Raw genomic sequence first — 115,343 nt, forward strand, 5'->3', positions numbered from 1 at the left:
GGCAATAGATTCAGAACCCCCAGGCTTATGCTCAGATAAGCGAGGAAGTTCAGGAAATCGCCAATGCCCGACTGGGCTGAAGCGCCCGCCACTTTAGCAATGGTTATCGGTCCACTCAAGTTTTTTACCGAGAGCTCGCCGAACAACATTTTCCTGAGCGAATCCAGTGTCAGCACGCTCATGTTCCAAGTGCGCCTGGCACCCTCTGCCACAGCGGCAAAAGGACCATAGCTGACTTCACGCAACATCTCAGGTGGCCAGTCGGCACCCTTTACACCCGCCCCCAGATAACCGGTTGCAGCCTTGCCTTCACCACGCACCGCCAGAGTCAGCGGAACGTCGAGCTGCGCACCATCACGTTCGATACGCAGCGAGATCCTTGCATCAGGACGCTCACGTACCCAGTCGACGACCTGCTGCCATTCGTTGAGAGGCTTGCCATCGACTGCCAGCAGCAGATCACCGGTCTTCAGGCCTGCCGCTTGCGCAGGGCCTTTTGGATCGAGTTCCGCCAGCACCGGCGCCAGCGCAGGACGCCATGGACGAATCCCCAGGGAGCGGATCGGATCGGGCTCTTCGGCACCCTTGAGCCAGTTGTCCAGCGTCAGGCTGTGCGCGGTATCGACCGTCGAGCCCTGATCGCGAACCTTCAAGGCAATGGTGCCGCTCTCGCCCAGGCGACGAACCAGTTGCAGGTTGACGGCAGACCAGCCCGAAGTTGCCTCGCCGTCTACAGAAACAATTTCCTGGCCAGCGCTCAGGCCTGCCTGCTGCGCAATGCTTCCCGCCTCTACGGCGCCGATGACCGGCCGGACCTGCTGGCTGCCCAGCATGGCCAACGCCCAGAAGAACACGATGGCCAGCAGAAAGTTGGCTGCCGGGCCGGCAATGACGATTGCAATGCGCTGATACACCGTCTTGCGGTTGAAAGACTGATCAGCCAGATGCGGTGGTACATCGCCTTCACGCTCATCGAGCATCTTGACGTAACCACCCAGGGGAATCGCCGCCACGACAAACTCGGTGCCATGGCGGTCATGCCAGCGAATCAGCGGCGTGCCGAAGCCCACCGAAAAGCGGAGGACCTTGACACCACAACGCCGGGCCACCCAGAAGTGACCGAATTCGTGAAAGGTAACCAGAACACCCAGGGCAATCAGGGTGCCAATGATCATATATAGCGCGCTCATCAACCATCTCCGGGTGCCGGGATGCCGGCAACTGTGTTTATCATCGCAGCCACACCAGCCTGCTCCCGATACATCACATCAACCCCATCATCCATGTTCAGTTATCGTCCGTTTCGTTCCAGCCAAAGCCCTGCCAGAACACGCGCTTTTGCATCTGCCGCAAAGACCGCATCGAGCTCTTCGACAGCGACGGCAGGCTCAAGATTCAGTACTTCGTCGATCATACCCGCGATTTCCAGATAACCAATGCGTCGCTCGAGAAATGCCGCGACGGCCACTTCATTGGCAGCATTGAGCATGGCGGGAGCACTGCCTCCTGCCTCCGCAGCCTGCCGGGCCAGACGCAGGCACGGGAAGCGCTCTTCGTCGGGCTCCTCGAAATCCAGCTGACCGATACGGAAAAGATCCAGCGGAGAAACCCCAGAATCCATGCGCGCAGGCCAGGCCAGCGCATTGGCGATAGGTGTACGCATGTCCGGATTGCCAAGCTGCGCCAGTACCGAACCATCCACATAATCCACCATCGAGTGAATCACGCTCTGGGGATGAATGACGACTTCAACCTGGGCCGGGCGAGCATCGAACAGCCAGCAGGCCTCGATCAGCTCCAACCCCTTGTTCATCATGGTGGCCGAGTCCACGGAAATCTTGCGCCCCATCGACCATACCGGGTGAGCGCAAGCCTGCTCAGGCGTGACGTCATGCAATTGCGCCAGAGGCGTCTTGCGAAACGGCCCACCCGACGCGGTCAGCAGGATACGTCTTACGCCTACAGCACTCAGGCCACGGGAAAAATCGACCGGCAGGCACTGAAAGATCGCATTGTGCTCGCTGTCGATGGGCAACAGCACAGCACCACTTTGCCGGACAGCCTGCATGAACAAGGCACCGGACATGACCAGTGCCTCCTTGTTCGCCAGCAGGACTTTCTTGCCCGCCTCGACTGCCGCCAGTGTCGGCCGCAGACCGGCGGCACCGACAATGGCAGCCATGACAGCATCGACCTGAGGATGCGCAGCCACTTCACACAGACCACCCTCCCCCACCAGCACACGGGTATCGAGCCCGGCAGCAGCAAGATCGTCCTGCAACTTGCGAGCGACATCCTGGGTGGGAACCACGGCGAAACGTGGCGTGTGCCTGACGCACAACGCCAGCAACTCTTTCAGGCGACTGAAGCCGGTCAGCGCAAAGACCTGATAAAGCGCCGGATGACGTGCAACGACGTCAAGAGTGCTAAGGCCGATAGAACCCGTAGCACCCAGAACGGTAATCTGTTGGGGCTTCACAGCACACCCCAGTCAGCAGCCCAGAGCAGCACTGCAAAAACAGGAATGGCAGCCGTCAGGCTGTCGATGCGGTCCAGCACGCCACCATGACCTGGCAGCAGGTTACTGCTGTCCTTGATACCGGCCTGACGCTTGAACATGCTTTCGGTCAGATCGCCGACCACGGAGATCAGCACAATGAGCGCAGCGCCCAGAAGCCCAATGATCAGTTGCGAAACCGGCCAGTCACGGGACAGCCCTACTCCCGCTGTTATGAGCAGAGTAACCACCAGACCACCATAAACACCTTCCCAGCTTTTCCCCGGACTGACCTTGGGGGCCAGCTTGCGCTTGCCAAATGCCTTGCCGGAAAAATAGGCACCAATATCCGCAGCCCATACCAGCACCATGACCGCCAGAATCAGCAAATTACCCAGAGGCCATTGCTTGATAAGGATAAGTCCTTGCCAGGCAGGCAGCAGGATCAACAGACCAATGACCAGCTTGCAGGCAGCGCTCGCCCAGTAATCGCTGGAAGTGGGGAATGTCAGGACCAGATAGGTCGCTACCCCCCACCAGATAACCGCCGCGACGAGAACCCAGGGCGCAAGCCCCGGCACCAGATACATAAGGAACAGCAGAAGCGCGACCGTAGCGGCATAAGCCACCCGCATGCCCTGGGCCACAAGCCCGGCCAGCCGCGCCCACTCCCATGCACCCAGCACAACGACAAGGCCGATGAACAGTGCGAAGTCAGCGCCCTTGAGCAGGAAAAACCCGCATAGAGCAACCGGCAGCAAAATGAGTGCAGTGATGATCCGTTGTTTCAGCATTAAACCCGGGCTCCAGCTTCGACCTGTTCGCTGGTTTTACCGAAGCGACGTTGGCGCGAAGCGAAATCGGCCAGCGCAGCGCGCATGGCATCGTGTTTGAAGTCCGGCCAGAACAGGTCGGAAAAATACAGCTCGGCATAAGCCAACTGCCAGAGCAGGAAGTTACTGATACGGTGCTCGCCACCCGTACGAATGCACAGATCCGGCAACGGCAGGTCGCCGGTTGCCAGACAGGTCTGCAACAGTTCGGGCGTGATGTCTTCAGGCTGAAGATGCCCGGCCTGAACCTCACGAGACAAGCGCTGGGCAGCCTGGGCGATATCCCACTGCCCACCGTAATTGGCCGCGATCTGCAGAACGAAACGGCTGTTGCCAGCCGTCTGGAGTTCCGCCTCGCGCATGGCTGCCTGAAGCTCGGGATGGAAGCGCGAGCGATCACCAATGATGCGCAGGCTGATGCCATTCTCGTTCAAGCGACGGGTTTCGCGCCGCAGGGCCGTGAAGAACAACTCCATCAGGGCCCCGACCTCTTCGGCCGGTCGCTGCCAGTTTTCGCTGGAGAACGCGAACAACGTCAGCACCTCGACCTTGGCCTCGGCACACACCTCAATGACCGCACGCACAGCATCAACGCCTGCCTTGTGCCCGGCAACGCCTGGCAACAGGCGTTTCTTGGCCCAGCGATTATTACCATCCATGATAATCGCGACATGACGCGGCACCGAAGACGATGCGGCCGGTTTTGTCTTTTCCATGAAAGCGCCCCGAACCTTATACGGCCATCAGGTCTGCTTCTTTCTGCTTCGTCGCCGAGTCGATATCTGCCTCAGCCTTGTCAGTCAGTTTCTGGATATCTGTGGACGCGCGACGCTCTTCGTCTTCGCTGATTTCCTTGTCCTTGACCAGCTTCTTCAGATCACTCAACGCATCACGGCGAATGTTGCGCACGGCAACGCGAGCATCTTCAGCAGCACTGCGCGCCTGCTTGGTGAAGCCCTTACGGGTTTCCTCAGTCAGGGCAGGCATGGAGATCAGCAGCATCTCGCCAAGGTTGGTCGGGTTCAGGTTCAGGCCTGCACTCTGGATCGCCTTGTCGACGGCTGCGAGCATGTTGCGCTCGAAGGCCACGACTTGTAAGGTCCGGGAGTCCTTGACCGTCACGTTGGCAACAGCACTCAAAGGGGTGTCAGCGCCGTAGTAAGGCACCATTACGCTACCCAGGATGCTTGGGTGAGCCTTGCCGGTACGAATCTGGCCAAATGCATGAGCCAGTGATTCCAGGCTTTTCTGCATACGCGCCTGAGCATCTTTCTTGATTTCGTTGATCATTGTTGAACTTCCTCGATCAGGGTTCCTTCAGCGCCGCCATGTACGATATTCAGCAGGGCGCCGGGCTTGTTCATGTTGAAGACGCGCAGCGGCATCTTGTGATCGCGACACAGACAGATAGCCGTCAGATCCATCACACCCAGCTTGCGATCCAGCACTTCATCGTAAGACAGATGATCGAACTTCTCGGCATTCGGGTCCTTGAACGGGTCTGCGGTGTAGACGCCATCGACCTTGGTCGCCTTGAGGACGACATCGGCATCGATTTCGATCGCTCGCAGGCAGGCAGCCGAATCCGTAGTGAAAAACGGATTACCGGTTCCGGCAGCAAAAATGACGACTTCCTTGGAGTTGAGGTGGCGCATGGCTTTGCGACGATCGTAATGATCGGTCACACCCATCATCGAGATGGCGGACATCACGATGGCCGAGATATTAGCTCGCTCCAGCGCATCACGCATTGCAAGGGCATTCATCACAGTGGCCAGCATGCCCATGTGATCGCCCGTTACCCGATCCATGCCGGCAGCACTCAGGGCTGCACCACGGAACAGGTTGCCACCGCCGATCACCAGCCCGACCTGAACGCCGATGCCAACCAGTTGACCGACTTCCAGCGCCATGCGATCCAGTACCTTGGGGTCGATACCGAAATCTTCCGACCCCATGAGGGCCTCGCCGCTAAGCTTGAGTAGAATGCGTTTATAGCGAGCCTGATAACCACTGCCCTGCTGAGCCATTGCGAATCTCTCCTGCGGCGTTTTCTGAAAAAAATCTGTGCGGGCCATTTCAGACCTGCGCTTACTCTAGCTTGACGCTGCAAGAGCGTCTGGAGAATGCAGCCTTGACGACCAATTCTCAAAGGGAAAATTCCCTTTCCTTTTTGACAAAGAGGCCGCGCGCGTGAGCGGGCAGCCTCTTTGGGGCGACAGTTGAAAAACTGTCTTACTTCTTGCTTGCAGCTACTTGAGCAGCAACTTCTTCAGCGAAGTTGTCGACTGGCTTCTCGATGCCTTCGCCTACTTTGAAGTAGGTGAACGATACGATTTCAGCGCCAGCTTTCTTCGCCAGAGCACCCACGGTGATTTCCGGGTTCTTGACGAATGCTTGCTCAACCAGGCTGGCTTCGGCCAGGAACTTGGTGATACGACCGCTCACCATTTTCTCGACGATTTCAGCTGGCTTGCCTTTGATCTTGTCTTCGTTCAGTTGCAGGAAGACGCCCTTCTCGCGCTCGATCGCTTCAGCCGAAACTTCCGAAGGCAGCAGGAATTCAGGGTTGCTTGCAGCAGCGTGCATGGCGATGTCTTTGGCCAGCTCGGCGTCGCCGCCTTTCAGAGCTACAACCACACCGATCTTGTTGCCGTGCAGGTAAGCGTTGACCACATCACCTTCGATGCGGGTCAGGCGGCGAATGTTGACGTTCTCGCCAACCTTGGCAACCAGAGCAGTACGCTCTACTTCCTGAGCTTCGATCAGCGGAGCCACGTCGGTCAGCTTCTCGGCGAAAGCTTTCTCGATGCTGCTGTTCACGAAGTTCTTGAAGTCGTCCTGCAGAGCCAGGAAGTCGGTCTGGGAGTTGACTTCGATGATGACAGCAGCTTTGCCGTCTGCACCGACTTTAACGCCGATAGCGCCTTCAGCAGCAACGTTGCCTGCTTTCTTGGCAGCCTTGATGGCGCCGGAAGCACGCATGTCATCAATGGCTTTTTCGATGTCGCCGCCAGCCTTGGTCAAGGCCTTTTTGCAATCCATCATGCCTTCGCCGGTACGCTCGCGCAGTTCTTTGACCAACGCTGCAGTAATCTCTGCCATTTCAAAATCCTCTTGGATAGGTTTTCAACCATTCCACCCGGGGTAAACGGGCGTTCAAATTCTTGAAAAATCAGGGTGACAGCAACACATGACAAGCAGCCCACGGTCACGCCAACAAATCATTTTCGAGGTGGCAAAAAGGGGGCCAAGCCCCCTTTTCGCGTACTGAGTAAACGCTAAGCGTCTGTTACTCAGCCTTCTACAGCTGCTGCAGCTGGAGCTTCTTCGACGTAGACGTCGGTGCCGCCAGCAACATTGTTGCGACCACGGATAACAGCGTCAGCCATCGAACCCATGTACAGCTGGATAGCGCGGATTGCGTCATCGTTGCCTGGGATGATGTAGTCAACGCCTTCCGGGCTGCTGTTGGTATCGACTACGCCGATGACCGGGATGCCCAGCTTGTTGGCTTCAGTGATAGCAATGCGCTCGTGATCAACGTCGATAACGAACAGTGCGTCAGGCAGACCGCCCATGTCCTTGATACCACCCAGGCTGCGATCCAGTTTTTCCAGATCACGGGAGCGCATCAGGGCTTCTTTCTTGGTCAGCTTGGCGAAAGTACCGTCTTCAGCCTGTACTTCCAGCTCGCGCAGACGTTTGATCGACTGACGGATGGTCTTGAAGTTGGTCAGCATGCCGCCCAACCAGCGGTGATCGACGTACGGCGAACCGCAACGTGCTGCTTCTTCAGCAACGATCTTGCCAGCGGAACGCTTGGTGCCGACGAACAGAATCTTGTTTTTGCCCTGAGCCAGGCGCTCAACGAAAGTCAGAGCTTCGTTGAACATTGGCAGGGTTTTTTCAAGGTTGATGATGTGAATCTTGTTACGCGCGCCGAAAATGTACTTACCCATTTTCGGGTTCCAGTAACGGGTTTGGTGACCGAAGTGCACACCGGCCTTCAGCATATCGCGCATATTGACTTGGGACATGATAGTTCCTTGATAAGTCGGGTTAGGCCTCCACGTATCCCAATGACCAACCAGTGGCGAGCCGCCAAAGGCACCCAGGTCATCGTGTCGACACGTGTGTGGGTTTATGCTTCCAGGGCGGACCTTGGAAAGCGGCGCATTTTATATCACAAAAGGAAAGCCAGTGAAACCCGAATCACACGCTTGTTTCTCCATCCTTTTGAAAACAGACAGATTCCCCCGCATTTCCTTTATAGAAGGAAGCGCTAGTCATGAGCCTGTGTCTGATAGAATCGTCCCTTTCCGCATTGGCCGCGTGCAACCACGCAGAGAGAAATTCGCATGACCGTGACCCTCAAAACTCCCGAAGACATCGAAAAGATGCGCATCGCCGGTCGCCTGGCCGCCGAAGTACTGGAAATGATCACCCCCCACGTCAAGCCCGGTGTCACCACCGAAGAGCTGGACCGCATCTGCCACGACTACATCGTCAACGAGCAACAGGCGATTCCGGCGCCGCTCAACTATAAAGGCTTTCCCAAGTCGATCTGCACCTCGATCAACCATGTCGTCTGCCACGGCATTCCCGGCGAGAAGCAGCTCAAGAATGGCGACACCCTGAATATCGACATCACCGTCATCAAGGACGGTTATCACGGCGACACCAGCAAGATGTTCCATGTCGGCAAGGTCCCCGAGTGGGCCGAGCGCCTGTCGAAGATCACCCAGGAATGCCTGTACAAGGCCATCGAGATCGTCCGTCCGGGCACGCGCCTCGGGGATATCGGCTCAGTCATCCAGAAGCACGCCGAGAAGAACGGTTTTTCCGTCGTTCGTGAATTCTGCGGCCACGGGATCGGCAAGGTCTTTCACGAAGAACCGCAGGTACTGCATTATGGTGAGGCTGGCACCGGTATCGAACTGCTTGAGGGCATGACCTTCACCATCGAGCCGATGATCAACCAGGGTCGCGCCGACACCAAGATTCTCGGCGACGGCTGGACCGCCATTACCAAGGATCGCAAACTCTCGGCACAATGGGAGCACACGATTCTGGTAACCGCTGACGGCTATGAGATTTTCACCCTGCGCAGCGACGATACCATCGCGCGAACATCAGCCTGACAAGGCCTGCTCGCCCGACACAAGCCCGCACAGTCAGATTTAGAGATAAAGGAAAGCTGTTCCATGCCGCAGGTGGATCCCGATTTGTTCGACCGCGGCCAGTTCCAGGCCGAACTGGCCTTGAAGGCAAGCCCTATCGCCGCCTTCAAGAAAGCCATCCGCAACGCTCGTGACGTGCTCGACGAGCGCTTTCGCGAAGGCCGGAATATACGCCGCCTCATCGAGGATCGGGCCTGGTTCGTGGATAACATCCTGCAACAGGCCTGGGATCAGTTCGACTGGAGCGAAGACGCCGACATTGCCCTGCTGGCCGTCGGCGGCTACGGTCGCGGCGAACTGCACCCTTATTCGGATATCGATCTGCTGGTCCTGCTGGACAGCGCCGATCACGAGGTCTTCCGCGAATCCATAGAACGTTTTCTGACGCTGCTGTGGGACATCGGCCTTGAAGTCGGGCAAAGCGTGCGCTCTGTCGATGAATGCGCGCAGGAAGGCCTGGCCGACCTGACCGTCATCACCAACCTGATGGAAAGCCGCACCATCGCAGGCCCGGAACGTCTGCGCCAGCGCATGCTGGAAGTCACCAGCACTCAGCATATGTGGCCGAGCAAGGACTTCTTCCTGGCCAAGCGCGCCGAGCAGAAGACCCGGCATCACAAGTACAACGACACCGAATACAACCTTGAGCCCAACGTCAAAGGCTCACCCGGCGGCCTGCGCGATATCCAGACCATCCTCTGGGTAGCCCGCCGTCAATACGGCACCCTGAACCTGCACGCCCTGGCGGGCGAAGGCTTCCTGCTGGAAAGCGAGAACAATCTGCTGGCCTCCTCCCAGGAGTTTCTCTGGAAAGTACGCTACGCCCTGCACATGCTGGCCGGACGCTCCGAAGACCGGCTGCTGTTCGATTACCAGAGCCGTATCGCCAGCCTGCTGGGTTATCAGGACAGCGATGCGAAGCTGGCCATAGAACGCTTCATGCAGAAGTACTACCGGGTGGTCATGAGCATCGCCGAGCTGAGCGACCTGATCATCCAGCATTTTGAAGAGGTCATCCTCGCTCAGGATGATGGCAGCAGCACACAACCGATCAATTCGCGCTTCCAGTTGCATGACGGTTATATCGAAGCCACTAACCCGAACGTGTTCAAACGCACCCCGTTCGCCATGATCGAGATTTTCGTGCTGATGGCCCAGCACCCGGAGATCAAGGGCGTGCGTGCCGATACCATTCGCCTGCTGCGCGAACACCGGCACCTGATCAACGATGATTTCCGCAACGACATCCGCAATACCAGCCTGTTCATCGAACTGTTCAAGTGTGAAATAGGCATTCACCGCAACCTGCGCAGGATGAACCGCTACGGCATTCTGGGCCTGTACCTGCCCGAATTCGGCCATATCGTCGGGCAGATGCAACATGACCTGTTCCACATCTATACGGTGGATGCGCACACGCTGAACCTGATCAAGCACATGCGCAGGCTGCAATACGCCGATGTGGCCGAAAAATTCCCGCTGGCCAGCAAGCTCATGGCACGCCTGCCCAAACCGGAACTGGCCTATCTGGCCGGCCTGTATCACGACATCGGCAAGGGGCGCGGCGGAGACCACTCCGAACTCGGCGCCGTGGACGCCCAGGCCTTCGGTGTGCGCCATCATCTGCCAAAATGGGATACGCACCTGATCCAGTGGCTGGTCAGCCACCATCTGGTGATGTCGACCACCGCACAGCGCAAGGACCTGTCCGACCCGCAGGTCATCCATGACTTCGCGCAGTTCGTCGGCGACGAAGTCCACCTCGATTACCTCTATGTGCTGACTGTCGCCGACATCAATGCGACCAACCCGACGCTCTGGAACTCCTGGCGTGCGAGCCTGTTGCGCCAGCTGTACACCGAAACCAAGCGGGCCTTGCGCCGCGGCCTGGAAAACCCGGTCGATCGCGAAGAGCAGATTCGCCGCACACAGATTGCCGCACTGGATATCCTGGTGCGCAACGGCGTCGACCCGGACGATGTGGAACAGCTCTGGTCCGCGCTGGGTGATGATTACTTCCTGCGCCATACCGCTGGCGACGTGGCATGGCACAGCGATGCCATCCTTCAGCAACCTGCCGATGGCGGCCCGCTGGTCCTTATAAAGGAAACCACGCAGCGAGAATTCGAGGGTGGCACCCAGATCTTCATCTATGCCCCGGACCAGCATGATTTCTTCGCCGTGACCGTGGCTGCGATGGACCAGTTGAACCTGAACATTCATGACGCCCGCATCATTACGTCCAGCAGCAAGTTCACCCTCGACACCTATATCGTGCTGGACAACGATGGCGGCGCCATTGGCGACAATCCCGAGAGAACCCGGCAGATCCGTGATGGCCTGACCGAAGCCTTGCGCAACCCGGACAACTACCCGACCATCATCAAGCGTCGCGTACCGCGCCAGCTCAAGCATTTCTCCTTTGCGCCCCAGGTGACGATCCATAACGATGCACAACGCCCGGTGACCGTACTGGAACTGCTGGCGCCGGACCGCCCTGGATTGCTGGCACGTATCGGCAAGATTTTCCTGGAGTTCGATCTGTCCTTGCAGAACGCCAAGATCGCGACCCTGGGCGAGCGCGTGGAAGACGTGTTCTTCATTACCGATGCCAACAATCAACCGCTCTCCGACCCCCAGCTGTGCAGCCGTCTGCAGGAAGCCATCGCCAAGCAATTGAGCCTCAACTCAGAGCCAGGCGGCAATTTGCGGATCAATATCTAGGGGTCTGTACGAAATGTTTTCGAGCGAAGGTGAGCCTGTTTTCAACGCAGTATCACCGAGCGCAGATACATTTCGTACAGAGCCTGAAGAATCGACTCAACGGCACCTTAACCGGTGCCCAGCCATTGAGAACCCAGCACCATGAATAACGCCATGCAACAGCTTCAGCCTTACCCGTTCGAGAAGCTTCGCGCTCTGCTCGGCAGCGTAACGCCCAACCCGGACAAGCGCCCCATAGCCCTGTCCATCGGCGAGCCGAAGCATCGTTCACCCGAGTTCGTCGCCAAGGCCCTGGCCGACAACCTCGACCAAATGGCGGTATATCCAACAACGCTGGGCATCCCGGCCCTTCGCGAAGCCATTGCCGGCTGGTGCAACCGCCGTTTCAATGTGCCTGAAGGCTGGATCGACCCGGCGCGCAACGTCTTGCCGGTCAACGGCACCCGCGAAGCGCTGTTTGCCTTCACCCAGACCGTGGTCAATCGTAGCGACGATGGCCTGGTGGTCAGCCCCAACCCCTTCTATCAGATCTATGAAGGCGCGGCGTTCCTGGCCGGCGCTCAACCGCACTACCTGCCATGCCTGAGCGAAAACGGTTTCAACCCTGACTTCGATGCTGTCACGCCGGATATCTGGAAACGCTGCCAGATCCTGTTCCTCTGCTCGCCCGGCAACCCGACCGGCGCGCTGATTCCACTGCCGACCCTGAAAAAGCTGATTGCCCTGGCCGACGAGTACGATTTCGTGATCGCGGCGGACGAATGCTACAGCGAGCTGTACTTCGACGAGCAGACACCTCCGCCTGGCCTGCTCACAGCCTGCGCCGAACTGGGCCGCCAGGACTTCAAGCGTTGCGTGGTCTTCCACAGCCTGTCCAAACGCTCCAACCTGCCGGGCCTGCGCTCAGGTTTTGTGGCGGGCGACGCCGACATTCTCAAGGCCTTCCTGCTGTACCGCACCTACCACGGCTGTGCCATGCCGGTTCAAACCCAACTGGCCAGTATCGCGGCCTGGAATGACGAAGAGCACGTACGCGCCAACCGCGAGCTGTATCGCGAAAAATTCGATGCGGTCCTGGAGATTCTGGCACCGGTGCTGGATGTGCAACGCCCGGATGGCGGCTTCTACCTCTGGCCGAACGTGGGCAAGGATGACGCCGGGTTCTGCCGCGACCTGTTCGTCGATCAGCATGTAACAGTAGTGCCGGGTTCCTACCTGTCCCGCGAAGCCAATGGCATCAACCCGGGCGCTGGCCGCGTACGTCTGGCGCTGGTTGCACCGCTTGCCGAGTGCATTGAGGCCGCCGAGCGGATTCGCGCCTTCATCACGCGCTGAGTGTTGCGATTCCATGGCACGCAACGTGCCATGGAACAAGATCATTTCAGAAACAGCTTATAGAACGCTCTCGACCAGACTGCTCTCAACACAGCCCGGCCGGGCACAGTACGTTTGGGCGTGGCATAATCGCTGGCTGAACTCCGGGAAGATAGTGGGGCATCAGGGGAAACCCGGTGACTCTAGGGTAAAACAATGACTTACACTCTATACGGCATCAAAGCCTGCGACACGATGAAAAAAGCTCGTACCTGGCTCGATGAACATACCGTGAGCTACGAGTTTCATGATTACAAGACACTTGGCATTGACCGTGAGCACCTGACGCAGTGGTGCGATGAACATGGCTGGCAAGTGGTGTTGAACCGCGCGGGGACGACCTTTCGCAAGCTCGATGACGGACAGAAGGCCGATCTCGATCAGGCAAAGGCAATCGAACTGATGCTCGCGCAGCCGTCGATGATCAAGCGCCCGGTGCTGGATCTTGGCGATAAAACCCTGATTGGTTTCAAACCCGACCTGTATGCAACGGCCATCGCCTGATTGAGATGGCCCTTTAATTGGCAAGAGGAATTTGCATGTCTACTACCCTGTTCAGCCTGGCCTTCGGTGTCGGCACTCAAAACCGTCAAGGCGCGTGGCTGGAAGTCTTTTACGCCCAGCCGTTGATCAACCCGTCGGCTGAACTGATTGCCGCTATCGCTCCGGTTCTGGGCTACAGCGCTGGCAACCAGGCCATTGCGTTCAACACCGACCAGGCCTCGAAACTGGCCGATGCGGTCAAGTCCATCGATGCCGCTCAAGCTGCCCTGCTGACTCGTCTGGCTGAAAGCCACAAGCCGCTGGTCGCCACTCTGCTGGCAGAAGACGCGCCCCTGACTTCAACGCCTGAGGCCTACCTCAAGCTGCACCTGCTGTCCCATCGTCTGGCCAAGCCACACGGTCTGAATCTGGCCGGTATCTTCCCGCTGCTGCCAAACGTTGCATGGACCAGCCAGGGTGCCGTGGATCTGGCCGAGCTGGCCGAGCGTCAACTCGAAGCACGCCTGAAAGGCGAGCTGCTGGAAGTCTTCTCGGTGGACAAGTTCCCGAAAATGACCGACTACGTAGTGCCGAGCGGCGTGCGTATCGCTGACAGCGCACGTGTTCGCCTGGGCGCCTACGTGGGCGAAGGCACTACCGTGATGCACGAAGGTTTCGTCAACTTCAACGGCGGCACCGAAGGTCCGGGCATGATCGAAGGCCGTGTTTCGGCAGGCGTCTTCGTCGGCAAGGGCTCGGACCTCGGCGGCGGCTGCTCCACCATGGGCACCCTGTCCGGTGGCGGCAACATCGTCATCAAGGTCGGCGAAGGCTGCCTGATCGGCGCCAACGCCGGTATCGGCATTCCTTTGGGCGACCGCAACACCGTCGAAGCCGGCCTGTACATCACTGCCGGTACCAAAGTCGCTCTGCTCGATGAAAACAACGAGCTGGTCAAAGTCGTCAAGGCTCGCGACCTGGCAGGTCAGACCGATCTGCTGTTCCGTCGCAACTCGCAGACCGGCGCAGTGGAATGCAAGACCCACAAGTCGGCCATCGAGCTGAACGAAGCACTGCACGCTCATAACTGATGCCGTGTCCGGGTACAGGGTTTCACATCCTGTACCCGCTCCATCGAGCTGGATGAACAATGCCCCTCATTTCTCCATGGCGCGCTGACTTCCCTGCCATCGACGCCCTTCAGCGCCAGGGCCAGACGTATCTGGACAGCGCTGCAACCACGCAAAAACCCCAGGCATTGATCGATGCCCTGACCCATTACTACGCAAACGGTGCCGCCAATGTGCATCGTGCGCAGCATTTACCCGGTGCCCACGCCACCCAGGCGTTCGAGGACAGCCGCAACAAGATTGCCCACTGGCTGAACGCCAGTGAATCCGGCCAGATCATTTTCACCCACGGCGCAACCTCGGCGCTCAACCTGCTGGCTTACGGCCTGGAGCAGGAGTTTGCCGCAGGCGACGAAATCGTTATCAGCGCACTGGAACACCACGCCAACCTGCTGCCCTGGCAGCAACTGGCCCAGCGCCGCGACCTGAAACTGGTGGTCCTGCCACTCGACAGCAATGGCCTGATCGACCTGAATGCGGCCACTACGCTGATCGGCCCGCGCACTCGCTTGCTGGCAGTCAGTCAGCTCTCCAACGTACTCGGCGCCTGGCAGCCATTGCCACGCCTGCTTGAGCTGGCCAGAGAACAAGGCGCATTGACGGTAGTGGATGGCGCCCAGGGCGTGGTCCATGGCCGACATGATGTGCAGGCACTGGGTTGCGATTTCTATGTATTTTCCAGCCACAAGCTCTATGGCCCCGACGGGCTCGGCGTGCTGTATGCCAGCAACGCAGCACTGCCACGCCTGAAACACTGGCAATACGGCGGTGAAATGGTACTGGACGCCGATTACCACCGGGCCCGTTTCCGCTCCGCGCCCCTGGGTTTCGAGGCCGGTACGCCGCCGATTGCCAGCGTGATCGGCCTGGGTGCGACCCTGGATTATCTGGACAGTCTGGATCAGCAGGCCGTGGCCGAACATGAAGCCCGGTTGCATCAACGCCTGCTGGAAGGCCTGCAACAGCGTGACGGCATTCGCGTGCTGGGTTCGCCGGAACTGGCGCTGGTCAGCTTCGTAGTCGATGGCATACATAACGCCGATCTGGCTCATCTGCTGACTGAACAGGGCATTGCCGTACGCGCAGGCCATCATTGTGCGATGCCACTGCTCAAGAACCTTGGTCTGTCAGGCGCAATCCGTGTATCACTTGGCCTGTACAACGACTCGGATGACCTGCTGCGCTTTTTCAGTGCTCTGGATCAGGCGCTGGAGTTGCTGCGATGACTCTGACCACAGGCGCGCAAACGGCACTGGACACCTTCAGCCAGCTTCAAGGCTGGGAGCAACGCGCTCGCCTGCTGATGCAATGGGGCGACCGGCTGCCCGCCCTGAGCGAAGACGAAAGATCCGAAGAGCATCTGGTGCAGGGCTGTGAAAGCAAGGTCTGGCTACTGGGCACTGTCAGCGATGGACGCTGGCAGTTTCGGGCCGCCAGTGATGCACGGTTGATTCGCGGTCTGGTGGCGCTGCTGCTGGAGCGGGTCAACGGCCTCTCGGAGCAGGAACTGCTGGAGGTGGACCTGCCCGACTGGTTCAATCAACTGGGCCTGAGTCGCCAGTTGTCACCTTCGCGCAGCAACGGCCTGAACGCCGTGCTGCACAAGATGCGGCAACTGGCTCACGCCTGAGGCAGCGGAGCCGAAACCGGTTTTGCACGCTCGGAAGGACGCCGTGTTCCGGCCACCAGCTTGTCGATAGCCCGGGTGGCCGCGACCATGCCGAAGGTCGCCGTCACCATCATCACCGCACCGAAACCTCCCGCGCAGTCGAGTTTGACGCCATCCCCCACGAAACGCTTCTGCAAGCAGATGCTGCCATCAGGCTTGGGATAGCGCAGTTGCTCGCTGGAAAACACACAGGGCACGCTGTAGTGACGGTTCGGAGTGCGGGAGAAACCGTATTCGCGGCGCAGAGTCGAGCGTACCTTGGAGGCCAGCGGATCGTTGAAGGTGCGGTTCAGGTCACCGATCTGAATCTGGGTTGGGTCAATCTGCCCACCAGCACCACCGGTGGTCACGATCTGGATCTTGCGCCGCTTGCACCATGAAATCAGCGCGGCCTTGGCGTTGACGCTGTCGATGCAGTCGATCACGAAGTCCAGATCCGGGGTGATGTAATCCGCCATGGTGTCACGGGTCACGAAATCGCTGACCGCATGCACGACACACGCCGGGTTGATCGCCTTTATCCGCTCAGCCATGACCTCGACCTTGGGCCGGCCCACCGTGCTGTCCAGCGCATGCAACTGACGATTGCTGTTGCTGACACAGACGTCGTCCATATCGAACAGGGAAATCTCGCCTACACCGCAGCGAGCCATGGCCTCGGCCGCCCAGGAACCCACGCCGCCGATACCGACCACGGCCACATGGGCTGCGCGCAAGCGTTCCAGCCCCTCAACGCCGTACAGACGGGCGATGCCTGCGAACCGTGGATCTTCTGTGCTCATCTCAATTACCCCGAAAAACCGGCGCGCATTATAAGAGGTTTGGCAGAGGCTCGGCACCCTTCTCATCGCCTGACTGGCAATCACTGCCTACGGAGCACTGAACAAGAAGATAAAAAAGGCCGCAGCAAACATGCAAAAGGCCATGGACATATCGATCAGGAAAGCGCGCCCATCAACTCGAAACAACCCACCACAACTAAATATATACATCCACCAAGCGAATTATTTTGTTTATAAATCAGGATCAGCACAACAACACACTGACCAGATGAACTCTATATTCTGACGTTTCAAAAAAACCATATCTGTGCAATCAGAAAAATGACAAAACGGATGCATGTTCATGAGCACTCTCAACACCAGCCCACTTGACTCACCTCAGGAACAAGTTGCCTTTCACGAAAAACGCTGGCAAGCATTAACCGTTATCTGTCTGGCAACTCTTATGATCGTGCTGGATACAACGATCGTGAACGTGGCACTCCCGTCCATCAAACTGGACCTGGGCTTTGACGATGCCTCATTGGCATGGGTCATCAATGTGTATCTATTGACCTTTGGCGGGTTTCTGCTGCTGGGCGGCCGCCTTGGCGATCTGTATGGGCAACGAGCGGTTTTTATCTGGGGGACCAGCCTGTTTACCATCGCATCACTGGCCTGCGGTATCGCGACGACTCAAGAAACACTCATCGCAGCCCGCGCATTTCAAGGCTTTGGCGGCGCACTGCTCACCGCAACAGCGCTGTCGCTTATCATCCGCCTGTTCACGGACCCGACTGAACGTGCAAAAGCCATTGCAGCCTACAGCTTCGTGTGTACCGGTGGCGGCAGTATCGGAGTGTTGCTGGGTGGCGTCCTGACCAACCTCTATGAGTGGTATTCGATTTTCCTGATCAATCTGCCGACAGGTGTTCTTGTCCTCGCGTTGAGCAGGCGCTTGCTTCCACATGCCGAAGCAACGGAAAAAGGCGCTCTCGATATAGCGGGAGCAATCACGATAATTGCAGCGTTGATGCTGGCCGTTTACGCAATCATGAATGGCAATCATATCGGTTGGCGTTCTACGAGCACACTTAGCCAACTTGCCACTTCGGCACTACTTTTCATTCTGTTTATCGTTATAGAACTTCGTACGAAAGCTCCTTTGATCCCTGTACGACTTTTCCGCTCAAGGAATCTGACAACATCCAATTTCATTGGCGTACTTTGGGCAACTTCCATGTTTGCCTGGTTTTTTCTTTGTGCCCTGTATCTTCAACAAGTACTGGATTACTCACCTCTTGAGGTCGGGCTGGCGTTTCTTCCGGCCAATCTGGTGATGGCGCTGTGCTCATTACTCCTGTCTTCCAGGCTCATCATTCGCTACGGGGTAAAACTGCCGCTGGTCCTTGGGCTCGCGCTCGCTGCCGCAGGCCTTTTCCTGCTGGCCAAGGCACCTGCCGCCGGTAACTTCCTGCTTGATATCCTGCCGGGCATGCTGCTGATCGGCGTGGGCGCAGGGATGGGCTTCAACCCCATACTGGTTGTCGCCATGGGCGATGCAAAACCCGGCGAAGAAGGTATCGCCTCGGGGATCGTCAATACCTCTTTCATGCTCGGAGGCGCAGTGGGTCTGGCCATTATCAGCAGCCTGGCTTCGTACTATAACGAACGACTCGCAGAAGCCGGTTACACAGCACTGGAAGCCTTGAGTGGCGGTTATGGCGCGGCCTTCCTGCTGGGTGGCCTGCTGTCTCTTCTGGCCTCAGTAACCGGCGCAGTATTCCTGCGCAAGTAATGGCGACGATGACGCTGATTGAAGGCCCGGGTATCGAACGGCAGTCATGAACGCCGTTTAACTTCGTTTTGCTTTAAGATATCCGCCTTTTCGCGCCCATAGCCTTGCTACCGGAGTTCAGTTCATGACGGCCCCAGCCGACCTTTCGCCCACGCTTCAACTCGCCTGCGACCTGATTCGCCGTCCATCGGTCACTCCGGTCGATGCCGATTGCCAGACCGTGATGATGCAACGTCTGGGCGATGCGGGCTTCAAGCTGGAGCCCATGCGCATCGAAGACGTCGACAACTTCTGGGCAACACATGGCACCAGCAAAGGTCCGGTGCTGTGTTTCGCCGGCCACACCGACGTGGTGCCGACCGGCCCTGTCCAGGCCTGGCAGAACGATCCGTTCGATGCGCTGATCGACGAACACGGCATGCTCTGCGGCCGTGGTGCTGCTGACATGAAAGGCAGTCTGGCTGCAATGCTGGTGGCGTCCGAGCGTTTCGTCAGCGATTACCCGAATCACAAGGGTTCGGTGGCATTCCTGATCACCAGCGATGAAGAAGGCCCGGCGCACCATGGCACCAAGGCTGTCGTTGAACGTCTTGCTGCCCGTAAAGAGCGTCTGGACTGGTGCATCGTCGGCGAGCCATCGAGTACAACACTGGTGGGCGACGTGGTGAAAAACGGTCGTCGCGGCTCGCTGGGCGCCAAACTGACCGTACGCGGTGTCCAGGGCCATGTGGCCTATCCGCATCTGGCTAAAAACCCGATTCATCTGGCTGCCCCGGCACTGGCCGAACTGGCTGCCGAGCACTGGGACGATGGCAATGCGTTCTTCCCGCCGACCAGCTTCCAGATATCCAACCTCAATTCCGGTACGGGCGCGACCAACGTGATCCCCGGTGATCTGGTGGCTGTGTTCAACTTCCGCTTCTCGACCGAATCCACTGTCGAAGGCTTGCAGCAACGTGTCGCCGCAATCCTCGACAAGCACGGTCTGGACTGGCACGTGGACTGGGCGCTGTCGGGTCTGCCATTCCTCACCGGACCCGGCGCATTGCTGGATGCGGTTTCGGCCAGCATCAAGCAGGTCACCGGGCGCGAAACCAAGGCTTCCACCAGTGGCGGCACTTCGGATGGCCGTTTCATCGCGACCCTGGGCACTCAAGTGGTTGAACTGGGGCCGGTCAATGCGACTATCCATCAGGTCAACGAACGCATCCTGGCCAGCGATCTCGATGTCTTGACCGAGATCTACTACCAGACCATGGTCAAGTTGCTCGCCTGATGCTGACCTGCCCGATCTGTTCGGCGCCTCTGGGCGCCGCCGACAATGGCGTGGTCTGCCCAGCCAATCATCGCTTCGACCGTGCGCGTCAGGGCTATCTGAACCTGTTGCCCGTGCAGCACAAGAACAGCCGTGATCCTGGAGACAACCAGGCCATGGTCGAGGCCCGGCGTGACTTCCTGAATGCCGGGCATTACGCACCGGTGGCGCAGCGTCTGGCCGAACTGGCTGCCGAGCGCGCCCCGGCTCACTGGCTGGACATCGGTTGTGGTGAGGGTTACTACACCGCGCAGATCGCCGAAGCCCTGCCTCACGCCGATGGCTATGCGCTGGATATTTCCCGCGAAGCGGTCAAGCGTGCCTGCCGTCGCAACCCGAAGCTGACCTGGATGGTCGCCAGCATGGCCCGCGTGCCATTGCCGGACGCCAGCTGTCAGTTTCTGGCCAGCGTCTTCAGCCCGCTGGACTGGAAAGAAGCCAAGCGCCTGCTGACGCCCGGTGGCGGCCTGATGCGCGTCGGCCCGACCAACGAGCACCTGATGGAACTGCGCCAGCGACTCTACGATGAAGTGCGCGATTACGCTGACGACAAGCATCTGGCCCTTGTGCCGGAAGGCATGCAGCTACAACACAGCGAAACCTTGCGCTACACCCTGAAGCTGATCGACGGGCAGTCACGCGCCGACCTGCTGGCCATGACGCCTCACGGATGGCGTGCCAGCGCCGAGCGTCGCACAGCGGTCATCGAGCACCCAGGACCTTTCAAGGTCACCGTATCCATGCGCTACGATTATTTCGTGCTGCAGTAGCATTCAAACGAGGCCCCCATGCGCCAACCCGATATCGAGATTTACCTGAAAGACGAAGACGTCGATCACAAGGCCATCGCCCAATGGCTCGGGGCCGCACTCGGTCCTTGCAGCGACTGGACCCAGAAAGGCCAGACCTGGAAATGCAAGGCCGGCAATGTTCCGGTCACCTGGCTGCCAAAGGCTGTCGGCAAATGGAACAGCCTGTACCTGGAAAGCGACCAGACCCCGTGGGAGGACGATATCGCCTGCGCCCGCGCCGCCTTCGCTGAACTCAATGTCGAAGTACGCTGCGCGCCGGGGACCTGGGTCGAAGAAGAAAGCGACGATGCCGCCGACCGCTGGATTCGCATCAGCGCCGATGGGGAAGAAGAGATTACCTGGCGCACTTCGTAAAGACATACAGCAAGCACAAGATATCGATATCGAGTGATTGGGCCGCAATCCGTGGGGGACCTTGGCCGCGACAGCCAGTTTGAAGGCGCTAAAAATGTGTTGCCTGTCAATTGGGGTCGTCGCGGCCAAGGCCCCTCCCACTTCATGACATATATGCCGTAACCGATCAGCATCAGGCTCACTTGCCACCGCTATCGGCCGCTTTGCCGATACCGGGCAGATACGGCACACTGACGCCCATCGGGCGCTCGCCCCTACATCCCACTCAGCAGAAGCCGTATGACCCGTTCCCCGTTCCGTCGTCTTGTATTCGGCACTCTGCGCCGGTTGCTGTATCTCTGGGTTCGCTCGGAAACCATCAACCAGTCGTCCTTCACGCTCAATCTGGATCGTAGCCGTCCGGTGTTCTATGTACTGCAATCGCCTTCACTGAGCGACCTGGCAGTCATCGATACCGAATGCCGCAAGGCAGGCTTGCCGCGCCCGGTCCTGCCTGTACCGGTGGGCAATCTGATGGAGCCCGCTGCGTTCTTTTATCTGACGCCCGAGCCGGACTGGCTGGGTCGCCAGGACAAGCGCGGTGCGCCGCCCACGCTGGAGCGACTGCTTGAGGCGGTCAGCCGCAACCCCGCCGAAGATGCTCAGATCATTCCGGTCAGTGTGTTCTGGGGACAATCGCCGGACCATGAATCCAGTGCGTGGAAACTGCTGTTCGCTGACAGTTGGGCGGTTACCGGGCGTCTGCGCCGCCTGGTCAGCATCCTGATTCTGGGCCGCAAGACCCGCGTACAGTTTTCAGACCCCATCCACCTGCGTGATCTGATCAACGAGAACAAGAGCCCTGAACTCACCCTGCGCATGAGCCAGCGCTTGTTGCGTGTCCGCTTTCGCAACCTGAAAAGCGCGGTGATCGGCCCCGACGTTTCGCACCGCCGCAATCTGGTCAAAGGGCTGCTGGACGAACCGATGGTCCAGCAGGCCATCGTGGAAGAGGCCGAGCGCGAGAAGATCACTCACGAAAAGGCCCGGGAGCAGGCTCTGCGTTATGGCAACGAAATCGCCTCGGACTACACCTATTCGGCCATCCGTTTTCTGGAAGTGGTGCTGAGCTGGTTCTGGAACAAGATCTACGACGGTATCAAGGTCAGTCATATCGAAGGCGTACAGAACGTCGCGCCCGGCCATGAAGTGATTTATGTCCCGTGCCACCGCAGCCACATCGATTACCTGCTGCTGTCCTATCTGCTGTTTCGCAACGGCCTGACTCCGCCGCACATTGCGGCTGGCATCAACCTGAACATGCCAGTGATCGGTGGCTTGCTACGGCGCGGCGGCGCGTTCTTCATGCGTCGCACCTTCAAGGGCAACCCGCTGTATACCGCCGTTTTCAACGAATACCTGCATACCCTGTTCACCAAGGGTTTCCCGGTCGAGTACTTCGTCGAAGGTGGCCGTTCGCGTACCGGGCGCATGCTGCAACCCAAGACCGGCATGCTCGCCATTACCCTGCGCAGTTTCCTGCGCAACTCGCGCATGCCCATCGTGTTCGTCCCGGTGTATATCGGCTATGAGCGGGTGCTCGAAGGTCGTACCTACCTGGGCGAATTGCGCGGTGCCAGCAAGAAGAAAGAGTCGATCTTCGATATCTTCAAGGTGATCGGCGCCCTCAAGCAGCGTTTCGGGCAGGTGTCGGTGAACTTTGGCGAGCCGATCAAGCTGGCGCAGTTCCTCGATAACGAACAACCCGACTGGCGTGAGCAGGAGCTGGGACCGCAGTTCCGTCCGGCGTGGCTCAATGAAACCACCAATCGCCTGGGCGAGCGTGTGGCTCAGCACCTGAACGAAGCTGCCGCCGTCAACCCGGTGAATCTGGTGGCCGTAGCATTGCTCTCCACCCAGCGGCTGGCGCTGGACGATCAGGCCATGGAGCGGGTGCTGGATCTGTACCTGACACTGCTGCGAAAAGTACCGTACTCACCGCACACCACATTGCCAGAGGGCGATGGCCGGGCGCTGATCGAGCATGTCAAAGGCATGGATCTGCTGGCCGAGCAAAAGGATGCGCTGGGCAAGATTCTGTATCTGAACGAACAGAACGCGGTCTTGATGACCTACTACCGCAACAACGTGCTGCATATCTTCGCCCTGCCCTCGCTGCTGGCAAGCTTCTTCCAGAGTTCGTCGCGCATGAGCCGTGAGCAGATCCTGCGCTACACCCGTGCGCTGTATCCGTATCTGCAATCGGAGCTGTTCATTCGCTGGACGCTGGAAGAGCTGGATGAAATCGTCGACCAGTGGCTGGCCGCATTCGTCGAGCAAGGCCTGCTGCGCTTCAAGAACGATGCCTTCGTACGCCCGGAACCCAGTTCCAGGGAGTTTGTGCAACTGACGCTGCTGTCCAGGGCCATCGCCCAGACCTTGCAGCGTTTCTACATGGCCATCTCGTTGCTGCTCAACAGCGGCCAGAACACGCTCAGCGCAGAAGAGCTGGAAGACCTGTGTACGGTCATGGCTCAGCGGCTGTCGATCCTGCATGGCCTCAATGCGCCGGAGTTCTTCGACAAGAGCCTGTTCCGGCACTTCATCCAGACCTTGCTCGACCTCGGCGTGCTGCGCAAGGACAGCGCTGGCAAGTTGAGCCATCACCCGCTGCTCGGTGAGCTGGCGGAGGGTGCAGCCAAGCGTGTACTGCCGGCAGAGATTCGCCTGTCGATTCGACAGGTGGCGCTGCATAACGAGATCGAAGAAACGCCTGCCGCAGATTGAGCCACGTTTTTCCGGTTCCCTGATAACCTCAATTCAGGGTCGCGCTGACGGTCGTGTCAGCGCGACTTCCAAGACTCTACAAAATAAGGATGCTGCCATGCTTCGCCCATCGTTTACCTTTGCCGGCCTGTGTGCAGGCCTGCTGCTGTCGGCTAACGTGTTTGCCCTGTCTCTTGGCGACCTGTCGCAATCGGATGCCACAGGCGGGCTCAAGGATGCACTGACTCAAGGCGCGCAAGTCGCGGTCAAACAACTGGGCGTTCCCGGCGGTTTCAGCAATAACCAGGAAGTGCGCATCGAGTTGCCGGGCAATCTGGGCAAGGTCGCGAAAAAGATGAAACAGTTCGGCATGGGCGCCCAGGTCGATCAACTGGAAGCCAGCATGAACCAGGCCGCCGAAGCCGCTGTGCCTCAGGCTCAGGCCCTGCTGGTGGATGCCGTCAAGAAAATGAGCGTGGCCGATGCCAAGTCGATCCTCAGTGGCGGCAAGGACTCGGCCACCCAGTACCTGAACAGCAGCAGCCGTGAGCAGATCCGCGCCAAGTTCCTGCCTATCGTCAAGCAAGCCACCGACAAGGTAGGTCTGGCACAGAAATACAACGCCTTTGCCAGCCAGGCAGCAACCCTGGGCGTTCTGGACGCGAAAAGCTCCAATATTGAAGGCTATGTAACTGAACAAGCGCTCAACGGCCTGTTCGAGATGATCGCCAGACAGGAAGAAAGCATCCGCGCCAACCCGGCTGCCGCAGCGACCGGATTGGCGAAGAAGGTGTTTGGAGCGCTCTAAACCGAGTAGGAGCGGATTCATCCGCGAATGGTTTCGCGAATGAATTGGCTCCTACGGTCGTTTTACCCTGAACCACGCCGCATAAAGCGCTGGCAGGAACAGCAAGGTCAGCGCAGTAGCGACAATCAGGCCGCCCATGATCGCGACCGCCATCGGGCCGAAGAACAGGCTGCGTGACAGCGGGATCATGGCCAGGACGGCGGCCAGTGCAGTCAGCACGATCGGGCGGAAACGGCGTACCGTGGCCTCAATGATGGCGTGCCATTGATCCTGCCCACCGGCGATATCCTGCTCGATCTGGTCCACCAGAATCACCGAGTTGCGCATGATCATCCCGGACAGGGCGATGGTGCCCAGCATGGCGACGAAACCGAACGGCTGATTGAAGATCAGCAGGAACAGCGTCACGCCGATCAGGCCCAGAGGCGCCGTCACGAACACCATGAACATGCGTGAAAAGCTGCGCAACTGGATCATCAGCAAGGTCAGCACGACCACGATGAACAGCGGCACACCGGCATTCACCGAGTTCTGCCCGCGAGCCGAATCCTCAACGGTGCCGCCCACTTCCAGCAGATAACCATCCGGCAGTTCAGCACGTACCGGCTCAAGGGTCGGCAGGATCTGCTGGACCAGTGTCGCAGGCTGTTCCTTGCCATAGATATCGGCACGTACGGTCACACTGGGCAAACGGTTGCGGTGCCAGATGACGCCCTCTTCAAAACCATATTCCAGTGTTGCAACCTGCGACAGCGCGACGCTGGCTCCACTTTGCGTGGGCACCGCCAGGCTCGACAGTGAACCCAGTTGCTCACGCTCGTTACGAGTGCCGCGCAGCAGGATTTCGATCAGCTCATCGTCCTCGCGGAACTGGCTGACGCTGGAGCCGGTAAGCGAATGCCGCAGGAAGGATGAAAGATCCGCCGTGGTAACGCCCAGCGCCCTCGCCCGGTCCTGATCGATATTCAAATGCACGACCTTGCTGGGCTCCTCCCAGTCCAGATGGACATTGGAGACATGCGGGTTCTCCCTCACTTTCTCCCGGACCTGACGAGCCAGAGCCCGAACCACCTCGATATGCTCGCCCGTCACCCGGAACTGCACCGGGTACCCCACGGGCGGGCCGTTTTCCAGGCGCGTCACCCGTGAACGCAAGGTGGGGAATTGCTCGTTGAGGCTGGTAATCAGCCAACTGCGCAAGGCTTCACGATCCTCGATGCTTTTGGCCAGCACCACGATCTGGGCAAAACTCGGAGCGGGCAGTTGCTGATCCAGCGGCAGATAGAAACGCGGCGAACCGGTACCCACGTAAGCCACGTAGTTATCGATCCCCGGATGATCCTTGAGCATCTGTTCCAGTCGATTCACCTGCTCGGCCGTATTGTGCAGAGACGCACCTTCCGTCAGTTTCAGATCAACCATCAATTCAAGACGTCCCGATGCCGGGAAGAACTGCTGCGGAACGAAGCGGAACATCACCACCGACAGGACGAACAGGGCAACGGTCGCGACAATCACCGTCTTGCGCCGCTCTACGCACCACCCCACCAGCGCACGCACACGCTTGTACATGGGTGTTGCGTAAGGATCGGGAGCATTCGTGCCATGCTTGGCCGCATGAATCTTCGCCAGATCCGGCAGCAAGCGGTCGCCCAGATAAGGCACAAACATCACCGCGACAATCCAGGAAGCGATCAGGGCAATGGTCACGACCTGAAAGATCGAACGGGTATATTCGCCGGTACTCGACAGTGCAGTGGCAATAGGCAGGAAACCGGCCGCAGTAATCAGGGTGCCGGTCAGCATCGGGAACGCCGTGCTGGTCCAGGCGAAGCTGGCCGCCTTGAGCCGGTCGTAGCCCTGCTCCATTTTTATCGCCATCATTTCCACAGCAATGATCGCGTCATCCACCAGCAAACCCAGCGCCAGCACCAGAGCGCCAAGGGAAATCTTGTGCAGGCCGATCCCCAGGTAATACATGGTGGCGAAGGTCATGGCCAGAACCAGTGGAATCGCCAGGGCGACCACCATGCCGGTACGCATCCCCAGAGAGAAAAAGCTCACCAGCAAGACAATGACCAGCGCCTCGGCCAGTACCTGAACGAACTCACCGACACCGGTTTTTACCGCCGCGGGCTGATCGGATACCTTGCGCAACTGCATGCCCGCGGGCAGGTTGTTCTGCAGACGGGCAAACTCGCCTTCCAGCGCACGGCCCAGCACCAGAATATCGCCACCATCCTTCATGGCCACGGCCAGGCCGATTGCATCCTCATCCATGAAGCGCATGCGCGGTGCCGGCGGATCGTTGAAGCCGCGATGCACTTCGGCCAGATCGCTGATACGCAACGTGCGATCCCCGACCCGAATCGGGAAGTTGCGAATTTCATCAACCGACTGGAAACGCCCGCTGACCCGCAACTGAATACGCTCGGCCGGGGTTTCAAAGAAGCTCGCAGACGACACCGCATTCTGCGCCTCAAGGGCCTGCTGCACGGTCTGCATGGGCAGGCCCAGCGTGGCCAGCTTGATGTTCGACAGCTCGATCCAGATTTTCTCGTCCTGCAAGCCGATCAGCTCAACCTTGCCGACGTCCTTGACCCGCTGCAAACGGATCTGAATGCGTTCGGCATAATCCTTGAGCACGGCGTAGTCGAAGCCTTTGCCGGTCAGTGCATAGATACTGCCGAAGGTCGTGCCGAACTCATCGTTGAAAAACGGCCCCTGCACGCCTTCAGGCAAGGTTTGCCGAATATCGCCGATCTTCTTGCGCAACTGATACCAAAGTTCGGGCAACGCCGAAGAAAAGATCGAGTCGCGAGCCATGAACGTCACGGTCGACTCGCCAGGACGCGAGAACGAAGAAATCCGCTCGTACTCGCCGGTTTCCATCAGCTTCTTTTCGATTTTATCGGTTACCTGTCGAGCCACTTCCTCCGCACTGGCTCCCGGCCACAGGGTACGAATGACCATGGCCTTGAACGTGAAAGGAGGATCTTCGCTTTGCCCAAGCTTGGTGTAGGAAAGCGCACCGACCACAGCCAGCACGATCATCAGATACAGGACGACCTGGCGGTGGCGCAGCGCCCATTCGGAAAGATTGAAATTCATCCGCGCCTACTCCTTGGCAGCCATTTTTACCGCACGGTTGCTGCGGTCTACCGGGCGGATCTGCTCGCCTTCACGCAGCACATGCACACCGGCGGCAACTATCCAGTCGGTTTCTTTCAGGCCTTCGAGCACTGGCACCGACTCCTGCCCATACGGCCCAAGCTGCACAGGGGTACGCTTGAGGGTACTGTCAGGATTTACCCGCCAGACGTAACTGACGCCATTTTCCGAAGTGACGGCCGAAAGTGGCACAGCCAGCGGGACCGCTTGCTCGGCGGCAATAAACACTCGAGCACTCTGGCCAAGCTCGGCCGGAATCTGCCTGGTGGCAAAGGCAATGCGGGCGGCAAAGGTACGTGAACGCGGATCGGCTGCCGGTGAAAGCTCACGAATGCGACCGGCAAAACGCTGATCGCGCAGAGTCCACAGTTCGACTGAAACCGGCTGGCCAACCTTGAAACGGGCAAAGTTCTGTTCCGGCAGGCTGATCAGGACTTCCCGCTCACCATCTGCCGCCAGGGTAAAGACTGTCTGGCCTGCTGCAACCACCTGCCCGACTTCCACCGAACGTGCGGCGATGACGCCATCCTGAGAGGCACGCAAAACGGTGTAGCTGGTCTGGTTATCAGCGACGGTCAATTCAGCCTTGATCTGCTTGAGTCGGGCTTCGCCGGAACGATAAAGGTTTTCCGCGTTGTCGTACTGCGAGCGGCTGACCATCTGCCGATCCAGCAGGGTCTTGTAGCGATCACGCTCGGAACGTACCAGATTCAGGTTGGCTTCTGCGGCGCCCACCTGAGCACGGGTCGCTTCCAGTTGCAGGCGAACGTCTTCAGCATCCAGTTCGGCCAACGGCTGATTGGCCTTGACCCGTTGCCCCACCTCGACCAGACGCTTGCTGACCTTGCCGCCAATACGAAACGCCAGCTCAGGCTCGAAACGAGCCCTCACCTCACCGGGATAACTGTCCACCGATTGCGAGGAAAGCAATGGCTGCACCACCATTGCGGGGCGCACCACGACAGGCGCAGCCACTTCCTGACCACATGCTGTCAGCAGCGACAACAGACAAAAAGGCACGACAAGAGACAAAGCATCGCGGAACATGATGTGGACCTTTGCACAATAGGGCTTGGAATAATTGTACCGGCGAGTATATTAAAATATTTCAAACTCTCCAGTTCATTATTTCAACATATGCCAAACACTTCGTTAAACGCAGGTCCAGGTCGCCCCAAAAACCTGGAAAAACGCAAAGCCATTCTGGAAGCCGCGAAAGACCTTTTCGTGCGCCATGGCTATGCCAATACCAGCATGGACAGCATCGCCACCGAAGCGGGCGTCTCCAAACTCACGGTCTATAGCCACTTCACCGACAAGGAAACATTGTTCTCAGCAGCCGTGGTCGCCCGCTGCGAAGAACAGATGCCTGCCCTGTTTCTTCATCTGAACAGTGATTTACCGGTCGAAACGGTGCTGCTGAACATCGCACGGGCATTCCAGACGCTGATCAACAGCCCTGAATCGCTTGAGCTGAACCGCCTGATGGTCAACCTGGGTACTCAGGACCCGAAGCTGTCGATGATCTTCTTCGAGGCTGGGCCACAACGCATTCTCAGCGAGATGGAAAGCCTGCTGAGGCAGATCGACAAGGCAGGCGGGTTGCGCATCCAGTCGCCGAAAACCGCCGCCGAGCACTTTCTGACCCTGGTCAAAGGGCTATGCCATTTCCGTCTGCTGGTGGGCTGCGGAGAGCTGCCCGACGAAGACACCGCCGAGCAGCATGTTCGGGAAGTGGTGGAATTGTTCATGCGGGCTTATGGGGTTTAGCACTGCAAAACTGTGGGAGCGACTTCAGTCGCGAAGGTCACACTGCGCTGGATTTACTGGCCTCTCGCGAATGAATTCGCTCCCACACACGCGGGAATTTAGCTCTTGAGGGCCTTCTTCGGATAAATGTCATAACGGCTGGACTTACCATCCAGCGCATAACCCGGTTTGGGACCTTCGATGCAGGGTGCCTTGCGTGGGCGTTTGACGACGACTCGGTGAGTCGCCAGGGCAAGGGCGGCTTCCAGCAGGGCTGGCGCGTCCATGTCATCACCGACCAGTGGACGGAACAGGCGCATTTCCTTTTTCACCAGCGCGGTCTTTTCACGGTGCGGGAACATCGGATCGAGGTAGATCACCTGTGGCGGCTCACCCTCCCATGCACGGATCAGTTCGATGGAATTGCCGGTCAGCAGACGCATCTGAGCGATGATCCCGCCCACGTCAGCGTCATGACGCCCGCGCAGCAAGCCATCTTCCAGCAAGGCGGCAATGATCGGCTGACGCTCGATCAGGCTCATTTCGCAGCCGAGACTGGCCAGCACGAATGCATCCTTGCCCAGCCCCGCCGTGGCATCCAGAACCCGTGGCCGCACGCCCGGCTGAATACCGACGGCCTTGGCGATCATCTGCCCGCTACCGCCGCCGAACAGACGACGATGGGCCACCGCGCCCTCGACAAAATCCACTCGCACGGGGCCTGGAGCATCGTCGCCCAACTGCTGCAATTGCAGGCCATTGTCGCCCAGTTGCAGGGCAAAGTCGGCCTGTTCGTCCTGCAAAGGCAGGTTCAGACGCTGCGCCCACAGCGATGCCTGATCCTGTCCGCTCACCGTCAGGGCTTCGACCCGTATGCGGCTGCCCGCTTGCTGCTCACTCATTCGCTGCAAACACTCAAAAAATGTTAATGATCGGCAAAATCTGCCGATAACCAAGTATCGGGCATTTTGCCAGACCCAAGGCCAGAACTGATCGCCATGTCAGAGATTGTTCAATCATCCATCGGCTACTTGTCGCACGCAGGCGACTACAGCCTCAGCAACAGCCGCACCCTGACCGGTGTCACGCAGTTGTGGTCGGATGCATTTGCCCGGGCGATGGCAGAACAGATCGGTGATGGCAGCAAGCCTGAGCAAGCGCCGATCAAGATTGAAGTCGATGTTGAAACCGGCGAACCGGTCACTGGCGCACGCACCCTGAGCAAGATAGTCGAGCAGCGCGCCTGCCCGGTCACCGATACTCAGGTCAAACCACCAGAGCCGCTGTTCCTGCCGATTGCCGAATTCGAACTCGACCTGCTGCCACCGGCTGCCGAGCCGTTCAGCATCAGCGAAATCATCGAACAGCAACGCCACCTGGAATTCGACAGCAACTGGGTTCGCCCGACCGTGGTCAACCCTTACAACTACAACGGCAACCCGGGTCCAGGCCCGCAACCGCGCCCTCTGCACCTGCCGATTGCCGAATTCGAGTGGGAGCTGGCCGACAAGCCTGCCTTGCCACTGGACGAAGAAACCATCCAGGCTCAACAGCGCCAGTTCGACTATGAAAACGGCTGGGCTCGTCCGCTGATCCTGCAAAACCTGCGCATGGCTGCCTAGGCTCTGCTTGAAATGTTTTCGAGCGAAGGTGAGCCTGTTTTTAACGCAGCATCACCGAGCGCAGATACATTTCATATAGAGCCTAACGACACACCTGCCACAACCCCATATCCAGATGAAAATGATCACGATGCGCCGCGTTGTATTCCGGCCCCAGCACCGTGCTGAAGTTCTTGCAGGCGCCATCGCGCACCAGCCTTAGAAAGCGCCCCTTTTCACCGTCATCATTCCAGTCCTTGAGCAGGTTGATTCTCTGCCCGTCAGCCAGACGAAACCCTGCGATATCCAGAGCATTGGCGGTTGCATGCTGGCTGAGGCGGCTATTGGCACGATTGTAGATGTTCCGACAGGCAAAGCTGCCCAGGTGATCGATTCGTGAGACACGCTGGCCAAACACGGCCTGGGCAGCAGGCTGCAAAGTGTGGATATCAAACAAGGCGTAGGCCACGGCCAGCGGGCAACTGGCCAGAAAGCTGCTGCTCAGTGCGACATCGCCGCCCTGAATACGCAAGGTGTTCTGCAAGGGGCATCGGGCAGACGGGTCGCTGTCGGCCTGACGACTGAAACGCAGGCTCGATGAACCCAGCGCCAGATCGCACAGCGCCGGGTCATCCTTCAACCGCGCCAGTTTGAAAGGCGTCAGCAGGTTAGGCTCAAGCCGCACATCCAGAGGTGCCCACGGGTTCCACTGCGGCGGTACATCGATCCAGCCTCGCCAGACTGCGACAACGGCTCCCGCACACAACAGCAACCCCAGCAGAAAAATCCGCATCCTCAGCGTTTGAACAATTCATTGAGCTGAGCGAATGGCAGCCCCTGCTCGGCATAGCTGAAGGTGCCGTGGGTGCGGATCTCTTCTGCGGCCCGATACAGCGCACCGAAGGCCGCACGCGCCATGGAAGAGCCCACGCTGATGCGCCTGACGCCACACTCGGTCAAGTCCGCCACCGACAGGGTCACGCCGCTCAGCCCCATCAGAACGTTCACAGGCTTGGGCGCTACGGCCCGAACCACGGCGATGACTTCCTCACGAGTCCGCAATCCCGGTGCATACAACACGTCTGCACCGGCTTCGGCGTAGGCTTCAAGGCGGCGCAGGGTGTCGGAGAAATCCAGCCGGCCATGCAGCAGGTTCTCGGCACGTGCCGTCAGCAGAAAGGGAAACGGCAGGCTACGCGCAGCTGCAACCGCCGCCCTGACGCGCTCGACGGACAGCTCGAAATCGTAGATGGGCCGGGCTGCGTTACCGCTGGCATCCTCGATGGAGCCACCGACAATCCCGGTTGCAGCGGCCTTCAACAAGGTCTCGGCGCATCCTTCAGGGCTGTCGGCAAAGCAGTTCTCCAGATCGGCAGCTACTGGCAACTCGGTTGCTGCAACGATGGCGGCGATATTCTCCAGCCCCTCATCGCGACCGACTGCGCCTTCGGCATCGGCTCGCCCCAGGCTGAAAGCAAACCCGGCGCTGGTGGTCGCCAAGGCCTCGAACCCCAGGGAAGCCAGCAGCTTTGCCGAGCCCGCGTCCCAGGGATTGGGAATGACAAAAGCGCTATCGCGCTCATGCAGCGCCTTGAATGCTTGTGCCCGGTGCAGTTGTCGAGAGTCCATGAGCTTTTTCCAGGTCATCGTGATGTGGGGGGCTATTGAACCCACAACTATCGACCTCAGAGCAAGCCCAGTTGCTCAACTTGCGGCCCGCGATCCAGCTCGGGCAATGGCGCCAGCCCCGGCAGGCGCGCCATCAGAAACCGATGAAAACGCTGGGCCAGGTCGGGGGCCTTCAGGTTGTCCGGGGTATGGAGAAACACATAAGGTGTACGCCCTTCCTCGATCCAGACGGCGACCTTTTCGATCCATTGCGTAAGGTACGGGTCGTTGTCTTCAAGAACCGGACGGCCAATGAAGCGCACTTGCGGCGACTGGGTCAATGCAGCCGGGCGTGGCGGCACTCTGGGTTTCTTGGACTGGGCATGCAGGACAGCCGGATCAGTGGACACGCAACTGAACAATGCCCGCGAGTCCAGACAGATACGCTCAACGCCACGGTCCAGCAGCAAGCGATTGAGCATGCGCTCCTCATCGCCCTTCTCAAAAAAGGCCATGTGCCGTACTTCCACCGCCAAAGGCACTTTGAGTTCATCGAGAAACCCCGCCAGTTCCGCCAGGCGCTGCGGCGAGAAACTGGCTGGCAGTTGCAGCCAGAATGGCGATACCCGTTCGCCAAGGGGCGCCAGCAGTTTCACGAAGGCTTCTGCGGCATCCAGTTGCAGGCGCAGATCGCCCTCGTGACTGATGTCGCGGGGAAACTTGGCAGTGAAACGAAAATCTTTCGGCAGGACTTCGGCCCAGCGCTGGACTGTAGCGGGCGCGGGACGAGCGTAGAACGTGGTATTGCCTTCGACGACGTTGAAGACCTGGGCGTAGAGGCGCAGAAAATCGGAAGGACGGGTGTCCTCGGGGTAGAACGACTCACGCCATGCGCTCTCGCTCCATGACGGACATCCCAGGTAGTAAGGCAGGCTGGACAAGATCAGACGTGGAGATCGAGCCCCGACACTTCCAGGTCCCAATCCACAAAACTGGCCGTGGTCAGATAGCTGGCCAAAGCGTTGGCAACACGAGTGCTCATGGAGCGGGGGAAGATAATGTCCTGCGGACGGGCAGGCACGTTGGCAGTAGAGCCAATCTGCGCCTGACCCGAAGACTCGCGACGCGACGCCTGGGCGGGAGGCGACGGCAACTCAACATCACCATCGATTTCCTCGAAAGAGCCTTCAACGGTCGAAGGAGCCTTCTTGGGCTTTCGCTTGATGGGGTATGAACGTGATGAGGGTCCGTCTATGCGCATCGATATCTACTCGGCGTCTTGTAGTGGCAATTTAACGTCACAGGCCGGGAATTGGCAATTCCGTGAACGATAACTAGACCACACATATTGCAAATTGTTTGCGCCGTCGGGCATAACCAACGGATTAGTCGACAAGTGGTAGATGGCTAATTGACATTTTCGTGGGAGCGAATTTATTCGCGAACCATTCCAGGCGATCTATTTTCTTTGGCCTCTTCGCGACTGAAGTCGCTCCTACTTTGGCCCCTTGGGCGTCGCCACCTTGTCGCGCAGATAGACTGGCTGTGCATCGTCTGCCGGAATCGACTCGCCACGGTTCCAGGCAAACGTCGCCAGGGTCAGCAGATCCTGGGCATGTGGGAGCATGCTGGCGTCCTGACCGACCAGCGAAAGCGGAATACGCTCGGCATAACCCCAGCCGGTACCGGCACCGAACCATTGACCGTCGGCATCGACAGGCAATGCAACCTGCTCGGGCGGCAGAACCGCTTCGTTGCCGACCAGACGCATCTCACCGGCCGTTTCGCGATAGCAACCCCAATAGACTTCATCCATCCGGGCATCGATAGCCGAAGCGACCTGCAAGGCACCGTACTCACGATGGGCTCGTTGCGCCAGCACTGCCAGGTTCGAGACCGGCAACACCGGGCGCTCCAGCGCGAAGGCCAGCCCCTGAACCACACCGATGGCAATACGCACGCCGGTGAAAGCGCCCGGACCACGACCGAAAGCGATGGCATCCAGTGCCGACATGGCAATGCCCGCCTCGGCCAGCAGATCCTTGATCATGGGCAGCAGGCGCTGGGCATGCAGACGCGGGATCACCTCATAGTGGCTCAGTACCTTGCCGTCATGCAGCAAAGCGACCGAGCAGGCTTCAGTGGCGGTGTCCAGGGCCAGCAAGGTGGTCATCGGTGTATCCGTCTTCGTTGGAAAAAAGTGACGCAGTATAAATGACAAATGGCCCGCAAGCGGGCCATTGTTGAACTCAGGCCTTGCGGGCTCAGGTCAGGGCAGCAAGCACCTTGGTGGTGATCGCGTCCACGGAACCGACACCTTCGATATGGCTGCACTTTGGCTTGCCATTCTTCTTGCTCAGCTCGCTGTAGAACGCAACCAGCGGTTTGGTCTGCGAATGGTAGACCGACAGGCGATGACGCACGGTTTCTTCAACGTCGTCCTTGCGCTGTACCAGAGGCTCGCCAGTGACATCGTCGATGCCTTCCTGCTTCGGCGGGTTGTGCTGCACGTGGTAGACACGCCCGGAAGCTTCGTGAACGCGACGGCCCGAAATGCGCTGAACGATTTCTTCGTCATCGACCGCGATTTCCACCACATGATCGATGTCCAGGCCAGCATTCAGCAGGGCTTCAGCCTGAGGAATGGTGCGCGGGAAACCATCGAACAGCACGCCATTGGCGCAGTCAGGCTGGGACAGGCGATCCTTGATCAGACCGATGATCAGGTCATCGGAAACCAGGCCACCCGAGTCCATGACACTTTTGGCCTTCAGGCCCAACTCAGTGCCGGCCTTGACCGCTGCGCGCAGCATGTCGCCAGTCGAAACCTGCGGGATGCCGAATTTTTCAGTGATGAATTTTGCCTGAGTACCTTTACCGGCTCCAGGAGCTCCCAGCAGAATCACGCGCATCGTCATGCTCCTCAAATTTTTATAGTCAATCGTCGGATTCGCCTCTTGGGCCAATCTGAAAAATAAACGTCGGCCAAAGGCCAAAAGGCTGACCAAGATACACAGCAGACACAGGCCGCACAAGACGCCAAAAGTCGCAGCAACCCACGGCATGGCGGCAGTTGCGCCACCCTGCACATGACGGTACGACCTTCAATGCCCCTGACGGGATAAACACCTGCCCTGCCCCCATGTCGCCATTGCGCTGACATCGGCGCGCTGGCGACATGCTCCCCAACCTGTCAGCCCGTATTGCGCAATCCGGCTGCAATGCCCGCAACAGAGACCAGTAAAGCCAGTTCCAGAGGACTGTCCAGGCTGGATTCACGATGGCGGGAACGGGCAAGAAGCTCGGCCTGGAGCAAATGCAGCGGGTCCAGATAAGTGTTGCGCAGGCTGATGAATTCCAGCGTCTCCGGACTGTGCGCCAACAGTTGTTGCTGCCCGGTCAGGCCCAGGACAACTGCGCAGGCCTGCGACAATAGGCCGCGCAGATGCGAACCCAAATGTTGCAGTTCAGGGCTCACCAGGCGGTCATCGTAGAGCTGGGCGATGTCTGCATCAGCCTTGGCCAACACCATTTCCAGCATATCGATGCGGGTGCGGAAGAATGGCCAGTGCTCGCGCATCTGCGCCAGCACATCGCCTTCGCCACGCTCCAGCGCCTTGCTCAGGGCGGCTTCCCAGCCGAGCCAGGCGGGCAACATCAGGCGCGTCTGGGTCCAGGCAAAGATCCATGGAATGGCCCGCAGGCTCTCGACACCTCCTGCACGACGCTTGGCCGGACGGCTGCCCAGCGGCAAGCGGCCCAACTCCTGCTCGGGCGTGGCCTGACTGAAATACTCGACGAATTCGGGGTTTTCCCGCACCACGGCACGGTAGGCATTTACCCCGTCGGCCGCCATCTGATCCATCATCTGTCGCCAGGACGGCTCTGGCAAAGGAGGAGGAAGCAGGGTTGCTTCCAGGACCGCTGCCAGATACAGGTTGAGGTTCTGCTCGGCAATGTCCGGCAGACCAAATTTGAAACGAATCATTTCGCCCTGCTCGGTCGTGCGGAAACGCCCCGCAACCGAACCTGGCGGCTGCGACAGAATCGCCGCATGAGCCGGACCACCGCCGCGCCCGACCGTGCCGCCACGACCATGGAACAACAGCAGTTCGACTTGCTGTTCGCGGCAGATCCCGACCAGTTTTTCCTGCGCCCGATACTGCGCCCAGGCCGCAGCAGTGGTGCCCGCATCCTTGGCCGAATCCGAATAGCCGATCATCACTTCCTGCGGGCCGTGCAACCGCGAACGATAGCCCGGCAGGCTTAGAAGGCGTTCGATCACTGGCCCGGCGTTATCCAGGTCAGCCAGCGTCTCGAACAACGGCACCACGCGCATCGGCCGTTGCAGGCCTGCTTCCTTGAGCAGCAATTGCACCGCGAGTACATCCGATGCTGCACCGGCCATGGAGATCACGTAAGAACCCAGCGAAGCAGCCGGTGCAGCAGCCACTACCCGGCACGTTGCCAGAACTTCGGCGGTGTCGGCAGCCGGTTTGAAATGGCCGGGAAGCAAGGGACGGCGGTTGCTCAATTCACGCAACAGGAAGTCGATGCGCGTCGGCTCATCCCAGTCTTCGTAACGACCCAGGCCCAGATAGTCGGTGATTTCGGTCATCGCCGCGCTGTGACGGCTGGAATCCTGGCGCACGTCCAGACGCACCAGAAACAGCCCGAACGTCACTGCACGACGCAGGCAATCGAGCAGCGGCCCATCGGCGATCACTCCCATTCCACAGTCATGCAGCGACTGGAAGCACAGCATGAGAGGTTCAAGCAGTTCACGGTTATCGTGCAGTACGGCATCCGGCGCAGGCTGTGGCGCCGTCAGCGAAGCATTGGCCCAGTTTCGGGTGGCCCTGAGACGTTCACGCAAGCGCTTGAGTTCGGCGCGATACGGTTCGGCACTCTCACCGACGCTGGCGCGCAAGGCATCGCTGGCCTGTTGCATGGAAAGGTCGGCAGCCAGTTGGTCTACATCCCGCAGGAAAAGATCGGCGGCCATCCAGCGCGCCAACAGCAGGACCTCGCGGGTGACGCTGGCCGTGACATTGGGGTTGCCATCGCGGTCACCGCCCATCCACGAGGCAAAGCGGATCGGCGCGGCCTCCAGCGGTAAATGCAGGCCGGTGGCGGCTTGCAGCGCCTGATCGGCCTTGCGCAGATAGCTTGGAATCGCATGCCAGAGCGAGTGCTCGATGACCGCAAAACCCCATTTGGCTTCATCGACAGGCGTGGGCCGGATACGGCGGATTTCTTCGGTGTGCCAGGCTTCAGCGATCAGGCGTTGCAGTCGGGAAGTGATCTGTTCGCGTTCGATGCTGTTGAGGTCGCGATGGTCCAGAGCCGCCAGTTGCGCGGCAATGGCGTCGTATTTCTGGATCAGGGTACGACGTGCCACCTCGGTGGGGTGCGCAGTGAGCACTAACTCGATCTCCAGCTTGCCTAACTGGCGTGCCAGAGCATCGGGAGAATGGCCTTCTGCCTTGAGGCGATCGAGCAGTTCCGGCAACACCCGCGCCTCGAAAGGCTGGGGCTGGGAATTATCGCGACGGCGCATCAGTTGGTACTGCTCGGCGATATTGGCCAGATTCAGAAACTGGTTGAAGGCTCGCGCCACAGGCAACAGTTCGTCATCGTCCAGGCTGTCGACACTGGAACTCAACTGCTCGGCACCCGCCGCAGAGCCGCGCCTGCCGGCCTTGGCACTCTTGCGAATACGCTCGATCTTGTCGAGAAAAGCGGCCCCGCGCTGGTCACGAATCGTGTTCCCCAAAAGCTCGCCCAGCAAGTGGACGTCTTCTCGCAAACGCGCATCGATATCGGCCATCGTTCTCTCCCCCTGTTCTTGTATAGATAGCTTGTATGGGTGGCTTGTATGGGTAGTTTTCAATGAACTGTGCCCAACAGTGCACCAAAAACCTGTGCCGCGACAAATTCTTGTATCCCTTCAACCGCTGACGTGCCCTTTTGCGGACAGAGGTTAATCGGCTCAAAGGGCCATTACAGCCCGCCCGTTTCAATGTGTGGGCCTGTATTTACCTGCCTCGCCAAAAGGGTGATAGAGCGCAAGTAACCGGCGAATCCTGACCGTGTTGAAAAAATTCAACTGAACTATTCAAAAAACGTACAGGTCGGAGCCATTGACCATTACAGGAAAGCCACAAGGCAGCGGGACCACTCCCTGAAGCCTTCCGGCCAGGAAAAATGACTGTCATGGATAACCACGTTCGGAGTCTGACAATGGAGTTGATCACCATGAACACCCTTACTGCCAAATCCAAGTTCAAAAGCCTGCGCGGGCTGAAACTGGCTGCGCTGGCCCTGGGTAGCACCTTCATTCTGGCCGGTTGCGCGGGTAACCCTCCAACCGAGCAGTACGCAGTGACTCAGTCGGCCGTCAACAGTGCAGTCAGCGCTGGCGGGACCGAGTACGCCGCGGTGGAAACGAAGTCGGCCCAGGACAAACTCAAGCAAGCCGACCTGGCCATGCAGGAACATAAATACGACGAAGCGCGCCGTCTGGCCGAGCAAGCCGAATGGGATGCCCGTGTAGCCGAACGTAAATCGCAGGCCGCCAAGGCCGAGAAAGCCGTGCAGGATGCTCGTCAGGGCGTCAACGAACTACGTGAAGAAGGCCTGCGTCAGGTGCAATAAGCCCAGATCGCACTCTACGTTTTTCATGCATTGGTAATTGATTAAAGGACGATCCTATTATGCGCAAACAATTGATGATCCCTGCCCTGCTGGCCATGAGCGTAGCCTTGGCGGCCTGTGCCACTAAACCGAACCCTAATCTGGAACAGGCGCGGACCAACTTCTCGGCCCTGCAAAGCAACCCGCAAGCGACCAAGGTCGCCGCCCTTGAAACCAAGGACGCCAGCGACTGGCTGGACAAGGCTGACAAAGCATTCCGCGACAAGGAAGACGAAAAGAAAGTCGACCAGTTGGCTTACCTGACCAATCAGCGCGTTGAACTGGCCAAAGAGACCATCAACCTGCGTACTTCCGAAGCGGCCCTGCAAAACGCCTCTGCCGAGCGCGCCAAGGCTCGTCTGGACGCTCGCGATGCACAGATCGCCCAGCTCAAGAACAGCCTGAACGCCAAGCAGACCGAACGTGGCACCCTGGTGACCTTCGGTGACGTGCTGTTCGACCTGAACCGTGCCGAACTCAAGCCGGGCGCACAGGGCAACATCTCCAAGCTCGCGCAGTTCCTGCAGGAAAACCCGGATCGTAAAGTGATCGTCGAAGGCTATACCGACAGTACCGGCTCCGCCGAGTACAACCAGTCGCTGTCCGAGCGTCGTGCCAACTCGGTACGTGCCGCGCTGGTTCGTGTAGGTGTAGACCCATCGCGCATCGTCGCTCAGGGCTATGGCAAGGAATACCCGGTGGCTGACAACACCAGCAACTCGGGCCGCGCCATGAACCGTCGTGTGGAAGTGACGATTTCCAACGATAACCAGCCAGTGGCACCGCGCTCTTCGCTGCGTTAATCACTGACGTCGGTTGACCCAAAGCCCCGCCTGCTTCAAGCAGGCGGGGCTTTTTCATGGTTTCAATTGCTGTGGTGTCTCTTGCCCCATGCAGCGCACGGCCTGTTTCTTGTTGTTGACCAATACGCCTGTCAGGCCTTTCTGGGACGTATCGAACAGCACCAGTACGCCATCGATGCATTGCGCCACTTCGGCAGCAGGCGTGGCCGCGATCTTGTAGTCCTCGCCAGGCACGGTCTTGAGCATGGTGAAGTCACTGAGCAACAGGGCATCTTCAGGTTTGGCGAAATGCAGGTAGCCGTAGAACCACAGACACCCGACCGTACCGATGATGGTGCCGATACCGGTCAGGATCAGTGGAATGAGGTTACGCTCTTCGCTCATTTGAGGCTCTCTGCGGGTTCGGTTTGAGTATCGGATGGATAGTTGGGGACTTCGCCCAGACGGCGCAGGCCGTTGAAATGCTGTGGGTCTTCGAGATAGCGCAGCATCACCTGACGCCAGAGCGGGTCGGAGAAGGTCTGTACGTGCCCGCCACGGGTCAGTTGCAGCACTCGAGGCAGAGGCGCGGCCTTGTAGAGGCTGATGCCATTGGAAAGCGGCACCAGGGTGTCGTCCATGCTCTGGAAGAGCATCATCGGCGTGCCCTTGAGTTGCGGCAGGCCGTTGATGGCGCTATCCGCGTCGGGGATCAGCCAGGACAGCGGCGTTTTCAGCGGCCAGGTGAACCAGGAAGTGCCAAGGGTGTAACGGGCGACATCGCGATAGCTGGCGGGCACGCCATCAAGAATCAGCGCCTTGAGCCTGCTGCGTTGCTCGGGGTGCTGCGACAGATAATGCACACCCAGCGCACCACCAATGCTCTGCCCCAGTACCACCAGAGGTTTGTCTTTTACCTGGGGTTCGGCCTCCAGCCAGTCGAATGCCGCCTGAATGTCCTGATAGATGGCCGGCATGCTCGGCGAGCCTTCGGACAGCCCATAACCGCGATAATCCAGCATCAGGACCTGATAGCCCTGCTCGGGCAACCACCAGCTCCCGCCCAGATGCCACGACAGGTTGCCGCCATTGCCATGCAGGTGCAGCACGGTGCCTTTGACCGGCACGCCTTCCTTGGCGGGTAGCCACCAGGCATGCAGACGAGTGCCATCGGCGGCAGTCAGGGTAATGTCACGGTATTGAAGACGGGCCTTTTCAGGCGTGAATGGCAGACCGGGTTCCGGGTAGAACAGCATCGAACTGCAGCCTGTGAGGCTGAAGATCAACACGAGGATGCTGATCATCTTCAAGTTGAAGGTCCTTTTGGTTGGGGTGATGGCTTTCGCGAATGAATTCGCTCCCACTCCACACCCTCACACCGTGGGATTTTATGTTGTGGGAGCGAATTCATTCGCGAACAAAGAGGGCCAGCTACAAAATATTCGAGTAATCGGCCTCGATACGATCCAGGCTCAGGTGGTTGAGGAAGTTGGAGAAGCACATCCAGGCCGACAGGGCGTTCATGTCGCGGAACTGGTCGGGCAGGTATTTGGGTGCGACCACCAGCCCTTCATCCACCAGTTGACGCAAGGTACGCATGTCTTCAAGGGTGGTCTTGCCACAGAACAACAGCGGGACCTGTTCAAGCTTGCCCTTGCGCACGGCCAACTGAATATAGTTGTAAACCATGATGAAACCCTTGAGGTAGGACAAGTCTTTAGTGAATGGCAGCCCGTTGGGCGTTGATCCACGGAAGACCCGGCTGGCATTGCCATAGCTCTCCGGCATGCCAAAACCCTGCTCGCGATAGAACTCGAAAACCTGCAGGAAGTCAGCCCCCTCCTCCGCCATATGAATCGCACGAGTACGGTTGGTCAGCTTGCGCAGACGGCTGGGATAGGACGCGAACGCGATGACTTCCATCAGGATGGCAAGCCCTTCCTGAGTCACGGTCGATGAGGGCGGCCCCTTGGACAGAAAGGTGCAGATCGGCTGGTTCTGGCCATTGAGCGTGGTGCCGACATGCACCAGCCCTTCATGGACTTCAAGCGCTCGCACATCGCGCTCGTTGAACATCGCGTCAGAGCGGATCTTGATGTAATCGGCACCCGCCGCCGCATCGGCAACGATACCGTCTGACTCGAACACCCGAATGGTTTCCTCGGCCTCGCCAAACACCCTGTTCAAGCGGGTTTGCAGCAGGGAAACAGCATCCTTGGCTGTCAGGATCTTGGGTTCGTCCTTCAGGTCGCCACGCCCGGCGATGTTGTTCAGATAATCCGAAAGCATCAGCCCCAGGTCGGCCAGGGTCGGATCACCGGCATGAAATGCATCGGACGCCGCGCCGTAGAGTTCCTGGGAGATCAGACCGAAATCCGGCGTGCCACGCGCTTCGAGCATGCGGATCACCATGCGGTATTCCTTGCACATGCGGCGCATGATCTGCCCGACCGGGTTGAACTGGCCCAACTGTCGAGTGATATCGCGCTCGATGTTCTGGAATTCCTGCTTCAATGCCCCGGAATCGAACCCAAGCGGGCGATTTTCGTAATAGGCACGGTCAACGGCGGGCAGTGCCTTGCCTTTGGCGGCCAGAAAATCCTTGCGTACTTTTTCGTCCCACTTCACCGCATCCAGTACACGAATCGGCGTCTGGGCAACGACGATTCGATCCGATAACCCACGAATGGTTTGCTGGTACTCGTCCACCCGGTACTCCTTGGCTGGCGGGCTGCTGCCCTACTACTTGGGTACACGCTGATAGCGTGCGACCTCCAGGAAAACATCGGAGTTGGCAGGATCGTCGAGATAGCCGAACACCTGGTCCAGAGGACTGGTGATCAGCAGGCCCTGCCCGATCTCACTCTCCACTGACTGGCCATTGAGGTTCTTCTGATCCACCCATTGCCTGAATCGATCCAGATCCAGGTTGTAGACAACCAGTTCATGGGCATCGGTCACCTCAAAGCCAGCCATTACATGGTGAGAGCCATATTTTTCCGGCAGTTGCGCCGACAGATACCAGCGGCTGCCATGCTCGGTCACCGTAAAGCGGTACTCATCGCGATGCTTGCGATCTCCCTTACGATAGCTGACTGCCTTGTAGAGGTTGCCGCTGATACGGGAAAGTTCGAGTTCAAGCGGCTCTCCCCAGGCATTCTTGCTGGTCCATGGCCCCAACAAGTGGGCTGGAGCAGCGTCGCCTGCGGGAATGGAGTCCTCGAAGGTCACCAGACAACCGCTCAAGAACAGGAACGACAGCGCAATCAATGCGCGCCAGGCTTTCATGGTGCTCTCCTGAAAAGGGCTATCTCATTTGCGGACCGATAAATCGATCCCCAGGACCAGACGCATCTGGCGAGTGAGAATACCGAGTATTTCTTCGTCCGCATGATAGTGCGGGCCATGAAGCAGGCCCTGATATTCCATCCGCCGGATAATCCCCGTCAACACTTGAGCGTCCTGATCGGGCTGCGACGAGCCGATAACCTGCAAAAACTGACAGGTGCCTTGCAGCAATATCTTCTGGTGGGCAACGACAAGAGGCGCCAGCCCGGGATTGATCAGCGCCTCATGATGAAAGGCATGCTCGGCAATCAGGTAATCACGGCGAGTCAGCAGTTGATGCCGGATATATTCCATGGCCATGCGCGCAATATCATCGGCCAGACGTAAGCGATCGTCCGGGTTGGCGGTGCCGCGAGTCATCATTTCACGCAGGACGACTTCGGTGTTCTGCCAGAGCTTGGCCTGATAGGCAGCGCTGCGTTCGACATACTGGGCGAAGGCATCGGTCAGCAGATCATCGATGTCCTTGAAGTAATAGGTCGTGGCCGACAGCGGCACACCTGCCTCGCTCGCCACGGCCCGGTGACGCACAGCCCGCACACCATCACGAACCACGATACGCATGGTGGCATCGAGAATCTTCTGCCGACGCTGTTCACTTCCCTCCCGACTGGCCTTGCGGCCCTGATACCTGACACTCCTGGCCACGGCGGTTGCAACACCTGCGGCTCCTTCTTGAGCGATTGTCACGACGGGGGTTCCTTTGTGGTCGGTCCCTTCGCGAATGAATTTGCTCCTGCGGGGCAATGCTGATCAGTTAAGGTCGTCAATCACTTTGCGGGAGGCAGCTTGCTGGCGACTTCAGCGTACAGGCACAGAATATCTGCCGGTTTTCAGGCCTTTTTCGCCAGCAAGCTGCCTCCTACAAGTTTGTGTGTGCCTTAACTGATCGACATTACTCCTGCAGGGACTCATTCGCGAAACATGGATATAAAAAAGCCGCCCTGTTCGGGCGGCTTGTCTTGTAGCTGATTACGCTTGTGGCCGCATGTGCGGGAACAGGATCACGTCGCGGATCGACGGGGAGTTGGTGAGCAGCATCACCAGACGGTCGATACCGATACCTTCACCAGCCGTCGGTGGCATGCCGTACTCCAGCGCACGTACAAAGTCAGCGTCGTAATGCATGGCTTCGTCGTCACCGGCATCCTTGTCCGCCACCTGGGCCTGGAAACGCTCGGCCTGGTCTTCCGCGTCGTTCAGCTCGGAGTAGGCGTTGGCAATTTCACGTCCACCGATGAACAGCTCGAAGCGGTCAGTGACGCTCGGGTTGTCGTCGTTGCGGCGCGCCAGCGGCGAGACTTCGAATGGGTACTGAGTAATGAAGTGCGGCTGCTCAAGCTTGTGCTCGACCAGTTCCTCGAAAATCATCACCTGCAGCTTGCCCAGACCTTCAAAGCCCAGCACCTTGGCACCAGCTTTCTTGGCGATGGCACGGGCCTTGTCGATGTCGTTCAGGTCGTCAGCGGTCAGCTCGGGGTTGTACTTGAGGATCGAGTCGAACACCGACAGACGCACGAACGGCTCGCCGAAGTGGAACACCTTGTCGCCGTATGGCACGTCGGTGGTGCCCAGAACCAGTTGCGCCAGTTCGCGGAACAGCTCTTCGGTCAGGTCCATGTTGTCTTCGTAGTCGGCGTAAGCCTGGTAGAACTCCAACATGGTGAATTCAGGGTTGTGACGAGTCGAAACGCCTTCGTTACGGAAGTTGCGGTTGATCTCGAACACTTTCTCGAAGCCGCCGACCACAAGGCGCTTGAGGTACAGCTCCGGCGCGATACGCAGGAACATTTCCATATCAAGGGCATTGTGGTGCGTCTCGAACGGCTTGGCGGCCGCGCCACCAGGAATGGTCTGCAGCATCGGCGTTTCGACTTCCAGGAAGTCGCGCTTCATCAGGAAGCTGCGGATATGGGCAATGACTTGCGAACGGACACGGAAGGTATCGCGCACTTCTTCGTTGACGATCAGGTCGACATAACGCTGACGGTAGCGCTGCTCGGTGTCGGTCAGCCCGTGATGCTTGTCCGGCAGCGGGCGCAGGGATTTGGTCAGCAGGCGCACGCTGGTCATTTCGACATACAGGTCGCCCTTGCCGGAACGGGCCAGGGTACCTTCTGTAGCGATGATATCGCCCAGGTCCCAGGTCTTGACCGCAGCCAGTGTTTCTTCCGGCAGGGTCTTGCGGTTGACGTAGACCTGGATGCGACCGGTCATGTCCTGGATCACCATGAACGAGCCACGGTTAAGCATGATGCGACCGGCAACCTTGACCGGAATCGCTGCATCGGCCAGCTCTTCCTTGGTCTTGTCAGCATACTGTTTCTGCAGATCGTTGCAGTAGCTGTCGCGGCGGAAGTCGTTGGGGAAGGCCTGACCCTTGGCGCGCTCGGCAGCAAGCTTTTCCTTGCGCAGGGCGATCAGGGTGTTTTCTTCCTGTTGCAGGGCTTGCGGGTCGAGTTGTTGGTCGCTCATGTCTTTAGATATTCCATCACAGGTTCGTTGTCCCCCGCCCTCGGCAGGGGATCGCGGGCAAGCCACTCTCACGGATCGAGGTGGCTGCGCGTTATTACAGGCCTTGCTTGAGGCTTGCGATCAGGTACTCGTCGAGGTCACCGTCGAGCACCTTGTCACAGTCGCTACGCTCGATGTTGGTCCGCAGGTCCTTGATGCGCGAGGCATCCAGAACGTAGGAGCGAATCTGATGACCCCAGCCGATGTCGGACTTGGTGTCTTCAAGCGCCTGGGACGCAGCGTTGCGCTTCTGCACTTCCTGCTCATACAAACGGGCCCGCAGCATTTTCATGGCGGTGTCCTTGTTCGCATGCTGGGAACGTTCGTTCTGGCAACTGACCACGGTGTTGGTCGGAACGTGAGTGATACGTACCGCCGAGTCGGTGGTGTTTACGTGCTGACCACCGGCACCCGAGGAGCGGTAGGTGTCGATCCGCAGATCTGCCGGGTTAATGTCGATTTCGATGTTGTCATCGATTTCCGGCGAGACGAACACGGCCGAGAACGAGGTGTGGCGACGGTTGCCGGAGTCGAACGGGCTCTTGCGCACCAGACGATGCACGCCGATTTCGGTACGCAGCCAGCCAAAGGCATATTCACCCTTGATGTGTACGGTCGCGCCCTTGATACCGGCGACTTCACCGGCGGACAGCTCCATGATGGTCGCGTCGAAACCGCGCTTGTCAGCCCAGCGCAGGTACATGCGCAGCAGGATGTTGGCCCAGTCCTGAGCCTCGGTGCCACCGGAACCGGCCTGGATATCCAGGTAAGCGTTGTTCGGGTCCATGTCGCCACTGAACATGCGACGGAATTCCAGCTTCTCCAGCAGTTCGCGCAGGCGCTCGACTTCAGCAGCCACATCGTCGACGGCAGCCTGGTCTTCCTCTTCGGCAGACATCAGCAGCAGGTCCTTGGCATCGGCCAGACCTGAGGTCATGTCATCCAGGGTTTCGACGATCTGCGCCAGTGAAGCGCGCTCGCGGCCCAGGTTCTGTGCGTACTCGGGGTTGTTCCAGACACTTGGATCTTCGAGCTCGCGGTTTACTTCGGTCAGACGATCATGCTTGTGATCGTAGTCAAAGATACCCCCGAATGGTTTCGGAGCGCTCGGACAGGTCCTTGATGCTGTTTAGGATCGGGTTGATTTCCATGGTGGGCAGCACTCGCAGGCGAAATTTTCAAAGCCGACGAGTATACCCCAGGGATGGCACTGAAAGCAGCCCGTTGAATATGCGTTATGGCATCGGGCTGCAGACGAAACCTTAACCGCCCACCGCCACTTGGTTACGGCCACTGTGCTTGGCCAGGTACAGGCCTTTGTCGGCATCGAGAATCAGCTGTCGGCTGTTGAGGCCGTTCTGCGGTATCACCGTTGCCACGCCAATACTGACGGTCAACGTAGAACCCGGTGCCGGAGCAATGTGCGGGATGTTCATGCCCGCCACGCTCTGACGCAGTTTCTCAGCCAGCAATCGAACGCCGCCGGGCGTGGTATTGGGCAGGACCATGGCGAACTCTTCACCGCCATAGCGGGCCGGTAAATCGGACGGACGGCTGCAACTGGCACGAATCGCCTTGGCAACCTGACGCAATGCTTCGTCCCCCTCAAGGTGACCGAAGTTATCGTTGTAGGCCTTGAAGTAGTCCACATCGATCATCATCAGCGACAACTGGCTTTGCTCGCGGGTCGCCCGGCGCCATTCAAGCTCCAGGTATTCGTCGAAGTGACGACGATTCGACAGGCCGGTCAGGCCATCGGAGTTCATCAGGCGTTGCAGCACCAGATTGGTATCGAGCAACTGCTGCTGGCTGACACGCAATGCGCGATAGGCCTCATCGCGTTGTAGCAGGGTCATGTAGGAGCGCGAGTGGTAACGGATGCGCGCCACCAGTTCGATGGTGTCGGGCAGCTTGACCAGATAGTCGTTGGCCCCTGCCGCGAATGCCGCGCTCTTGATCAATGGGTCTTCCTTGGTGGAAAGCACGATGATCGGAATGTCCCGCGTCATGGGGTTGTTGCGGTATTCGCGCACCAGCGTAAGACCATCCAGACCGGGCATGACCAGATCCTGCAGAATAACCGTCGGCTTGATCTGCACTGCCTGGGCAATGGCCTGATGAGGGTCAGCGCAAAAGTGAAAGTCGATCGACTCTTCATTGGCCAGGCCACGACGCACCGCTTCACCGATCATCGCCTGGTCGTCTACCAGCAGCACCATCGCCGAATTTTCGTCAGGGGCCTTCAACTCTTCGGGCTGCACTTCATGCATGATGCGTCTCCTGGTCACCTGCGGCGGGTGAATTCACCTGGAAAGTCATTGGGCGAATACCTCGGTCAGGCGAGGCGCGATAGTCTGCAACGGCAGGATTTCAGCAGCAGCATCAATGGCAGCGGCCGCCTTGGGCATGCCGTAGACCGCAGAACTGGCCTGATCCTGTGCGATGGTCAGAAACCCCTGCTCACGCATCAATTTAAGACCTTGAGCTCCATCTCGCCCCATGCCGGTCAATAAAACACCCACAGCATCACCATTCCAATAGCGGGCCACACTCTCGAAGAAAACATCGATAGAAGGCCTGTAGATTTCGTTTACAGGTTCGGCCGTATAAGCCAGCGTCCCGTCCTTCAACAAGCGGATATGGTGGTTGGTACCGGCCAGCAGCACCTCGCCGCGTTGCGGCGGCTCCCCCTCGCGTGCCAGACGCACCGGCAACCCCGAGGCCGTACACAGCCAGTCAGCCATACCCGCAGCAAATACCTGGTCCACATGCTGCACCAGAACGATAGCCGCCGGAAAACTCGCCGGCAGCCCTTTCAATAAAATCTCCAGCGCCGCCGGGCCTCCGGCAGACGAGCCGATAGCGACCAATCCTTCACGCAAGGCAATCTTGCGCAGCGAAGGAGGTGCTGTACGTTCACGGGTGGTGCGTTGCCCGATCAACCAGCCGATATTCAATATCTTGCGCAGTAATGGCGCCGCAGCTTCCCGAGGGTTTCCAGCACCGATAGCAGGCGTATCCACTACGTCCAGTGCCCCGTGGCCCATGGCCTCGAATACACGATGGACGTTCTGCTCACGGTCAACAGTCACAAGAACGATAGCGCATGGTGTCGCAGCCATGATCTGCCGCGTGGCTTCGACGCCATCCATGACCGGCATGATCAAGTCCATCAGGATCAGGTCCGGCGTCTGCTCGGCGCAACGTTTGACCGCTTCGGCGCCATTACCGGCGACCCAGACGATCTGATGCTCAGGCTCGAACGCCAACGCCCGGCGCAAGGCCTCTACAGCCATGGGCATGTCATTGACGATGGCAATCTTCATTCTTGCGCGTCCCCTATCAATTCAGCGACGGCATCAAGCAAGGCATCGTCGTGGAAACTGGCCTTGGCCAGATAATAATCAGCGCCCGCATCCAGGCCACGGCGCCGATCTTCTTCACGATCCTTGTAGGAAACCACCATCACTGGCAGAGATTGCAAACGAGTGTCACGACGCACCAGAGTCACCAACTCGATACCGTCCATACGCGGCATATCGATATCGGTGATCAGCAGGTCAAAGTCCTCGGCACGCAAGGCATTCCAACCATCCATACCATCAACGGCAACGGCCACTTCATAACCGCGGCCGACCAGCAATTTGCGCTCCAGCTCACGAACAGTCAACGAGTCATCAACCACCAGGACACGCTTGCGCGCCACATGGTCGGCTTGACGATTACGCCGGTCAATACGCTCCAGACGCCCTGTATTGAGGAGCTTTTCCACCGAGCGCAGCAGGTCTTCGACATCGATGATCAACACCACCGAACCGTCATCGAGCAGAGCGCCTGCAGAAACATCCTGAACCTTGCCCAGACGGGCATCAAGCGGAATGACAACCAGCGTGCGCTCACCGATGAACCGCTCGACAGCCACGCCGTAGACGGCATCACGCTCACGGATGACAACGACCTTGAGCGCCTCGTCGCTTCTCTGGGGTTGCGGACGATTCAACAACTGACTGGCAGAAACCAGACCGACATGGCGGTCTTCATGCCAGAAATGCTGGCGCCCTTCCAGTTGCACGATATCTTCGGGCTGCAAATCGCGCATGCGCTCGATATGCGCCAGCGGGAAGGCGTAGGCTTCGCCGCCCACCTCCACCACCAGGCTGCGCACGACCGACAGCGTCAGCGGCATTTCGATGCGGAAACGACTGCCCTCACCGGACCATTGCTGCAATTCGACACTGCCATGCATCTGGCGAACCATATGCTGCACGGCGTCCAGGCCTACACCCCGGCCGGATATCTGCGTGACCTTGTCGCGCATGCTGAAACCCGGCAGGAACAGAAAGCTCAACAGCTCTTCTTCGCTCAATTGCGCAGCGGTTTCGGCAGGCGACAGCTTGCGCTCGATGATATTACGGCGCAAACGTTCAAGATCGACACCATTGCCGTCATCGCTGAGCTGCACGACCAGCAGACCCGCCTCATGGGAGGCCCGCAACTGAATCTGCCCTTCAGGGTCCTTGCCCAGCTCCTTGCGACGCTCGGGCGATTCGATGCCATGGTCCACCGCATTACGTAGCAGGTGCGTCAGGGGGGCTTCCAGTTTTTCCAGGACATCGCGGTCGACCTGGGTCTTTTCGCCCTCGATCTTCAGGCGCACCTGCTTGCCGAGTTCGCGACCCAGATCACGCACCATGCGCGCCTGACCGTTGAGCACATCGGCGAACGGACGCATACGGCAGGCCAGTGCAGTGTCGTACAGCAACTGGGCTCGTTGCCCAGACTGCCAGCCGAACTCATCCAGCTCAGCAGCCTGCTGCATCAGCATTTGCTGAGCCTGAGACAGAAAGTCGCGAGCCTCCTCCAAAGCCTTCTGTGCATCCAGCTCCAGACCTGTATCACCAAAACACGCTCCCAAGACCTCCAGCGCCCTGTCGCTGCTGACCTGCAGACGTTTAAGACGCTGCATTCCGGCTTGCAGGGGCTTCAAGCGTTGAGTTTCGACCAGCGCCTTGCTGGACAGGTCGAGCAGGCCATTGAGCCGTTCGGCAGTAACCCGCAAGACTCGCTCGCCGCCATCGGACACCCGCCGCTCACGTGTCGCGGCAGGCGCAGGTTCCGGCTCGGCAGCAACAGGCTCGGGGGGCGGCGGCTGTTCAAGACGCAAAGCGGCAGCCAGAGCATCGAGGGATGCCTGATTGCTACCCGGCGCTGGCACCAGCAGCGGCTCGACCAGCGGTATATCGCTGGCCGTCAGCAGGTCGGGTAAAGGCTCTGACAATGAATCAGGCAATGGAACACTGACCGATCGCGCCGCTCCGACTCCCGAAGCCAGCAATGAATTCACTCGCTCGACATAGCTGTCGATATCGCTCTGCCCGATGCTGCTGTCAGTCGGTGTGGCAATGCGCATCAACAGATCGGTGCCCGACAGCAAGGCGTCGATATGGTCGGGCTGGAGCAGCAGTCGGCCCTCCTGGGCGCTGACCAGACAGTCCTCCATGACATGCGCAACGCTGACGCCATAATTGACCCCGACAATCCGCGCCGCACCCTTGAGCGAATGAGCGGCCCGCATGCAGGCTTCCAGTTGATCGGCCTGGGTCGGATTACGCTCCAGCTCCAGCAGGCCAGCACTCAACACCTGGGTCTGCGCTTCGGCTTCCAGGGTAAACAGCTCGAACAACGAAGCGTCCCGCATTTGATCTGGGGTCATGTAAGGCTCCGGTTGATGGCCGCCAACAACTCTTCTTCATCGAGCAAACGCAAGCTGCGGCCCTTCCATTGCAGGACACCGCGGGTAAATCGTGCATTGGCGTGCGTACCGGAAGCCGACGCGGCGTTCAGATGACGCTCTTCCATGGCATGGATGCCATCGACCTCATCAACGGGAACAACCACCGGCCCGCCTTGCGCGGCGATGATCAACATGCGCGGAACAATCCGCCCGGATGTAGCGACCACAGAACTGCTATCGAGCCCCAGCAGCTCGACCAGAGAAATACATGCCACCAGGGCACCGCGTACATTGGCGACCCCGAGCAAGGCACGGGAACGCTGATGGGGCAGCGAATGAATGACCTGATCGGGCGCGACCTCCGCCAGGCTGCGAGTTGCCAGCCCAAGCCACTCATCGCCCAAGCGAAAAACCAGAATCGAGCGGGTCTGGACATCACGTTGCAGTTCTATGCTTTGAAACTGATCGCGATGCTCCTGAAGCAGGGAGTAACGATCCAGCAAGCGGGTAGCCGCAGCAGAGTACACCGCACAGTTACGGCAATGAATATGCTCCTGCAATACGGGGCAGGAACGATCACCGTGAATGCCGATGCGGTTCCAGCAATCATCGATGGCCTGGGCGTCGTCGTGAGTCAGACTCGAAAGAGTGGACAGCCCCGTCATCGATTGCTTCCTTGTTTATTGGCGCCGCGCGTAGCACGGTCCTGCAAACGACGAGCACCGGCACTGTCTCCCTGGGACGCCAGCAAAGCGGCCAGTTGCGCCAGGGATTCAGGGTGCTGCGGCTGCAAGTACAGCGCCTTGCGATAGAAACCCTGAGCCTGCGACACGCTCCCCTCCACTTCGCTGAGCAGCCCCAGCCAGTAGAACACCTGAGCCACAGGCTCGTGCTGTTGCAGATAACGCTCGCACGCAGCCCGCGCCTCAACGCTTTTGCCCTCGTTGGCAAGGCTGGCAATAGTCGCCAACTGGGCCGCGACATCATCCTTGCCGGCCACGGCAGACGCAGGCCGGGAAGGAGCAGGCGCATTGCCTGATGCAGATGAAGGTGCCGCAGGAGCGAAAGGCCGTGGAGCAGGCCGGGCCGGCTCGCGAACCGGTGGCGCCATGCTGCGGGCAATCGGTACAGGCTCGACAACTGCAGACGCACTCGCATCCTGTCCGGGCGCATGCCTGAAAGCGAATGATTGCGCGATACCGGCAGAGCGCATGCCAACCCGGCTCAACAGATTGCCCTCGGCAGGGCCGATAAACAGCAAGCCGTCTTCTCGGGTCAGGCGCTTGAGCACCTTGAATACATGGCGCTGCGTAGGCTGATCGAAATAGATCACCAGATTGCGGCAGAACACGAAGTCGTAGGGTTCCTGCGTCGCCAGAGCAGGGTCAAGCAGATTGCCGGGCTGGAAATTCACCCGCGCACGCACCCGGTCCTCAATCTGGTAGCCATCCTCCACCGGCCTGAAAAACCGGTCGCGGAAGCCGATATCGTTGCCCCGGAACGAGTTCTTGCCATAGATACCGCGACAGGCCTTTTGAATCGACAAGGGACTGATGTCGACGGCATCGATCTTGAAATGCTGCGCGCCGATATTGGCATCGAACAGAGCCATCGCAATGGAGTAAGGCTCTTCGCCTGTCGAGCATGGCAGGCTGAGAATGCGTAACGGTCTGGCGTCGTTAAGCGTTATCAGACGCTCCAGTGCCAGCTTGCTCAGTGTCAGGAAGGATTCGGGATAACGGAAGAACCAGGTTTCCGGAACGATCACCGCTTCAATCAGCGCCTGCTGCTCTTCGGGCGAACTCAGCAGCAATTGCCAATAGGCTTCATCGTCCACGGAACGGGTGTTCTGAGAGCGTTGGCGCAACGCACGCACAATGATGGCCTCGCCTACCGACGTGACGTCCAGACCGATACGATCCTTGAGGAAACTGAAAAAGCGCGAGTCATCGCTCATGGCGCATCCTCAAGAAGCTCCAGATCAAGCGGAGGAATGGGATACAACAATTCGCGCACAGGTTCGGTCAACAGTTCCTGAACGTGAATCCATTGCAGCAGCCCTTGCTCGTCCTCTCGAACCGGCCCCAGATAAGGTGCCAGACGATTTTCCAGACCGTACTCCTTGAACTGCGAAGGCGGGCAACGCAAGGTTTCGGTCGCCTGCTCCAGGATAAGGCCCAGCAACTGAGCCGGATGTGCGGCGTCATGACGATAATGCACCAGCACCATGCGGGTGCTGGTGCGCGACGGAGCTGCCTGCCCCGAACTCAGCGCACTGATATCGATGACCGGCACGATTTCGCCACGATGGGAGAAGATCCCCGCCACCCAATGCGGCACGTGAGCGATAGCCTTGAGTTTCACACGCGGCAGCACTTCGGCGATCTCGACCGCCTCCAGCGCGTAACGCTCCTCGCCGATACGGAACAACAGAAACAGCTTGTTCACGACAGGCGCGGGGCCTTGGCGTTTGGGTGAGTGATCCATCATGGCCCGGACTCAGACTTTGAAACGCGAGACGCCACTGCGCAGCCCTACCGCTACCTGACTCAACTCGTCGATGGCGAAACTGGCTTGACGCAATGACTCGACAGTCTGACTGCTGGCATCGGCCAACTGCACCAACGCCTGATTGATCTGCTCGGCACCCGTGGCCTGGGCCTGCATCCCCTCGTTGACCATCAGCACTCGCGGTGCAAGGGCCTGAACCTGATGAATGATCTGCGAAAGCTGCTCGCCGACCTGCGTTACCTCGAACATGCCACGGCGCACTTCTTCGGAGAACTTGTCCATGCCCATCACGCCAGCGGATACCGCCGACTGGATTTCGCGAACCATCTGTTCGATGTCGTAGGTGGCGACGGCGGTCTGGTCGGCCAGACGACGCACCTCGGTGGCAACCACCGCGAAACCGCGACCGTATTCACCGGCTTTCTCGGCCTCGATGGCAGCATTGAGCGACAACAGGTTGGTCTGGTCCGCAACCTTGACGATGGTCACCACCACCTGGTTGATGTTGCCCGCTTTCTCGTTGAGGATCGCCAGCTTGGAGTTCACCAGATTGGCCGCGCCCATCACCTGATGCATGGTGTCTTCCATCCGTGCCAGCCCTTGCTGGCCGGACCCCGCCAGAACCGAAGCCTGATCGGCGGCCGAGGTCACTTCAGTCATGGTGCGCACCAGGTCGCGGGACGTGGCGGCAATTTCTCGCGAGGTGGCACCGATTTCGGTGGTCGTGGCAGCGGTTTCAGTGGCTGTAGCCTGTTGCTGGCGCGAGGTGGCGGCGATTTCGGTCACGGAAGTGGTGACCTGGACCGAAGAGCGCTGCGCCTGGGCAACCAGTGCAGTCAGCTCGGTCATCATGTCGTTGAAGCCGGTTTCCACGGCGTTGAACTCATCCTTGCGGGCAAGGTTCAGGCGCGAACTCAAATCGCCGGTGCGCATGACGTCGAGGATTTTCACGATAAGCTGCATAGGCGACATGATCGAGCGCATCAGCAGCAAACCGCAGGAGGCCGCCGCCATGAGTGCAATCAGCAGGGAAAAGACCATGCTGATCTTGGCGCTCAATACTGCGGAAACGATGTTCTCGGTCGCCCGGTCAGCCAGTTGCTTGTTGGCGACGATGATGTCGTTGAGCTGTTTGCGTCCATCGCTCCAGACCGGATTCACCTGTTCATAGAATTCGGAGCGGGCCTTGGCATAGTCGCCAGACCCATAAGCGGTATGCACTTCCTTGAGCAAACGGGCGTAGATCTCGCGCCGTTTCTCGAAGAGCGTGAAGTTTGCTCTTTCGGCATCGTCGAAAATGGAGTTCTTGTAACCGTTGATCTGGGTCTGAAGGTTATCGTCAAACCCATCGAACTGGTCCTGCTCCTGCTTGGTCAGCGGTCGCGCCCGGCCTTCACCGATGAGTTCCAGAGTACGAATGTAGCTTTCGCCCCAGGAACTGCGGACCAGAGTGCTGTAATAGACGCCGGGAAGTGCATCAAGGCGAACCTGTTCCTCGCTGGACTCAATCGACAGCAAGCGCGAATAAGACACAACCACCATCAACAGCATGATCGCAATGATGACGGCAAAACTCGCCAAAATCCTTTGGCGCAGAGTCCAGTTCTTCACAGTCAGCCCTCAAGAGTTCAACAACGGCGTCTGGCCGTGTTCAAGAAGCGGACCGACAGACGGTCCAAGCGGCCTGAGTATAGCCCAGGCTTTTATGTATTAGCGTGTTGCAGGGAAAGGAAATTGAAAGTGACCCTGGCAGGCGGGGTGGCGCAGGAATCCGGGCTGACGGGCGCGCGCGTGGATGCAGGGTACGTTGTGATCCGGAGGGCTATCGACAGACACGTAGCCCTCGCTCCTCAAACCGTTTACTGAGCCTGGCGCACCTGCTCTTCCAGCTCGCTCTTGAGGCCCGGCGCCAGTTTCAATTGGCGAGCCAGTTCGTCAAGGTAAGCCCTTTCCATGAAGTGTTCCTGATCCACCAGAATCACGCTGGCGATGTACATTTCTGCCGCCATTTCCGGTGTTTTTGCCGCTCGCGCCACTTCAGAAGGGTCCAGCGGCTTGTTCAGTTCGGCGTGCAGCCAGTGTTGCAGCTCGTGGTCGTTGCTCAACTTGCTGAACTCGCCCTCGATCAATTCGCGCTCACGCTCGTCGACATGCCCGTCGGCCTTGGCTGCGGCAACCAGAGCCCGCAGGATCGCCTGGCTGTGCTCCTCGGCCTGCGACTCCGGCAAGCGGTCGATGGTCTGTGGCTCACGCTGAGCGGTAACGCCCTGGCTGGCCTGCCAGTTGCTGTAGGCCTTGTAGGCAAGAACGCCCAATGCCGCGAGGCCGCCATAGGTCAACACCTTGCCTCCCATCCCGGATGAGCGTTTGCCCTTGAGCAGGCTCATGGCACCCGCCGCCAAAGCACCACCGCCCGCACCGGACAAAAGGCTGCCCAGGCCACCGCTCTTGCCACCGGATTTTGAGCCAGAAAGCAGGCTGCCCAGGCCATTTACCAGCGCGTCGCTACTGGAAGAGCGCTTGCCAGACTTGCCGCTTACCTTATCTTGCAACATGTTTTGACCAGACTTGAGCAACTGGTCGAGTAAACCGCGCGTATTCATAAGAAACCTCCACAAGGCATGTCAGATGATTCATTGACACGCAGGTTAAAGCGAAGTCTCAAACGGGTGATTTCAGGTGTGCATCTGAATGTTGCAGATGACGTTATCAGCGAGGTCAATTCACGCCGCAAAAAGTTAAACCGTAGCAGGTGCAACCCTGATGCATTTCAAAGGTCAACTCACTCGAGAAGAAATTATGCGCCCATGTGGGTACATTGATAATTGACTCTGAAAAAAGTCTATGAAATCCCCATTCCATCAACATTGCCCTACCGGAGCTTGCCTGAAGTGACGTCAAGCATTGGTTTTCCTGCGGGCATCAGCGAAACGGCCCGGACGATCAGAAACAAGGACTGGAGCCAGACACCTCTTGGCCCGATAGAGCAGTGGCCTGCTTCACTGAAAAATACGTTGAACCTGATCCTGAACTCACCGGAGTCGATGTATCTGCTCTGGGGGCCGCAGTTGATCTTCTTCCATAACGACACTTACACGCCCATTCTCGGCCCGCGCAAAGACAATGCAATCGGTGCCAAAGCCCCTGAATTGTGGGCTGATGTCTGGGACCAGGTGGCACCCATGGTCGAAAATGCCCTGGCGGGCAAGACCTGCCTGTACAAGGACATGCCACTGACCATGGCTCGCTATGGCGAGACCGAGCAGACCTGGTGGTCGTTCTCGTTTTCCCCGGTGATTGATGAGCATGGCGTGACCGTCGGCATGTTCTGCATCACAAAGGAAACCACCCGCTATGTCCTGGATAAACAGGCACTGGAATCCAGTGAGCTGAAGCGACAGGCACTGATCAATGACCTGATCGAACTGGAAAAACAGCAGACCGCCAAGCTGGAACAGCGGACTGCCGAGCTGAATACCTTCTGGGATATCTCCCCGGACCTGCTGGCGGTAGTCGACTTCAAGGGGTACTTCCTGCGGGTAAATCCGGCCTGGGGCACTATTCTGGGACGAGAAACGCGAGAGCTGGTCGGTAGCTCCATTCTGGATCTGGTTCATCCTGACGATGTTTCCAGAACACAGGACGCCTTGCAGCATGCCATTGGCAGCGTGTTGCCCCTGTTTGAAAACCGCTACATGCACAAGGATGGCAGCTATCGCTGGATCGGCTGGACCGCAGCACCGGGTAACGGTCTGATCTTTGCGCTGGGCAAGCACATCACACCTGAAAAGCTGCATTCCGAAGCCTTGCGCAAAGCAGAGGAAGCCTTGCGCCAGTCGCAGAAGATGGAAGCGGTCGGGCAACTGACGGGCGGGCTGGCCCATGACTTCAATAATCTGCTGATGGGCATCACCGGCAATATCGAACTGCTCCAGTCGCGTGTGAATCAAGGTCGCACAGACCTGGGACGCTATATCTCTTCCGCTCTTGAAGGCTCAAGACGTGCAGCCGCCCTCACCCATCGCCTGCTGGCCTTCTCCCGGCGCCAGACGCTGGCGCCCAAAGCCACGCATATCGATGAGTTGGTCGAGGGCATGGAAGAGTTGATACGCCGCACCGTCGGCCCCGCCATCGACATGCAGGTAAAGCCCACCGATGACTTGTGGTCGACGATGGTCGACCCGCATCAACTGGAAAACTCGCTGCTCAACCTGTGCCTCAATGCCCGGGACGCCATGCCTGACGGCGGCACGATAAGGATCGAAACCAGCAATCGCATTCTGGACACGGCGACAGCAGCCAGGCATGAGCTGGCCGAGGGGCGTTACGTGGCGCTCTGCGTCAGCGATACCGGCACCGGCATGTCCGAAGAAGTGGTCGGGCGGGCATTCGATCCGTTCTTCACCACCAAACCCATCGGCATGGGCACCGGCCTTGGCCTGTCGATGATCTATGGCTTTGCCCGCCAGTCAGGCGGCGGGGTCAGCATTGACTCACGGCCCGGCAAAGGATCGAGGATCTGTATTCTCCTGCCACAGTTCGTGGGCGACACCGAACCTGCCGAACATGACATCAGCCTCGATGTTCCGCTCACCCAGAGCGCAGGCGGTGAAACCATACTGGTGGTGGATGACGAGCCTGCCGTGCGCTCGCTGATGGCCGAAGTGCTCGAAGAGCAAGGCTATATCGTCTTGCAGGCAGAACATGGCGCCGCAGCCCTGGTGATTCTGCAATCGAAAGCAGTCATTGATCTGTTGATCACCGATGTCGGCCTGCCCGGCGGCATGAATGGCCGCCAGGTAGCCGATGCCGCAAGAACGGTACGTCCGGGATTGAAGGTGTTGTTCGTGACCGGTTATGCGGAAAACGCAGCCCTGGCTCAGGACAACCTGGAGCCGGGGATGCATGTACTGACCAAACCGTTTGCTATCACGACCCTGACCAGCCGTATCACGGAGCTGCTGGACGGGTCGGCACAGGAGCCATGCTGAAGCGGGCCGGTCAGTCCCGCAGATCGGACTCATGGATCGGCTGGTCCCGATGGGTCGCACGCTGATACTGCGCTGGCCAGACAGCCTTGCGTCCACCCAGATCGTCGTCGGCATGCAACGGCCAGTAAGGGTCGCGCAACAACTCACGCGCAAGCAGGATGATGTCAGCCTGACCGGTGCGCAGGATATGTTCGGCCTGGGCAGGTTCGGTAATGAGCCCCACCGTGCCGGTAGCAATCCCGGACTCCTTGCGCACCCGCTCGGCAAAGCGCGTCTGGTAGCCTGGGCCGACCGGGATTTCCGCATTGGCGGAAGTGCCTCCTGAAGAGACATCGATCAGGTCGACACCCAGGGCTTTCAAGCGACGCGCCAGCTCGACGGTTTCATCGGGATTCCAGCCATCTTCTACCCAGTCAGTGGCGGAGACACGAACGAACAGCGGCAACTCTTCAGGCCAGACATCCCGAACAGCTTCGGTCACTTGCAGGGTCAGGCGAATACGGTTCTCAAACGAGCCGCCATACTGGTCCGTGCGCTGATTGCTCAGTGGCGACAGGAACTGATGCAGCAGATAGCCATGGGCTGCGTGAATCTCGACCACCTTGAAACCTGCGATCAAGGAACGACGGGCCGCGTCGACAAAGGACTGGATCAAACCCTGGATCTGGCTTTCGCTCAGTTGCACCGGGGCCGTGTGTTGTGGATCGAAAGCAATGGCCGAAGGCCCCCAGGGCTTCCAGCCACCTTCGCTCTCGGGCACGCTGCCATGCTTGCCCAGCCAGGGACGCCAGGTGCTGGCCTTGCGTCCTGCATGGGCCAGTTGAATACCCGCAACAGAACCCTGGGACGTAATGAAACGGGTGATGCGTTGCAGGGGCTCGATCTGCTCGTCGCTCCACAGGCCCAGATCCTGGGCTGTGATACGGCCATCTTCGGTCACGGCAACGGCTTCGCTGAACACCAGCCCTGCACCGCCAACGGCGCGACTGCCTAGATGGACCAGGTGCCAGTCGTTGGCCAGGCCATCGACACTGGAATACTGGCACATGGGCGAAACAGCGATGCGGTTGGGCAGGTTGAGCTGGCGAAGGGTGTAGGGTTCAAGCAGCAGGCTCATGGCGACCTCTCAGGTTGAAAATCAGGCGCTGGACTGTTTTGTGTCTACAGAGCCTAGTCGACAACCCGGGAGAGAGTCTGGTTCAACGAATGGCGATATGAGTCACGATCAACTGCACTGTCTCGTTGCCCCGATATTCGTTGAGGTCCAGCCGGTAGGCCAGTTCGACCTTGCACTTCTCCTGGACAGGCCAGATATCGAGGTCAACGCCGAAGGAAATGGCATCAAGCTTGATACTGCCACATTCGGTTTCAAGCACCATTTTCAGATGTTTCTTGCCGACGATGTAGTTATTCACGAGACGAAATACACCGTGAAACAAAGGCTCGGGGAAGTGCTGCCCCCATGGACCTGCGTTGCGTAGCTCTCGCGCCAGCCCCAGATTGAACTCCTCGACTGTCAGCGAACCATCGGACAGCAGGCGTCCGGTGAGATCTTCCTCATTGAGCTGGCGACGCACCTCCAGATCGAATGCTTCGGCAAACATCGGGAAGTTCGCTTCGGGCAATGAGAGGCCGGCAGCCATGGCGTGCCCGCCAAACTTGCTGATCAGTTGCGGATGACGGGCGGCAACCGCATCCAGTGCGTCGCGGATATGGAAGCCCGGCACAGACCGGGCCGAGCCCTTGAGCACGCCCTCCCCGGCACTGGCGAAGGCAATGGTCGGACGGTGATAACGCTCTTTCAGGCGCGAAGCGAGAATACCGATCACGCCTTGATGCCAGTCGGGCTTGAACAGGCACAGACCGAACGGCATGGAATCGACCGACAGGTTCTCGAGCAGCGCCAGCGCCTCGCGCTGCATGCCTTGTTCGATGGACTTGCGGTCCTGGTTCATCTCATCCAGTTGCACGGCCATTTCCCGCGCCAGCACCGGATCATCACAGAGCAGGCACTCGATCCCCACGCTTATGTCGTCCAGACGACCGGCCGCATTCAGCCGCGGACCAAGGATAAATCCCAGGTCGGTAGAGGTAATGCGCGAGGCGTCGCGACCAGCGACTTCGAGGATGGCACGCAACCCTGGCCGCGCACGGCCGGCACGAATACGCAGCAGGCCCTGATGCACCAGAATGCGGTTATTGGCGTCCAGCGGCACCACATCGGCCACGCTGCCCAAGGCAACAAGATCCAGCAGTTCAGCCAGATTGGGCTCGGCGTGCTCATTGAACCAGCCAATATCACGCAACTGCACGCGCAAGGCCATCAAGACGTAGAAGATCACCCCCACGCCCGCCAGAGACTTGCTCGGGAAGGTACAACCGGGCTGGTTCGGGTTGACGATAGCGTCAGCCTTCGGCAATTCGTGACCGGGCAAGTGGTGATCGGTCACCAGCACTTGCAGCCCCGCCGCCTTGGCAGCAGCCACGCCTTCGACGCTGGAGATGCCGTTATCCACGGTGATCAGCAATTGAGGCTTGCGCTGCAAGGCCACTTCAACGATTTCAGGGGTCAGGCCGTAGCCGTACTCGAAGCGGTTGGGGACCAGATAATCCACATGCGCCGCGCCAAACAGGCGCAGCCCCAGCACACCGACCGTACTGGCCGTCGCGCCGTCAGCATCGAAGTCTCCGACGATCAGTATGCGCTGGCGCTCACGGAGTGCTGTCACCAGCAGGTCTACGGCCGCATCGATCCCCTTGAGCTGCCGATACGGAATCAGTCGCTTCAGAACCTTATCCAGTTCGGCTTCGGACATCACGCCCCTTGAGGCGTACAGCCGGGTAAGCAAAGGCGGCAGATCGCCAAGAAAAGGCAGGGTGTCGGGCAACAGACGAGGTTCGATGCGCATGCGGTTCAGGTGATTCTCTGTGTATTCAACAATCTGAGCGGGTCGGTCAAGGCACGGCTATCAGCCGCGCTCACCTGCCAGCCACTGCAACTGTACTTCGTGCTGACCGCGGTCATCGGTCACGAAAACAGTGCCTTCACTGATCATCACATCCCACTTGATGACCCGTGGCATGTCCTTGGCCAGCGCTTCCAGAACGTCCTGAGGCACCGCCGCGATGTTGACGTTCTTCAGGTTCTTGACGGCCGGAACCACTTTGCCTTCCCAGACGCGCAGGCTGCCATAGGCCAGCAGGCTGGTGCGCTCGGTACGACGCGAACACCAGGTCAGGCGATCAGCATCGGGCTGGCCAACCTCGATCCAGTGCAGAACACGGTCGTCGAGACTTTTTTCCCAAAGGGCTGGTTCGTCTACTTCAGACAGGCCACGCCCGAACGATAATTGCTCGTTGTACCAGAAGGCATAGGCAAGCAGACGCACAGTCATGCGCTCTTCAGTCTCGGACGGGTGGCGGGCGATGGTCTGCTTGACGCTTTCATAGACCCCACGGTCAAGATCGGTGAGGTTCAGTTCAAACTTGTAGGTCGTGGAGGGCTGTGCCATGAACGGGCTTCTAGTGTCGGGGAAAAGGCGCAAGTCTAACCGATACCGGGCCGGGGAACGACCACATTGCCCCGGCAAGCAAAATCCACTGGCTTGATTGCAGACATTGATGCAATTTACGACTGCGAAAAAGGCAACCATATTGACCCTGATGTCAGGATTTGAAGCACTTGTGACGCCATCGTCACTGCAACGATCCAATCACGGTCCATTCACTTGAATACTATTTTTCGGGATGAAACCAGAGAATGTCTTCTCTCGCCTCGCCGTCTGCAAGATCGTATTTGACCAGGTTGCTGCTGGCACTGGTGCTATCGGGATTACCTTGCATCAGCCAGGCCAAAGAGACGTTGATCTGGCTTCTGCGCGACATGCCGCCAGCGACGATATTTTCCGGCCCTTATCAAGGGCAAGGCGCTATCGATCAATTCATGCCGGTGCTGATAGCCCGCATGCCCGAGTATGAACATGTGCTGATGCGGGTCAATCGGGCCCGCAGCACACAGATGCTGAACGACACTTCGCTGACCTGCGACCCCACTTTGCTGTGGACCCCGACACGGGCCAGGACCATCGTCTTTTCCATTCCGACCTACATCGTGTTCAGCAATGGGCTGGTGGTGCGCAAGGATGACCTTGAGCGCTTCACCCCGTTCATCGCCGACGGGCATATCGACCTGCGCGCGCTGATGGCCAGCAAGACCATCAAGCTGGGTGTCGTTGCAGAGCGCAGTTATGGAGCTGTGATCGACGAAGCGCTCAGCCACACTCCCAGGCAGGAGTTGAGCGAGCACTATGGCAACGATGCCGTCGGCAGCCTGCTGCAAATGGAGCGATTGGGACGTCTGCAGGCACTGATCAGCTATTGGCCCGAAGCCCGCGCCCATGCATTGCTACAGGGGATAAGGCCCGAGGAACTGACCTTCCTGCCTGTCAAGGACACCCCCAAATACCAGTTCACCCACATTGGCTGCTCGGATACGCCACAAGGCAGGCAAGCCATGGAAATCATCAACCGGGAAATGCGTACCCTGCGCGAAACCAGCCTGTTGAATTTCTATGCAAACTGGCTGGACCCGGAATTGCGGGCGCAGTACATAGAGGATGCCAAGGCGTTTTTTGAGACTAACTAAGCGCTGTACGACGAAGGTGAGCCTGTTTTCAACGCAGCATCACCGATGCGCAGATACATTTCAAAAAAAGAAACCCCGGGCAGAGGGGAGAGCTACCCGGGGCAAACACCTGGGAGGTTTCGATCACCGGAGCACAATGATCGAACCTGCCACAACCTATGTGAACGCTCTCAAGGAATAAGGTTCCTGGCTCGCTCAGGCAAAAGCGGGCGCAGTGAACGCACGGGCCAGTGCGGCATGGCGCGTCGCAGCGATCACGCAGGGCTCGATCCGGCCTTCGGCAACCATCAAATCCCGGTGCAAACCGTCCACGACATCTGTGAGCTGACGTTTATCGCGCAGTTGATCGGCAGTGAAACTGCGCTCGATCACAATGGCACCAGTAGCATCTTTCAGTGTTACCAGACGCTCTCCACGTGCGCCTTCCGGGCTGAGGCTGGCCTGGTAAGGAGCCAGCGCTTCGCTTAGCAGTAAGCTGATATTTTCCATCTGGATCACCACTCAACAGTTTGAATGCAAAGGTGCTTATCACTGACCATCGGCAAGCGCGGAAAGTTCTTTGGCCTGCGAGGTTCATTGGACGGCTCTGATAACCGAGCATGCCTGTCGAATATGACAAAGAAAAAACCGGAGATCAGATCCGCTCATTAGTTATAGGAACATTCACCACAATCTACACCCAACATCCTACAAATTTCCTATAGATCAAGGTGATACCCAAACAGCAACATCGTATGCAATGACGTTAGCTGCCATTCGATGGAGCAATACCTTGAGCGCTTCCACTGATCGCCCCCTGCGCATCATCCTGGCGGATGACCATCCGATCTTTCTGATCGGCCTGCGCGTGGTGATCGAGCAAGACAATGCAGCCCGTGTCGTCGCACAGGCCTGTAGCCCGAACGAACTGTTTCAGGAACTCAAGAACCATGAGTGTGATTTGCTGGTCACGGACTTCATGATGCCGGCGCAACGGCAAAGCGATGGTTTACGTCTGCTGCAGCGCATTCATCGCCACTTCCCGCAGCTACCGGTTATCGTGGTGACAACCCTGAGCAATGCCGGACTGTTTCGAGCGATGCTTTCGCTCAATGTCCAGGGATTGCTGAGCAAGGCCAGTGTGGTGGGCGAGTTGCCTGCTGCAATCAGGAGCATCCGGCGCAAGGAAGTGTTCATGGCCGACTCGGTACACAGAATCCTGCTCGAAGCCGAGGATCATGGGGCAGACAGGCTGAAACCGCTTGAGCAGTTGAGCCCCAGAGAACTGGAAGTCGTACGCCTGCTGGCTGCCGGGAATACCGTCGGTGAGATCGCCACCCAACTGAGCCGCAGCAAACAGACCGTCAGCGCACAAAAAGTCAGCGCCATGCGCAAACTCGGCCTGAGCAACGAAGCAGCGTTTTTCATTTACCTACAGGAACACGGGCTTTCCTGACCCGCTACCTTTCGCGATACCGGCCTCGGACTGCACCTTTTGCGCTCGTCGAGCCAGCACAACAGATCTGCCACGCACAGGGGGCGGGAAACGAAATAGCCCTGAATGGCCGGAGTCTCCAGCACCAGCAGGCTGTGAAAGTCATCGATTGTTTCCACCCCTTCCACCACGACATCCAGCGACAGGCGTCGAGCCATGAACATCACCCCGGCAACAACCGCCGACTTGCGAGGATCGTCCGCCATGCCACGCACGAATTCGGCAGGGATCTTCAGCTCAGAGAACGGGAGCTGCAAAAGCCGCATGATGTTAGAGGCTCCCATACCGAAATCATCGATGGACAGCGTGCAGCCCTGCATGCGCAGGCGCAGCAACGCCTCCAGTTGCCATGCCTCGGGTTGCAGGGCGTCATGTTCGAGAATTTCCAGGGTGAGGATGCTTGCCGGTAACTCATACAGCACAAGAAGCGCCATGATTCGCGTGGCAAAGTCCGTCTGCTCCAGTACCCGCGGAGCAATGTTCACCGCAACAGGCAACGCCTCGCCTTGCTTGCAGCGGACATCTGCGGACAATTGCAAAGACTGCTCAAGCACGTGCCAGGTCAAGGGCACCAGCAGCCCGGCGCTTTCAATCGCCTGCATGAAACTGCCAGGGGCCAACAGACCGTGCAATGGATGCTGCCAACGGACCAGCGCTTCGACGCCCAGAACATCGCCATCGACGCTGACCTTGGGTTGAAAGCAGGTGATCCACTGCTCAGCCAGCACTGCCAGATCCGGACAATCCCGGCCTGCTGCCGGGACAAGCAATTGCTCGGCACAAAAGACAGGTTGAGGCTGGGTATCCGGCACGCTCTGGCCGGGTATCGAGGCGGACTGATCATAGGCTTCGAGCAAATCGCACAGCCGGGCCGCCGAGGCCGGTTTCTGCAAGCCCCCCAATACTTCCAGCCCCTGACTGCGGGCCAATTGAACCACGCCATCAAGCACCGATTCCGAAACTTTGCTGAGAACGATCAGCGCCCTGGCCTGGCCACTCTGCGCCAGATGACGAATCAACTCCAGGCCATCAGGCCCCTCCATCTGCAGATCACAGATGGCGATATCGACCTCACCCCGATTGAGCAAAGACTGCCTTGCAGCTTCGACGCTGTCTGCGGTCAGCACGTCGAATACCTGATTGGCATTGAGCATCTGGTGCAAGGCCATCAATTGAAAAGGATTGTCTTCAAGGATCAGAACTTTGAGAGAGCGCACGGTCATTTTCCAGATCACAGCCTTCAGGCCGAAAGTGACAGCACTCTAGATCTCCTGTTGGCTGCCCCCCATAAGACAAGTCCTAAAATTCAGGGCACCTGTGCCAACTGCAATTCAATATCTGCCCGCAGGCTTTCAATGGAAGCATCCAGTACCGGCCAGCGCTCGCTCAAGGCAGCACCGGATTCGCTCTTCACGCTGGCGTCGAGCGCTGCACAGGCCTTGGCCAGCGGCACGGCATCCACCAGACAGGCTGCGCCTTTCAAACGATGCAGGGAGGCACTTAAAGTCTTCCAGTCATGGGCTCCGACCGCTGGCTGCATCACCTCACGCTCATGACGCAGGTTTTTCCACAACTCTCCCAGCAGGCGCTGTATCTGTTCCTCGTTGGCCTGAGTCATGCGCCGCAAGGTACGAATATCGAATGTCTGCTCACGAATGACTTTGGCCAGTTCCTCTGACAAGCGCTCCAGAGACAACGGCTTGACCAGCAATCCATCCATGCCGATGCGCTCGCATCGCTCGGCCTCATCCGTCATGGCATTGGCCGTACAGCCAATGACCGGACAACGCGGGAGCTGTTCCTGAGACTCGATATTGCGGATTGCTTCGGTCAGTGCGTAACCGGTAATCCCTGGCGTGTTGCAGTCTGTGATGACGGCATCGAACGCCTCCTCGCGCCACATATCCAGGGCCTGGGCACCACCTTCGGCGGGCACGACCTGATGGCCGAGAAACTCCAGTTGCTGAGTCAACACCAGACGGTTGGCCGACATATCGTCCACCACCAGCAAACGCAAACTGCGCTCACCCGGATTGCGGCTCTGCATCCGGGTTTCATCCTGCTGCACGGTCAGGCGTTTCACTCTGGCGAGCGCCACATCGACAGTCACTTGCGTGCCATGTCCCGGTTCACTGCACAGGCTGATTTCCCCGTTCATCAGCTCTACAAGCTGCCGGGAAATACTCAGCCCCAACCCACTGCCGCCATAGCGGACCGCAATATCGTCATGGGCCTGAATGAAAGGCTGGAATATCTGCTGCTGACGCTGGGGATCGATCCCCGTTCCGCTGTCCTGGACAATTATCCGTAGGCGTCGCGACTCGCTGTGCTCCTCAAGCACACTGACAGTGATCACCACAGAACCTTGTTGTGTGAACTTCAGGGCGTTGCCCAGCACGTTATGCAGCACCTGACGCAGCCGTAACGGGTCGAGCCAATAATCACCACGGGCCTGCTCTGCAAAATCCAGCCTCAGCTCTAACCCTTTCTGCTCAGCCTGGGCCGAGAACAACTGCACAATGCCTTCAAAAAACGGATGGAGCGAAGTCGCGGACAACGACAACTGAATCCCGCCCGCCTCGATTCTGGCCAGATCAAGGCTGTCGCCAATCAGAGCGACAAGCTCCCTTGCCGATTGATGAGCCACTTGCAAACCTTGGGAAGGTGTCTCGCCACGACGCAGTGCCTGCTCACATTCCAGCTCCAGCAGGCCGATGATGGCTCCCATCGGCGTGCGGATCTCATGACTCATGCTCGCCAGAAACGCACTCTTGGCCTCGCTGGCCTGATCGGCATGCCGTAGTGCCTCTTCAAGCTGAATCTCCAGCCGCTTGCGTTCGGTGATATCGATCCAGCCGCCCAACAGCCCCTGCAACTGGCCATCGGCACCAAAGAAAGGCGTCGTCCATTGCCAGGCATCGACATGCTTGCCAAACAGCTCCATGGTCCTGTCGGCGAATATCGGACGTCTGGTCTCCAGTAACTTGAGATAGTCGGCATGCATCTGTTCGGCCACGGAGCGCGGGATCAGATCGACGTCGATCAGGCGGCGACCATTCATTTGCTCAAAGCTGATCCCGAAGCTTTCTTCATAGCTGCGGTTACAGGAAATAAGCCGTCCCTTGAGATCGCGAACGTAAATCGGATTGGGAATGCCATCGAACAGCGCGTGCTTGAAAGCCAACTGGTCGTTGAGTTGCCTTTCGGCCTTGAGCCGCTGGCGAATCTGGGACTTGAGCCGGCTGCTCCAGCCCAGGGATACCAGCCCCAGCAACAATGCCAGTACCACAACCCAGAACACCCACTGCGGGATACGGCTCCAGAGAGAGGGCTGAGGCAATACCGAACCCAGCCACTTCATGCGGATGGAGCGCATCTCGGCCACCGGAAATGCCTCCAGAGCCTTGTTCAGGATGCTGAGCAGTTCAGGTTGCGACTTGATCACTGAAAACTGGTCGGGAGACCACTTGCCGTCGACACTGCGCGCCACTTTCAGATTGCCGGGCGGAAAGAGGTAGGCGCCGGCTTCGTTCTGGATCGTGGCATCCGCCTGCCCGGTTTCCACCAGGTTGCGTGCTTCGGCATAAGTCGAAACCAGTTGCAACTGGACCTCGGGAAAGTTGCGGCGGATCTCCTCTTCCAGCGCATGCTTTGCAGGCAATGCCAGTACCCGGCCGGACAGGTTGCCCAGGGAAACGTGCGAAGAGTTTTCGGAGCGCACGACAAAGACCCAGCTATTACCTCCAAACGAATAGGTGAAATCCAGAAACTGCCTGCGCTCGGCGTTTTCGGCCAGCGTTGTATTCATCTCCGCCTCTGCGGCCTTCAGCACCTCGATGCTCATCTGGGTCGAAGGTACTTCCTTGTGAACGAACTGCAGGCCGGTCATACGGGAAATCCGCGCCAGCACATCGATATTCAGCCCGACCCAATGGCCGTTATTGTCCTTGTAGATATAGGGCGGATGCTGTGTGGTGGAGATTGTCACGCTGGGGTGTTTGCTCACCCAGAGCCGCTCTGCTCTGGAGAGCGTGATCCGTTGCCCGACCACATCGGCACCCAGCCCCAGCGTCCAGCGCCCCAGCACCTCACGGGCGACGGATGGCTCAAGGCTGCTCAAGGCCCGGTTGATCAGGGTCAACAGCCGCTGCTCGTCCTCACGCACGGCAAACGCAAAGCCCACAGGCGGCAATGCGCTCTCGAACTTGATCTGCAAACCCAGGTAAGGCCGCAAGGCGTTATAGGAACGCACAATCACTTCATTGCCGATAAAAGCGTCAACTTCTCCCTGGCTCAAGGCCTCCAGAGCACTGTAGAGATTGGGCGCAATAATGATTTCGCTTTCGGGATAGGCTTTATGGACAGTGCTTGAGTCCGCATACCCATCGAGCAATACGACTTTCTTGCCTGCCAGCCCCAACGACGGCCACGGGTCGCTGCCTCGTCCGACCACCATCGAACGATCGGGCATGTACTCATGGGAAAATGCCAACCCCTTCACGGCACGCTCGAAACCGTTGGCACTAGTGAGAATATCGACGGCGCCGCTACGCAATGCGGCAATCGCATGATCGCGTTCGGCAAAGCCAATCACCTGGATCGGCATGTTCAACTTGTCGCCAATCAGGCTGAGGTAATCGGCGCTGATGCCCTGATAACGATTACGGTCGCTGGTGATATCGATAGGTTCATAATCGGCAATGGCAATGCCGACCCGTAGAGCCTTGCGTTGCTCCAGCCACTGTCGATCCGCCGCATCGAGGGGCAAATCGTCCAATGCCAGAAATGGCGCACTCAGCGTAAATGGCAAATCCTGCGCTGCACTTGCGGACTGGCCGAAAGACAGCATCAACAGGACCAAAATCGTGCGCCATGCACGCCCGATAATCAGGTTGCCGGTCGCCCTGACCACACCTTGCATACTTGCCTGTTTCACAACCACTGACTCACCCGTAGGAACTCAAAAACCTCCAAAGTTTGGCACGGGAAAATGAGAAGGCCCGCCGGGTGGCGGGCCTTAAGTTGTTACACAACGCTTCTGTTATAACGGTTTTCCGCGGTTGCCGTGCTGGCTGACAAAGGCCTGCATGGCTTTGAGGTCATTTGGCAAAACGGTGCAGCGTTCGTCGCGCTCGAACAAATCAGACAAATGTGCAGGCAGCTCAAGCGCTTTTCCTACGCCTGCCTTCTCCACTGCCTCAGGGAATTTGACCGGATGGGCCGTTCCCAGGATCACCATCGGCGTATCCAGGCTGCGACGGCACTCACGCGCGGCCTTGACCCCGATTGCCGTGTGCGGATCGAGTACTTCACCTGTCTGTGCGAACACTTCGGCGATGGTCTCGCAGGTCTGCTCATCACTGACGGCCAGCGAATCGAACAGTTTGCGTGTTTCGGTCCAGCGGTCTTCATCGACGCTGAAACCGCCACCCTGCTTGAAGGTGTCCATCAGGCCGGCGATTGCTGCGCCGCTACGGCCATGCATATCGAACAACAGACGCTCGAAGTTGGACGACACCATGATGTCCATCGAAGGCGACAGCGTGGCGTGCAGGGTTTCCTTGACGTACTGGTTGCCGCTCATGAAGCGGTGCAGGATGTCGTTGCGGTTGGTGGCCACGATCAGTTGATTGACCGGCAGCCCCATGTTGCGAGCCAGGTAACCGGCGAAGATGTCACCGAAGTTGCCGGTAGGCACCGAGAACGATACCGAGCGAGCCGGGCCGCCCAACTGCAGGGCTGCGTGGAAGTAGTAGACGATCTGGGCCATGATCCGCGCCCAGTTGATCGAATTGACCGCTACCAGCCGTGTGCCCTTGAGGAAGCCCTGGTCCGCGAAGCTGGCCTTGACCATCTCCTGGCAATCGTCGAAGTTGCCTTCGATGGCGATGTTATGGATGTTATCGCCGAAGATGGTGGTCATCTGGCGACGCTGAACGTCCGAAACACGCTTGTTGGGGTGCAGGATGAAAATATCGACATTGTCGCAACGACGGCAGCCTTCAATCGCTGCCGAGCCGGTATCGCCGGAAGTCGCGCCAATGATGACCACACGCTCGCCACGCTTGGCCAGCACGTAATCGAGCAGACGACCGAGCAATTGCAGAGCGAAGTCCTTGAACGCCAGAGTCGGGCCATGGAACAGCTCAAGCACCCACTCGTTGCCGTTCAACTGGCGCAACGGGGCAACCGAGCTGTGGGCGAACACGCCGTAGGTTTCTTCGAGAATCTTCTTGAAGTCGGCATCCGGGATGCTGCCATCCACGAACGGACGCATCACCCGGAAAGCCAGCTCGTGATAAGGCAGGCCAGCCCAGGAAGCGATTTCTTCCTGAGTGAAACGAGGCAGGTTTTCCGGCACATACAGGCCACCATCGCTGGCCAGGCCTGCAAGCAGCACATCTTCGAAATTCAACGCTGGCGCCTGGCCGCGGGTACTGATGTAGCGCATTTTTTCAAACCTTTGGTTTGAGCTGGAAGCTTCAAGCTGCAAGTTTCAAGCTGCAAGTAAAGGCACGTTGACCTCTACTTGCCGCTTGCCGCTTACCGCTTGCCGCTTGCAACTAATCAATTAATTGAGATGTTCGACACGAATCCGCACAACGGGGCCTACCACATCCTGCAAGGCTTCCAGCGCTGTGATTGCATCGTTCATGCGCTGCTCGCGTACGCGGTGCGTCAGCAGAATCATTGGCACCAGGCCGTCCTGCTCTTCGACTTCTTTCTGCATGATCGATTCAATGTTGATGCCGCGCTCGGACAGGATGCTTGCAACCTGAGCCAGTACGCCCGGATGGTCCTTGGCCTGGATACGCAGATAATAGGCACTCTCGCACTCTTCGATCGGCAGAATCGGGTGAGCGGACAACGAATCCGGCTGGAAGGCCAAGTGCGGTACGCGATTCTCCGGGTCGGAAGTCATGGCACGCACCACGTCCACCAGATCGGCAACCACGGAAGAAGCCGTTGGCTCCATGCCTGCGCCAGCGCCGTAGAACAGGGTCGAACCCGAGGCGTCGCCATTGACCATCACGGCGTTCATCACGCCATTGACGTTGGCAATCAGGCGGTCGGCCGGGATCAGCGTCGGGTGAACCCGCAGCTCGATACCCTGCGCCGTGCTGCGCGCAACGCCCAGGTGCTTGATGCGATAGCCCAGGGCTTCGGCGTAGTTCACGTCGGCAGTGGTCAGTCTGGTGATGCCTTCGGTGTAGGCCTTGTCGAACTGCAGCGGGATACCGAATGCAATGGAAGCCAGAATCGTCAGCTTGTGGGCAGCGTCGATGCCTTCCACGTCGAAGGTCGGATCGGCTTCGGCGTACCCCAGCGCCTGGGCTTCAGCCAGGACGTCCGGGAAAGTACGGCCCTTCTCGCGCATTTCGGTGAGGATGAAGTTACCGGTACCGTTGATGATCCCGGCAACCCAGTTGATGCGGTTTGCCGACAGGCCTTCACGAATCGCCTTGATGACCGGGATACCGCCTGCGACGGCGGCCTCGAAAGCCACGATCACGCCCTTCTCACGGGCCTTGGCGAAGATTTCATTGCCGTGTACCGCGATCAGCGCCTTGTTGGCGGTAACCACGTGCTTGCCGTTCTCGATGGCCTTGAGCACCAGCTCACGGGCGACGGTGTAGCCGCCGATCAGCTCGACGACGATATCGATTTCAGGATTTTCCGCCACCGCGAACACGTCGTTCGTGGTGGGTGTACCGGTAATCTGGCAGTTGGGGTTTGGTGTACGAACCGCAATTTGCGCAACTTCGATTCCACGCCCGGCACGACGGGCAATCTCCTCGGCGTTACGCTGAAGTACGTTAAAGGTACCGCCACCGACAGTACCCAGCCCACAGATGCCTACTTTGACCGGTTTCACTGATGAACTCCCCGAAAAACGGCCGCCCCGAAGTCGGCCGTGGAAAACAGCCGCATGTCACCATGCGACTCCAATTTTTTTAGCGGGATGACGGCAAGGCGTCACCCCATGCCCATGAGGCGTTCCTGACGATGCAGGATTATTTGGCACCCAGCGCCAGCTTGGCAACCTGGGCAGCCGGCTGATAGCCAGGAATCAGTTGGCCATCGGCCAGGACAATGGCTGGCGTACCGTTCACGCCAATCGACTGACCCATTTCAAACTGTTTGGTCACCGGGTTCTCGCACTTCGGTGCCTTGATGTCCTTGCCGTCGACCATAAGGTCCATGGCTGCCTTGCGGTCCTTGGAACACCAGACCGCCTGCAGTTGCTGGTCGCCCGGCGAACCCAGCCCCTGACGCGGGAAAGCCAGGTAACGGACTTCGATGCCCATCTTGTTCAACTGAGCCACTTCTTCATGCAGCTTGTGGCAATAAGGACAGGTGGTGTCGGTGAAGACGGTGATATGCGATTTGGTTTCGCCAATGGCCGGGTAAACCACCATCTCGCTGGCAGGAATGCCATTGATGGTTTTCGAGATCGCCTGACGTTCGGTCTTCTCGGTCAGGTTGACCGGCTTGCCGTTCTGGATCTGGAACAGATAACCCTGCACCACGAACTGGCCATCGGCGCTGGCATAAAGAACACGACCGCCCTTGAGTTTGACTTCATAGAGGCCATTGAGCGGGCTGGCTGCGATGCTTTCTACAGGCAGCTCCAGTTGAAGCGACTCCAGGGTCTTGCGGATGGCTTGATCGGGGACAGCATCAGCCAGGGCAAACGCACTGAAAGAGCTGGCCAGGGCAACAATGGCGGCAGCAAAAACATGAGGCAAGCGCATGAAAACTCCTATGAAGGCGGACAGACCGGCGGCGCTGAAAACGACTGACGCCAGCTTCAATCTGTGAAACCGGCAAAGCCTATCACATAAGGCCTGTAACACCGACCCGGACAAACACAACTTAAATCAAGGTTCAGCCGCGTGGATGGTGCCTGGCGTGCATATCCTGCAATCGGGCACGGGCAACGTGTGTATAAATCTGTGTCGTGGACAGGTCACTGTGGCCAAGCAGCATCTGCACAACCCGCAAGTCGGCACCATGATTGAGCAAATGAGTGGCAAAAGCATGACGCAAGGTATGGGGTGACAGTGACTTGCCGATGCCGGCGACAGCGGCCTGATGCTTGATGCGGTGCCAGAAGGTCTGCCGAGTCATTTGCTCGCCACGCAGGCTGGGAAACAGGACATCGCTGGGACGTCCGCCCAGCAGCTCATCACGTGCGCCGCGCATATAACGCTCGACCCAGACAATGGCCTCCTCCCCCATGGGTACCAGCCGCTCCTTGCTACCCTTGCCCATGATTCGCAGGACACCCTGACGCAAATTGACCTGCTCCAGCGTCAGACTGATCAACTCACTGACCCGCAGGCCACAGGCATAAAGCACTTCCAGCATTGCCCGGTCACGCTCACCGATCGGCTCGCTCAGGTCGGGCGCGGCCAGCAAGGCTTCAACATCGGCTTCAGACAGGGATTTGGGCAGTGGCTTGCCCAATTGCGGCATATCGATCAGCAAGGTCGGATCGACCGCAATCAGCCGCTCGCGCAGAAGGTAACGATAGAAACCACGGGCTCCGGACAGGAAGCGGGCAGTCGAACGAGGCTTGTAGGCCTGATCCATCCGCCAGGACAGGTGATCGAGAATCACATCGCGTCCGGCATCGATCAAATCCACATTGCGCTCTTGCAGCCAGCCGTTGAACAAGGCCAGATCACTGCGATAAGAGTCACGGGTGTTATCGGACAAACCCTTTTCCAGCCAGAGCGCGTCCAGAAAACGGTCGATCAGGGGGTGGTCGATGGCAGGCATTTTCACTCGTAGGCTGTATGGCGACAGATGAGTTGCATGATTAAACAGCACACAACAAAAAAGCAGCCCGAAGGCTGCTTTTTTTATGCATCGAAAGACTGTATCAGGACAGTTTTTCTTTGATGCGAGCTGCTTTACCGGACAGGTCACGCAGGTAGTACAGTTTGGCCTTGCGAACGTCGCCGCGACGTTTCACAGCCAGGCTGTCGATTTGCGGGCTGTAGGTCTGGAAAGTACGCTCAACGCCAACACCGTTGGAGATTTTACGAACAGTGAAAGCACTGTTCACGCCACGGTTCCGCTTGGCAATTACAACGCCTTCAAACGCTTGCAGACGTGCGCGGTCGCCTTCCTTCACTTTCACCTGAACGACGATAGTGTCGCCCGGGGCAAAGGTAGGGATCTCTTTGGTCATCTGCTCTGCTTCGAGGGCAAGAATGATTTTGTTAGTCATGCTGGTGCTCCTAAGGTAATCCGTCTGGATCGACCATCGATACGTTAACTATCGTCCCGCTCGCGGATGTATTCCGCCAGCAGCTTCTTCTCTTCTCCAGAAAGCGAGCGGCTTTCCAGAAGATCGGCGCGTCGTTCATAGGTCCGCCCAAGGGACTGCTGTAAACGCCAACGCCGGATATGCGCGTGATTGCCACTTAGCAACACGTCGGGAACACGCTGATCCGCATACACCTCAGGTCGGGTGTAATGCGGGCAATCCAGCAGACCGTCCGTGAAGGAATCTTCCTCCGCGGAGTCCACATGCCCTAAAGCTCCAGGCAGCAGTCGCGTAACCGCGTCGATCAGCACCATTGCCGGTAGCTCGCCACCAGACAGTACATAGTCACCAATCGACCACTCTTCATCGACATAAGCATCAATAAAACGCTCGTCAATGCCTTCATAACGACCGGCGATGAGGATAATCGCTTCCTCCTGCGCCAGTTCGCGTACCGCAGACTGATCCAGCTTGCGGCCTTGTGGCGACAGGTAAATCACCTTCGCCGCATCCCCCGCTGCCTGCCTGGCCTGAACCAGAGCATCCTCAAGGGGCTTGATCTTCATCACCATGCCAGGACCACCGCCAAATGGGCGGTCATCTACAGTGTGATGACGATCAGTGGTGTAGTCCCGCGGATTCCAACAAGTGAGCTGCAAGAGCCCCTGTTTCACCGCACGGCTGGTAATGCCGTATTCGCTGATGGCGGAAAACATCTCCGGGAACAAACTGATGACTTCTATGCGCATGCTAGCCATAGCATTCAGAAGTCCGCATCCCAATCCACCTTCATCTCGCCGGCGTCCAGGTCGATTGCCAGCACACATTGCTCCGTATAGGGCAACAGACGCTCGCGATCATCCAGACTGCCCGCGCAGGGCTTGACCACCATTACATCGTTCGAGCCGGTTTCAAGCAGGTGATCGATCTTGCCGAGCAATTGCCCGAGCGTGTCGATGACCTTCAGGCCTTCAAGCTGGTACCAGTAGTACTCGCCATCGTCCAGATCAGGGAACAGGTTACGCGGCACGCAGATTTCGCAACCGGACAGAAGACGCGCTTCGTCGCGATCATCGAGACCCTTGAGCTTTGCGACCAGGAACTTGCCTTGCAAGCGTCCGCTGACCAGCTCTACCTGTTTTTCCACTTTCCCCTCGCGCCGCAGCGTCCAGGTCGTGTAGTCCAGCAGGTTATCAATCGGATCCGTAAAGGAATAAACCTTCACTTCGCCGCGAACGCCATGAACCGAGAAAATCTTGCCTATGACGATCAGATCGTCGGCAGATGCAGGCGTCGCGTTCATAGGTTTCAGGCCGCAGCCTTAGCCTTGTTGTGCTCTTTGATCAACTGAGCAACGCGCTCGGAAGTCTGAGCACCAACGCCCAGCCAGTAGTTCAGGCGTTCTTCGTTGACGGACAGACGAACTTCCTGACCACGAGCAATCGGGTTGAAGAAACCGATTTGTTCTTTGTGGGAACCGTCACGAGCGTTGCGGCTGTCGGTTACGGTCAGGTGGTAAAACGGGCGCTTTTTGGAGCCGCCAAGGGCAAGACGGATGGTTAGCATTGAACATCGTTCCTGTAGTCGGTGCTGCAAATCTAAGATGCACAGCGGGCATGGGTGCCCGAAAGGCCGCATATTCTAAGGAATATCCCGACTTTTGCAAATGTCTTTTTCCGGCGCCTGTCGGCATGCCATCCAGATTTGCAATGAAACTGTCGTAAGACAGCGGTTGAGTCCCGCAGAACGCGGGATTGCTGGAGGCCAGGCCTCCAGAATGAATGCGCGCAAAGTTTCTTGCGCGCGACACAATCACATTTTTGGCATGCCGCCGCCAGGGAACATTCCACCCATGCCGCGCATCATTTTTGCCATACCGCCCTTGGCGGAGAATTTCTTCATCATCTTCTGCATCTGTTTATGCTGCTTGATCAGACGCCCAATGTCCTGAACCTGGGTTCCCGAACCGATGGCGATGCGGCGCTTGCGCGAACCGCTGATCAGATCAGGGTCGCGGCGCTCGGCCGGCGTCATCGAGTTGATGATGGCTTCCATCTGCTTGAACTGCTTCTCGGCAGCACCCTGGGCATTGCCCATCTGCGAGAGGTTCATGCCACCGATACTCGGCAGCTTGTCCATGAGGCCGCCAAGGCCGCCCATGTTCTTCATCTGTTGCAACTGGTCGCGGAAGTCTTCGAGATCGAAGCCCTTGCCCTTCTTGAGCTTCTTGGCCAGCTTGTCGGCTTTCTCTTTATCGAGCGTCTGCTCGGCCTGTTCGATCAGGCTGAGTACGTCGCCCATGCCGAGAATTCGCGACGCGATACGATCCGGGTGGAACGGTTCCAGAGCTTCGCTCTTCTCGCCCATACCGATGAACTTGATCGGCTTGCCGGTAATCGCCCGCACCGACAGTGCGGCACCGCCACGCGCATCACCATCGACCTTGGTGAGAACCACACCGGTCAATGGCAGCGCATCGCCGAAGGCCTTGGCGGTGTTGGCAGCATCCTGACCGGTCATGGCATCGACCACGAACAGGGTTTCTGCCGGTTTCACCACGGCATGCAATGCCTGGATCTCGCCCATCATCTCTGCATCGACGTGCAGGCGACCGGCGGTATCGACGATCACGACGTCGATGAACTTGAGCTTCGCTTCGCGGATGGCAGCCTGGGCAATATCCACAGGCTTCTGGCTGATATCGGAAGCGAAGAACGTCACGCCGATATCGTTGGCCAGGGTTTCCAGCTGCTTGATGGCCGCCGGACGATAAACGTCAACCGACACGACCATGACGGTTTTCTTCTTGCGCTCCTTGAGGAAGCGCGCAAGTTTGCCGGCGGTGGTGGTTTTACCCGCACCCTGCAAACCCGCCATCAGCACGACAGCCGGCGGCGTGACGTTGAGCACCAGATCTTCGTTGGCGGCGCCCATCAGGCTTTCGAGTTCGGCCTGAACGATCTTCACGAATGCCTGGCCTGGCGTCAGGCTGCGCGACACCTCGGTGCCTACGGCGCGTTCCTTGACGCTATTGACGAAGTCCTTGACCACCGGCAGGGCGACATCGGCTTCAAGCAAAGCCATGCGCACTTCGCGCAAGGTATCTTTGATGTTGTCCTCGGTCAGCTTGGCCTTGCCAGTTACGTGGCGCAGCGTCTGCGAGAGGCGGTCGGTAAGGTTTTCAAACATGCGCGATCCTTTCAGGCTCTGGTCGAACCCCGGTTGGTGCGGCCCGGCCCGCAATAATAATGGCGCTCGGCGAGCCTGCGGCTTGAGCAGGTCGCGGATTATAGCGAAGACTCCGCGGAACTGACACCACGCTGACTGCTTATGTAGTCTTTCGTGAAATGTCGGTTCTATGCCAAACTCAGCGTCTTTCGGGCTCGTCCTTCAGGATCTATGTTCCCTCTAACACCCAGTCTGCTTTCAAGCCTCGCCGCCGCCAGCCTCTATGCCGCTGCGACCGTCTATCAGGGCGTACGCCTGAATCAGACCACCAAACCCGACAAGCGGCTGCTTGTACTGCTCGGCACCCTGGCCGTCATTGCCCATGCCATCGGCCTTTATTCCCAACTGATGCACCCGGCAGGCCTGGGACTGGACTTTTTCAACTCCGCCAGCCTGATCGCCGTGTCGGTCATCGCTCTGACCCTGATCGCCACCACGCGAATACCCGTGGAAAACCTGCTGGTGCTGCTGTTCCCGCTGGGCATGATAACTGCCCTGCTCGCCCAGTACGCCCCCAGCGGCACGGTGCAGCCGATCATTGAAGAGCCGGGCATTCTCAGCCATATCCTGCTTTCCATCCTGGCTTACGGCATGTTCACCATCGCGGTGTTCCAGGCGTTGCTGCTGCTGGTGCAGGATCATCAGCTCAAGCACAAGCACCCTTCGGGCCTGATCAAGAACTTCCCGCCCCTGCAAACCATGGAAAGCCTGCTGTTCGGTTTCCTGTGGGCTGGCTGGACACTGCTGTCGCTGTCGCTGATCTCCGGCTGGCTGTTCGTAGAGAACCTGTTTGCCCAGCATCTGGTACACAAGACCCTGCTCGCCTGTCTGGCCTGGGTGGTGTTCAGCGTCTTGCTGTGGGGTCGCAACCGCCTCGGCTGGCGTGGGCATAAAGCTATTCGCTGGACCCTGGGCGGCTTCTGCCTGCTGATGCTGGCCTATTTCGGCAGCAAGCTGGTACGCGAATTCATTCTGCATATCTGACGGGCGTCGATCATGGATAATCTGCCCCTCGGCCCACTTCTGGGTGTACTGACCCTGCTGATGCTCTGGTCCGGTCTGCTGACCGCTGTCGAGACGGCTCATCACCTGCTCAAGACGTTGCGCGCCGGCAGCCGCTCCAGTGAGGCGGCGACCTTTCCGGAACTGGCCTTCGAGCTCAACAGCCTGATTCTGAGCAATACGCTGATCAAGACCCTGATCACCGTCATCGCCACGCTGATTGCAGTCAATGGCTGGTTCGATAACGGCCCAACCGTTGCCTGGCTCATCACCGCTGGCGCCATGCTGGTATTTGCCGAATTCATCCCGCGCCGCCTCGCAGCCCGCTACCCCGTCGCCACTCTGTTGCTCGGTAACGGGACGCTGCATATCCCGATGAAGATCGTCTGGCCGCTGACCTGCGTCTTCAGCGCGATTGCAAAATACCTGCTGCGCCTTTTCGGCGTACATAAAGTGCCGAGCCAGGATAAAGACCTGGACGACGAATCGCAGAAACACAGCCACGATGGCGTTCAGGAATATCACCCACGCGCCAATGTCATCTCCGGCATTCATGCCCTGGACAGCATCACGGTCAATGACATTCTGATACCGCGCAACGAAGTGGACGGCGTCAACCTCGACGACCCCATCGAGCAGATCATCGAACGCCTGATCATTTCGCGACACACCCGCCTGCCGGTCTATCACAACGATATCAATCAGGTTCAGGGGGTTCTCAATACCCGTCAGATCAGCCATCTGCTGCCCAAGGGCGAACTGACCAAGGAGCAATTGCTGGCTGTCTGCTACGAACCTTACTTTGTGCCCGAAAGCACGCCATTGCAGTTGCAACTGCTCAACTTCCACAAGCAGCAGCGTCGGCTGGGTGTGGTGGTGGACGAATATGGCGAAGTGCTGGGCATTGTCAGCCTGGAAGACATCCTCGAAGAGATCGTCGGCGAGTTCGAGAACGAACAAAGCCTCAACAATCCCCATGTCACGCGCCAGACGGACGGACGCCTTGAAGTGGAAGGCGCTGCGTCGATTCGCGAACTGAACAAGAGCCTCGGCTGGCACCTGCCTTCCGATGGCCCCAAGACCCTTAACGGCCTGGTGACCGAAGCGCTGGAAACCATTCCCGAAGGTCCGGTCTGCCTGAAAATCGGCCCGTACCGGCTGGAAATCCTGGAAACCGAGGATAATCGCGTGAAGCGGGTGCTGATGTGGCAGAACGCTCCAAGCCTGGTTTTTACCTGAGAAAAGCGTAATGCTCAGGCTGCGTGAAAACACAGCCTGACCGAGCACAGCAGTTTTCAGACAGCCCGATGTTACTACTTGTTTCGCGAGCACAGCCCTTCCTATAATCCCTTCGCTTACCCAGCCAGCCGTAGCGCGTGCTACCCGCACCCAGCGCAGACGGCCAGTCATTCAGCCTGAACGACTCGCACCTTTTATGGCACGCTCCCATCCACGAGCGCTGTCATTACCCTCCAGCCCAACCGGGCCAATCTGATCAGTGCTGCGCCCACAATCACAAGAATGAACATTTGCCGCTACGTGGCCCACGTCGCAGGCAAGATGACTGTCAGGGATATCCGCATGACCAGCACCGCTACTCTCAGCGAAAACGACGACACCCAAACACCACCCACCAACTCGCCAACCCGCGTTGCAACCGCCAGCTTCATTGGCACCGCCATCGAGTTCTACGACTTTTACGTCTACGCCACGGCTGCGGCACTGGTGATCGGCCCGGTTTTCTTTCCACAGACCTCCGGCACCGCCCAGATGCTGTCGTCATTTCTGACCTTCGGCATCGCCTTTCTCGCACGGCCGCTAGGGTCGGCACTGTTCGGCCATTTCGGTGACCGTATCGGACGCAAATCAACGCTGGTGGCTTCATTGCTGCTGATGGGTGTCTGCACCACCCTGATTGGCGTGCTGCCCGGCTATGCAACCATCGGAGCCTGGGCACCGATCATTCTCTGCCTGCTGCGTTTCGGCCAGGGGCTGGGGCTTGGCGGTGAATGGGGAGGCGCTGCGCTACTGGCAACGGAAAATGCCCCCAAGGGCAAACGAGCCTGGTTCGGCATGTTCCCGCAACTGGGGCCATCCATTGGTTTTCTGGCAGCCAACGGCCTGTTTCTGGCACTGGCGCTGACACTCAGCGACGAGCAATTTCGCTCGTGGGGCTGGAGGATTCCATTTCTGCTCAGCGCCGCTCTGGTCATGGTCGGGCTGTATGTGCGTCTGAAACTGGAAGAGACACCGGTCTTCGCCAAAGCCATTGCACGCCATGAGCGGGTCAAGATGCCGATCGTGGAAACCTTCAGCCAGCACTGGAAACCGATGCTGCTGGGTGCCGCCTCAATGGTCGTGTGCTACGCGCTGTTCTATATCTCGACGGTCTTTTCCCTGAGCTACGGGGTTTCCACACTGGGCTATAGCCGGGAAACCTTCCTGGGCCTGCTGTGCTTCGCGGTGCTGTTCATGGCCGCGGCCACACCTTTGTCGGCCTGGGCAAGCGACCGCTTTGGGCGCAAGCCGGTGCTGATTGTCGGCGGTGTACTGGCGATTCTCTCGGGCTTTCTCATGGAGCCGCTGCTCACCCACGGCACGACCTGGGGTGTTGCGCTGTTCCTGTGTATCGAGCTGTTCCTGATGGGCGTGACCTTCGCCCCCATGGGCGCACTGTTGCCGGAACTGTTCCCGACACAGGTGCGTTACACCGGCGCATCGGCAGCCTACAACCTGGGCGGAATCGTCGGCGCATCCGTCGCCCCGTTCTTTGCACAGAAACTGGTGGCAATGGGCGGCTTGAGCTGGGTTGGCGGGTATGTGTCAGCAGCAGCGCTGATCAGCCTGCTGGCTGTGCTGTGCCTGAAAGAGACGAGAGACAGAGAACTCTGAAGATCGCCGGTAGGAGCGAATTCATTCGCGAAAAATGGCTTCGCGAATGAATTCGCTCCTACGCGGGGCTACTTACAAAATGACGTTGACCGCCGCCGAAGCACGGGTCGCCTTGGCGCGAGCGGCTTCGATGGACTCGTCACGCGCCAGGGCTACGCCCATGCGGCGCTGACCGTTGACTTCTGGCTTGCCGAACAGACGCAATGCAGTATCCGGCTCGGCCAGTGCTGCGCCCAGGTTGGCGAAAGCGGTTTGTGTGGATTGACCCTCGACCAGAATCACCGCCGAAGCCGATGGCCCGAACTGGCGGATCAACGGTACAGGCAGGCCCAGAATGGCACGGGCATGCAGGGCAAACTGGGACAGGTCCTGGGAAATCAGGGTCACCAGACCGGTGTCATGCGGACGCGGCGACACTTCGCTGAACCACACCTGATCGCCCTTGATGAACAACTCGACACCAAAGATGCCACGACCGCCCAACGCCTCGGTCACCGCCTTGGCAACGCGCTCGGACTCAGCCAGCGCAACCGGGCTCATGGCCTGTGGCTGCCAGGACTCCTGATAGTCGCCTTTCTCCTGACGATGACCAACCGGCGCACAGAAAGTAGTACCGCCGACATGACGCACAGTCAGCAGCGTGATTTCGTAATCGAAATCGATAAAGCCTTCGACGATCACACGGCCCTTGCCTGCACGACCGCCTTCCTGCGCGTAATCCCAGGCCTTCTGGATATCATCGGCGCTCTTGAGCAGGCTTTGGCCCTTGCCCGACGAACTCATGACCGGCTTGACCACGCAAGGGAAGCCCAGGTCCAGGACCGCTTTGCTGTAGTCCTCGAAGGTATCGGCAAAGTGGTACGGCGACGTCGGCAGCTTGAGTTCTTCGGCAGCCAGACGACGAATGCCTTCACGGTTCATGGTCAGTTGCGCAGCACGGGCTGTTGGAATGACGGTGAAACCTTCGGATTCAAGCTCGACCAGGGTAGCGGTCGCGATGGCTTCGATTTCCGGAACGATGAAATGCGGCTTCTCGGCCTCGACCACCGCACGCAGAGCAGCACCGTCGAGCATGTTGATCACATGGCTGCGATGGGCGACCTGCATGGCAGGCGCATCGGCATAACGGTCAACGGCGATCACTTCGACGCCCAGGCGTTGCAGCTCGATCACTACTTCCTTGCCCAGCTCGCCACTGCCGCAAAACAATACGCGAGTCGCGGTAGGCGACAGTGGAGTTCCGATTTGAGTCATCTCAGGTCCTCGTGAAGCAGATATCGATGGCAGCCCGCCGTATGCGAGCGACCGCTAAGGAGAAAGGCGCGCAATTTACCACGAAGCCCTGCAAATAGGGGCTCAACCCGGACAAGCGTTCTTGCGGATACGCCAGGCCATGATTAGCCAGACGGCCGTCACGCCCGCGAATTTGGAGCCAAGAGCTGTCAGTATCACCGGCGCCGTCAAGGCATCGATCAGGCCGAAAAAGATAAAGGTATCCAGCGGGATACTCAGCGCAGAGCTGATCCACAGCCGGTCATGCAACGGGCGTTTGGTAATGCTGAACACCAGCCAGTCGATGCATTCGGAAACCGCAAACGCCGTGGCGCTGGCCAGTGCAATGGCAGGCTCGCTGGTGACGTAAGACAGCAGCAGCGCCACCAGCATGGCGAGGATCGCGCCATGGCCGAAACGGGTCTGCACCATATCGCGCAGGACAAACACCAGCCCGCCCCAGGCCGACCAGATGATATCCAGATGCGGGGCGGTGGAAAAAGCGAAGTTGATCAGCACGACACTGCTGATGTAGGCGATCAGGAAAAGCATGGAAAAAGATGTCTTGGGAAAAACGGGTGGCAATGGTAGCAGAATGAGGGAGGCGGCTTGTCGGCAACAGAACCGGCACATTCATTACCGAGAAACAGTCCAGACCACCCCGCTCGCCTTGGCCCGTTCATGGCACAACCCCAGCACCGCCCGCCGCTCGTCATTGCTCATGCGGCTCCAGCCGGTGATCTCGGCGACCGTTCGCTGGCAGCCGGTGCAGATATCGTCTTCGTCCAGCGCACAGATGCTCACGCAGGGCGAGCGGACAGGTTTTTCTGGAATGGATTCAGTGCTCATCAGTCTTCCTGCACAGCAAGGTCGCGGGCGTAACGCTGGGCGTTGTGAACGTAATGCGCGGCGCTGGCTTCGAGCATCTTCTTCTGGACATCGGTGAGCTCTCGCACCACCTTGCCCGGCGAGCCCATCACCAGAGAGCCGTCGGGGATGACCTTGCCTTCGCCGATCAGCGAGTTGGCGCCAATGATGCAGTATTTGCCGATCTTTGCGCCGTTGAGAATCACGGAGTTGATGCCGATGAGGCTGTAATCGTCGACGCTGCAACCGTGCAGCATGACGTTATGACCAATGGTGACGCCTTTGCCGATGTTCAGCGGCGAGCCCATGTCGGTGTGCATCACCGTACCATCCTGCACGTTGCTGTTCTCTCCGATGTGAATCAATTCGTTATCGCCCCGCAGCACAGCGTTGAACCAGACGCTCGCCCCGGCCTCCAGCTTGACCTTGCCGATCAGGACCGCATTGGGCGCGACCCAGCTTTGTGGATCGGTCTGGACACGGGAGTCTCCTAGGCGATATTTCATGGTTTTACCTCAGGCTGATGACCGCACTCACAGGCGCGGTTCGTTATAAATGACCACTCAGGTGGTGGACCGCTCGGGCGGATGATGCAGGCTGATCTTCGTGTCATACAGCACATTGACCAGTTCGACGATCATGATCGCCGTCAGCCCCCAGATCTTGTATCCGCCATAACGATAGCTCGGCACGTACCAACTGCGACCGTCATAGTCGATCCGGTGGGTATGTTCGCGAGCGTCCTGGCGGAAGAATTCCAGCGGCACGCTGAAGACCGCAGCGATTTCAGCATCATTGGGGCGGTATTCGACAAAGTCGGGAATCACGCCGACATAAGGCGTGACCTTGATGCCATGCTTGGAAATCAGCGGGCTCAGAGGACCGACGATCTCGACGAGGCCGGGCGGCAGGCCGATTTCCTCTTCGGCCTCGCGCAGGGCCGTGAATATCAGATCGGGATCATCCGGATCGCGCCGTCCCCCCGGAAAAGCCACTTCCCCGCCGTGGGTGGAAAGCCCGCTGGCGCGCAAGGTCAGGATCAATTCGGGTTCATCACTGCGCGTGACCGGCAGCAATACCGCCGCCTCGGGAAACCGTCGGTCCGACTCAAGAATATCTGGCGTGTGACTGCTTACACGGAGAAGTAGCTCATCCAGCATGGGAAATCTCGATCTGTTGCACTCTTGGCATCATGCACCAAAGCGGCGAACTGCCCAACCCCTTGCAGGACGGTCATACAATCGCGAAACTTGCAGGTCCGCCCTGCAGCAAGCCAGGATAGCGTCTGCTTTAACGGATCGAACGAAACCATGAAATTCTGCAGCCAATGCGGTAACCCGGTCATCCTGCGCATTCCAGAGGGCGATAGCCGCCTGCGCCATGTATGCGAGCATTGCCATACCATTCATTATCAGAACCCGAATATCGTGGCGGGCTGCCTGGTTACGCAGGGCGAAAAAGTCTTGCTGTGCCGCCGCGCCATCGAGCCGCGCCTGGGTTTCTGGACCTTGCCGGCCGGCTTCATGGAGAACGGTGAAACCATCGAACAGGCGGCGCGCCGTGAAACCATCGAGGAAGCCTGCGCCACGCTGACTGACCTGCATCTGTATGCGCTGATCGACGTACCGCATATCAATCAGGTGCATGTGTTCTACCGCGCCGAACTCGCCACTCCAGAATTCGCCGCCGGGGTCGAAAGCCTTGAGGTGCAATTATTCGACGAAGCCGATATTCCATGGCATGACCTGGCTTTCATGACAGTCAGGCGTACCCTAGAATACTTCTTCGCGGACAGACGCCAGCAGGTTTACCCAGTGCATACCAGCGCCCTGCCAGCCTCGCGCCCGATACAGGACACCTAATCAATCCGGCACTCAGGTGCTTTCAGGGATACCGCAATGCGTTGGCTGTTCGCTCTCTTCTGCATGTCTTTCGTTCCGCTGTCGCAGGCGGCCTTTACCCAGACCATCGTGCCCAAGGGCAGCGAACAGAAAATCATCGACCATAAGGTCATCAACACCCAAAGCCTGGCTGACAAGAAAATCGACAAGGTGCTGGTGCTGAAATCCGCACGCCAGTTGCAACTGATCAGCGGCGGCGAAGCGCTCAAGACTTACCGCATTTCCCTGGGCAGAAACCCCAAGGGCACAAAGTTGCAGGAAGGCGACCAGCGCACACCGGAAGGTTTCTACTGGCTTGACTGGCGCAAGCCCAGCAACAACTACAACCTGTCGATACACATTTCCTACCCGAACATCTCAGATTCAGCACGCGCACGCCGTGAAGGCGTCAAGCCTGGCAGCATGATCATGCTGCACGGCACGCCCGTGGACGAAGAATATCCGGAGTGGTATTTCCATACCCTGGACTGGACCAATGGCTGCATCGCGCTGAAGAACAACGATATGCGTGAGGTCTGGGATCTGGTGAAGGACGGCACGATGATCGAGATTCGGCCGTAATCGCATGTTCGCGAATGAATTCGCTCCTACAGTGGGAGCGAATTCATTCGCGAAAAGCACGATGTAACTCTAGAACGCTTCCAGCCGCCACACTTCATAAGCTGGCGTTTCGTACGGATGGCTCTGCTTGAGAGCCACCACTGCCTGATGAATAGCCTCATCAGCGACGACCATCTCGACTTTCCATTCCTCGACCGTCTCGACCACGCCACCCTGACCGATAAATGGCTGACTGCCATCCAGCGGTCGGAACTGGCCCTGGCCGAGCACTTGCCATGAACAATGATCGTAAGCGCCGATTCGCCCTGCACCAGCGGCGAATACGGCGTTCTTGACCTGCTCTACATGGCTTGCAGGCACGAAGAAGGCAAGCTTGTACATCGGGGTTTAGTTAACCCAGACGCGAGCATTGCGGAACATGCGCATCCAGGCGCCGTCTTCGTTCCACTCTTCAGGACGCCAGGAGTTCTGCACGGCACGGAATACACGCTCAGGGTGCGGCATCATGATGGTGACGCGACCGTCGCGAGTGGTCATGCCGCCAATACCGCGCGGCGAGCCGTTCGGGTTGGCCGGGTAGGTTTCAGTGACCTTGCCGTGGTTGTCCACATAACGCAGCGCAACGGTGCCGGAAATATCGGCTTCGAGCAGGGCGTCGTCATGGGCGAACTCGGCATGACCTTCACCGTGAGCGATGGCGATCGGCATACGCGAACCGGCCATGCCCTGCAGGAAGATCGATGGCGATTCCTGGATCTGGACCATGGCAACACGGGCCTCGAACTGCTCCGAACGGTTGCGTACGAAGTGCGGCCAGAACTCACTGCCCGGAATCAGCTCGTGCAGGTTGGACAGCATCTGGCAACCATTGCACACACCGAGGGTGAAGCTGTCGGTACGCTCGAAGAAGCCCTGGAATGCATCGCGGGCACGGCTGTTGAACAAGGCCGATTTGGCCCAGCCTTCACCGGCACCCAGTACGTCGCCGTAAGAGAAGCCGCCGCACGCAACCATGCCTTTGAAGTCGTTCAGGTCGACACGACCGGCCAGGATGTCGCTCATGTGTACGTCGATGGCATTGAAGCCGGCGCGATCGAACGCAGCCGCCATCTCGACCTGACCGTTGACACCCTGCTCACGCAGAACCGCAACCTGAGGACGAACGCCTTTCTTGATGTACGGCGCAGCGATGTCATCGTTGACGTCGAAGCCCAGCTTGACGGTCAGGCCAGGGTTATCTTCTTCCAGCAGCGCATCGAATTCCTGATCGGCGCATTCGGCGTTGTCGCGCAGACGCTGGATCTGGTAGCTGGTTTCGGACCACTGACGTTGCAGCAGACGGCGCTGGCCGGTGAATACCGACTCGCCCGCGAAGCTGATGACCACTTCGTCGTTGTTCACCGGCTTGCCGATGACCGATACGCAGTCTTCCAGACCGGCAGCGCTGAACTGAGCCAGCACCAGTGGAGTTGCATCCTGACGAACCTGGATGACAGCACCCAGCTCTTCGTTGAACAGGATCGCAGCCAGCTCGGCCGAGGTTTCAGCCAGGCTGTCGAGGTACAGGTTCAAGCCGCAATGACCGGCGAACGCCATTTCCAGCACGGTGGTCAGCAGACCACCATCGGAACGGTCGTGGTAAGCCAGCAGGTGGCCATCGGCATTCAGACCCTGGATAACGGCGAAGAAAGCCTTGAGGTCTTCAGCGTCATCAACGTCCGGCGCAGAGCTGCCGAGCTTGCCGTAAACCTGGGCAAGAATCGAAGCGCCCATACGGTTCTGGCCACGACCCAGGTCGATCAGGATCAGGTCGGTTTCGCCCTTGTCCATGCGCAGCTCTGGAGTCAGGGTCTTGCGGATATCGGTAACAGGCGCAAAACCGGTCACGATCAGCGACAGCGGCGAGGTCACGCTCTTCTCGGCGCCCTCGTCGCTCCAGCGGGTTTTCATGGACATGGAGTCCTTGCCCACCGGAATGGTCAGGCCCAGCTCAGGGCACAGTTCCATGCCCACGGCCTTGACGGTGTCGTACAGACGCGCGTCTTCACCCGGATGGCCAGCAGCCGACATCCAGTTGGCCGACAGTTTGATGTCGGACAGCTTTTCAATACGCGAAGCGGCGATGTTGGTGAGGGTTTCACCAATGGCCATGCGACCGGAAGCCGGGGCGTCCAGCAATGCCAGCGGAGTGCGCTCGCCCATTGCCATGGCTTCGCCGGTGTTGACGTCAAAGCTGGTGGCCGTCACGGCGCAGTCAGCCACTGGCACTTGCCATGGGCCGACCATCTGATCGCGAGCCACCAGACCGGTGATGCTGCGGTCGCCGATGGTGATCAGGAAGTTCTTGCTGGCTACCGCCGGGTGACGCAGAACACGTTCCACGCTCTCGTCGATGCTCAGCGTGCTCGGATCGAAGTCGTCGCCCAGTTCAGCTTCGCGCTCGACCGAACGGTGCATGCGCGGGGCCTTGCCCAGCAGCACTTCCAGCGGCATGTCCACAGGATTGTTGCCGAAGTGGCTGTCGGTAACGGTCAGTTGAGGCTCGGCAGTGGCTTCGCCAACGACTGCGAACGGGCAACGCTCGCGCTCACAGATCGCCTTGAAACGCTCGAAATCTTCGGCAGAAACGGCAAGGACGTAACGTTCCTGGGACTCGTTGCTCCAGATTTCAAGCGGGGCCATGCCCGGCTCGTCATTAGGGACATTACGCAGCTCGAAACGACCGCCACGGCCGCCATCGTTCACCAGCTCAGGGAAGGCGTTGGACAGACCACCGGCACCCACGTCATGGATGAAGCTGATCGGGTTCTTGTCACCCAGTTGCCAGCAACGGTCGATGACTTCCTGGCAACGACGCTCCATTTCAGGGTTTTCACGCTGAACGGAAGCGAAATCCAGATCGGCGGAACTGGTGCCGGTCGCCATGGAGGAAGCAGCACCGCCACCCAGACCGATCAGCATGGCCGGGCCACCCAGCACGATCAGCTTGGCGCCGACAGTGATCTCGCCCTTCTGGACGTGATCTTCGCGGATGTTACCCATACCGCCAGCCAGCATGATCGGCTTGTGGTAACCACGAACTTCATCGCCGTGCGGCGTGCTGATCGACTGCTCGAAGGTACGGAAATAACCGGTCAGGGCCGGACGACCGAATTCATTGTTGAACGCCGCGCCACCCAGCGGGCCTTCGATCATGATGTCCAGCGCGGTCACGATGCGCTCGGGCTTGCCGTAAGGCACTTCCCATGGCTGCACGAAACCGGGGATCTGCAGGTTGGAAACGGTGAAACCGGTCAGGCCGGCCTTTGGCTTGGCACCACGACCGGTTGCGCCTTCGTCGCGAATCTCGCCGCCGGAACCGGTCGATGCACCAGGGAACGGAGCAATCGCGGTCGGGTGGTTGTGAGTCTCGACCTTCATCAGGATATGCACAGGCTCCTGCACCGCACCGTACTGGCAGGTTTCAGGGTCCGGGAAGAAACGACCGGCAACATTGCCGACGATCACCGAGGCGTTGTCCTTATAAGCAGACAGAACGCCTTCGCTGTGCATCTGGTAGGTGTTCTTGATCATGCCGAACAGGCTTTTTTCCTGGCTTTCGCCGTCGATATCCCAACTGGCGTTGAAGATCTTGTGACGGCAATGCTCGGAGTTGGCCTGGGCGAACATCATCAGTTCGATGTCGTGAGGGTTGCGCCCCAGACCGTTGAAGCTGGTGACCAGATAATCGATTTCGTCTTCAGCCAGGGCCAGGCCCAGCTCGACGTTGGCTTTTTCCAGCGCAGCGCGACCGCCACCGAGGATATCCACGGCAGTCAGCGGCTTGGGTTCGGCATGGCTGAACAGGCTGGCGGCCTGCTCGTGATTGTCCAGAACCAGCTGGGTCATGCGGTCGTGCAGGCTGTCGGCGATGGCCTGAGCCTCGGCATCGCTGAACTGGCCTTCTACATAGAAGGCAATACCGCGTTCCAGACGCTGGATTTTGGTCAGGCCACAGTTACGGGCAATATCGCTGGCCTTGCTCGACCAGGGCGAAATAGTGCCGAAACGTGGCAACACCAGGAACAGACGACCGTTCGGCTCTTGAACCGGCACACTCGGGCCGTATTTCAGGAGGCGATCGAGAACCTGCTGTTCTTCGCTGGACAGAACGCCAGTGACTTCAGCGAAGTGAGCGAATTCAGCGTACAAGCCACTGACAGCTGAAACTTTTTGTTTCAGTTGTTCTAGTAATTTGCTGTGGCGGAAGGCAGAAAGGGCAGGAGCACCGCGCAGGATCAACATCTTCGGGACAGCCTCGGGAAGGGGGTGTGCTTTGAGGCCACGCATTCTAGCCTAAACCGACCCTTTGAGCACCCAAAACGGCGACAAGGAATGCGCCCGAATGTCGCTTCTTTGCAGAAAACACCTCCTTTTTTGCCAAAAAGCCCTCTCCTATCAGACGCAAGCCTTGCTGTCGAGATATGGCGGCACCGGTGCTTTGCGTATACTGCACCGATGTTCTCCCTAGCAGATTTCCGCCCTCGTTGCGCCAAATGGCTCGTCGCAACCGGACTCTTCCTGATGCTCAGCGCCTGTGTGGATAAACCCAGCACACTGGAGCGAGTCAAGGAGGATGGCGTCCTGCGCGTTGTAACCCGTAACAGCCCCGCCACTTATTTCCAGGATCGCAACGGTGAAACCGGCTTTGAATACGAGCTGGTCAAGCGTTTTGCCGATGATCTGGGGGTCGAACTCAAGATCGAAACGGCTGACAACCTCGACGATATTTTCGAGCAGATCAACAAGCCTGGCGGCCCGGTACTGGCGGCAGCCGGCCTGATCGATACTCAGGAGCGCAAGCAGCAGGCCCGCTTCTCTCATCCTTATCTTGAGGTCACGCCGCAGGTTGTCTACCGCAACGGCCAGTCACGTCCCACCGACGCAGGCGATCTGGCAGGCAAACGCATCATGGTCCTCAAGGGCAGCAGCCATGCTGAACAACTGGCCGCCCTCAAGGCACAGAACCCCGGCCTGGAATATGAAGAGTCGGACGCCGTGGAAGTGGTCGACCTGCTGCGCATGGTCGATGAAGGCCAGATCGACCTGACCCTGGTCGATTCCAACGAGCTGGCCATGAACCAGGTCTACTTCCCCAACGTGCGCGTGGCCTTTGATCTCGGCGAAGCCCGTGAACAGCGCTGGGCCGTGGCTCCGGGCGAAGACAACAGCCTGCTGAACGAAATCAACGCCTACCTGGACAAGGTTGAAAAGAACGGCACCCTGCAACGACTGAAAGACCGCTATTACGGTCACGTCGATGTATTGGGCTATGTCGGCGCCTATACCTTCGCCCAGCACCTGCAGGAACGCCTGCCCAAATACGAGAAACACTTCCAGGCCTCGGCCAAGAAAGAGCAGGTCGACTGGAGGCTGCTGGCGGCCATCGGTTATCAGGAGTCATTGTGGCAACCCACTGTGACCTCCAAGACCGGGGTTCGCGGCCTGATGATGCTGACTCAGAACACCGCACAAGCCATGGGCGTTACCAACCGGCTCGACGCGAAACAAAGCATTCAGGGCGGAGCCAAGTACTTCGCCTATGTAAAGGATCAACTGGACGAGAAGATACAAGAGCCGGATCGCACATGGCTGGCGCTCGCGTCCTACAACATTGGCGGCGGTCATCTGGAAGATGCGCGCAAACTGGCCGAAAACGAGGGGCTGGACCCCAACAAGTGGCTGGACGTCAAAAAGATGCTGCCTCGTCTTTCTCAGAAGAAGTGGTACAGCAAGACCCGCTATGGCTATGCCCGAGGCGGCGAGCCAGTGCATTTCGTCGCCAACATTCGCCGCTACTACGACATTCTGACCTGGGTCACACAGCCACAACTCGAAGGCAATCAGGTAGCCGAAGGCAATCTGCATGTCCCCGCCGTAGACAAGACCAAACCCACGCAGGCTACACAGCCGGATGAGCAGAAGCAGAACCCCGCACTCTGATCGGCGCTAACCCTTGCTGGCCGCCCGACGCATCCTGAAAAACTCGCTCAACATCGCCCCGCACTCCTCCCCCAGGACACCGCCCTCGAACAACACGCGATGGTTGAGAAACCCTTGAGTGAAAAACTGCCCCTGGCTTTGCACAATACCTGCCTTGGGTTCCAGCGCACCGTAAACAACGCGGGCCACACGGGAATGAACGATCAGGCCCGCGCACATGCTGCAAGGCTCCAGCGTCACGTACAGCGTGCTGCCGGGCAGGCGATAGTTGCTGACCGCTTTGGCCGCATCGCGAATGGCGACCATCTCGGCATGGGCACTAGGGTCGCTGCCGCTGATCGGGCAGTTGTAGCCGCGACCAATGATCTGACCATCCAGCACCAGCACCGCGCCAACGGGCACCTCGCCCAATAGCGCGCCCTCGGCGGCCAACGCCAGCGCCTCGCGCATGAAGTCCTGATCGCGACTGCGATCAATGATTTGCGGTTGCCGCATCAAGAAACCTCTATCGCTGCCATAAGGCCGGTTTCCATGTGATCGATCACATGGCAGTGGAACATCCACACGCCAGGATTATCCGCGACCAACGCCACCCGCGCCCGCTCATTTCGGCCCAGCAGAAAGGTATCGGTGAAATAAGGAATGATTTTGCGCCGATTGGACGCGATCACCTTGAAACTCATGCCATGCAGATGGATCGGGTGCTGGTACTGAGTCATGTTCTTCAGCTCGAAGATGTAACTCTTGCCCAACACCAGCTTGGCAATAGGCCGGTCTGCACAGGTCTTGTCGGTGATGTCCCAGGCCTCGCCATTGATCTGCCAGAGGCTTGGCGGCTTGCCATTGTCGGTGTTGACCGACATGGAGCCGACCCACTCGAAGTTGAAGTTGATCTTCTCGGCATTCTCCAGATCCGGCTCGGCAATCGGATTGGCAGGCAACTCTGGCGGCCATTGGCCCGGCGCGTCGTTATTGGCGACCGAACGGAAAGTCCCCAACCGCACCGGCCCGTTGCGCAAGGCGATTTCCTCGCCCGCAGGCGGTGCCTTGATTGCCAGACAGATGCGCATCCCCGGCCCTAGCCAGTAATCCTCGCCGAAAGGACGCGGCGTCACCGGGTTGCCATCCAGCGCATAGATCTGCGCCTCGGCGTCCGGCAGGTTGAGACGATAGGTCACCGTGTTGTCGAGGTTAAGCAGACGAACCCGGGTAATCTGCCCGGCAGGCAGATCGATAACCGCCTGGGGAATGCCGTTCAAGGTCGAAAGCCGTCCCGCCGTGCCTTCACGGGCGGCTTCGCGCAAGACACTGAACTCTGTGAAAGCCCCCTCTTCGTCCACATGCCAGCTCTTCAGGCTGACCGTGCGCTCATGCAGGAAGCCCGTGGGCTCGCGCTCTTCGATAATCAGCGGCCCCACCAGACCGCGGCCCAGCTCTTCGCTGCTGCTGACATGCGGGTGATACCAGTAACTGCCTGCATCCGGCACACGGAACTTGTAATCGAAATACTCGCCCGGCTTGACCGGCAACTGCGAAACATAAGGCACGCCGTCCATTTCCAGCGGCAACCGGATGCCATGCCAGTGAATGGTGGTTTCCACAGGCAACTGGTTAATAAAGCGCAAGCGCAGCCACTCGCCCTGACGTACCCGCAACTCGGTGCCCGGCGCAGAACCACCGAACGCCCAGGCTGGCGTCTTGTGCCCTGCGACCAGTTCGACATCCAGCGGCGCGGCAATCAGCTCGAAATCATGCCCCTCTCCCGGCCCACGCCGTCCCAGCCAGTAACGCGAAGCACCACCTGCGCCCAAACCAACCACGGCAAGACCGGCAAGACCTCCGAGAATTTGTCGACGGGTAAAGGACATAGGGGAAAAAACCTCAAGAACGACTGCGGGATGCACCTGAGAGTGGGTGCGAGGGGCGAATACGATACACCTGCGTTTAGGGAAAGATAAGAGCATCCATACCGCACTAACTATCTAGCGCTCCCGTTCTCACGATTCACGACACGCTTGGAGGATTCCATACACGAGATAAAACCTGTGAACCAGAACAACACCCCCGCATCCGCCCCGCCCTTTTCCCAGGACCGGATGACGCTGAAAAGCATCGCCCGACGCCTTGCAGAAAGCTGCCCCGACATGCGCCAGCAGGCCCTGGAAACAGCCGGGAATATCCTGCGCAAACACACCGGCCTGACGATTTCTCCAGACACCGTCTACTGGCACCGCTTTACCACGGCGGTGAGCAGCCATGTCACCTTCAGTGGCTGGCAGCATTATGGTTCGCCAATCGAGTCAATGACCCTGCCGCAACTGATCCTGCATCGATTCAACGCAGAGGATCAGGACTATGCAGACGAACTGCAAACGATGAGTGGCTTTTACACAGCCGGGCCGCAGGCCGATGTCTACGATGAGCACACTGAAATAAAAATGCTTGTTTCAGATGTCATGAGCGATTTGTGGGCTATCGATTTCAGCACGCAATACAAGGCAAAACTTGCCAGCTTCTGGCAAAACTGCGCCGAGGACTTCCGTACCCTCAGCAAAGCCAACTTCCTGTCCAAGGTCCTGGAGGATCGGCACAACGGTCATTTATCCGCCCAGGACACCCAGTCGATCATTCAGGCTGTCGCGAACAATATTCACACACCGATCCAGTTGTCGATGCTGACTGCTACAACCAGCGCGCCTGCCGGAGTACGTGTCACGGCCTTTGATCTCGGCGGTCATGAAGCCAGCGATATCCTGCGCATCGTGACTCCCAAGGGCCGACAAATTATCTATATACCCGGGGAAATCACCCCTATTCATGTTTTCGATACGCCGGAGCACTTGAAAACCTGGCTCGTCAGCGAAACAACGAAAGTCGGTGACCGGGCACGATTGCTCTCGCATTTCCCGCTTTCAATGCGCAACGAAATCAGCAACGACGTCGGCCTCAACCATCTGATGGATCTGCTGCCCACTGCCAGCACCTCATTGATCAATCAAAATGACCGCGACCTGGGCATGGATGCATTCACCTGGCTTCGGGACAGCGCACGCACCCGCATGAACGCCGATGCCAATCTGTCCATGCGCTCCAATTCGGACCTGCGAAAGCAGATGTGGATCGGCTATCTCAATGCGTTCTCCCATGTCATCGGCCCACTGGCGGCTATTGACTGGCCTGTTGCGCTGGCCGTGGTGGGTGCCGGGCTGGCGGACATGGGGCTGAACATCGATCAGGCGGTCAACGGCCACACCACTGCCGAGCGCAAGGCAGGTGTCATCGGGGCCATCACCAGCGGAGTGGACGTGCTGTTCAACAGCCTGTTCCTGATCGGCGGTTTTCCGGAAGCAGAACACCCCGTTATCGCTCACGAAGCAACATTGCCTGTTGCAACCGAGGTCGAGCCAGGCATTGCCCCTGTAATCACAGAGACATCAGCAGTGATACCGGCCAAGGCGCCGGAGCTGCCTGAAGACTTCAAGAGCACGGTCTCGCTTGTCGGCTCTCCCGTGGCGCAAAGTGGCCGCATGCAGGGTATCTATCAACTGACTGACGGCAGTACCTACGTTTCGATCAAGGGCGAGACTTACCGCGTTCGCTTCATTAACGAGATGAACGGCTGGGCCATTATCGACCCGAACAATCCTTTCTCGTTCTACCGCAATGTCCCGATACGCATCAATGCGGCCGGCCAGTGGGAAACGCTCAAGACCAATGGCCTTAGAGGCGGAGGCCCCGTGGTATCAAGCCTGAGGTCATCGCGAGTCAATTACCCAATCAGGGCCAGCGCCTACGACGTCCCCGAAAACATGAAGCAGGATCTCGCCGTTGCAGCCAATGGTGGAGACCGCAAGGTCTTGCAGGGGGATTGGGCCAGGCTTCATTCATGGACAGACCCCTATATTGATTTCAGGGCACTGAGAGAGCGATTGCGTACGGATGCCTTCCAGTTCTTCAGTCAGACAAAGTTGCCGCAAAGGCCTGAGATGCCACGGCTTGAAGCCACCGACACCTGTAAATCCACACTGCAGAAAATCCTGGCCAATGCTCCTGGCCTGGTTATCGGGGAAAGCCACGCCGAATTAGGCAGCAAGAAATTCCTGATCGATAACATGCGCCTGTTGAAAAAACTTAATGTCAGAACGCTGTATATGGAACATCTGCTCAACGACTTCCATTTGCAGGACCTGAAAACGTTTGCCGAATCGGGGAACATGCCGGGCAATCTGAAAACCTACCTGCGAAACCTGGACACAGGTCATCACACAGACCCCATGGGGCAGTACACCTTTCTCGAACTGGTGAATGCCGCCAATGAGAACCACATCCGTATCCAGCCCCTCGACTGCATGGCCAGTTATCGAATTGTCGGCATGAACGACTCCGATGGGCTGCTGCGTATCAAAATGATGAACTACTTCGCTCACACCACCATCCAGGCCGATGCACCGAACCTAGGCCCTAAAGGCAAATGGCTGGCGCTGGTCGGCAATGCGCACGCCAATACCTATGAAGGGGTGCCCGGCATCAGCGAACTGGAAGGGGTCATAGGCATAAGAGCCGAGGACGTCAGCCTGGGCCAGCCCGAAGGCTTTTCGATTGACCCGGGCCAGGTCATGAATGGCGAGATCGGCAGGCTGCCCACTTTCGTCAAAAGCGACTTCAGAATGCAGATGGCAATCAACAAGGTGTATCCACAACCAACGATAGAAAATCGCCTGATCATTCCGGGAATGTTTGTCATCAATAGAAATACAGGCAGCCCGCTATTGATCCACCGCGCCTCGGATGGCGCTATCGTGCGAACGGCCATCAAGACCAGCCGCGGCAAGTTCTTTATCGAACGCCCTAGATGGCAGGCCATCAGCGGCCGCCCTTTTGACAATCTGGGCCAACTGGTCGATGCGCTGAAATTGATGGGAATGAAGGATGTCAGCTAGAAGGTGCCGAGGTAAATGAACAAGAGGCGGATAGAACTCAGCGATTGTATCCGCCCTTTTTAGGGGCGCCATGGCTCGACTTTGATCGCCATCCATCATCTCTGCCGGCTGAAAATGCACTTTGATACCAAGCCTCAACACAAACGATTCTCGTTTGTGATATTTTCCCGCGCTCGCTTGCATGTCAGCCAAGGTGGCTTTATGTCCGGTTCAGATCTCAAGGCGCTGTATCTCGCCCATCGCGCAGAAATCCAGGAATACCTGGATCGCCGCTTGCGTTGCAAAGAGACCGCTGCCGACCTGACGCAGGACACGTTCATTCGCCTCTCCGAGCAGATGGGTCGTACACGGATAGAAAACTTCCGCGCCTATCTGTTTTCCAGCGCCAGAAACCTGTTTATCGATCACACCAGACGCCAGGAACATCGTAAAAGCGAGCCGCTGGAAAGCCAGGAAATGAGCAGCGTCGGGCAAAGAACGCCAACCCTTGAACAGGCAGCCATCGCCAACCAGCAACTGGCAACCTTGAACGAGGTGATTCAACGCATGCCTGCGCCTTGTCGCGAGGTTTTCCTGATGGTACGGGTCGAAGGCATGACCTATGCCGAGATTGGCGAACGCCTCGGCATTTCTCCGAAAACGGCCTATAGCCGTATGGTCAAGGCACTGGACTTACTGAAGCTTGGCATGTCCAAGTGAGCCTGTATCTGTCGCAACAGCCAACGCATGTGAACAGGCTGGATTACAATCACCCGCCAGTACTCTTTCCAGTTGAATTGATTATCCAATGAATCCCGAACCGCCCTTGCTCGATCAATCCGCACGTCAGCCTGATGATATAAGCCATCAGGCCAGCGTCTGGTTTGCGTTGATGAATGGCGGATCGCCAACTCAGGCCGAGCGCGAGGAACTGGCAAGGTGGATAGAGGCCTCTGCTCAGCATGCTCAGGCCTATGCCGAGCTGGAAAGTCTATGGGCCGCATCGGCACTCTTGCTGAAACCTGAACCGCCCGTGGCGCGCACTCAACTGTCCCGGCGTCGCTTCGTCGGTCTTGGGGTCGCCGCCAGCGCTGTGGCAGTCACGGCGGGTGCGACCTCCTTCTGGCTCAAGGGAACAGGCTCACCCTTTGCAGATGTGCGTACCGCCGTGGGCGAGCGTCGTCAGGTGAACTTGCCGGACGGCTCGACCGTGGACCTTGCCGCAGATACAGCCCTGAATCTGGACTTTTCATCCTCCAGACGCTCAGTGGAACTGCTGCAGGGCGAAGCGTTTTTCAGCGTGGTGCCTGCTGCCATTGAGCTTCAGATCAATACGGAAGCGGGCCAGGTGCTCGCTCGTGAAGGCGAATTCTGCCTGGCATGCGACAAGGCAAGCGCCCGGCTGGCAGTCACTCGAAAGAACGTACGGGTCGTCACGGCCACTCAACAGACTGACCTGGAAGAAGGCTTTTCCGTACGCTTCAGCCCCAACCAGACCGGTACGATTCAACACGCCGAGCTGGAGCAAATACTGGCCTGGCGCGATGGCCGCCTGGCATTCTTCGACACCCCGCTGCTCACCGTTGTCGATGAATTGCAGCGATGGCGAGAAGGGAAAATCTTCATCATGGACAAGCGACTCGCTGCACGCCGGGTCAGCCTGATCCTCAACCTGAACAGGCCCGATCAGATGCTGGATGTCCTTGCCAGAGCTCTGTCGGTGCGTACGACTCGCTACACCGACTTGGTCACGCTGATCTACCCCGCCTGAAACTTCGCGCATAAATAATTCAAGACACCTTCAGGAATCGCGATTGCTCATCCGTCTTAACGGGACTGATTGATATTCGCATATCTGCGCGCACTTCATAGGAAGCGACCTGAATGGCCAAAATACCAAACCCGAGCCTGAAAACCGATCCCCGCTGGCAGCGTAATGCCCTTGGCGCAGCACTCGCGTGTGCTTTACTCGTCGGTACCGTTCAGGCTCACGGAGCATCAGGTCAGGCCGCTGCAAGCACTGTAGAAAAGCTGTCGCTCAATATTCCTGCGCAACAGCTACGTCAGGCACTGTTGATATTCAGCCGACAATCCGGGCAGAACGTGCTGCTCGACGGCAACCTTGACGCGACCTTGCGCAGTAGCGCAGTCATCGGCAGTTATTCAGCCGAGGAAGCATTGACGAAGTTACTGCAAGGCAGTGGCTACAGCTTCGCTCGCACTGACGCGGTCACGGTTTACCTTGTCCCGTCAGACAATAAAAGTGTGGGCAACGAAGTGATCCTTGGTCCTACCCAGATTCAGTATCGCGCCATGCAAGACGACAGCCCGAGCCAAGGCTATCAGGGCAAACCCGTTTCCAGCACTACGCGCCTGGGCCTGAGTGACAAGGACACACCACAGGCGATCACCGTAGTAACCCGCGAGCAAATGGACGACTTCAAACTCAACAGCGTGAAAGAGGCGTTGCGCAACGCGCCATCCGTCACCGTCGAACAGTTCGAAACCGATCGCACCGCCTTTACCTCGCGTGGCTTCAAGATCGAAAACTTTGAATACGACGGCATGAGCCTGCCATTTTCGGGCGGCGTGCTGGTCGGCGATCAAGACATGACGGAATTCGAGCAGGTCGACGTACTGCATGGCGCCAACGGGCTCATGAGCGGCACGGGTGACCCGTCGGCTACCGTCAATCTGGTCCGCAAACGGCCTACCGATACCTTCCAGGCCAGAATCGACAGCAGCATCGGCTCCTGGGACAACCGCCGACTGGGCCTGGATGTATCCGGCCCCCTGACAGACAGCGGCAACGTTCGCGGACGCTTCATCACCTCCCACGACAAAGGTAACTCCTACCTCGATCAGTACAGCCACGAAGTCAATGTGGCAGCGGGTTTGCTGGCCTTTGACCTGTCCGATGCCGACACCCTGACCGTGGGCTTTACCCAACAGAACAGCTACTCCAATGGCAGCACCTGGGGAGCCTTGCCTATCGCCGATTACGCAGGCAACCGTATTCACTACAGCAGCCGCAGTTCCAGCGTCGGCCAGCCGTGGACCTACTGGGACGTCCATACCAAACGCGCTTTCATCGAGCTGACACACGCTTTCGACAATGGCTGGGCAAGCACTGTCACCCTGGCAGGAATGAGCCAGGACTCCGATACCAAAATGCTGTACGCCATCCCGGCAACGGCTACCGATGCTTATGCCTATATCAACCGCACCACCAGCACGGAACATCAGGTGACGGGTGAAGCGCGGCTGTCCGGCCCATTCAAATTCCTCGGACGGGAACATGAATTGACCGTGGGCGCCAATTACGGGCGCACCCATCATGACGAGCGCGGGCACTACAGAGATGCATCGGGCAACCAGCTTGTCAGCCTCTCCGATGCACTGGCCGGCAACGTGGTGCAACCGGCACTGAACTACACCGACGACCTCAATACACAACTGTTCACCGACCGCCAGAAAAGCCTGTTCGCCGGGGCGCGCTTCAGCCTTGTCGATGAACTGCACTGGATCGCCGGGGCACGCATGCTCAGCGCCGATGGCGAAGGGGCTGGCTACGGCTCGCCACACAACACCCGAGTACACGGCAAGGTCACGCCCTATACCGGCCTGGTTTATGACCTCACGCCACAGTGGAGCCTGTACACCAGCTGGACGGAGATCTTCAAACCTCAATACGTGCGCAGCACCAGTGGTGGAGTGATCCTGCCACTTGAAGGCAAAAGCATGGAAGCCGGTGTGAAAGGTCGCCTGCTCGATGAACGACTGACCGTGACTGCTGCGGTATTCAAGACAGACCAGCAAAACGTCGCCGAACTCACCGGGGAAATCGTGGGTGGCCAATACGTCTATCGCGGCACGAACGTCAAAAGCCGGGGCATCGAACTGGGAGCCTCCGGCGAAGTACTGACCGGCCTCGAACTGGCTGGCGGCTATAACTTTGTGCGGATCGAAGACGACGATGGCGAGGAGGCTCGCAAGTACATCCCTGCTCATACCTTGCGCGGCAGCCTGACTTATCGCCTGCCCGGCCTGCCCAAAGCCAAAGTCGGCACCCGCCTTCAATGGCAAAGCTCAACCGAGCTGGACACCAACAGTAATGTCAGCCAGGAGGCCTACGCCCTGGTGGACCTGATGGCCAGCTACGACATCGACGAGCACTGGAGCACATCGCTGAACATGAACAACGTCACCGACCGCAAATACTTGCTGTCGCTGTATCAGTCGGCAGGCTCCACCAACTATGGCGCGCCACGGAATCTGACGGCTTCGGTGACGTGGAAGTATTGATCTGCCAGATGCAGGAAAGCCCCTGAGTTCAGGGGCTTTCTTTTGGTCATCTGGTTACAGGAGCAACATGGGCATCACAGCAGGACTGGAAACACCTGGCTGCCGTTTACCCAAGTCTCCCGTACCCCGATGTCGCGCATTCCCTTGGCGTGAATCATCGGCCACTGCAACGGGTTTTTCGCCAGGATCACGAGATCGGCCTGCTTGCCCGGCAACAGCGAGCCGACCTGATGATCAAGATGGCATTGCCAGGCCGCATCGATCGTCACTGCACGCAACGCCTGATGCACATTAAGACGCTCATCCGGGTTCAGCACATTGTCATCCTCGTTCACCGGAGTCTTGTCCTTCAAGGCCTCCATCACACGCCCGATCGACTGTTCCATATAACGCAGCGGGCCGAACGGCGTGACGAAATGGTCGCTGTGCAGGCTGATTCGCAGGCCCGCTTTCAACGCCGAGGCGCAACGGTCCAGCAGCAATGCACGCTCGGCACCGAGAATCGTGTCCCTGAACGCCTTACCCCAGTAACCGACGTGACCGATCAGAAAGCTTGGCGAGATCGCCATCCGCTTCATCAGGCCGATTGCATCATCGTGAAGCAACGAAGCGTGTTCGATCCGGTGGCGTTGCCCGGCCCAGGCAGGTTCAGTCGGGAAAGGCCGCTTGGGTGCTGGCGGAGGCGGCACCTTGCTGAGTGCCATCTGATAGGCAGCCAGCACGTTGGCGATGCCTTCGTCGCCGTTGGCGTGCGTCAGAATCGGCCAGCCCGCCGAGTTCGCCAACGCCATCACGTCCGCCAGTTTCCTCACCGGATCGTAGTTGAACAGTCCGTAGGCACCGACGCCTGGCACAGAATGCTCTTCGCAGCAGTGGTATGGCTGGCTCTGCAACCCGGTCAACCCCTGGTTCGAGCCGTCGGCGATCAGCTTGATCGCACGCAATGTAAACAGGCTGTTTCCGTCACTCGACAACTCGGGCTTGTAGCAATCGATCCAGGTCATAAAGTCGTTGCTATTACCGTACAGCGCGCCGCCTACCCGGAGCGTCATCGCCGAGGTCGCCGCCAGCCCTTTCATCAGTGGGACCTCAACCGTCCCTGCAATCAGACCGACGCTCGCATCGAACACGGTTGTGATGCCACGCTCGTTCGCCTGCCGAAACACGATCTTCAGTCCGTCGAAGATCTGCTGAGGTGTAGTAGCTGGCATTGCTTTTATCATCAGTTGGGATTGCTGCTCGGTCAGGACCCCTGTCGGGTATTCCTTGTCGAGCCCGGCCGCCTTCAGCGCAAGAGTGTTGGCATAGCTGATGTGACCAGAGGCGTTGAGCAGAAAAATCTGGACCTTGGTACCGGCGCTGATCTCATCGAGGAACTTGGCATCGATGTCTTTCCAGACCGTCATCAACGAAGGATCGACGCCATAACCGGTCACCCACGGCTGTGCTAACTCGCTCGCCGCCTTGACGGCTTTGCGGAGCCGCTCCTTGACCACTTCAATGCTGTAATCCGTATTCAGGTCCTGCCCGTTAAACGGCGACAAATCCGTCCAGGTGGTCATGAGTGCGCTCGAGATCAGGTGCGCATGCGGATCGATCAGGCCCGGCAACAGAGTCTCATCACCCGTGAGCTGCCGCTCAACCGGCTCGTACTTTTTCATCGCCTCACGCACACCATGAAGCATACCGCTCTCGATCACCTTACCGTTGGCGATCCCGATAGCCTCGACAGGATGCTCGGGGTGCTCAGGGTCCGGATAAATATGTCCGCCATGAAAGATCACAGCCTGCGGCAACCCTTTTGGGCCTTTCTGCTGGGCCACTTCAGCGAGCAAGTCCTGCCACTGACTGTGATCGTGCTGATAAGTCGGCAACATATGGGGACTGCAACAGGCACAACCGAACTGGAAGCGTTCAGACATGGTGATTCCTTTCAGGGGGTACTGTGTGGGTATGGGTAGATGAGATTAACGTGCCATCACAGGGACTTTCCAGATAATTCGGGGGTGAAAAAAAGCCCGTATTCAAGCGGGCTTGAGCATGCCGACATTTCCTATTCACGAGTATCGAACGATTGCAGAGCAACTCCCGTAACACGGGAGCTGCATCACAAGACGCTTAAACCAACTCGGCTAAAGAAGCGGGGTTGAATCCGCCCAACGTTGCGAGTTCTCCACTTTCTACCTTCGACGCCCAGTCCGGATCACTCAGCAGTACACGGCCTACAGCGATCAGGTCAAACTCTTCGCGCTCCATGCGCTCGACAAGCCGGTCCAGACTCGCAAGCGCAGGGGCCGAACCCTTGCCGGCAAAGGCATTGGTTACATCGTTGTCCAGACCAACCGAACCCACACTAATGCTTGCGGCCCCGGTCACCTTCTTGGCCCAGCCCGCGCAGTTCAATCCGTTTTCGCCATCAATCTCGGGGAACTCAGGCTCCCAGAAGCGGCGTTGCGAACAGTGCAGCACGTCGACACCGGCCTCGACCAGCGGAAGCAGCCAGTCTTCCATCAACGCTGGTGTCTCGGCGACACGCACGCCAAAATCCTGCTGCTTCCACTGGCTGACGCGCATGATGATCGGGAATTCGGGGCCGACCGCATCACGAACGGCAGCAACGATCTCGCTGGCAAAGCGCGAGCGCTCTTTGATGGTCGGGCCGCCATAACGGTCGGTACGCTGATTGGTGCCCGCCCAGAAGAACTGATCGATCAGGTAACCATGAGCCCCATGAATCTCGACGGTGTCGAAGCCCAGGCGTTTGGCATTTGCAGCGGCCTTGGCATACGCAGCCACCGTATCGGCAATATCCTCTTCGCTCATCGCCACACCGCGCGGATCACTTGGCGTATTGAGGCCAGACGGGCTTTCAACGGGCGCATCCGGCTCCCAACCTCTGTCGCTACGTACTGCACCGGTGTGCCAGAGTTGCGGCCCCATGCGACCACCCGCACCTTTAACCGAATCGATCACGTTCTTCCATCCGGCCAACGCCGCGTCACCATGGAAAAAAGGAATGCTGGCCTCATTACGTGACGCCGGGCGATCAATGACCGTGCCTTCCGACAGAACCAACCCAACGCCCCCTTCCACCCGACGGCGATAATAGGCAGCACTCGCCTCACCCGGTATGCCCTCCGGAGCGAAGAGGCGCGTCATCGGAGCCATGACAATCCTGTTTTTCAACTCCAGAGAGCCGATGGAAAAAGGACGGAATAAAACGCTGGTATCAAGGTTTGACATCGAAGTTGAATCCATTGATTTCGGAAGGCATATAAGTATATTTTGTAAACTTAATGTCAATTAGGCACCTTGAGTCGCCTAGGTATACCTGAGGAAACCTGATGCTCGAAATACAGCCACAATGTTTTTCGTCGGACTGCCCCAGTCGCGCACTGTTTGATCAGATCGCAGACAAGTGGTCCATGATGGTTCTGGCTGTTCTGGATGAAGAGCCACACCGCTTCAACGCCATCAAACGTCGACTGGAAGGCGTGACCCAAAAGGCGCTCACACAATGCCTGAGACGACTGGAGCGTAATGGACTGGTTTCCCGACAGGTCATCTCGCTTTCGCCCGTGGCAGTGCAATACGAAATCACCCCGCTAGGCCAAAGCCTGCAACAGCCATTTCGTGAGCTGCACAAATGGACACTGCTGAAATTGCCGGAGGTTGAAGAGGCGAGGTTGCAGTTTGATAGTGCGGCTGGGAGGGAGATTTAGGGGGCCATGTATTGTTGAGATTGAAGTTCTTGACCTCCAAACCAAAACCCCACAGGCACCGTCTTAAGCCAAAAGTTAAAAACCGTCTCACCTTCGGAAAAGCGCCAATCGTCGCAGATGACAGCCCACTGGCCATTAATTGTCGATGCTGTTCGACGGTGCCTGCCCCGCTTACAACTATTACCACCGGTTGGCGGAACGAAATCAAAGTGCCACTAGTCGTAACGATTGTAGAAATCAGAGGATTGGCCGACACGATCCCATGAGAGCAGTTTCTAGCCCTGCTCGATCCGGTCTGGAAAGGATAATCCGTTCGGTTATTTATCTGGTTGTATTTTCAGAGCGTCGTCTGATGAAGAAAACACTGCTCGGCGTGCGAGCGTTGATGTCTGTGCCCAAGGACAATCCTGGGCTGGTCAAGGCGCAATACATCGCGCTGTCTCGCCAATTGCCCATGATGTATTTCATCCTGCTGATCAACACCCTGATGCTGGCGGGCACCCACTTTGCGGTCGCGCCGCGCTGGCTGGTGGTGTATTGCCCGTTGATCATGACGTTGTTCGGAGTGATTCGTGCCGCGGAATGGATGCGCACGCGCGGGCGGACACGTAGCCCGGAGCAGATGCTCGCGGCGCTGAAGCGCACCAATATGCTCGCGCCGTTTGTCGCCGTGGCGTTCACCGCCTGGTCGCTGGCGCTGTTTCCCTATGGCGACAGCTATGCCCAGGCGCATGTCGCCTTTTATATGGCGATCACCGTCATCGGCTGCATTTTTTGCATGATGCACCTGCTGCCAGCAGCCCTGGCCACCACAGCAGTGGTCAACACGGCGTTCGTGGTGTTCTTCGCGTCCACCAATATCATTACCTTTATTGCCACTGCGATTGACGTCCTGCTGGTGTCCATCGCCATGCTGATCATTCTCAAGGCGCAGTACGCCGACTTCACCCGGCTGGTGAACATGCAGGCGCAGACGGCAAAACTCAGCGAGGAAAACCTTCACCTGGCCAATCAGGACAGCCTGACCGGACTGGCCAATCGGCGGCAGTTCTTTTCCCGCCTCGATACGCTGCTGTCCCGCGCCCGCGAGCAGGAGATTCGCCTTGCCGTGGGGCTGATCGACCTGGATGGCTTCAAGCCGGTCAACGATCTGTATGGTCATAGCATTGGTGACAAACTGCTCTGTCAGGTTGGCCAGCGCCTGACCGGGCTGCTCGACGAAGATGTACACCTGGCCCGGCTGGGAGGCGACGAGTTCGGCCTGATCATCACTCAGGCCATGAGCGACGATCAGTTGCGGGCGTTTGGCGAGAAAATCTGCGCCAGCATGCGCGAGCCGTTTCTGCTGGTGGACATCCCTATCCAGATCAGTGCGTCACTGGGCATCGCGACCTTCCCGGATCAGGCATCCGACGCAACGCAAGTGTATGAATACGCCGACTATGCCCTGTATCAGAGCAAGCGCCACCGCCCCGGCACGGTCTGCCTGTTCAGCGCAGCCCATCGCCAGCAGCTCAATCGCGAAGGGCTGACCGAACAGGCCCTGCGCAGGGCCGATCTGGATGAGGAGTTTCACGTGGTGTTCCAGCCCATTGTGGATGTTCACAGCCAGCAAACCGTCGCGTTCGAGGCCCTGGCACGCTGGGAAAGCCCGGAGTTGGGTAACGTGCCGCCCAGTGAGTTCATCCCGATTGCCGAGCGCGTCGGCATGGTCAATCGCCTAACGGTGCCGTTGCTGAGCAAGGCGCTGGACACAGCCGCGAGCTGGCCTGCGGGTATCCGCCTGTCATTCAACCTGTCCGCCCACGACTGTGGTTCGGAGGAAGCCGCCCAGCAGATCGTCGAGCTGATCAAAAGCAGCCGTTTCGACCCGGCCTGCCTCGATCTGGAAATCACCGAAACTGCGGTCATCCAGGACCTGCTGCAGACCCAGCGAGCAATCAGCCGGTTTCGCGAACTGGGCTGCGGCATTTCCCTCGACGACTTCGGCACAGGCTATTCCAGCCTGAGCCAGATCCACGCGCTGTCGCTGACCAAACTGAAGGTGGACCGCACCTTCGTCACCAACATCCACCTAAACCCGGCCAGCTTCAAGATCGTCAAGTCACTGATTGCCCTGTGCCAGGACATGAAGCTGGAATGCATCGTCGAAGGCGTGGAAACCGCCGCAGAACTCGACGCCCTGAAAAACCTCGGCTGCGCCTGGGCCCAAGGCTACCTGTTCTCCAAACCCATGCGCGCCAGCGACATCAGCACTTGGCTTGAAGGCGAGCAACTGGCCAGGGTGCAGGCGGTTTAATTTGCCCCGATCGAACGAGGCGCGACTCGCGCTCGTGCTACGGTAGCAAGCTCTGCTATCTGAGTTTGCTAGCCCCAAAAGCGAAAAGCCCGCAATTACGCGGGCTCCAGGGCATTTCTTGCTAGATCGTGCCGGACAATGCCGGACGCAGGATCATTCCCACTCAATCGTAGCCGGCGGCTTACTCGAAACATCGTAAGTCACCCGCGAAATCCCTTCGATCTCATTGATGATCCGCCCGCTGACGGTTTCCAGCAGTTCGTAAGGCAGGTGTGCCCAACGTGCGGTCATGAAGTCGATGGTTTCTACGGCGCGCAGGGCGACGACCCAGGCGTAGCGGCGGCCATCGCCTACGACGCCAACCGATTTGACTGGCTGGAAGACGACGAATGCCTGGCTGACTTTGTGGTACCAGTCGGCCTTGCGCAGTTCTTCGATGAAGATGTGGTCGGCACGACGCAGCAGGTCGGCGTATTCCTTTTTCACTTCACCCAGGATGCGCACGCCCAGGCCCGGGCCCGGGAATGGGTGGCGGTAGACCATGTCGTACGGCAGGCCGAGTTCCAGGCCGAGGCGGCGGACCTCGTCCTTGAACAGCTCGCGCAGGGGTTCAACCAGCTTGAGGTTCATTTCTTCCGGCAGGCCGCCCACGTTGTGGTGCGACTTGATGACGTGAGCCTTGCCGCTTTTCGCGCCAGCCGACTCGATGACGTCCGGGTAGATGGTGCCTTGCGCCAGGTACTTGATGTTGTCGAGCTTGCAGGATTCGGCATCGAACACGTCGATGAAGGTGCGACCGATGATCTTGCGCTTTTTCTCCGGGTCGCTTTCGCCAGCCAGATTGTTCAGGAACTGCTCTTCGGCGTTGGCGCGGATCACCTTGACGCCCATGTTCTCGGCGAACATGGCCATGACCTGCTCGCCTTCGTGCAGACGCAGCAAGCCGTTGTCGACGAAGACGCAGGTCAGTTGATCGCCAATGGCTTTGTGCAGCAAAGCTGCGACCACGGAAGAATCGACGCCGCCAGACAGGCCCAGCAGGACGTTGTCGGTACCGACCTGGGCGCGGATGCTGGCAATCGCGTCTTCAGCAATGTGCGACGGGGTCCACAGCGCTTCACAACCACAGATATCGAGGATGAAACGCGACAGGATGCGACCGCCCTGCTTGGTGTGGGTCACTTCCGGGTGGAACTGCACGCCGTAGTAGCCACGGGTATCGTCAGCCATGCCGGCGATAGGGCAGCTTGGTGTGCTGGCCAGGACGTGGAAGCCGTCCGGGATTTCGGTGACCTTGTCGCCGTGGCTCATCCAGACATCGAGGCCCAGGACGCCATCGGCATCGACATGGTCTTCGATGCCGTCGAGTATGCGGCTCTTGCCGACCACGTCGACACGGGCGTAACCGAACTCGCGCAGGTCGGAGCCTTCAACGCGGCCACCCAACTGCTCGGCCATGGTCTGCATGCCGTAGCAGATACCGAAGACCGGCACGCCCAAGTCGAACACAGCTTGCGGAGCACGCGGGCTGTTGGCTTCGTGGACGGACTCGGGGCCGCCAGCGAGGATGATCCCGCGTGGAGCGAATTCGCGAATCGCTTCATCGTCCATGTCGAACGGATGCAGTTCGCAGTACACACCGATTTCACGCACGCGGCGGGCAATCAGTTGGGTGTATTGGGAGCCGAAATCGAGGATCAGGATACGGTGGGCGTGAATATCGAGGGCCATGGAAGGAGCTCTGATGAGCAGTTGCGAGCTTTAAGCTGCAAGCTGCAAGTTATCGGAATCTGCGGTAGCTGCATAAGCGCAACTACCGCTTGTAGCTTAAAGCTTGAAGCTATCAGCTGTCGGCCTTAGCCGACACGATAGTTCGGCGCTTCCTTGGTGATCTGCACGTCATGGACGTGGGACTCAGCCATGCCAGCGCCGGTGATGCGTACGAACTCGGGCTTGGTGCGCATTTCTTCGATATCGGCGCTACCGGTGTAGCCCATGGAAGAACGCAGGCCACCCATCAGTTGATGGATGATGGCCGACAGCGAACCCTTGTAGGCCACACGGCCTTCGATACCTTCCGGCACCAGCTTCTCGGCACCTGCGGACGAATCCTGGAAGTAACGGTCCGAAGAACCTTGCGCCTGGGACATGGCGCCCAGCGAACCCATGCCGCGATAAGCCTTGTAGGAGCGGCCCTGGAACAGTTCGATTTCGCCCGGAGCTTCTTCAGTACCGGCAAACATCGAACCCATCATCACGCAGCTTGCGCCGGCAACGATGGCCTTGGACAGGTCACCCGAGAAACGGATGCCGCCGTCGGCGATCAGGGGAACGCCAGTGCCTTCAAGGGCAGCGGCAACGTTGGCGATAGCGCTGATTTGCGGCACGCCTACGCCAGCAACGATACGGGTGGTGCAGATCGAGCCAGGACCGATACCGACCTTGACTGCGTCGGCGCCGGCAGCAGCCAGAGCCTTGGCAGCAGCGCCGGTGGCGATGTTGCCGCCGATGACCTGCACTTCAGGGAAGTTTTCCTTGACCCAGCGAACGCGGTCGATCACGCCTTTGGAGTGACCGTGAGCAGTATCGACAACTACGACGTCAACACCGGCAGCAACCAGCGCCGAAACGCGATCGCCAGTGTCCTTGCCAGTACCGACAGCAGCGCCGACACGCAGACGACCCTGGTCGTCCTTGCTCGCCAGCGGGTAGGCCTTGGCCTTTTCGATGTCCTTGACGGTCATCATGCCCTTGAGCGCGAACCTGGCGTCGACGATCAGGACCTTTTCAAGACGGTGCTTGTGCAGCAGATCGCGCACTTCGTTCTTGTCTGCGCCTTCGCGTACGGTGACCAGACGCTCTTTAGGCGTCATCACTTCGCGAACAGGGATATCCAGACGGTTTTCAAAGCGTACGTCGCGGGAAGTCACGATGCCGACCAGGTCGCCATCATGCAGGACAGGTACGCCAGAGATGTTGTGCAGGCGGGTCAGCTCGAACAGGTCACGTACCGTGGCGTCAGCCTCGATGGTGATCGGGTCCTTGACGACACCGGCCTCGAACTTCTTGACCTTGCGAACTTCAGCAGCCTGTTGCTCGATGGTCATGTTCTTGTGGATGATACCGATACCACCTTCCTGAGCCATGGCGATGGCCAGACGGGCTTCGGTGACAGTATCCATTGCAGCGGAAACCAAAGGGATATTCAGTTCAATGCCACGGGTCAAACGGGTTTTCAGACTGACTTCGTTGGGCAGCACCTCGGAATAACCGGGCACAAGGAGAATGTCGTCGAATGTTAGGGCTTCTTGACTGATACGCAGCATCGCGGGGGCTCCCGGGCGGGAAAATTGGAAGCGCGCCATTATACCTACACACCCGCGCAGGCTCAATGCAAACCTCAGCCTAATATCAAACGAACTTATAGTCGGACTTTGACGAAGGAAACCGGGCGGTCCAGACGTTCGGCGAAGTCGTCGAGAAAGCTCTGAGTGAACGAAGCATCGAGCCAGTTATTGAAGATGAATCCCAGGTTGGAAAAACCGCAGGCATCCAGGAACAGAAAGCCGTTGATATCGTCTTCATGGCGGCATTCGGGGCAGATGAAGTTATCGGTATGGCCGGGCATCCAGTCTTCCAGGCTATCGAACAGCGCCTCACCGATTTCCCGACGGCACTCAGGGCAGCCAGCTTCTTCGGCAAAGTTGTTCAGTGGCGTGAAGATACAGCGCCTGGTCACGATTTCCAGCCCGTTGACGGCTTGCCCGAACGGCAAGGCGTCGGGGTGCTGCACCACCCTTCTTGCGCCCGGAGCAATGGCATAGGCCATCTTGTTGTAGGTCCGCCCGCAGGTGCTCAGTTCCGGCTCGACCACATTGAGCTTGACCAGCCAGCGCAGGATCAGACGCGCACGAGCCTCATGCCCGGGAAAACTGGAGATTTGCGGAACGATGATGCTTTGGGTGTTCATGGCAATGTGTCGCTGAAAGCTGATCGGGGGGCGGCAGTTTAACAGGTCAGCCCCAACCCTCGGCTCATCAACCGGCAATGTAGCGGCCGATCAGCGCCAGGCCACTGATCAGCACCAGCCAGGTCACCAGCCGCACAAAGGCTTCGCGTGACAGCTTCATCACCAGAGATCTGCCGATCCATGAGCCCAGCAACATGGCAGGCAATAAACAGGCTGCCAGAAGCAGCAACGGGATTTCGGCATAGACCCCGGCCAGCAGGAACAGCCCAAGGCGCACGATGGTGCTGCAACTGATCAGCGCGCTTTGCGTGGCACGCGCCTGTTCCTTGGAAGTCAGGCGACTATTAAGGTAAATCGCATAGAGAAAGCCGCCACTGCCAAACAAGGCGCCGAACAAACCACCGATCGTGCCCATCGGTATCGCCCAGCCCGCCGCCAGTTGCGTCGGTCGCACCTTCACCGCAAGGCTGTAAAGCGCATACGCGGTGACGAACAACCCCATCAATAAAAGCAGCACATCGGATTTCAGATTGAGCAGAAACAGCACACCCAAGGTACACCCAACCGCCATGCAGGGCAGCAGACGAAGCAACTCGGAACGGACCACCGATTGCCGGGAAGGCAACAGATTCCCAAACGCTGCCAGGAAATCCAGCATCACCAATAAAGGAATGATCCGCGACAGCGGCATGAAATGAATCAGGACAGGCCCGGCAACCAGCGCCGTGCCAAAACCGGCAACGCCGAACACCACATAGGCCGCCACCACCGCCAGCTCGATCCACAGCAGATCCAGCGGCGCAAAGCCCAGCTGGCTGAACCACATGCTCAACTCGACGCCCGCCACACGACTCTCCCTGAATTCACCACGCGCTGCTTATATAGCTGCGCTACCTGAAAACCGCCAGTGGTGATTGCCGGGCAAATCCCTTTATGATGCCGCCATGATTAAAGATCCCTTCGCAAGACTCGGCCTGGACCGGGAAGTCCTTACTGTCAGCCAGCTCAACGGCCGCGCCCGCGTGCTGCTGGAGGATGTGTTCAGCAGCATCTGGGTCGAGGGCGAGATATCCAACCTGTCGCGTCCGGCATCGGGCCATGTCTACTTCACGCTCAAGGACTCCGGTGCGCAAGTCCGCTGCGCGCTGTTTCGCCAGAGCGCGGCGCGTGTACGACAGGCGCTCAAGGATGGCTTGCAGGTCAAGGTCCGCGGCAAGGTTTCCCTCTTTGAAGGGCGCGGCGACTATCAACTGATCCTCGATACTGTCGAGCCTGCGGGCGATGGCGCTCTGCGACTGGCTTTCGATGCACTCAAAGCCAAGCTCAGCGACGAAGGATTGTTCAGCGCCGAGCGCAAGATCGCGCTGCCGCTGCACCCGCAACGCATTGGCATCATCAGTTCTCCTACGGGCGCAGTGATACGCGACATAATCAGCGTGTTCCGCCGCAGGGCACCGCAAGTCGAGCTGACCCTGATTCCGACGGCGGTCCAGGGCCGCGAAGCGATTGCGCAGATTGTCCGGGCACTCAAGCTGGCCGACTCCAGAGGCTTCGATGCCTTGATCCTCGCCAGAGGCGGCGGCTCGCTGGAAGACCTGTGGTGCTTCAACGAAGAGGCCGTGGCCCGTGCAATCGATGCCTGCGTGACGCCTATCGTCAGTGCAGTGGGGCATGAAACCGATGTTTCCATCAGTGACTTCGTCGCCGACGTGCGTGCGCCAACCCCTTCCGCCGCTGCGGAGTTGCTGGCGCCAGACTCCAGCGACTTGCATCGCCGGGTAGAAAACCTCAATCGTCGGCTGATAAGCCGCATGCAGGATCGACTCATGCGCGAGCGGTTGCGCCTGGACGGTATTGCTCGCCGCCTGCGCCATCCCGGTGAACGCTTGCGTCAGCAAGCCCAGCGTCTGGACGACCTGGACATGCGCCTGCGCCGCGCCTTTGAGCAAGGCATGCAAAAACGTCAGGTGCGTCTTGCGAACATGGACAGTCGTCTCGCCGCCCAGCACCCAGGACGCACCCTGGCCTTCCTGCGCCAGCGGCTGGACGTCCTGGCCGAACGCTTGCCACGCGCCATGCGCGAACAGATCAAGACGCGCAAACTGCAACTGCAAAGCCAGATTCAGACACTTCATGTCGTAAGCCCGCTGGCAACACTGGGCCGCGGCTACAGTATCCTCCTCGACGAACGCGGCCATGCCATCCAAAACGCAGCGCAAACCCAACCCGGCCAACGACTCACGGCCAAGCTGGGCGAAGGCGAATTGCAAGTGCGCGTCGAGGATAACCACCTGACGCCTGTGACCCTCTCTCTTCTGGACTGACCTATCGATGCTACGTTTTATCGCCCCGCTGCTCGCCCTTTTGCTATGCCTGCCCGCTCATGCCGATAGCTACATCACTCGCGCACTCAACAAACCGGTGCCCGGCGGCGTCGCGGTGATTGATCTGGGCGACAGCAATCAGCCGCCGAAAGCCACGTTCCAGGGCAAACCGGTGCTGGTGGTCAAGGAGCAGGGTATTCGCTGGCTGGCGATTGTCGGCCTGCCGCTGACGGTCAAGCCCGGCACACAACAACTGACGACGGGCGGACGCAACCTGAGCTTTACGGTTGGCAGCAAGAAATACCCGGAGCAGCACATCACCCTGCAGAACAAGCGCCAGGTCAACCCGAACCCCGAGGACACCAAGCGCATCAACAGCGAAACGCCAAAACTGCTGGGCGGCTATGCGGTGTTCAGCCCCGGTACACCGAGCAACCTGATCTTCGACAAACCGGTAAACGGGCCGCTGTCGAGCAAGTTTGGTGTGCGCCGTTTCTTCAATGGTGAAGA

97 protein-coding genes and 2 pseudogenes (2 of these 99 only partly in view) are annotated in these 115,343 nt (G+C 58.6%); 35 read left to right on the forward strand and 64 right to left on the reverse strand.

The features are described 5' to 3' along the window. The 8 genes from rseP to rpsB all read right to left on the reverse strand — a co-directional run. Positions 1–1,190 carry the 5' portion of a sigma E protease regulator RseP gene (rseP, locus tag Q6A51_RS13705; protein ID WP_201017889.1) on the reverse strand. Its footprint begins 163 nt before the window's first position, so 1,190 of the gene's 1,353 nt are visible here — the first part of the coding sequence; its start codon is at positions 1,188–1,190; the stop codon falls past the left edge of the window. 101 nt (positions 1,191–1,291) lie between these two features. Further along, complete coding sequence (gene ispC, locus Q6A51_RS13710; RefSeq protein WP_304575013.1) at positions 1,292–2,479, reverse strand: 1-deoxy-D-xylulose-5-phosphate reductoisomerase; 1,188 nt, start codon at positions 2,477–2,479, stop codon at positions 1,292–1,294. Continuing rightward, the gene (locus Q6A51_RS13715; RefSeq protein WP_201017891.1) at positions 2,476–3,291 is read right to left on the reverse strand and encodes a phosphatidate cytidylyltransferase; all 816 of its coding nucleotides are present in this window, start codon (positions 3,289–3,291) and stop codon (positions 2,476–2,478) included. Before Q6A51_RS13715 ends, ispC begins: the two co-directional genes overlap by 4 nt. Then, a complete protein-coding gene (uppS, locus tag Q6A51_RS13720; protein WP_201003580.1) occupies positions 3,291–4,046 on the reverse strand; it encodes a polyprenyl diphosphate synthase in 756 nt (251 codons plus the stop codon). The genes Q6A51_RS13715 and uppS overlap by 1 nt, the downstream gene beginning before the upstream one ends. 16 nt (positions 4,047–4,062) lie before the next feature. Beyond that, a complete protein-coding gene (gene frr, locus Q6A51_RS13725; RefSeq protein ID WP_201003582.1) occupies positions 4,063–4,620 on the reverse strand; it encodes a ribosome recycling factor in 558 nt (185 codons plus the stop codon). Continuing rightward, complete coding sequence (gene pyrH, locus Q6A51_RS13730; protein WP_025258946.1) at positions 4,617–5,360, reverse strand: UMP kinase; 744 nt, start codon at positions 5,358–5,360, stop codon at positions 4,617–4,619. The genes frr and pyrH overlap by 4 nt, the downstream gene beginning before the upstream one ends. Before the next feature lie 205 nt (positions 5,361–5,565). Further along, a complete protein-coding gene (gene tsf / locus Q6A51_RS13735) occupies positions 5,566–6,435 on the reverse strand; it encodes a translation elongation factor Ts (protein WP_201003584.1) in 870 nt (289 codons plus the stop codon). A 191-nt stretch (positions 6,436–6,626) separates the two neighbouring features. Next, complete coding sequence (rpsB, locus tag Q6A51_RS13740) at positions 6,627–7,370, reverse strand: 30S ribosomal protein S2 (RefSeq protein WP_201003586.1); 744 nt, start codon at positions 7,368–7,370, stop codon at positions 6,627–6,629. A gap of 321 nt (positions 7,371–7,691) precedes the next feature. Between rpsB and map the strand changes: the two genes are divergently transcribed. The 7 genes from map (at position 7,692) to Q6A51_RS13775 (ending at position 15,854) form a co-directional block, all read left to right on the forward strand. Continuing rightward, the gene (map, locus tag Q6A51_RS13745) at positions 7,692–8,474 is read left to right on the forward strand and encodes a type I methionyl aminopeptidase (protein ID WP_025258943.1); all 783 of its coding nucleotides are present in this window, start codon (positions 7,692–7,694) and stop codon (positions 8,472–8,474) included. Between the two features lie 63 nt (positions 8,475–8,537). Continuing rightward, positions 8,538–11,237, forward strand: a complete 2,700-nt coding sequence (locus Q6A51_RS13750; RefSeq protein ID WP_304575014.1) for a [protein-PII] uridylyltransferase — start codon at positions 8,538–8,540, stop codon at positions 11,235–11,237. Positions 11,238–11,378: 141 nt separating this feature from the next. Beyond that, positions 11,379–12,572: a succinyldiaminopimelate transaminase gene (dapC, locus tag Q6A51_RS13755; protein ID WP_304575015.1), complete on the forward strand. Its 1,194-nt coding sequence runs from the start codon at positions 11,379–11,381 to the stop codon at positions 12,570–12,572. A gap of 195 nt (positions 12,573–12,767) precedes the next feature. Next, positions 12,768–13,115, forward strand: a complete 348-nt coding sequence (locus Q6A51_RS13760; RefSeq protein WP_201017894.1) for an ArsC family reductase — start codon at positions 12,768–12,770, stop codon at positions 13,113–13,115. Between the two features lie 35 nt (positions 13,116–13,150). After that, a complete protein-coding gene (gene dapD / locus Q6A51_RS13765; RefSeq protein ID WP_304575016.1) occupies positions 13,151–14,185 on the forward strand; it encodes a 2,3,4,5-tetrahydropyridine-2,6-dicarboxylate N-succinyltransferase in 1,035 nt (344 codons plus the stop codon). Positions 14,186–14,244: 59 nt separating this feature from the next. Further along, positions 14,245–15,450, forward strand: coding sequence for an aminotransferase class V-fold PLP-dependent enzyme (locus Q6A51_RS13770; protein ID WP_304575017.1), 1,206 nt, complete (start codon positions 14,245–14,247; stop codon positions 15,448–15,450). Then, complete coding sequence (locus Q6A51_RS13775) at positions 15,447–15,854, forward strand: SufE family protein (protein ID WP_201017896.1); 408 nt, start codon at positions 15,447–15,449, stop codon at positions 15,852–15,854. The genes Q6A51_RS13770 and Q6A51_RS13775 overlap by 4 nt, the downstream gene beginning before the upstream one ends. On the opposite strand, the gene tcdA is transcribed toward Q6A51_RS13775, so the two are convergent. Continuing rightward, the gene (tcdA, locus tag Q6A51_RS13780) at positions 15,845–16,675 is read right to left on the reverse strand and encodes a tRNA cyclic N6-threonylcarbamoyladenosine(37) synthase TcdA (protein ID WP_201017897.1); all 831 of its coding nucleotides are present in this window, start codon (positions 16,673–16,675) and stop codon (positions 15,845–15,847) included. The genes Q6A51_RS13775 and tcdA overlap by 10 nt on opposite strands. Positions 16,676–17,018: 343 nt before the next feature. Here tcdA and Q6A51_RS13785 point away from each other — a divergent pair, with 343 nt between their 5' ends. The 6 genes from Q6A51_RS13785 (at position 17,019) to Q6A51_RS13810 (ending at position 24,486) form a co-directional block, all read left to right on the forward strand. Beyond that, positions 17,019–18,452 carry a DHA2 family efflux MFS transporter permease subunit gene (locus tag Q6A51_RS13785; protein WP_304575018.1) on the forward strand — a complete coding sequence of 478 codons (1,434 nt, stop codon included), beginning with the start codon at positions 17,019–17,021 and terminating at the stop codon, positions 18,450–18,452. A gap of 124 nt (positions 18,453–18,576) precedes the next feature. Next, a complete protein-coding gene (gene dapE, locus Q6A51_RS13790) occupies positions 18,577–19,728 on the forward strand; it encodes a succinyl-diaminopimelate desuccinylase (protein WP_304575019.1) in 1,152 nt (383 codons plus the stop codon). Further along, positions 19,728–20,537, forward strand: coding sequence for a putative RNA methyltransferase (locus Q6A51_RS13795; RefSeq protein WP_201003604.1), 810 nt, complete (start codon positions 19,728–19,730; stop codon positions 20,535–20,537). Before dapE ends, Q6A51_RS13795 begins: the two co-directional genes overlap by 1 nt. An 18-nt stretch (positions 20,538–20,555) precedes the next feature. Continuing rightward, a complete protein-coding gene (locus tag Q6A51_RS13800; RefSeq protein WP_304575020.1) occupies positions 20,556–20,933 on the forward strand; it encodes a hypothetical protein in 378 nt (125 codons plus the stop codon). Between the two features lie 279 nt (positions 20,934–21,212). Next, a complete protein-coding gene (gene plsB / locus Q6A51_RS13805) occupies positions 21,213–23,699 on the forward strand; it encodes a glycerol-3-phosphate 1-O-acyltransferase PlsB (RefSeq protein ID WP_201003608.1) in 2,487 nt (828 codons plus the stop codon). Positions 23,700–23,796: 97 nt separating this feature from the next. Next, positions 23,797–24,486, forward strand: coding sequence for a DUF4197 domain-containing protein (locus Q6A51_RS13810; RefSeq protein ID WP_201017900.1), 690 nt, complete (start codon positions 23,797–23,799; stop codon positions 24,484–24,486). Positions 24,487–24,537: 51 nt separating this feature from the next. Here the strand turns inward: Q6A51_RS13810 and Q6A51_RS13815 are convergent, their stop codons facing one another. Then, positions 24,538–27,597, reverse strand: a complete 3,060-nt coding sequence (locus tag Q6A51_RS13815; protein ID WP_304575021.1) for an efflux RND transporter permease subunit — start codon at positions 27,595–27,597, stop codon at positions 24,538–24,540. Between the two features lie 6 nt (positions 27,598–27,603). Next, positions 27,604–28,704: an efflux RND transporter periplasmic adaptor subunit gene (locus tag Q6A51_RS13820; RefSeq protein WP_304575022.1), complete on the reverse strand. Its 1,101-nt coding sequence runs from the start codon at positions 28,702–28,704 to the stop codon at positions 27,604–27,606. A gap of 90 nt (positions 28,705–28,794) precedes the next feature. Here Q6A51_RS13820 and Q6A51_RS13825 point away from each other — a divergent pair, with 90 nt between their 5' ends. Continuing rightward, positions 28,795–29,427 carry a TetR/AcrR family transcriptional regulator gene (locus tag Q6A51_RS13825; RefSeq protein ID WP_304575023.1) on the forward strand — a complete coding sequence of 211 codons (633 nt, stop codon included), beginning with the start codon at positions 28,795–28,797 and terminating at the stop codon, positions 29,425–29,427. A gap of 98 nt (positions 29,428–29,525) precedes the next feature. On the opposite strand, the gene Q6A51_RS13830 is transcribed toward Q6A51_RS13825, so the two are convergent. Beyond that, complete coding sequence (locus Q6A51_RS13830) at positions 29,526–30,308, reverse strand: class I SAM-dependent methyltransferase (protein ID WP_304575024.1); 783 nt, start codon at positions 30,306–30,308, stop codon at positions 29,526–29,528. Between the two features lie 96 nt (positions 30,309–30,404). On the opposite strand from Q6A51_RS13830, the gene Q6A51_RS13835 reads away from it, so the two are divergent. Then, positions 30,405–31,028: an energy transducer TonB gene (locus Q6A51_RS13835; RefSeq protein WP_201003620.1), complete on the forward strand. Its 624-nt coding sequence runs from the start codon at positions 30,405–30,407 to the stop codon at positions 31,026–31,028. An 82-nt stretch (positions 31,029–31,110) separates the two neighbouring features. Here the strand turns inward: Q6A51_RS13835 and Q6A51_RS13840 are convergent, their stop codons facing one another. From Q6A51_RS13840 to ppc, 7 genes are all read right to left on the reverse strand, one after another. Then, positions 31,111–31,800 (reverse strand): extensin-like domain-containing protein, encoded by a 690-nt coding sequence (locus Q6A51_RS13840; protein ID WP_304575025.1) that lies wholly within the window; start codon positions 31,798–31,800, stop codon positions 31,111–31,113. Between the two features lie 2 nt (positions 31,801–31,802). Beyond that, the gene (locus tag Q6A51_RS13845; RefSeq protein WP_201017906.1) at positions 31,803–32,636 is read right to left on the reverse strand and encodes an isocitrate lyase/PEP mutase family protein; all 834 of its coding nucleotides are present in this window, start codon (positions 32,634–32,636) and stop codon (positions 31,803–31,805) included. A gap of 56 nt (positions 32,637–32,692) precedes the next feature. Next, positions 32,693–33,556 (reverse strand): DUF72 domain-containing protein, encoded by an 864-nt coding sequence (locus tag Q6A51_RS13850; RefSeq protein WP_304575026.1) that lies wholly within the window; start codon positions 33,554–33,556, stop codon positions 32,693–32,695. 2 nt (positions 33,557–33,558) lie between these two features. Beyond that, positions 33,559–33,876 carry a hypothetical protein gene (locus tag Q6A51_RS13855; protein ID WP_201017908.1) on the reverse strand — a complete coding sequence of 106 codons (318 nt, stop codon included), beginning with the start codon at positions 33,874–33,876 and terminating at the stop codon, positions 33,559–33,561. Between the two features lie 234 nt (positions 33,877–34,110). Then, a complete protein-coding gene (tsaB, locus tag Q6A51_RS13860; protein ID WP_201017909.1) occupies positions 34,111–34,788 on the reverse strand; it encodes a tRNA (adenosine(37)-N6)-threonylcarbamoyltransferase complex dimerization subunit type 1 TsaB in 678 nt (225 codons plus the stop codon). 91 nt (positions 34,789–34,879) lie between these two features. Beyond that, positions 34,880–35,527, reverse strand: coding sequence for an adenylate kinase (gene adk, locus Q6A51_RS13865; protein WP_201017910.1), 648 nt, complete (start codon positions 35,525–35,527; stop codon positions 34,880–34,882). A gap of 281 nt (positions 35,528–35,808) precedes the next feature. Then, positions 35,809–38,445 (reverse strand): phosphoenolpyruvate carboxylase, encoded by a 2,637-nt coding sequence (ppc, locus tag Q6A51_RS13870; protein ID WP_201017911.1) that lies wholly within the window; start codon positions 38,443–38,445, stop codon positions 35,809–35,811. Positions 38,446–38,858: 413 nt separating this feature from the next. Here ppc and Q6A51_RS13875 point away from each other — a divergent pair, with 413 nt between their 5' ends. Further along, positions 38,859–39,272, forward strand: coding sequence for a DUF4398 domain-containing protein (locus Q6A51_RS13875; protein ID WP_201017912.1), 414 nt, complete (start codon positions 38,859–38,861; stop codon positions 39,270–39,272). 59 nt (positions 39,273–39,331) lie between these two features. Next, positions 39,332–40,114, forward strand: coding sequence for an OmpA family protein (locus Q6A51_RS13880; protein WP_201017913.1), 783 nt, complete (start codon positions 39,332–39,334; stop codon positions 40,112–40,114). Between the two features lie 54 nt (positions 40,115–40,168). Here Q6A51_RS13880 and Q6A51_RS13885 read toward each other — a convergent pair whose 3' ends face one another. From Q6A51_RS13885 to Q6A51_RS13955, 15 genes are all read right to left on the reverse strand, one after another. Beyond that, the gene (locus Q6A51_RS13885; protein ID WP_198724874.1) at positions 40,169–40,498 is read right to left on the reverse strand and encodes a hypothetical protein; all 330 of its coding nucleotides are present in this window, start codon (positions 40,496–40,498) and stop codon (positions 40,169–40,171) included. After that, positions 40,495–41,403 carry an alpha/beta hydrolase gene (locus tag Q6A51_RS13890; RefSeq protein WP_304575027.1) on the reverse strand — a complete coding sequence of 303 codons (909 nt, stop codon included), beginning with the start codon at positions 41,401–41,403 and terminating at the stop codon, positions 40,495–40,497. Before Q6A51_RS13890 ends, Q6A51_RS13885 begins: the two co-directional genes overlap by 4 nt. 121 nt (positions 41,404–41,524) lie before the next feature. Further along, the gene (locus Q6A51_RS13895) at positions 41,525–42,802 is read right to left on the reverse strand and encodes a flavohemoglobin expression-modulating QEGLA motif protein (protein WP_201003643.1); all 1,278 of its coding nucleotides are present in this window, start codon (positions 42,800–42,802) and stop codon (positions 41,525–41,527) included. Between the two features lie 33 nt (positions 42,803–42,835). Then, positions 42,836–43,381 (reverse strand): hypothetical protein, encoded by a 546-nt coding sequence (locus Q6A51_RS13900; protein WP_201003645.1) that lies wholly within the window; start codon positions 43,379–43,381, stop codon positions 42,836–42,838. Between the two features lie 24 nt (positions 43,382–43,405). Next, positions 43,406–44,131, reverse strand: a complete 726-nt coding sequence (locus Q6A51_RS13905; RefSeq protein WP_201017916.1) for a TetR/AcrR family transcriptional regulator — start codon at positions 44,129–44,131, stop codon at positions 43,406–43,408. Positions 44,132–44,413: 282 nt separating this feature from the next. Continuing rightward, a complete protein-coding gene (lysS, locus tag Q6A51_RS13910) occupies positions 44,414–45,916 on the reverse strand; it encodes a lysine--tRNA ligase (protein WP_201003649.1) in 1,503 nt (500 codons plus the stop codon). A gap of 94 nt (positions 45,917–46,010) precedes the next feature. Continuing rightward, positions 46,011–47,106, reverse strand: a protein-coding gene (gene prfB / locus Q6A51_RS13915; RefSeq protein ID WP_201003651.1) for a peptide chain release factor 2 whose coding sequence is annotated in 2 segments (ribosomal slippage) — positions 46,011–47,033 and positions 47,035–47,106 — 1,095 coding nt in all. Because the reading frame shifts where the segments join, the coding sequence is not laid out codon by codon here. 111 nt (positions 47,107–47,217) lie between these two features. Beyond that, positions 47,218–48,225 carry a response regulator gene (locus Q6A51_RS13920; RefSeq protein WP_304575028.1) on the reverse strand — a complete coding sequence of 336 codons (1,008 nt, stop codon included), beginning with the start codon at positions 48,223–48,225 and terminating at the stop codon, positions 47,218–47,220. 45 nt (positions 48,226–48,270) lie between these two features. Then, entirely contained in the window at positions 48,271–49,281 is a 1,011-nt protein-coding gene (gene cheB / locus Q6A51_RS13925) for a chemotaxis response regulator protein-glutamate methylesterase (protein ID WP_304575029.1), read from the reverse strand. Beyond that, on the reverse strand, positions 49,278–51,668 hold the full coding sequence (locus Q6A51_RS13930; RefSeq protein ID WP_304575030.1) for a hybrid sensor histidine kinase/response regulator: 2,391 nt from the start codon (positions 51,666–51,668) through the stop codon (positions 49,278–49,280). Before Q6A51_RS13930 ends, cheB begins: the two co-directional genes overlap by 4 nt. Continuing rightward, positions 51,665–52,354, reverse strand: a complete 690-nt coding sequence (locus Q6A51_RS13935; RefSeq protein ID WP_201003658.1) for a chemotaxis protein CheW — start codon at positions 52,352–52,354, stop codon at positions 51,665–51,667. Before Q6A51_RS13935 ends, Q6A51_RS13930 begins: the two co-directional genes overlap by 4 nt. Beyond that, entirely contained in the window at positions 52,351–53,646 is a 1,296-nt protein-coding gene (locus Q6A51_RS13940) for a CheR family methyltransferase (protein WP_304575031.1), read from the reverse strand. The genes Q6A51_RS13935 and Q6A51_RS13940 overlap by 4 nt, the downstream gene beginning before the upstream one ends. Further along, positions 53,643–54,179 (reverse strand): chemotaxis protein CheW, encoded by a 537-nt coding sequence (locus Q6A51_RS13945; protein WP_201017921.1) that lies wholly within the window; start codon positions 54,177–54,179, stop codon positions 53,643–53,645. The genes Q6A51_RS13940 and Q6A51_RS13945 overlap by 4 nt, the downstream gene beginning before the upstream one ends. Positions 54,180–54,188: 9 nt before the next feature. Beyond that, positions 54,189–55,811: a methyl-accepting chemotaxis protein gene (locus Q6A51_RS13950; RefSeq protein ID WP_304575032.1), complete on the reverse strand. Its 1,623-nt coding sequence runs from the start codon at positions 55,809–55,811 to the stop codon at positions 54,189–54,191. A 248-nt stretch (positions 55,812–56,059) separates the two neighbouring features. Then, complete coding sequence (locus tag Q6A51_RS13955) at positions 56,060–56,803, reverse strand: tellurite resistance TerB family protein (protein ID WP_201017923.1); 744 nt, start codon at positions 56,801–56,803, stop codon at positions 56,060–56,062. Between the two features lie 288 nt (positions 56,804–57,091). Between Q6A51_RS13955 and Q6A51_RS13960 the strand changes: the two genes are divergently transcribed. Continuing rightward, on the forward strand, positions 57,092–59,191 hold the full coding sequence (locus tag Q6A51_RS13960) for a hybrid sensor histidine kinase/response regulator (RefSeq protein WP_304575033.1): 2,100 nt from the start codon (positions 57,092–57,094) through the stop codon (positions 59,189–59,191). A 10-nt stretch (positions 59,192–59,201) separates the two neighbouring features. On the opposite strand, the gene Q6A51_RS13965 is transcribed toward Q6A51_RS13960, so the two are convergent. The 3 genes from Q6A51_RS13965 to Q6A51_RS13975 form a co-directional block, all read right to left on the reverse strand. Further along, positions 59,202–60,308 carry an NADH:flavin oxidoreductase/NADH oxidase gene (locus tag Q6A51_RS13965; protein ID WP_201017925.1) on the reverse strand — a complete coding sequence of 369 codons (1,107 nt, stop codon included), beginning with the start codon at positions 60,306–60,308 and terminating at the stop codon, positions 59,202–59,204. An 82-nt stretch (positions 60,309–60,390) separates the two neighbouring features. Further along, complete coding sequence (gene recJ / locus Q6A51_RS13970; RefSeq protein ID WP_201017926.1) at positions 60,391–62,100, reverse strand: single-stranded-DNA-specific exonuclease RecJ; 1,710 nt, start codon at positions 62,098–62,100, stop codon at positions 60,391–60,393. A gap of 60 nt (positions 62,101–62,160) precedes the next feature. Further along, positions 62,161–62,703 (reverse strand): YaeQ family protein, encoded by a 543-nt coding sequence (locus Q6A51_RS13975; RefSeq protein ID WP_201003674.1) that lies wholly within the window; start codon positions 62,701–62,703, stop codon positions 62,161–62,163. A 296-nt stretch (positions 62,704–62,999) separates the two neighbouring features. On the opposite strand from Q6A51_RS13975, the gene Q6A51_RS13980 reads away from it, so the two are divergent. Continuing rightward, positions 63,000–63,836 carry a TIGR02285 family protein gene (locus Q6A51_RS13980; RefSeq protein WP_304575051.1) on the forward strand — a complete coding sequence of 279 codons (837 nt, stop codon included), beginning with the start codon at positions 63,000–63,002 and terminating at the stop codon, positions 63,834–63,836. Between the two features lie 195 nt (positions 63,837–64,031). On the opposite strand, the gene Q6A51_RS13985 is transcribed toward Q6A51_RS13980, so the two are convergent. Next, positions 64,032–64,325 carry a DUF3509 domain-containing protein gene (locus tag Q6A51_RS13985; RefSeq protein WP_201017927.1) on the reverse strand — a complete coding sequence of 98 codons (294 nt, stop codon included), beginning with the start codon at positions 64,323–64,325 and terminating at the stop codon, positions 64,032–64,034. A 283-nt stretch (positions 64,326–64,608) separates the two neighbouring features. Between Q6A51_RS13985 and Q6A51_RS13990 the strand changes: the two genes are divergently transcribed. Beyond that, entirely contained in the window at positions 64,609–65,271 is a 663-nt protein-coding gene (locus Q6A51_RS13990) for a response regulator (RefSeq protein ID WP_304575034.1), read from the forward strand. Here Q6A51_RS13990 and Q6A51_RS13995 read toward each other — a convergent pair. The 11 genes from Q6A51_RS13995 to ffh form a co-directional block, all read right to left on the reverse strand. Beyond that, the gene (locus tag Q6A51_RS13995; RefSeq protein ID WP_445177104.1) at positions 65,244–66,527 is read right to left on the reverse strand and encodes an EAL domain-containing response regulator; all 1,284 of its coding nucleotides are present in this window, start codon (positions 66,525–66,527) and stop codon (positions 65,244–65,246) included. The two genes, Q6A51_RS13990 and Q6A51_RS13995, sit on opposite strands and share 28 nt — an antisense overlap. Before the next feature lie 89 nt (positions 66,528–66,616). Beyond that, positions 66,617–70,159, reverse strand: coding sequence for an ATP-binding protein (locus Q6A51_RS14000; protein ID WP_304575052.1), 3,543 nt, complete (start codon positions 70,157–70,159; stop codon positions 66,617–66,619). Between the two features lie 192 nt (positions 70,160–70,351). Then, complete coding sequence (gene thrC, locus Q6A51_RS14005) at positions 70,352–71,761, reverse strand: threonine synthase (RefSeq protein ID WP_201017930.1); 1,410 nt, start codon at positions 71,759–71,761, stop codon at positions 70,352–70,354. 120 nt (positions 71,762–71,881) lie between these two features. Then, complete coding sequence (locus Q6A51_RS14010) at positions 71,882–73,186, reverse strand: homoserine dehydrogenase (protein WP_201017931.1); 1,305 nt, start codon at positions 73,184–73,186, stop codon at positions 71,882–71,884. Between the two features lie 139 nt (positions 73,187–73,325). Then, positions 73,326–74,066 carry a bifunctional protein-disulfide isomerase/oxidoreductase DsbC gene (dsbC, locus tag Q6A51_RS14015; protein ID WP_201003685.1) on the reverse strand — a complete coding sequence of 247 codons (741 nt, stop codon included), beginning with the start codon at positions 74,064–74,066 and terminating at the stop codon, positions 73,326–73,328. Between the two features lie 133 nt (positions 74,067–74,199). Continuing rightward, positions 74,200–75,096 (reverse strand): site-specific tyrosine recombinase XerD, encoded by an 897-nt coding sequence (xerD, locus tag Q6A51_RS14020; RefSeq protein ID WP_201003687.1) that lies wholly within the window; start codon positions 75,094–75,096, stop codon positions 74,200–74,202. A gap of 103 nt (positions 75,097–75,199) precedes the next feature. Next, entirely contained in the window at positions 75,200–75,550 is a 351-nt protein-coding gene (gene rplS / locus Q6A51_RS14025; protein WP_025258887.1) for a 50S ribosomal protein L19, read from the reverse strand. A 44-nt stretch (positions 75,551–75,594) separates the two neighbouring features. Next, positions 75,595–76,347 (reverse strand): tRNA (guanosine(37)-N1)-methyltransferase TrmD, encoded by a 753-nt coding sequence (gene trmD, locus Q6A51_RS14030; RefSeq protein ID WP_304575035.1) that lies wholly within the window; start codon positions 76,345–76,347, stop codon positions 75,595–75,597. A 5-nt stretch (positions 76,348–76,352) separates the two neighbouring features. Beyond that, positions 76,353–76,892: a ribosome maturation factor RimM gene (gene rimM / locus Q6A51_RS14035; RefSeq protein WP_304575036.1), complete on the reverse strand. Its 540-nt coding sequence runs from the start codon at positions 76,890–76,892 to the stop codon at positions 76,353–76,355. 5 nt (positions 76,893–76,897) lie between these two features. Continuing rightward, on the reverse strand, positions 76,898–77,155 hold the full coding sequence (gene rpsP, locus Q6A51_RS14040) for a 30S ribosomal protein S16 (RefSeq protein WP_025258884.1): 258 nt from the start codon (positions 77,153–77,155) through the stop codon (positions 76,898–76,900). Between the two features lie 246 nt (positions 77,156–77,401). Beyond that, the gene (ffh, locus tag Q6A51_RS14045; RefSeq protein WP_201003693.1) at positions 77,402–78,778 is read right to left on the reverse strand and encodes a signal recognition particle protein; all 1,377 of its coding nucleotides are present in this window, start codon (positions 78,776–78,778) and stop codon (positions 77,402–77,404) included. Between the two features lie 210 nt (positions 78,779–78,988). Here ffh and Q6A51_RS14050 point away from each other — a divergent pair, with 210 nt between their 5' ends. The 4 genes and pseudogenes from Q6A51_RS14050 to Q6A51_RS14060 all read left to right on the forward strand — a co-directional run bounded on the left by Q6A51_RS14050 (position 78,989) and on the right by Q6A51_RS14060 (position 82,711). Then, positions 78,989–79,801, forward strand: a complete 813-nt coding sequence (locus Q6A51_RS14050) for a cytochrome C assembly family protein (protein WP_201017934.1) — start codon at positions 78,989–78,991, stop codon at positions 79,799–79,801. 12 nt (positions 79,802–79,813) lie between these two features. Then, a pseudogene (locus tag Q6A51_RS27510) lies at positions 79,814–80,261 on the forward strand (DUF21 domain-containing protein); the annotation flags it as partial. A gap of 62 nt (positions 80,262–80,323) precedes the next feature. After that, a pseudogene (locus Q6A51_RS27515) lies at positions 80,324–81,058 on the forward strand (transporter associated domain-containing protein); the annotation flags it as partial. 342 nt (positions 81,059–81,400) lie between these two features. Continuing rightward, the gene (locus tag Q6A51_RS14060) at positions 81,401–82,711 is read left to right on the forward strand and encodes an MFS transporter (RefSeq protein WP_122320872.1); all 1,311 of its coding nucleotides are present in this window, start codon (positions 81,401–81,403) and stop codon (positions 82,709–82,711) included. 72 nt (positions 82,712–82,783) lie between these two features. Here Q6A51_RS14060 and purT read toward each other — a convergent pair whose 3' ends face one another. The 5 genes from purT to Q6A51_RS14085 all read right to left on the reverse strand — a co-directional run bounded on the left by purT (position 82,784) and on the right by Q6A51_RS14085 (position 86,010). Further along, positions 82,784–83,965 (reverse strand): formate-dependent phosphoribosylglycinamide formyltransferase, encoded by a 1,182-nt coding sequence (gene purT, locus Q6A51_RS14065; RefSeq protein WP_201017937.1) that lies wholly within the window; start codon positions 83,963–83,965, stop codon positions 82,784–82,786. Positions 83,966–84,067: 102 nt separating this feature from the next. Beyond that, positions 84,068–84,535 (reverse strand): VUT family protein, encoded by a 468-nt coding sequence (locus Q6A51_RS14070; RefSeq protein WP_201003703.1) that lies wholly within the window; start codon positions 84,533–84,535, stop codon positions 84,068–84,070. Positions 84,536–84,619: 84 nt separating this feature from the next. Next, positions 84,620–84,832, reverse strand: a complete 213-nt coding sequence (locus Q6A51_RS14075; protein ID WP_304575037.1) for a DUF1289 domain-containing protein — start codon at positions 84,830–84,832, stop codon at positions 84,620–84,622. Beyond that, positions 84,832–85,356 carry a gamma carbonic anhydrase family protein gene (locus tag Q6A51_RS14080; RefSeq protein ID WP_201003707.1) on the reverse strand — a complete coding sequence of 175 codons (525 nt, stop codon included), beginning with the start codon at positions 85,354–85,356 and terminating at the stop codon, positions 84,832–84,834. Before Q6A51_RS14080 ends, Q6A51_RS14075 begins: the two co-directional genes overlap by 1 nt. 57 nt (positions 85,357–85,413) lie before the next feature. Next, positions 85,414–86,010, reverse strand: coding sequence for a CoA pyrophosphatase (locus tag Q6A51_RS14085; protein ID WP_201003709.1), 597 nt, complete (start codon positions 86,008–86,010; stop codon positions 85,414–85,416). 150 nt (positions 86,011–86,160) lie between these two features. Between Q6A51_RS14085 and Q6A51_RS14090 the strand changes: the two genes are divergently transcribed. Both Q6A51_RS14090 and Q6A51_RS14095 read left to right on the forward strand, forming a co-directional pair. Beyond that, positions 86,161–86,712 (forward strand): NUDIX hydrolase, encoded by a 552-nt coding sequence (locus Q6A51_RS14090; protein ID WP_304575038.1) that lies wholly within the window; start codon positions 86,161–86,163, stop codon positions 86,710–86,712. A gap of 36 nt (positions 86,713–86,748) precedes the next feature. Then, positions 86,749–87,312 carry a L,D-transpeptidase family protein gene (locus tag Q6A51_RS14095; RefSeq protein ID WP_201003713.1) on the forward strand — a complete coding sequence of 188 codons (564 nt, stop codon included), beginning with the start codon at positions 86,749–86,751 and terminating at the stop codon, positions 87,310–87,312. A 69-nt stretch (positions 87,313–87,381) separates the two neighbouring features. On the opposite strand, the gene Q6A51_RS14100 is transcribed toward Q6A51_RS14095, so the two are convergent. Then, positions 87,382–87,693: a YqfO family protein gene (locus Q6A51_RS14100; RefSeq protein ID WP_304575039.1), complete on the reverse strand. Its 312-nt coding sequence runs from the start codon at positions 87,691–87,693 to the stop codon at positions 87,382–87,384. Between the two features lie 6 nt (positions 87,694–87,699). Next, positions 87,700–91,596 (reverse strand): phosphoribosylformylglycinamidine synthase, encoded by a 3,897-nt coding sequence (gene purL, locus Q6A51_RS14105; RefSeq protein WP_304575053.1) that lies wholly within the window; start codon positions 91,594–91,596, stop codon positions 87,700–87,702. 213 nt (positions 91,597–91,809) lie between these two features. Between purL and mltF the strand changes: the two genes are divergently transcribed. Next, on the forward strand, positions 91,810–93,294 hold the full coding sequence (gene mltF / locus Q6A51_RS14110; RefSeq protein WP_201017939.1) for a membrane-bound lytic murein transglycosylase MltF: 1,485 nt from the start codon (positions 91,810–91,812) through the stop codon (positions 93,292–93,294). Between the two features lie 6 nt (positions 93,295–93,300). Here mltF and tadA read toward each other — a convergent pair whose 3' ends face one another. Together tadA and Q6A51_RS14120 are read right to left on the reverse strand one after the other, a co-directional pair. Next, a complete protein-coding gene (gene tadA / locus Q6A51_RS14115) occupies positions 93,301–93,789 on the reverse strand; it encodes a tRNA adenosine(34) deaminase TadA (protein ID WP_201017940.1) in 489 nt (162 codons plus the stop codon). Continuing rightward, positions 93,789–95,162 carry a multicopper oxidase family protein gene (locus Q6A51_RS14120; protein ID WP_201017941.1) on the reverse strand — a complete coding sequence of 458 codons (1,374 nt, stop codon included), beginning with the start codon at positions 95,160–95,162 and terminating at the stop codon, positions 93,789–93,791. The genes tadA and Q6A51_RS14120 overlap by 1 nt, the downstream gene beginning before the upstream one ends. Positions 95,163–95,339: 177 nt before the next feature. Between Q6A51_RS14120 and Q6A51_RS14125 the strand changes: the two genes are divergently transcribed. The 4 genes from Q6A51_RS14125 to Q6A51_RS14140 all read left to right on the forward strand — a co-directional run bounded on the left by Q6A51_RS14125 (position 95,340) and on the right by Q6A51_RS14140 (position 102,518). After that, positions 95,340–98,234 carry a membrane-targeted effector domain-containing toxin gene (locus Q6A51_RS14125; RefSeq protein WP_304575040.1) on the forward strand — a complete coding sequence of 965 codons (2,895 nt, stop codon included), beginning with the start codon at positions 95,340–95,342 and terminating at the stop codon, positions 98,232–98,234. A 201-nt stretch (positions 98,235–98,435) separates the two neighbouring features. After that, a complete protein-coding gene (locus tag Q6A51_RS14130) occupies positions 98,436–98,933 on the forward strand; it encodes an RNA polymerase sigma factor (protein WP_201017943.1) in 498 nt (165 codons plus the stop codon). 88 nt (positions 98,934–99,021) lie between these two features. Then, positions 99,022–99,984 (forward strand): FecR family protein, encoded by a 963-nt coding sequence (locus Q6A51_RS14135; protein WP_304575041.1) that lies wholly within the window; start codon positions 99,022–99,024, stop codon positions 99,982–99,984. Between the two features lie 113 nt (positions 99,985–100,097). After that, positions 100,098–102,518, forward strand: coding sequence for a TonB-dependent siderophore receptor (locus Q6A51_RS14140; protein WP_304575042.1), 2,421 nt, complete (start codon positions 100,098–100,100; stop codon positions 102,516–102,518). 74 nt (positions 102,519–102,592) lie between these two features. Here the strand turns inward: Q6A51_RS14140 and Q6A51_RS14145 are convergent, their stop codons facing one another. Together Q6A51_RS14145 and Q6A51_RS14150 are read right to left on the reverse strand one after the other, a co-directional pair. Further along, positions 102,593–104,341 carry an amidohydrolase gene (locus tag Q6A51_RS14145; protein WP_304575043.1) on the reverse strand — a complete coding sequence of 583 codons (1,749 nt, stop codon included), beginning with the start codon at positions 104,339–104,341 and terminating at the stop codon, positions 102,593–102,595. 295 nt (positions 104,342–104,636) lie between these two features. After that, a complete protein-coding gene (locus Q6A51_RS14150; protein WP_201017946.1) occupies positions 104,637–105,761 on the reverse strand; it encodes an NADH:flavin oxidoreductase in 1,125 nt (374 codons plus the stop codon). Between the two features lie 101 nt (positions 105,762–105,862). Here Q6A51_RS14150 and Q6A51_RS14155 point away from each other — a divergent pair, with 101 nt between their 5' ends. Together Q6A51_RS14155 and Q6A51_RS14160 are read left to right on the forward strand one after the other, a co-directional pair. After that, positions 105,863–106,240 carry a winged helix-turn-helix transcriptional regulator gene (locus tag Q6A51_RS14155; protein WP_201003731.1) on the forward strand — a complete coding sequence of 126 codons (378 nt, stop codon included), beginning with the start codon at positions 105,863–105,865 and terminating at the stop codon, positions 106,238–106,240. 352 nt (positions 106,241–106,592) lie between these two features. Next, positions 106,593–108,539: a putative bifunctional diguanylate cyclase/phosphodiesterase gene (locus Q6A51_RS14160; RefSeq protein ID WP_201017947.1), complete on the forward strand. Its 1,947-nt coding sequence runs from the start codon at positions 106,593–106,595 to the stop codon at positions 108,537–108,539. Positions 108,540–108,692: 153 nt separating this feature from the next. Here Q6A51_RS14160 and guaA read toward each other — a convergent pair whose 3' ends face one another. From guaA to Q6A51_RS14180, 4 genes are all read right to left on the reverse strand, one after another. Beyond that, the gene (gene guaA, locus Q6A51_RS14165; protein ID WP_025258858.1) at positions 108,693–110,270 is read right to left on the reverse strand and encodes a glutamine-hydrolyzing GMP synthase; all 1,578 of its coding nucleotides are present in this window, start codon (positions 110,268–110,270) and stop codon (positions 108,693–108,695) included. A 125-nt stretch (positions 110,271–110,395) separates the two neighbouring features. Continuing rightward, positions 110,396–111,865, reverse strand: coding sequence for an IMP dehydrogenase (gene guaB / locus Q6A51_RS14170; RefSeq protein WP_304575044.1), 1,470 nt, complete (start codon positions 111,863–111,865; stop codon positions 110,396–110,398). A gap of 95 nt (positions 111,866–111,960) precedes the next feature. Continuing rightward, positions 111,961–112,509, reverse strand: a complete 549-nt coding sequence (locus Q6A51_RS14175) for a sugar ABC transporter ATPase (protein WP_201017950.1) — start codon at positions 112,507–112,509, stop codon at positions 111,961–111,963. Between the two features lie 67 nt (positions 112,510–112,576). Further along, positions 112,577–113,335 (reverse strand): sulfite exporter TauE/SafE family protein, encoded by a 759-nt coding sequence (locus Q6A51_RS14180; RefSeq protein ID WP_304575054.1) that lies wholly within the window; start codon positions 113,333–113,335, stop codon positions 112,577–112,579. A gap of 118 nt (positions 113,336–113,453) precedes the next feature. Between Q6A51_RS14180 and xseA the strand changes: the two genes are divergently transcribed. Further along, positions 113,454–114,833, forward strand: coding sequence for an exodeoxyribonuclease VII large subunit (gene xseA / locus Q6A51_RS14185; RefSeq protein ID WP_201017952.1), 1,380 nt, complete (start codon positions 113,454–113,456; stop codon positions 114,831–114,833). A gap of 7 nt (positions 114,834–114,840) precedes the next feature. Further along, positions 114,841–115,343, forward strand: the 5' portion of a protein-coding gene (locus tag Q6A51_RS14190; RefSeq protein ID WP_201003751.1) for a peptidoglycan DD-metalloendopeptidase family protein. 322 nt of this gene lie beyond the right edge of the window; 503 of the gene's 825 nt are visible here — the first part of the coding sequence; it begins with the start codon at positions 114,841–114,843; its stop codon lies off the right edge, out of view.

This window comes from Pseudomonas serbiensis (genome assembly GCF_030580745.1).
Lineage (GTDB): Bacteria > Pseudomonadota > Gammaproteobacteria > Pseudomonadales > Pseudomonadaceae > Aquipseudomonas > Aquipseudomonas serbiensis.

What these genes read in the sequence shown, in the direction of transcription:
- Q6A51_RS13715 (WP_201017891.1), bottom strand. Translation starts at nt 3,291, where the DNA reads ATGCTGAAACAACGGATCATCACTGCACTCATTTTGCTGCCGGTTGCT.
- uppS (WP_201003580.1), bottom strand. Translation starts at nt 4,046, where the DNA reads ATGGAAAAGACAAAACCGGCCGCATCGTCTTCGGTGCCGCGTCATGTC.
- frr (WP_201003582.1), bottom strand. Translation starts at nt 4,620, where the DNA reads ATGATCAACGAAATCAAGAAAGATGCTCAGGCGCGTATGCAGAAAAGC.
- pyrH (WP_025258946.1), bottom strand. Translation starts at nt 5,360, where the DNA reads ATGGCTCAGCAGGGCAGTGGTTATCAGGCTCGCTATAAACGCATTCTA.
- tsf (WP_201003584.1), bottom strand. Translation starts at nt 6,435, where the DNA reads ATGGCAGAGATTACTGCAGCGTTGGTCAAAGAACTGCGCGAGCGTACC.
- rpsB (WP_201003586.1), bottom strand. Translation starts at nt 7,370, where the DNA reads ATGTCCCAAGTCAATATGCGCGATATGCTGAAGGCCGGTGTGCACTTC.
- map (WP_025258943.1), top strand. Translation starts at nt 7,692, where the DNA reads ATGACCGTGACCCTCAAAACTCCCGAAGACATCGAAAAGATGCGCATC.
- Q6A51_RS13750 (WP_304575014.1), top strand. Translation starts at nt 8,538, where the DNA reads ATGCCGCAGGTGGATCCCGATTTGTTCGACCGCGGCCAGTTCCAGGCC.
- dapC (WP_304575015.1), top strand. Translation starts at nt 11,379, where the DNA reads ATGAATAACGCCATGCAACAGCTTCAGCCTTACCCGTTCGAGAAGCTT.
- Q6A51_RS13760 (WP_201017894.1), top strand. Translation starts at nt 12,768, where the DNA reads ATGACTTACACTCTATACGGCATCAAAGCCTGCGACACGATGAAAAAA.
- dapD (WP_304575016.1), top strand. Translation starts at nt 13,151, where the DNA reads ATGTCTACTACCCTGTTCAGCCTGGCCTTCGGTGTCGGCACTCAAAAC.
- Q6A51_RS13770 (WP_304575017.1), top strand. Translation starts at nt 14,245, where the DNA reads ATGCCCCTCATTTCTCCATGGCGCGCTGACTTCCCTGCCATCGACGCC.
- Q6A51_RS13775 (WP_201017896.1), top strand. Translation starts at nt 15,447, where the DNA reads ATGACTCTGACCACAGGCGCGCAAACGGCACTGGACACCTTCAGCCAG.
- tcdA (WP_201017897.1), bottom strand. Translation starts at nt 16,675, where the DNA reads ATGAGCACAGAAGATCCACGGTTCGCAGGCATCGCCCGTCTGTACGGC.
- Q6A51_RS13785 (WP_304575018.1), top strand. Translation starts at nt 17,019, where the DNA reads ATGAGCACTCTCAACACCAGCCCACTTGACTCACCTCAGGAACAAGTT.
- dapE (WP_304575019.1), top strand. Translation starts at nt 18,577, where the DNA reads ATGACGGCCCCAGCCGACCTTTCGCCCACGCTTCAACTCGCCTGCGAC.
- Q6A51_RS13795 (WP_201003604.1), top strand. Translation starts at nt 19,728, where the DNA reads ATGCTGACCTGCCCGATCTGTTCGGCGCCTCTGGGCGCCGCCGACAAT.
- Q6A51_RS13800 (WP_304575020.1), top strand. Translation starts at nt 20,556, where the DNA reads ATGCGCCAACCCGATATCGAGATTTACCTGAAAGACGAAGACGTCGAT.
- plsB (WP_201003608.1), top strand. Translation starts at nt 21,213, where the DNA reads ATGACCCGTTCCCCGTTCCGTCGTCTTGTATTCGGCACTCTGCGCCGG.
- Q6A51_RS13810 (WP_201017900.1), top strand. Translation starts at nt 23,797, where the DNA reads ATGCTTCGCCCATCGTTTACCTTTGCCGGCCTGTGTGCAGGCCTGCTG.
- Q6A51_RS13815 (WP_304575021.1), bottom strand. Translation starts at nt 27,597, where the DNA reads ATGAATTTCAATCTTTCCGAATGGGCGCTGCGCCACCGCCAGGTCGTC.
- Q6A51_RS13820 (WP_304575022.1), bottom strand. Translation starts at nt 28,704, where the DNA reads ATGTTCCGCGATGCTTTGTCTCTTGTCGTGCCTTTTTGTCTGTTGTCG.
- Q6A51_RS13825 (WP_304575023.1), top strand. Translation starts at nt 28,795, where the DNA reads ATGCCAAACACTTCGTTAAACGCAGGTCCAGGTCGCCCCAAAAACCTG.
- Q6A51_RS13830 (WP_304575024.1), bottom strand. Translation starts at nt 30,308, where the DNA reads ATGAGTGAGCAGCAAGCGGGCAGCCGCATACGGGTCGAAGCCCTGACG.
- Q6A51_RS13835 (WP_201003620.1), top strand. Translation starts at nt 30,405, where the DNA reads ATGTCAGAGATTGTTCAATCATCCATCGGCTACTTGTCGCACGCAGGC.
- Q6A51_RS13840 (WP_304575025.1), bottom strand. Translation starts at nt 31,800, where the DNA reads ATGCGGATTTTTCTGCTGGGGTTGCTGTTGTGTGCGGGAGCCGTTGTC.
- Q6A51_RS13845 (WP_201017906.1), bottom strand. Translation starts at nt 32,636, where the DNA reads ATGGACTCTCGACAACTGCACCGGGCACAAGCATTCAAGGCGCTGCAT.
- Q6A51_RS13855 (WP_201017908.1), bottom strand. Translation starts at nt 33,876, where the DNA reads ATGCGCATAGACGGACCCTCATCACGTTCATACCCCATCAAGCGAAAG.
- tsaB (WP_201017909.1), bottom strand. Translation starts at nt 34,788, where the DNA reads ATGACCACCTTGCTGGCCCTGGACACCGCCACTGAAGCCTGCTCGGTC.
- adk (WP_201017910.1), bottom strand. Translation starts at nt 35,527, where the DNA reads ATGCGCGTGATTCTGCTGGGAGCTCCTGGAGCCGGTAAAGGTACTCAG.
- ppc (WP_201017911.1), bottom strand. Translation starts at nt 38,445, where the DNA reads ATGGCCGATATCGATGCGCGTTTGCGAGAAGACGTCCACTTGCTGGGC.
- Q6A51_RS13875 (WP_201017912.1), top strand. Translation starts at nt 38,859, where the DNA reads ATGGAGTTGATCACCATGAACACCCTTACTGCCAAATCCAAGTTCAAA.
- Q6A51_RS13880 (WP_201017913.1), top strand. Translation starts at nt 39,332, where the DNA reads ATGCGCAAACAATTGATGATCCCTGCCCTGCTGGCCATGAGCGTAGCC.
- Q6A51_RS13885 (WP_198724874.1), bottom strand. Translation starts at nt 40,498, where the DNA reads ATGAGCGAAGAGCGTAACCTCATTCCACTGATCCTGACCGGTATCGGC.
- Q6A51_RS13900 (WP_201003645.1), bottom strand. Translation starts at nt 43,381, where the DNA reads ATGAAAGCCTGGCGCGCATTGATTGCGCTGTCGTTCCTGTTCTTGAGC.
- lysS (WP_201003649.1), bottom strand. Translation starts at nt 45,916, where the DNA reads ATGAGCGACCAACAACTCGACCCGCAAGCCCTGCAACAGGAAGAAAAC.
- Q6A51_RS13920 (WP_304575028.1), bottom strand. Translation starts at nt 48,225, where the DNA reads ATGCATGAAGTGCAGCCCGAAGAGTTGAAGGCCCCTGACGAAAATTCG.
- cheB (WP_304575029.1), bottom strand. Translation starts at nt 49,281, where the DNA reads ATGAAGATTGCCATCGTCAATGACATGCCCATGGCTGTAGAGGCCTTG.
- Q6A51_RS13930 (WP_304575030.1), bottom strand. Translation starts at nt 51,668, where the DNA reads ATGACCCCAGATCAAATGCGGGACGCTTCGTTGTTCGAGCTGTTTACC.
- Q6A51_RS13935 (WP_201003658.1), bottom strand. Translation starts at nt 52,354, where the DNA reads ATGACGGGGCTGTCCACTCTTTCGAGTCTGACTCACGACGACGCCCAG.
- Q6A51_RS13940 (WP_304575031.1), bottom strand. Translation starts at nt 53,646, where the DNA reads ATGAGCGATGACTCGCGCTTTTTCAGTTTCCTCAAGGATCGTATCGGT.
- Q6A51_RS13945 (WP_201017921.1), bottom strand. Translation starts at nt 54,179, where the DNA reads ATGATGGATCACTCACCCAAACGCCAAGGCCCCGCGCCTGTCGTGAAC.
- Q6A51_RS13955 (WP_201017923.1), bottom strand. Translation starts at nt 56,803, where the DNA reads ATGAATACGCGCGGTTTACTCGACCAGTTGCTCAAGTCTGGTCAAAAC.
- Q6A51_RS13965 (WP_201017925.1), bottom strand. Translation starts at nt 60,308, where the DNA reads ATGAGCCTGCTGCTTGAACCCTACACCCTTCGCCAGCTCAACCTGCCC.
- recJ (WP_201017926.1), bottom strand. Translation starts at nt 62,100, where the DNA reads ATGCGCATCGAACCTCGTCTGTTGCCCGACACCCTGCCTTTTCTTGGC.
- Q6A51_RS13975 (WP_201003674.1), bottom strand. Translation starts at nt 62,703, where the DNA reads ATGGCACAGCCCTCCACGACCTACAAGTTTGAACTGAACCTCACCGAT.
- Q6A51_RS13985 (WP_201017927.1), bottom strand. Translation starts at nt 64,325, where the DNA reads ATGGAAAATATCAGCTTACTGCTAAGCGAAGCGCTGGCTCCTTACCAG.
- Q6A51_RS14000 (WP_304575052.1), bottom strand. Translation starts at nt 70,159, where the DNA reads ATGCTGTCTTTCGGCCAGTCCGCAAGTGCAGCGCAGGATTTGCCATTT.
- thrC (WP_201017930.1), bottom strand. Translation starts at nt 71,761, where the DNA reads ATGCGCTACATCAGTACCCGCGGCCAGGCGCCAGCGTTGAATTTCGAA.
- dsbC (WP_201003685.1), bottom strand. Translation starts at nt 74,066, where the DNA reads ATGCGCTTGCCTCATGTTTTTGCTGCCGCCATTGTTGCCCTGGCCAGC.
- xerD (WP_201003687.1), bottom strand. Translation starts at nt 75,096, where the DNA reads ATGCCTGCCATCGACCACCCCCTGATCGACCGTTTTCTGGACGCGCTC.
- rplS (WP_025258887.1), bottom strand. Translation starts at nt 75,550, where the DNA reads ATGACTAACAAAATCATTCTTGCCCTCGAAGCAGAGCAGATGACCAAA.
- trmD (WP_304575035.1), bottom strand. Translation starts at nt 76,347, where the DNA reads ATGGCTAGCATGCGCATAGAAGTCATCAGTTTGTTCCCGGAGATGTTT.
- rimM (WP_304575036.1), bottom strand. Translation starts at nt 76,892, where the DNA reads ATGAACGCGACGCCTGCATCTGCCGACGATCTGATCGTCATAGGCAAG.
- rpsP (WP_025258884.1), bottom strand. Translation starts at nt 77,155, where the DNA reads ATGCTAACCATCCGTCTTGCCCTTGGCGGCTCCAAAAAGCGCCCGTTT.
- ffh (WP_201003693.1), bottom strand. Translation starts at nt 78,778, where the DNA reads ATGTTTGAAAACCTTACCGACCGCCTCTCGCAGACGCTGCGCCACGTA.
- Q6A51_RS14050 (WP_201017934.1), top strand. Translation starts at nt 78,989, where the DNA reads ATGTTCCCTCTAACACCCAGTCTGCTTTCAAGCCTCGCCGCCGCCAGC.
- Q6A51_RS14060 (WP_122320872.1), top strand. Translation starts at nt 81,401, where the DNA reads ATGACCAGCACCGCTACTCTCAGCGAAAACGACGACACCCAAACACCA.
- purT (WP_201017937.1), bottom strand. Translation starts at nt 83,965, where the DNA reads ATGACTCAAATCGGAACTCCACTGTCGCCTACCGCGACTCGCGTATTG.
- Q6A51_RS14070 (WP_201003703.1), bottom strand. Translation starts at nt 84,535, where the DNA reads ATGCTTTTCCTGATCGCCTACATCAGCAGTGTCGTGCTGATCAACTTC.
- Q6A51_RS14075 (WP_304575037.1), bottom strand. Translation starts at nt 84,832, where the DNA reads ATGAGCACTGAATCCATTCCAGAAAAACCTGTCCGCTCGCCCTGCGTG.
- Q6A51_RS14080 (WP_201003707.1), bottom strand. Translation starts at nt 85,356, where the DNA reads ATGAAATATCGCCTAGGAGACTCCCGTGTCCAGACCGATCCACAAAGC.
- Q6A51_RS14085 (WP_201003709.1), bottom strand. Translation starts at nt 86,010, where the DNA reads ATGCTGGATGAGCTACTTCTCCGTGTAAGCAGTCACACGCCAGATATT.
- Q6A51_RS14090 (WP_304575038.1), top strand. Translation starts at nt 86,161, where the DNA reads ATGAAATTCTGCAGCCAATGCGGTAACCCGGTCATCCTGCGCATTCCA.
- Q6A51_RS14095 (WP_201003713.1), top strand. Translation starts at nt 86,749, where the DNA reads ATGCGTTGGCTGTTCGCTCTCTTCTGCATGTCTTTCGTTCCGCTGTCG.
- Q6A51_RS14100 (WP_304575039.1), bottom strand. Translation starts at nt 87,693, where the DNA reads ATGTACAAGCTTGCCTTCTTCGTGCCTGCAAGCCATGTAGAGCAGGTC.
- purL (WP_304575053.1), bottom strand. Translation starts at nt 91,596, where the DNA reads ATGTTGATCCTGCGCGGTGCTCCTGCCCTTTCTGCCTTCCGCCACAGC.
- mltF (WP_201017939.1), top strand. Translation starts at nt 91,810, where the DNA reads ATGTTCTCCCTAGCAGATTTCCGCCCTCGTTGCGCCAAATGGCTCGTC.
- tadA (WP_201017940.1), bottom strand. Translation starts at nt 93,789, where the DNA reads ATGCGGCAACCGCAAATCATTGATCGCAGTCGCGATCAGGACTTCATG.
- Q6A51_RS14120 (WP_201017941.1), bottom strand. Translation starts at nt 95,162, where the DNA reads ATGTCCTTTACCCGTCGACAAATTCTCGGAGGTCTTGCCGGTCTTGCC.
- Q6A51_RS14130 (WP_201017943.1), top strand. Translation starts at nt 98,436, where the DNA reads ATGTCCGGTTCAGATCTCAAGGCGCTGTATCTCGCCCATCGCGCAGAA.
- Q6A51_RS14135 (WP_304575041.1), top strand. Translation starts at nt 99,022, where the DNA reads ATGAATCCCGAACCGCCCTTGCTCGATCAATCCGCACGTCAGCCTGAT.
- Q6A51_RS14140 (WP_304575042.1), top strand. Translation starts at nt 100,098, where the DNA reads ATGGCCAAAATACCAAACCCGAGCCTGAAAACCGATCCCCGCTGGCAG.
- Q6A51_RS14150 (WP_201017946.1), bottom strand. Translation starts at nt 105,761, where the DNA reads ATGTCAAACCTTGATACCAGCGTTTTATTCCGTCCTTTTTCCATCGGC.
- Q6A51_RS14155 (WP_201003731.1), top strand. Translation starts at nt 105,863, where the DNA reads ATGCTCGAAATACAGCCACAATGTTTTTCGTCGGACTGCCCCAGTCGC.
- Q6A51_RS14160 (WP_201017947.1), top strand. Translation starts at nt 106,593, where the DNA reads ATGAAGAAAACACTGCTCGGCGTGCGAGCGTTGATGTCTGTGCCCAAG.
- guaA (WP_025258858.1), bottom strand. Translation starts at nt 110,270, where the DNA reads ATGGCCCTCGATATTCACGCCCACCGTATCCTGATCCTCGATTTCGGC.
- guaB (WP_304575044.1), bottom strand. Translation starts at nt 111,865, where the DNA reads ATGCTGCGTATCAGTCAAGAAGCCCTAACATTCGACGACATTCTCCTT.
- Q6A51_RS14175 (WP_201017950.1), bottom strand. Translation starts at nt 112,509, where the DNA reads ATGAACACCCAAAGCATCATCGTTCCGCAAATCTCCAGTTTTCCCGGG.
- Q6A51_RS14180 (WP_304575054.1), bottom strand. Translation starts at nt 113,335, where the DNA reads ATGTGGTTCAGCCAGCTGGGCTTTGCGCCGCTGGATCTGCTGTGGATC.
- xseA (WP_201017952.1), top strand. Translation starts at nt 113,454, where the DNA reads ATGATTAAAGATCCCTTCGCAAGACTCGGCCTGGACCGGGAAGTCCTT.